This window comes from Pseudomonas sp. BE134, assembly GCF_031456105.1.
Lineage (GTDB): Bacteria > Pseudomonadota > Gammaproteobacteria > Pseudomonadales > Pseudomonadaceae > Aquipseudomonas.
In genome coordinates, this window is the sequence record NZ_JAVDUA010000007.1 from 1 (window position 1) to 113184 (window position 113184).

General features: G+C 59.0%; 105 protein-coding genes, 2 tRNA genes, 3 pseudogenes and 1 riboswitch (1 of these 111 only partly in view). Of the genes and pseudogenes, 50 read left to right on the plus strand and 60 right to left on the minus strand.

Annotated elements, in window-relative coordinates:
* Nucleotides 1-58: 58 nt before the first annotated feature.
* Together J2Y56_RS07710 and rapA are read right to left on the minus strand one after the other, a co-directional pair.
* Nucleotides 59-490 (minus strand): lipid II-degrading bacteriocin, encoded by a 432-nt coding sequence (locus J2Y56_RS07710; protein ID WP_310349579.1) that lies wholly within the window; start codon nt 488-490, stop codon nt 59-61.
* A 350-nt stretch (nt 491-840) separates the two neighbouring features.
* Nucleotides 841-3687, minus strand: a complete 2847-nt coding sequence (gene rapA / locus J2Y56_RS07715; RefSeq protein ID WP_310349581.1) for an RNA polymerase-associated protein RapA — start codon at nt 3685-3687, stop codon at nt 841-843.
* 216 nt (nt 3688-3903) lie between these two features.
* Here rapA and J2Y56_RS07720 point away from each other — a divergent pair, with 216 nt between their 5' ends.
* The 3 genes from J2Y56_RS07720 (at nt 3904) to ccoM (ending at nt 4737) form a co-directional block, all read left to right on the plus strand.
* Nucleotides 3904-4245 (plus strand): aspartate-semialdehyde dehydrogenase, encoded by a 342-nt coding sequence (locus J2Y56_RS07720; protein WP_310349583.1) that lies wholly within the window; start codon nt 3904-3906, stop codon nt 4243-4245.
* A gap of 72 nt (nt 4246-4317) precedes the next feature.
* Complete coding sequence (locus tag J2Y56_RS07725) at nt 4318-4479, plus strand: hypothetical protein (protein WP_007935839.1); 162 nt, start codon at nt 4318-4320, stop codon at nt 4477-4479.
* 144 nt (nt 4480-4623) lie between these two features.
* Nucleotides 4624-4737 carry a cytochrome c oxidase subunit CcoM gene (gene ccoM / locus J2Y56_RS07730; RefSeq protein WP_007947278.1) on the plus strand — a complete coding sequence of 38 codons (114 nt, stop codon included), beginning with the start codon at nt 4624-4626 and terminating at the stop codon, nt 4735-4737.
* A gap of 181 nt (nt 4738-4918) precedes the next feature.
* Here the strand turns inward: ccoM and J2Y56_RS07735 are convergent, their stop codons facing one another.
* Nucleotides 4919-6394, minus strand: a complete 1476-nt coding sequence (locus J2Y56_RS07735; protein WP_033049464.1) for an inorganic phosphate transporter — start codon at nt 6392-6394, stop codon at nt 4919-4921.
* Between the two features lie 377 nt (nt 6395-6771).
* Entirely contained in the window at nt 6772-6972 is a 201-nt protein-coding gene (locus tag J2Y56_RS07740) for a hypothetical protein (protein ID WP_007935837.1), read from the minus strand.
* A 682-nt stretch (nt 6973-7654) separates the two neighbouring features.
* Here J2Y56_RS07740 and pcaR point away from each other — a divergent pair.
* The 11 genes from pcaR (at nt 7655) to pcaC (ending at nt 18571) form a co-directional block, all read left to right on the plus strand.
* Nucleotides 7655-8497 carry a pca regulon transcriptional regulator PcaR gene (pcaR, locus tag J2Y56_RS07745; protein ID WP_007947281.1) on the plus strand — a complete coding sequence of 281 codons (843 nt, stop codon included), beginning with the start codon at nt 7655-7657 and terminating at the stop codon, nt 8495-8497.
* A gap of 153 nt (nt 8498-8650) precedes the next feature.
* The gene (locus J2Y56_RS07750) at nt 8651-9997 is read left to right on the plus strand and encodes an MFS transporter (RefSeq protein ID WP_007947282.1); all 1347 of its coding nucleotides are present in this window, start codon (nt 8651-8653) and stop codon (nt 9995-9997) included.
* 295 nt (nt 9998-10292) lie between these two features.
* Complete coding sequence (locus tag J2Y56_RS07755; protein WP_007947285.1) at nt 10293-11150, plus strand: CoA transferase subunit A; 858 nt, start codon at nt 10293-10295, stop codon at nt 11148-11150.
* A complete protein-coding gene (locus J2Y56_RS07760) occupies nt 11150-11929 on the plus strand; it encodes a CoA-transferase subunit beta (RefSeq protein ID WP_150782188.1) in 780 nt (259 codons plus the stop codon). The genes J2Y56_RS07755 and J2Y56_RS07760 overlap by 1 nt, the downstream gene beginning before the upstream one ends.
* Complete coding sequence (pcaF, locus tag J2Y56_RS07765) at nt 11926-13131, plus strand: 3-oxoadipyl-CoA thiolase (protein ID WP_310349751.1); 1206 nt, start codon at nt 11926-11928, stop codon at nt 13129-13131. The genes J2Y56_RS07760 and pcaF overlap by 4 nt, the downstream gene beginning before the upstream one ends.
* 37 nt (nt 13132-13168) lie before the next feature.
* On the plus strand, nt 13169-13873 hold the full coding sequence (gene pcaH / locus J2Y56_RS07770) for a protocatechuate 3,4-dioxygenase subunit beta (protein WP_007947288.1): 705 nt from the start codon (nt 13169-13171) through the stop codon (nt 13871-13873).
* Between the two features lies 1 nt (nt 13874).
* The gene (gene pcaG / locus J2Y56_RS07775; protein ID WP_310337683.1) at nt 13875-14441 is read left to right on the plus strand and encodes a protocatechuate 3,4-dioxygenase subunit alpha; all 567 of its coding nucleotides are present in this window, start codon (nt 13875-13877) and stop codon (nt 14439-14441) included.
* A 208-nt stretch (nt 14442-14649) separates the two neighbouring features.
* Nucleotides 14650-15954 (plus strand): MFS family transporter, encoded by a 1305-nt coding sequence (locus J2Y56_RS07780; protein ID WP_007947291.1) that lies wholly within the window; start codon nt 14650-14652, stop codon nt 15952-15954.
* 46 nt (nt 15955-16000) lie between these two features.
* Nucleotides 16001-17365 carry a 3-carboxy-cis,cis-muconate cycloisomerase gene (locus J2Y56_RS07785; protein WP_007947292.1) on the plus strand — a complete coding sequence of 455 codons (1365 nt, stop codon included), beginning with the start codon at nt 16001-16003 and terminating at the stop codon, nt 17363-17365.
* 11 nt (nt 17366-17376) lie between these two features.
* Complete coding sequence (gene pcaD, locus J2Y56_RS07790) at nt 17377-18168, plus strand: 3-oxoadipate enol-lactonase (protein ID WP_310349588.1); 792 nt, start codon at nt 17377-17379, stop codon at nt 18166-18168.
* 10 nt (nt 18169-18178) lie between these two features.
* Complete coding sequence (gene pcaC / locus J2Y56_RS07795; RefSeq protein WP_007947294.1) at nt 18179-18571, plus strand: 4-carboxymuconolactone decarboxylase; 393 nt, start codon at nt 18179-18181, stop codon at nt 18569-18571.
* A gap of 127 nt (nt 18572-18698) precedes the next feature.
* Here pcaC and J2Y56_RS07800 read toward each other — a convergent pair whose 3' ends face one another.
* The 8 genes from J2Y56_RS07800 to J2Y56_RS07835 all read right to left on the minus strand — a co-directional run bounded on the left by J2Y56_RS07800 (nt 18699) and on the right by J2Y56_RS07835 (nt 29811).
* Complete coding sequence (locus J2Y56_RS07800) at nt 18699-19520, minus strand: methyltransferase domain-containing protein (protein ID WP_310349590.1); 822 nt, start codon at nt 19518-19520, stop codon at nt 18699-18701.
* 37 nt (nt 19521-19557) lie between these two features.
* Nucleotides 19558-20319, minus strand: coding sequence for a DUF3050 domain-containing protein (locus J2Y56_RS07805; protein WP_310349593.1), 762 nt, complete (start codon nt 20317-20319; stop codon nt 19558-19560).
* 232 nt (nt 20320-20551) lie between these two features.
* A complete protein-coding gene (locus J2Y56_RS07810) occupies nt 20552-20926 on the minus strand; it encodes a DUF1641 domain-containing protein (RefSeq protein ID WP_310349594.1) in 375 nt (124 codons plus the stop codon).
* Between the two features lie 23 nt (nt 20927-20949).
* Entirely contained in the window at nt 20950-22140 is a 1191-nt protein-coding gene (locus J2Y56_RS07815) for an FAD/NAD(P)-binding oxidoreductase (protein ID WP_310337689.1), read from the minus strand.
* 190 nt (nt 22141-22330) lie between these two features.
* On the minus strand, nt 22331-23593 hold the full coding sequence (locus tag J2Y56_RS07820) for an OprD family porin (RefSeq protein WP_310349597.1): 1263 nt from the start codon (nt 23591-23593) through the stop codon (nt 22331-22333).
* A 435-nt stretch (nt 23594-24028) separates the two neighbouring features.
* Complete coding sequence (gene emhC / locus J2Y56_RS07825; protein ID WP_007947629.1) at nt 24029-25489, minus strand: efflux RND transporter outer membrane subunit EmhC; 1461 nt, start codon at nt 25487-25489, stop codon at nt 24029-24031.
* Nucleotides 25486-28650: an efflux RND transporter permease subunit EmhB gene (gene emhB / locus J2Y56_RS07830; RefSeq protein WP_310349599.1), complete on the minus strand. Its 3165-nt coding sequence runs from the start codon at nt 28648-28650 to the stop codon at nt 25486-25488. The genes emhC and emhB overlap by 4 nt, the downstream gene beginning before the upstream one ends.
* 3 nt (nt 28651-28653) lie before the next feature.
* Nucleotides 28654-29811, minus strand: coding sequence for an efflux RND transporter periplasmic adaptor subunit (locus J2Y56_RS07835; RefSeq protein WP_007947627.1), 1158 nt, complete (start codon nt 29809-29811; stop codon nt 28654-28656).
* 265 nt (nt 29812-30076) lie between these two features.
* On the opposite strand from J2Y56_RS07835, the gene emhR reads away from it, so the two are divergent.
* Nucleotides 30077-30709, plus strand: a complete 633-nt coding sequence (gene emhR, locus J2Y56_RS07840) for an efflux system transcriptional repressor EmhR (protein WP_007947625.1) — start codon at nt 30077-30079, stop codon at nt 30707-30709.
* A gap of 224 nt (nt 30710-30933) precedes the next feature.
* On the opposite strand, the gene J2Y56_RS07845 is transcribed toward emhR, so the two are convergent.
* Genes J2Y56_RS07845 through J2Y56_RS07855 form a run of 3 tightly spaced genes read right to left on the minus strand, consistent with a single transcriptional unit; the run spans nt 30934 to nt 33516 of the window.
* Complete coding sequence (locus J2Y56_RS07845) at nt 30934-31983, minus strand: alkene reductase (RefSeq protein WP_310349601.1); 1050 nt, start codon at nt 31981-31983, stop codon at nt 30934-30936.
* A gap of 28 nt (nt 31984-32011) precedes the next feature.
* Nucleotides 32012-33178, minus strand: coding sequence for an MFS transporter (locus J2Y56_RS07850; RefSeq protein WP_007947623.1), 1167 nt, complete (start codon nt 33176-33178; stop codon nt 32012-32014).
* Nucleotides 33179-33213: 35 nt separating this feature from the next.
* Nucleotides 33214-33516 carry a helix-turn-helix transcriptional regulator gene (locus tag J2Y56_RS07855; RefSeq protein ID WP_007947622.1) on the minus strand — a complete coding sequence of 101 codons (303 nt, stop codon included), beginning with the start codon at nt 33514-33516 and terminating at the stop codon, nt 33214-33216.
* A gap of 170 nt (nt 33517-33686) precedes the next feature.
* On the opposite strand from J2Y56_RS07855, the gene J2Y56_RS07860 reads away from it, so the two are divergent.
* Nucleotides 33687-34265 carry an ACP phosphodiesterase gene (locus J2Y56_RS07860; RefSeq protein WP_007947621.1) on the plus strand — a complete coding sequence of 193 codons (579 nt, stop codon included), beginning with the start codon at nt 33687-33689 and terminating at the stop codon, nt 34263-34265.
* 105 nt (nt 34266-34370) lie between these two features.
* Nucleotides 34371-34715 carry a YegP family protein gene (locus J2Y56_RS07865; RefSeq protein ID WP_007947620.1) on the plus strand — a complete coding sequence of 115 codons (345 nt, stop codon included), beginning with the start codon at nt 34371-34373 and terminating at the stop codon, nt 34713-34715.
* Between the two features lie 112 nt (nt 34716-34827).
* On the opposite strand, the gene J2Y56_RS07870 is transcribed toward J2Y56_RS07865, so the two are convergent.
* The 3 genes from J2Y56_RS07870 to J2Y56_RS07880 all read right to left on the minus strand — a co-directional run bounded on the left by J2Y56_RS07870 (nt 34828) and on the right by J2Y56_RS07880 (nt 38338).
* A complete protein-coding gene (locus J2Y56_RS07870) occupies nt 34828-35847 on the minus strand; it encodes a DUF4917 family protein (protein ID WP_150782169.1) in 1020 nt (339 codons plus the stop codon).
* A gap of 68 nt (nt 35848-35915) precedes the next feature.
* Nucleotides 35916-37085: a multidrug effflux MFS transporter gene (locus tag J2Y56_RS07875; protein WP_310349603.1), complete on the minus strand. Its 1170-nt coding sequence runs from the start codon at nt 37083-37085 to the stop codon at nt 35916-35918.
* Nucleotides 37086-37102: 17 nt separating this feature from the next.
* On the minus strand, nt 37103-38338 hold the full coding sequence (locus J2Y56_RS07880; protein WP_310349604.1) for an aminotransferase class I/II-fold pyridoxal phosphate-dependent enzyme: 1236 nt from the start codon (nt 38336-38338) through the stop codon (nt 37103-37105).
* A gap of 473 nt (nt 38339-38811) precedes the next feature.
* Between J2Y56_RS07880 and J2Y56_RS07885 the strand changes: the two genes are divergently transcribed.
* The 4 genes from J2Y56_RS07885 (at nt 38812) to J2Y56_RS07900 (ending at nt 41672) form a co-directional block, all read left to right on the plus strand.
* Nucleotides 38812-39450, plus strand: a complete 639-nt coding sequence (locus J2Y56_RS07885; RefSeq protein ID WP_150782166.1) for a LysE family translocator — start codon at nt 38812-38814, stop codon at nt 39448-39450.
* Between the two features lie 17 nt (nt 39451-39467).
* Nucleotides 39468-40817 carry a diguanylate cyclase domain-containing protein gene (locus J2Y56_RS07890; RefSeq protein ID WP_310349607.1) on the plus strand — a complete coding sequence of 450 codons (1350 nt, stop codon included), beginning with the start codon at nt 39468-39470 and terminating at the stop codon, nt 40815-40817.
* Between the two features lie 116 nt (nt 40818-40933).
* Nucleotides 40934-41092: a KGG domain-containing protein gene (locus J2Y56_RS07895; RefSeq protein ID WP_007947610.1), complete on the plus strand. Its 159-nt coding sequence runs from the start codon at nt 40934-40936 to the stop codon at nt 41090-41092.
* 76 nt (nt 41093-41168) lie between these two features.
* A complete protein-coding gene (locus tag J2Y56_RS07900) occupies nt 41169-41672 on the plus strand; it encodes a DUF4142 domain-containing protein (protein ID WP_007947608.1) in 504 nt (167 codons plus the stop codon).
* 52 nt (nt 41673-41724) lie between these two features.
* Here the strand turns inward: J2Y56_RS07900 and J2Y56_RS07905 are convergent, their stop codons facing one another.
* The 3 genes from J2Y56_RS07905 to J2Y56_RS07915 form a co-directional block, all read right to left on the minus strand.
* Nucleotides 41725-42135 carry a low affinity iron permease family protein gene (locus J2Y56_RS07905; protein WP_007947607.1) on the minus strand — a complete coding sequence of 137 codons (411 nt, stop codon included), beginning with the start codon at nt 42133-42135 and terminating at the stop codon, nt 41725-41727.
* 237 nt (nt 42136-42372) lie between these two features.
* Nucleotides 42373-42903: an AidA/PixA family protein gene (locus J2Y56_RS07910; protein ID WP_310349752.1), complete on the minus strand. Its 531-nt coding sequence runs from the start codon at nt 42901-42903 to the stop codon at nt 42373-42375.
* Between the two features lie 124 nt (nt 42904-43027).
* Entirely contained in the window at nt 43028-43531 is a 504-nt protein-coding gene (locus J2Y56_RS07915; RefSeq protein WP_007947605.1) for an inclusion body family protein, read from the minus strand.
* Between the two features lie 349 nt (nt 43532-43880).
* Here J2Y56_RS07915 and tam point away from each other — a divergent pair, with 349 nt between their 5' ends.
* On the plus strand, nt 43881-44651 hold the full coding sequence (gene tam / locus J2Y56_RS07920; RefSeq protein ID WP_310334049.1) for a trans-aconitate 2-methyltransferase: 771 nt from the start codon (nt 43881-43883) through the stop codon (nt 44649-44651).
* Between the two features lie 57 nt (nt 44652-44708).
* Here the strand turns inward: tam and J2Y56_RS07925 are convergent, their stop codons facing one another.
* From J2Y56_RS07925 to J2Y56_RS08000, 16 genes and pseudogenes are all read right to left on the minus strand, one after another.
* Nucleotides 44709-44978: a short-chain dehydrogenase gene (locus J2Y56_RS07925; RefSeq protein WP_223511298.1), complete on the minus strand. Its 270-nt coding sequence runs from the start codon at nt 44976-44978 to the stop codon at nt 44709-44711.
* Nucleotides 44979-45562: 584 nt separating this feature from the next.
* Nucleotides 45563-45799 (minus strand): annotated as a pseudogene (locus tag J2Y56_RS07930) (type II toxin-antitoxin system HigA family antitoxin); the annotation flags it as partial.
* Nucleotides 45799-45873 (minus strand): annotated as a pseudogene (locus J2Y56_RS07935) (type II toxin-antitoxin system HigB family toxin); the annotation flags it as partial. The pseudogenes J2Y56_RS07930 and J2Y56_RS07935, both read right to left, overlap by 1 nt.
* Before the next feature lie 50 nt (nt 45874-45923).
* Nucleotides 45924-46331, minus strand: coding sequence for a type II toxin-antitoxin system HicB family antitoxin (locus tag J2Y56_RS07940; RefSeq protein ID WP_007947601.1), 408 nt, complete (start codon nt 46329-46331; stop codon nt 45924-45926).
* A gap of 37 nt (nt 46332-46368) precedes the next feature.
* Nucleotides 46369-46548 carry a type II toxin-antitoxin system HicA family toxin gene (locus tag J2Y56_RS07945; protein WP_077184214.1) on the minus strand — a complete coding sequence of 60 codons (180 nt, stop codon included), beginning with the start codon at nt 46546-46548 and terminating at the stop codon, nt 46369-46371.
* A 305-nt stretch (nt 46549-46853) separates the two neighbouring features.
* Nucleotides 46854-46927 (minus strand) — tRNA-Gly (locus J2Y56_RS07950).
* Between the two features lie 179 nt (nt 46928-47106).
* Nucleotides 47107-47991 (minus strand): alpha/beta fold hydrolase, encoded by an 885-nt coding sequence (locus J2Y56_RS07955; protein ID WP_150782159.1) that lies wholly within the window; start codon nt 47989-47991, stop codon nt 47107-47109.
* Nucleotides 47992-48301: 310 nt separating this feature from the next.
* Complete coding sequence (locus J2Y56_RS07960) at nt 48302-48994, minus strand: pseudouridine synthase (RefSeq protein WP_007944170.1); 693 nt, start codon at nt 48992-48994, stop codon at nt 48302-48304.
* Nucleotides 48995-49051: 57 nt separating this feature from the next.
* Nucleotides 49052-49246: a cysteine-rich CWC family protein gene (locus tag J2Y56_RS07965; protein ID WP_150782157.1), complete on the minus strand. Its 195-nt coding sequence runs from the start codon at nt 49244-49246 to the stop codon at nt 49052-49054.
* Nucleotides 49247-49433: 187 nt separating this feature from the next.
* Entirely contained in the window at nt 49434-51212 is a 1779-nt protein-coding gene (gene atzF / locus J2Y56_RS07970) for an allophanate hydrolase (protein ID WP_310349613.1), read from the minus strand.
* A 25-nt stretch (nt 51213-51237) separates the two neighbouring features.
* Nucleotides 51238-54888, minus strand: a complete 3651-nt coding sequence (gene uca, locus J2Y56_RS07975; protein WP_310349615.1) for an urea carboxylase — start codon at nt 54886-54888, stop codon at nt 51238-51240.
* A 307-nt stretch (nt 54889-55195) separates the two neighbouring features.
* A complete protein-coding gene (locus J2Y56_RS07980; RefSeq protein ID WP_310349616.1) occupies nt 55196-55837 on the minus strand; it encodes an urea amidolyase associated protein UAAP2 in 642 nt (213 codons plus the stop codon).
* An 11-nt stretch (nt 55838-55848) separates the two neighbouring features.
* The gene (locus tag J2Y56_RS07985; RefSeq protein WP_310334043.1) at nt 55849-56574 is read right to left on the minus strand and encodes an urea amidolyase associated protein UAAP1; all 726 of its coding nucleotides are present in this window, start codon (nt 56572-56574) and stop codon (nt 55849-55851) included.
* Between the two features lie 12 nt (nt 56575-56586).
* Complete coding sequence (locus tag J2Y56_RS07990) at nt 56587-57375, minus strand: ABC transporter ATP-binding protein (RefSeq protein ID WP_310349619.1); 789 nt, start codon at nt 57373-57375, stop codon at nt 56587-56589.
* Nucleotides 57372-58187 carry an ABC transporter permease gene (locus J2Y56_RS07995; RefSeq protein WP_310349622.1) on the minus strand — a complete coding sequence of 272 codons (816 nt, stop codon included), beginning with the start codon at nt 58185-58187 and terminating at the stop codon, nt 57372-57374. The genes J2Y56_RS07990 and J2Y56_RS07995 overlap by 4 nt, the downstream gene beginning before the upstream one ends.
* 16 nt (nt 58188-58203) lie before the next feature.
* Nucleotides 58204-59271 (minus strand): putative urea ABC transporter substrate-binding protein, encoded by a 1068-nt coding sequence (locus tag J2Y56_RS08000; protein ID WP_310334040.1) that lies wholly within the window; start codon nt 59269-59271, stop codon nt 58204-58206.
* Nucleotides 59272-59333: 62 nt separating this feature from the next.
* Nucleotides 59334-59434: riboswitch (guanidine-I (ykkC/yxkD leader) on the minus strand.
* Nucleotides 59435-59825: 391 nt separating this feature from the next.
* Here J2Y56_RS08000 and J2Y56_RS08005 point away from each other — a divergent pair.
* Nucleotides 59826-60293 carry a hypothetical protein gene (locus J2Y56_RS08005; RefSeq protein WP_310349625.1) on the plus strand — a complete coding sequence of 156 codons (468 nt, stop codon included), beginning with the start codon at nt 59826-59828 and terminating at the stop codon, nt 60291-60293.
* A gap of 55 nt (nt 60294-60348) precedes the next feature.
* Here the strand turns inward: J2Y56_RS08005 and J2Y56_RS08010 are convergent, their stop codons facing one another.
* Nucleotides 60349-61461: an enoyl-CoA hydratase/isomerase family protein gene (locus J2Y56_RS08010; RefSeq protein WP_310349627.1), complete on the minus strand. Its 1113-nt coding sequence runs from the start codon at nt 61459-61461 to the stop codon at nt 60349-60351.
* Nucleotides 61462-61593: 132 nt separating this feature from the next.
* Here J2Y56_RS08010 and ung point away from each other — a divergent pair, with 132 nt between their 5' ends.
* Nucleotides 61594-62289, plus strand: a complete 696-nt coding sequence (ung, locus tag J2Y56_RS08015; protein WP_007944091.1) for a uracil-DNA glycosylase — start codon at nt 61594-61596, stop codon at nt 62287-62289.
* 110 nt (nt 62290-62399) lie between these two features.
* On the opposite strand, the gene J2Y56_RS08020 is transcribed toward ung, so the two are convergent.
* Genes J2Y56_RS08020 through J2Y56_RS08035 form a run of 4 tightly spaced genes read right to left on the minus strand, consistent with a single transcriptional unit; the run spans nt 62400 to nt 66444 of the window.
* Nucleotides 62400-63440, minus strand: coding sequence for an AbrB family transcriptional regulator (locus J2Y56_RS08020; protein WP_310349630.1), 1041 nt, complete (start codon nt 63438-63440; stop codon nt 62400-62402).
* Nucleotides 63433-64947, minus strand: coding sequence for a tripartite tricarboxylate transporter permease (locus J2Y56_RS08025; RefSeq protein ID WP_007944089.1), 1515 nt, complete (start codon nt 64945-64947; stop codon nt 63433-63435). The genes J2Y56_RS08020 and J2Y56_RS08025 overlap by 8 nt, the downstream gene beginning before the upstream one ends.
* A 1-nt stretch (nt 64948) precedes the next feature.
* Complete coding sequence (locus J2Y56_RS08030) at nt 64949-65407, minus strand: tripartite tricarboxylate transporter TctB family protein (protein ID WP_310349633.1); 459 nt, start codon at nt 65405-65407, stop codon at nt 64949-64951.
* 59 nt (nt 65408-65466) lie between these two features.
* The gene (locus J2Y56_RS08035; protein ID WP_310349636.1) at nt 65467-66444 is read right to left on the minus strand and encodes a tripartite tricarboxylate transporter substrate binding protein; all 978 of its coding nucleotides are present in this window, start codon (nt 66442-66444) and stop codon (nt 65467-65469) included.
* Between the two features lie 392 nt (nt 66445-66836).
* Here J2Y56_RS08035 and J2Y56_RS08040 point away from each other — a divergent pair, with 392 nt between their 5' ends.
* Nucleotides 66837-67508, plus strand: coding sequence for a response regulator (locus J2Y56_RS08040; RefSeq protein ID WP_310349640.1), 672 nt, complete (start codon nt 66837-66839; stop codon nt 67506-67508).
* Nucleotides 67501-68886 (plus strand): sensor histidine kinase, encoded by a 1386-nt coding sequence (locus tag J2Y56_RS08045; protein ID WP_007944084.1) that lies wholly within the window; start codon nt 67501-67503, stop codon nt 68884-68886. Before J2Y56_RS08040 ends, J2Y56_RS08045 begins: the two co-directional genes overlap by 8 nt.
* Nucleotides 68887-69012: 126 nt before the next feature.
* Here the strand turns inward: J2Y56_RS08045 and J2Y56_RS08050 are convergent, their stop codons facing one another.
* The gene (locus tag J2Y56_RS08050; protein ID WP_007944083.1) at nt 69013-69834 is read right to left on the minus strand and encodes an HDOD domain-containing protein; all 822 of its coding nucleotides are present in this window, start codon (nt 69832-69834) and stop codon (nt 69013-69015) included.
* Between the two features lie 35 nt (nt 69835-69869).
* Nucleotides 69870-70811: a folate-binding protein YgfZ gene (locus J2Y56_RS08055; protein WP_310349643.1), complete on the minus strand. Its 942-nt coding sequence runs from the start codon at nt 70809-70811 to the stop codon at nt 69870-69872.
* Nucleotides 70812-70960: 149 nt separating this feature from the next.
* On the opposite strand from J2Y56_RS08055, the gene J2Y56_RS08060 reads away from it, so the two are divergent.
* Both J2Y56_RS08060 and J2Y56_RS08065 read left to right on the plus strand, forming a co-directional pair.
* The gene (locus tag J2Y56_RS08060) at nt 70961-71215 is read left to right on the plus strand and encodes a succinate dehydrogenase assembly factor 2 (protein ID WP_007944081.1); all 255 of its coding nucleotides are present in this window, start codon (nt 70961-70963) and stop codon (nt 71213-71215) included.
* Complete coding sequence (locus J2Y56_RS08065) at nt 71199-71651, plus strand: protein YgfX (RefSeq protein ID WP_310334025.1); 453 nt, start codon at nt 71199-71201, stop codon at nt 71649-71651. Before J2Y56_RS08060 ends, J2Y56_RS08065 begins: the two co-directional genes overlap by 17 nt.
* On the opposite strand, the gene nadB is transcribed toward J2Y56_RS08065, so the two are convergent.
* Nucleotides 71620-73236: an L-aspartate oxidase gene (gene nadB, locus J2Y56_RS08070; protein WP_310349646.1), complete on the minus strand. Its 1617-nt coding sequence runs from the start codon at nt 73234-73236 to the stop codon at nt 71620-71622. The genes J2Y56_RS08065 and nadB overlap by 32 nt on opposite strands.
* A 555-nt stretch (nt 73237-73791) precedes the next feature.
* On the opposite strand from nadB, the gene rpoE reads away from it, so the two are divergent.
* The 4 genes from rpoE (at nt 73792) to J2Y56_RS08090 (ending at nt 77560) form a co-directional block, all read left to right on the plus strand.
* Nucleotides 73792-74373 carry an RNA polymerase sigma factor RpoE gene (gene rpoE / locus J2Y56_RS08075; RefSeq protein ID WP_007944079.1) on the plus strand — a complete coding sequence of 194 codons (582 nt, stop codon included), beginning with the start codon at nt 73792-73794 and terminating at the stop codon, nt 74371-74373.
* Between the two features lie 30 nt (nt 74374-74403).
* Complete coding sequence (locus J2Y56_RS08080; protein WP_007944078.1) at nt 74404-74991, plus strand: sigma-E factor negative regulatory protein; 588 nt, start codon at nt 74404-74406, stop codon at nt 74989-74991.
* Between the two features lie 8 nt (nt 74992-74999).
* Nucleotides 75000-75956 carry a MucB/RseB C-terminal domain-containing protein gene (locus tag J2Y56_RS08085; RefSeq protein WP_007944077.1) on the plus strand — a complete coding sequence of 319 codons (957 nt, stop codon included), beginning with the start codon at nt 75000-75002 and terminating at the stop codon, nt 75954-75956.
* 176 nt (nt 75957-76132) lie between these two features.
* Nucleotides 76133-77560, plus strand: coding sequence for a DegQ family serine endoprotease (locus J2Y56_RS08090; protein WP_310334024.1), 1428 nt, complete (start codon nt 76133-76135; stop codon nt 77558-77560).
* A gap of 73 nt (nt 77561-77633) precedes the next feature.
* Here the strand turns inward: J2Y56_RS08090 and J2Y56_RS08095 are convergent, their stop codons facing one another.
* A complete protein-coding gene (locus J2Y56_RS08095; protein ID WP_310349650.1) occupies nt 77634-79067 on the minus strand; it encodes a M48 family metalloprotease in 1434 nt (477 codons plus the stop codon).
* 97 nt (nt 79068-79164) lie between these two features.
* On the opposite strand from J2Y56_RS08095, the gene J2Y56_RS08100 reads away from it, so the two are divergent.
* Together J2Y56_RS08100 and J2Y56_RS08105 are read left to right on the plus strand one after the other, a co-directional pair.
* The gene (locus tag J2Y56_RS08100) at nt 79165-79404 is read left to right on the plus strand and encodes a sulfurtransferase TusA family protein (protein WP_007944074.1); all 240 of its coding nucleotides are present in this window, start codon (nt 79165-79167) and stop codon (nt 79402-79404) included.
* Nucleotides 79405-79435: 31 nt separating this feature from the next.
* Nucleotides 79436-80506 carry an AI-2E family transporter gene (locus J2Y56_RS08105; protein ID WP_007944073.1) on the plus strand — a complete coding sequence of 357 codons (1071 nt, stop codon included), beginning with the start codon at nt 79436-79438 and terminating at the stop codon, nt 80504-80506.
* 137 nt (nt 80507-80643) lie between these two features.
* Here the strand turns inward: J2Y56_RS08105 and J2Y56_RS08110 are convergent, their stop codons facing one another.
* Nucleotides 80644-81117 carry a peroxiredoxin gene (locus J2Y56_RS08110; protein ID WP_310334021.1) on the minus strand — a complete coding sequence of 158 codons (474 nt, stop codon included), beginning with the start codon at nt 81115-81117 and terminating at the stop codon, nt 80644-80646.
* 13 nt (nt 81118-81130) lie between these two features.
* Nucleotides 81131-81691 carry a glycine cleavage system protein R gene (locus J2Y56_RS08115; protein ID WP_007944071.1) on the minus strand — a complete coding sequence of 187 codons (561 nt, stop codon included), beginning with the start codon at nt 81689-81691 and terminating at the stop codon, nt 81131-81133.
* A 327-nt stretch (nt 81692-82018) separates the two neighbouring features.
* On the opposite strand from J2Y56_RS08115, the gene dapA reads away from it, so the two are divergent.
* The 5 genes from dapA to J2Y56_RS08140 all read left to right on the plus strand — a co-directional run bounded on the left by dapA (nt 82019) and on the right by J2Y56_RS08140 (nt 85708).
* The gene (gene dapA / locus J2Y56_RS08120; protein WP_007944070.1) at nt 82019-82897 is read left to right on the plus strand and encodes a 4-hydroxy-tetrahydrodipicolinate synthase; all 879 of its coding nucleotides are present in this window, start codon (nt 82019-82021) and stop codon (nt 82895-82897) included.
* A 17-nt stretch (nt 82898-82914) separates the two neighbouring features.
* Nucleotides 82915-84030, plus strand: a complete 1116-nt coding sequence (gene bamC, locus J2Y56_RS08125; protein WP_310334018.1) for an outer membrane protein assembly factor BamC — start codon at nt 82915-82917, stop codon at nt 84028-84030.
* Between the two features lie 4 nt (nt 84031-84034).
* On the plus strand, nt 84035-84793 hold the full coding sequence (locus J2Y56_RS08130) for an MBL fold metallo-hydrolase (protein WP_310349656.1): 759 nt from the start codon (nt 84035-84037) through the stop codon (nt 84791-84793).
* Nucleotides 84794-84821: 28 nt separating this feature from the next.
* The gene (purC, locus tag J2Y56_RS08135) at nt 84822-85535 is read left to right on the plus strand and encodes a phosphoribosylaminoimidazolesuccinocarboxamide synthase (RefSeq protein WP_007944067.1); all 714 of its coding nucleotides are present in this window, start codon (nt 84822-84824) and stop codon (nt 85533-85535) included.
* Nucleotides 85536-85618: 83 nt separating this feature from the next.
* A tRNA-Ser gene (locus J2Y56_RS08140) sits at nt 85619-85708 on the plus strand.
* A 72-nt stretch (nt 85709-85780) separates the two neighbouring features.
* Here the strand turns inward: J2Y56_RS08140 and J2Y56_RS08145 are convergent.
* The 12 genes and pseudogenes from J2Y56_RS08145 to J2Y56_RS08200 all read right to left on the minus strand — a co-directional run.
* Nucleotides 85781-87187 carry a lipid II flippase MurJ gene (locus tag J2Y56_RS08145; RefSeq protein WP_310349660.1) on the minus strand — a complete coding sequence of 469 codons (1407 nt, stop codon included), beginning with the start codon at nt 87185-87187 and terminating at the stop codon, nt 85781-85783.
* Nucleotides 87188-88009, minus strand: coding sequence for an acyltransferase (locus tag J2Y56_RS08150; RefSeq protein ID WP_310349663.1), 822 nt, complete (start codon nt 88007-88009; stop codon nt 87188-87190).
* Nucleotides 88006-89400, minus strand: a complete 1395-nt coding sequence (locus J2Y56_RS08155) for an O-antigen ligase family protein (protein ID WP_310349666.1) — start codon at nt 89398-89400, stop codon at nt 88006-88008. Before J2Y56_RS08155 ends, J2Y56_RS08150 begins: the two co-directional genes overlap by 4 nt.
* Entirely contained in the window at nt 89400-90503 is a 1104-nt protein-coding gene (locus tag J2Y56_RS08160; protein WP_310349668.1) for a glycosyltransferase family 1 protein, read from the minus strand. The genes J2Y56_RS08155 and J2Y56_RS08160 overlap by 1 nt, the downstream gene beginning before the upstream one ends.
* Nucleotides 90494-91708, minus strand: a complete 1215-nt coding sequence (locus tag J2Y56_RS08165; RefSeq protein ID WP_310349669.1) for a glycosyltransferase family 4 protein — start codon at nt 91706-91708, stop codon at nt 90494-90496. The genes J2Y56_RS08160 and J2Y56_RS08165 overlap by 10 nt, the downstream gene beginning before the upstream one ends.
* A gap of 24 nt (nt 91709-91732) precedes the next feature.
* On the minus strand, nt 91733-93085 hold the full coding sequence (locus J2Y56_RS08170) for a hypothetical protein (protein ID WP_007944056.1): 1353 nt from the start codon (nt 93083-93085) through the stop codon (nt 91733-91735).
* On the minus strand, nt 93082-94263 hold the full coding sequence (locus tag J2Y56_RS08175; protein WP_007944055.1) for a glycosyltransferase: 1182 nt from the start codon (nt 94261-94263) through the stop codon (nt 93082-93084). The genes J2Y56_RS08170 and J2Y56_RS08175 overlap by 4 nt, the downstream gene beginning before the upstream one ends.
* Nucleotides 94263-96242, minus strand: coding sequence for an exopolysaccharide transport family protein (locus J2Y56_RS08180; RefSeq protein ID WP_310349672.1), 1980 nt, complete (start codon nt 96240-96242; stop codon nt 94263-94265). Before J2Y56_RS08180 ends, J2Y56_RS08175 begins: the two co-directional genes overlap by 1 nt.
* Before the next feature lie 61 nt (nt 96243-96303).
* Nucleotides 96304-97119, minus strand: a complete 816-nt coding sequence (locus tag J2Y56_RS08185) for a polysaccharide biosynthesis/export family protein (RefSeq protein WP_150780930.1) — start codon at nt 97117-97119, stop codon at nt 96304-96306.
* Nucleotides 97120-97126: 7 nt separating this feature from the next.
* Nucleotides 97127-98041 (minus strand): glycosyltransferase, encoded by a 915-nt coding sequence (locus tag J2Y56_RS08190; protein ID WP_310349677.1) that lies wholly within the window; start codon nt 98039-98041, stop codon nt 97127-97129.
* Nucleotides 98038-99498 (minus strand): mannose-1-phosphate guanylyltransferase/mannose-6-phosphate isomerase, encoded by a 1461-nt coding sequence (locus J2Y56_RS08195; protein ID WP_310349754.1) that lies wholly within the window; start codon nt 99496-99498, stop codon nt 98038-98040. Before J2Y56_RS08195 ends, J2Y56_RS08190 begins: the two co-directional genes overlap by 4 nt.
* A 68-nt stretch (nt 99499-99566) precedes the next feature.
* Nucleotides 99567-99760 (minus strand): annotated as a pseudogene (locus J2Y56_RS08200) (sugar transferase); the annotation flags it as partial.
* Between the two features lie 1253 nt (nt 99761-101013).
* Between J2Y56_RS08200 and J2Y56_RS08205 the strand changes: the two are divergent.
* The 11 genes from J2Y56_RS08205 to J2Y56_RS08255 form a co-directional block, all read left to right on the plus strand.
* Entirely contained in the window at nt 101014-101316 is a 303-nt protein-coding gene (locus tag J2Y56_RS08205; RefSeq protein ID WP_033048933.1) for a hypothetical protein, read from the plus strand.
* Nucleotides 101317-101452: 136 nt separating this feature from the next.
* Complete coding sequence (locus tag J2Y56_RS08210) at nt 101453-101785, plus strand: hypothetical protein (protein ID WP_007944047.1); 333 nt, start codon at nt 101453-101455, stop codon at nt 101783-101785.
* A 145-nt stretch (nt 101786-101930) separates the two neighbouring features.
* Nucleotides 101931-102578: a TetR family transcriptional regulator C-terminal domain-containing protein gene (locus tag J2Y56_RS08215; protein ID WP_007944046.1), complete on the plus strand. Its 648-nt coding sequence runs from the start codon at nt 101931-101933 to the stop codon at nt 102576-102578.
* Nucleotides 102579-102670: 92 nt separating this feature from the next.
* Complete coding sequence (locus J2Y56_RS08220) at nt 102671-103387, plus strand: response regulator (RefSeq protein ID WP_007944045.1); 717 nt, start codon at nt 102671-102673, stop codon at nt 103385-103387.
* A gap of 5 nt (nt 103388-103392) precedes the next feature.
* Nucleotides 103393-104166 carry an ABC transporter substrate-binding protein gene (locus tag J2Y56_RS08225; protein ID WP_007944044.1) on the plus strand — a complete coding sequence of 258 codons (774 nt, stop codon included), beginning with the start codon at nt 103393-103395 and terminating at the stop codon, nt 104164-104166.
* Nucleotides 104163-106424 (plus strand): ATP-binding protein, encoded by a 2262-nt coding sequence (locus tag J2Y56_RS08230; RefSeq protein ID WP_310349681.1) that lies wholly within the window; start codon nt 104163-104165, stop codon nt 106422-106424. Before J2Y56_RS08225 ends, J2Y56_RS08230 begins: the two co-directional genes overlap by 4 nt.
* Before the next feature lie 193 nt (nt 106425-106617).
* Nucleotides 106618-108030: an amino acid permease gene (locus tag J2Y56_RS08235; protein WP_310349682.1), complete on the plus strand. Its 1413-nt coding sequence runs from the start codon at nt 106618-106620 to the stop codon at nt 108028-108030.
* A 323-nt stretch (nt 108031-108353) separates the two neighbouring features.
* Nucleotides 108354-109145 carry an enoyl-CoA hydratase-related protein gene (locus J2Y56_RS08240; protein WP_310333998.1) on the plus strand — a complete coding sequence of 264 codons (792 nt, stop codon included), beginning with the start codon at nt 108354-108356 and terminating at the stop codon, nt 109143-109145.
* 41 nt (nt 109146-109186) lie between these two features.
* Nucleotides 109187-110347 (plus strand): acyl-CoA dehydrogenase family protein, encoded by a 1161-nt coding sequence (locus J2Y56_RS08245; protein ID WP_150780921.1) that lies wholly within the window; start codon nt 109187-109189, stop codon nt 110345-110347.
* Between the two features lie 18 nt (nt 110348-110365).
* Nucleotides 110366-112465: an acetate--CoA ligase family protein gene (locus tag J2Y56_RS08250; protein ID WP_007944038.1), complete on the plus strand. Its 2100-nt coding sequence runs from the start codon at nt 110366-110368 to the stop codon at nt 112463-112465.
* A gap of 10 nt (nt 112466-112475) precedes the next feature.
* Nucleotides 112476-113184: the beginning of a 5-guanidino-2-oxopentanoate decarboxylase gene (locus J2Y56_RS08255; protein ID WP_310349684.1), read on the plus strand. It continues 899 nt past the right edge of the window; 709 of the gene's 1608 nt are visible here — the first part of the coding sequence; its start codon is at nt 112476-112478; the stop codon falls past the right edge of the window.

Here is a 113184-nt window from a genome sequence, read left to right on the forward strand (position 1 = left end):
GGACGCATCATGGTGATGGGCTCCTGATGGAAATCGGGAGCACAGCATCAGCCGTCTATTATCCGCTTGGAATGTGGAGTTCATGGAGCGGATACAATACAGTTAATAGCCCTCCAGACAATCCTTTGGACTCCGGAACAGATCCTGCTTTGAAGTTTTTAGTTGCGTAATGTAGTGCTTGTGCGGGCGATATGTTCGGATTCAAGCAGATATAGTTATCGGCAAATGGAATGGTTTGCATGTCCCGCATTATGGATTGAACTATGCTGGTAGCAATTCCGTTTTTAATATATGGCTTTTGTTCGTCAGTGATCTTTATGATCATTTCGCGCCACATGCCTTGGCTGTAGTAAGCGTTGCGTTCCTGTTGTTGCGCGGTGAAAACCAGTGCAGGGTTTGGCGATGGCCAACTGACTCCTCGTGTTGATGAGGAATATCCTGGTGCAAAAGCTGTAATGTCGAGGGGAGGGAGAGTTAATCCATTACTCATTGTAAAATCCTAAAATATTTTGTGGTTGTCAGTAGCGGATGCTACGTGTATCGCTGTGCTTGGTGCGGTGGTCTGTATTTTTATACTAGAGTGTTAATAGTCGGAATGGGTCTGAGAGTTGAGTAGGAAAGTTCGTTTTGAGCGCGGGGAGGGGCGACGTTAAATGTGTTTATTTGCTGTTCTATGGCTTTAACGAATTCTCCTATTCGGTTGTCAGAAATGTCCTGCGCAATTATTAGAAAGCTCCGCTTGGAAGTTTGAAATCTTGAACTGACAGAACCAAAAATTCGTCCAATAAAAAAGCCCGCATCGCTGCGGGCCTTTTTTATTGACGCAGTAGATGCGGAAGATTAACCCGCCACCAACACCCGAATCGCTTCCAGTCGCAGCGCAGCCTTTTCAAGCATGGCCAAGCCTTGCTCGCGTTGTTTGCGCAGGGCAACCAGTTCGCTGTCGCGCACGGTCGGGTTGACGGCTTGCAACGCTGTCAGGCGAGCCAGTTCTTCGTCGGTGTCAGCTGCCAGACGACGCTGCGCTTCGGCAACACGCTCGGCATGACGCGGGAAGATCTTGTCTTCGCCGGCGTTGATCCGTGGCGTCAACTGATCACGCTGAGCCTGGATGAACTTGTTGGCGCTGGCACGCGGTACGCTTTCCAGCTGATCGTTCAAGGTCTCGAACGACACGCGGGCCGAGAGGTCGTTGCCGTTGGTGTCGAGCAGGCAGCGCAGGGCAGCCGGTGGCAGGTAACGGCCCAGTTGCAGCGAGCGCGGTGCAACCACCTCGCTGACGTAGAGCAGTTCCAGCAATACGGTGCCAGGTTTGAGCGCCTTGTTTTTGATCAGCGCCACGGCGGTGTTGCCCATCGAGCCGGACAGGACCAGGTCCATGCCGCCCTGAACCATTGGGTGCTCCCAGGTGATGAACTGCATGTCTTCACGAGACAGCGCCTGGTTGCGGTCGTAAGTGATTGTCACGCCTTCGTCGTCGCCCAGCGGGAAGCTGGCGTCGAGCATTTTTTCGCTCGGTTTGAGGATCAGCGCATTTTCCGAATGGTCTTCGCTGTCGATGCCGAACGCGTCGAACAGGGTTTCCATGTAGATCGGCAGGGTGAACTGATCGTCTTGCTCAAGAATGTCTTCAACCAGTGCGTCGCCTTCACCGGCACCGCCGGAATTGAGCTCCAGCAAGCGGTCACGGCCGGTGTGCAAGTCGGCTTCCAGACGCTCACGCTCGGTGCGGGCTTCGTCGATCAGCGCTTGCCACTCGCCGTCGTCAGCCTCTTCCAGCAGCGGCAGCAGGCGCGGGCCGAACTGATGCTGCAAGGCGTTGCCGGTCGGGCAGGTGTTGAGGAACGCGTTCAGCGCTTCGTGATACCACTGGAACAGGCGCTCTTGCGGGCTGGTTTCCAGATAAGGCACGTGCAGTTCGATGGTGTGCTTCTGGCCGATCCGGTCCAGACGACCGATACGCTGCTCCAGCAGATCCGGGTGCGCAGGCAGATCGAACAATACCAAGTGGTGCGAGAACTGGAAGTTGCGACCCTCACTGCCGATTTCCGAGCAGATCAGCACTTGTGCACCGAATTCTTCATCGGCGAAATAAGCGGCGGCGCGGTCACGTTCGAGGATGTTCATGCCTTCGTGGAACACCGTGGCCGGAATCCCGGAACGTACGCGCAGGGCGTCTTCCAGGTCCATGGCAGTTTCGGCGTGCGCGCAGATCACCAACACCTTGGTGCGCTTGAGCATCTTCAGGGTATCGATCAGCCACTCGACGCGCGGGTCAAACTTCCACCAGCGCTCTTCTTCGTTGGCGTCCGGCTGGGCCTGGAAGCTGACTTCCGGGTACAACTCGGCGTGATCGCCCAGTGGCAGTTCGAGGTATTGGTCAGGGCACGGCAGCGGGTACGGGTGCAGTTTGCGCTCCGGGAAACCCTGCACGGCGGCGCGAGTGTTACGGAACAGCACGCGGCCGGTGCCGTGGCGATCCAGCAGTTCGCGCACGAGGCGGGCGCTGGCTTCGGTGTCGCCATCGTTCACGGCGGCCAGCAGCGCTTCGCCTTCGTTGCCGAGGAAACCGTGAATGGTCTTGTGTGCTTCAGGCGACAGGCGCCCCTTGTCCAGCAACTCCTGAACGGCTTCGGCCACCGGGCGATAGTTTTCGCTCTCGGCGCGGAAGGCGGCCAAGTCATGGAAACGGTTCGGGTCGAGCAGGCGCAGACGGGCGAAGTGGCTGTCCTGACCCAGTTGTTCCGGGGTCGCGGTCAGCAACAGCACGCCGGGGATGGTCTCAGCGAGCTGCTCGACCAGGGTGTATTCCGGGCTGGCGTTGTCTTCATGCCACACCAGGTGGTGAGCTTCGTCGACGACCATCAAGTCCCAGCCGGCGGCAAACAGCGCATCCTGAGCCTTTTCGTCTTCCACCAGCCACTCAAGTGCGACCAGCGCGAGCTGCGTGTCTTCGAACGGGTTGGTGGCATCGCTTTCGATAAAGCGTTCTTCGTCGAACAGCGCGACTTGCAGGTTGAAGCGGCGGCGCATCTCGACCAGCCACTGGTGCTGCAGGTTCTCGGGAACCAGAATCAGCACGCGGTTGGCGCGGCCCGAGAGCAGTTGGCGATGGATCACCAGACCGGCTTCGATGGTTTTACCCAGGCCTACTTCGTCCGCCAGCAGAACACGCGGCGCAATGCGGTCGGCGACTTCACGGGCGATGTGCAATTGGTGCGCGATCGGTTGCGCACGTACGCCACCCAGGCCCCAAAGCGCGGACTGCAATTGGCGGCTGGTGTGTTCCAGGGTGTTGTAACGCAGGGAGAACCAGGCCAGCGGGTCGATCTGCCCGGCGAACAAACGGTCACTGGCCAGACGGAACTGAATGAAGTTCGACAGCTGGGTTTCCGGCAGGGTCACCCCTTCGTTCTGCGCGTTGAGGCCGTGGTAAACCAGCAGGCCATCGACGTCGTCGACTTCCTGAACCGTCAGTTTCCAGCCTTCAAAGTGAGTGATCGAGTCACCGGGCGAAAACCGCACGCGGGTGAGGGGCGCATTCCTTAGCGCGTACTGGCGAGTTTCGCCAGTGGCCGGATAGAGCACGGTCAACAAGCGGCCGTCCTGTGCCAGAACGGTGCCTAAACCCAGCTCGGCTTCGCTGTCACTGATCCAGCGTTGCCCCGGTTGATACTGCTGCGCCATGCTGCCTGACTCCCACCTTGAAAAAGCGGGCTATCTTAACGGAATGAGACCTCGAGGGCCAAAGGACTCTCATAAAAACTCGCAGTCTTACGTTAGCCCAACGAAACCCTGCCCGCAGGCCAGGCCACCCATTCGTGCCAAACAGGTCACAGTTTGCGACCGATGGCTCAAGTCGCCATCCTCGCAGCCGACAGCCTGCTGACAGGAGACTGAATTATGCTGCCACCGATGCTCCCCTTGAGTGCCGTACCGATCACCTCACAGCAGGACCCGATTCGCCCGCGCCCGGAGATTGCGCCGGTGGCGCCGGTGCAGGAAAGCTCCAGCGAAAGCACGATCGACCTGCAGCAGCGTGATCCTGAGGAAGCGGCTTTTCAGTTGCGCGAGGAACAGCGTCGCAAGCAGGAGCGAGAGCGTCGCCGTCGCGAGGCCGATGAAGACCCGGAGGCACACCTGGCGATTCCCGGTGACGAACTGAATGCCGACAACACGGTGCCGGTGGCGCCGTTGATGGAGGATGAGCCGCGGCAGGGCCTGTGGGTCGATATTCAGATTTGAGGTTGCGGCTGGTCAGCGCGGTCGTCAGACCGCATTATTGCAATAACCCTGTCAAACGATGCACAGAGCACCATGAGCCAAGACGATAAGCTGATAGATCTCAATTCGGAACGCGCCAAGCGGGTTCACGACCTCAATGAAAAACGTCTGAACGAAGTTCGTCAGGCGTTCGAGCAGGCGATGCCATTGGGTAAAGCCAAGAAGAAGCCGAAGAACAAGCCGAAAAAGCGTTGAAGTACCCTGCATCTTTTGATGCAGGTCAGTTATTTCCCCTCGTTTACGTCCGGTCTCGGGCGACATTGATCCAGGTCAATTTTCTTCTGCGACTGTTTGGTTAACTTAGCCCTATCGCAACAGAACAAGTCCTGGAGGCCAGTCATGTTTTTCGACAACGTGGTGTTCGCCGGAGTGCTGACTGTCAGCCTCATGGTTTTGTTTTTCGCAGGATTAGGCGTTTTTATCTGGAAAGATTCGCACAAGCGCAAATCGTAGTTCTTTCCGGATGTAATGAGCACGCAAGGCATTTTGGGCAACTTATGGTTGCCCTTTTTTTGTGCCTGCGATTTCGATCTGGCAATACAAAACCCTGTGGGAGCTTTGGTGTCTGGAAGTTTGTAAGCACAAAAAAGGCGCGAACCTCTCGGATCGCGCCTTTTTATTTAGCAGCGAGATATCAGCTACCCAATGCCTTTGATGCCAGCCAGAACAGGCCGGCCGACAGGGCCACCGTCGCAGGCAGGGTCAGGACCCAAGCCAGCAGGATGGTTTTCACCGTGCCGCCTTGCAGACCGCTTTTGTTCGCGACCATGGTGCCGGCCACGCCCGAAGACAGCACATGAGTGGTGGACACCGGCAGGCTAAAGATGTTGGCCAGGCCGATCATGCACGCGGTGGTAATCTGCGCCGACATGCCTTGGGCGTAAGTCATGCCTTGCTTGCCGATCTTCTCGCCGATGGTCAGTACCACGCGTTTCCAGCCGACCATGGTGCCCAGGCCCAGCGCCAGTGCCACCGCCAGAATCACCCAGAACGGAGCGTATTCGGTGGTGGTGGTCAGGTCTTTGCGCAGTTTGTCCAGGTCAGCCTTTTCACGGGCATTGAGGGTAGGCAACTTGGCGACTTTCTTTGCCGTGTCATCCAGGCAGAGCAGATAACGACGCACTTCGATGCGGCTTTCCGACGACAACGAGTGATAGTCCGATACACCTTTAAGGGTGCCAAGCAGGGCGGTGATGGTCGGTTCGGTCTGTTGCGGGTTGCAACGGAATTTCTCCGGCAGATCGCCTTCTATGCTTTTGCCCAGCGCCAGGTATTCACCCAGGGTGTCGGCGTTGCGCTTGTAGAACTGGCTCAAGTGCAGGGTCGCATCACGAGTCCGTTCGATCTGGTAAGTCGTGCTGCCCAGGTCGAGTACGAACTGCGCCGGCACGATACCGATCAGCACCAGCATGATCAGGCCGATACCTTTCTGGCCATCGTTGGAACCGTGCACGAAGCTAACGGCCATGGCCGAGATCACCAGGACCAGACGGTTCCAGAACGGTGGGTGCTTCTTGTCATCGAGCTTGCGGCGCTGGTCCGGTGTCTTGTGCATCTTGGACAGTGGGCGCCACCATTTAAGGCCGATCAACACCAGTGCCGCGACAGCGAAGCCGGCCATTGGCGAGAACACCAGGGAGGCGCCGATATCGATCGCCTTCTGCCAGTTCACGCCATCGGCCAACGGAATGCCGTTGATCAACGCGTTGGCCAGGCCAACACCGAGGATCGAACCGATCAGGGTATGGGAGCTGGACGCCGGGATACCGAAGTACCAGGTGCCCAGGTTCCAGGTGATGGCAGCAGCAAGCAGCGAGAACACCATGGCCAGTCCGTGACCGGTGTTCACATTGATCAGCAGTTCTACCGGCAGCAGGTGGACGATGGCGTACGCCACGCCTACACCGCCCAGCAGCACGCCGAGGAAGTTGAACACACCGGAAAAGAACACCGCCAGATGAGGCGGCATGGCTTTGGTGTAGATAACAGTAGCCACCGCGTTTGCGGTGTCATGAAAGCCGTTGATGAACTCGAAGGCGAGGACAAAGGCCAGGGCGAGCAAGAGGCTCACAAGCACCCAAGCATCAAGTCCGCTGAATAAATCGATCATGAAGGTTTTCTGACCCGGTCGTAAGGGGGCGCGATTATGCCAGAAAAGACCGCTAATCAATGCACTTGCTGCTCATCGGTTACATTCTTCAACGAATTAGTTTGTGGCATCAGCCTATCTCCCAGCGTTTTGCCGGGTTTTGCAAGTCTTTGAAATTATGGGGGAATGCCGCAGCCACAAGGGTTTCTCTCGTGAAGTCGAGAGGTTTAAACGCCCGTGGGAAATTTCTGAGAGGAGGGTCAGAAACAAGCCATTTACCTCATCCGATGGGTGAGGTGGCCGCTGCCCGCTTGTAGCGGGCGCGAAAGGCTTCATCGATGCAGCCCGCTTTTAACGGGAGCAGACGCAGACCTCTGAAAGGAGTTGTGCCGAGTCGGTCAAGGCTCTTCGGCTTTGAGTTCCTTTTCCATCTTCTGCAATTCCTGAGTGAACGCCTGATCCTGAACGGTGGCGCGTTTACGCCAGGGTTTGCGTTCCGGCTCGGGCTGAGCGGCGTAGGTGGTGACTTCCCCGCCGTAAACTTCCTTGTAACGTTGTTCCTGGCGCTCAAGTTCCGCGCGCAGTTCGTCTTTCGTCACAGTGCTACCTGTATGAGTTGAGATTAATTCTGGTGAAACGCGCTGCATTGAATCTATTGACCACACTCGCGGAAAGGACAATGCCAAAAGCATCGTTTTACGGCATGCGAACAATACTTCCATGTTGCAGGCGGCCACGGCACCAGAGAAAAACAGCTGACGTAGCATCAGTTACCTGTTTCAGCGCGGGCGTTGGCGGAGCATATGAATGAGCGCCAAGCGCTTGCTGTGGGCAGCAACGGTAGAATACCGGGCCGTCCGGTGGCGCAACCGGTACATAAAAACCGGGTTGCCACTGAGGTGTATTATAGCGGTCGATTCGAAGAACACTATCATTTGAGAGTTAAAAGTTGTTCTTCGTGTGTGATGGTTTTGTTACTCGCAACTTTCAACGTTAATAAGGGGGTGGCGATGATGTCACTTTGCAGTGATGTCTTTCTGGCGCCATGAAGTCGATAAGTTAGGCCGAAGACATGACTTTTCAAGTCCGTGATCGAACACGGTTAAAAGCGTTTAGTGTTCGGTGCGAAAACCAGCGGCGAGCAGCTTGGGCGGTGAGGGGTACGGGTTGCGATTATCGCCCTGTGGTTCGATAATCGCCCGATCTCGGCAGTCCCTGTCTTGTGTGCTGAAGCGGGGGCCGCGTGTAATAACCGCTGATCCGCCTCGGAAAGGACCTGTCATGAACGATCAAATGCGCAACTCTTTCACTTCAGTCGCGCCGCCGATTGTCGCCTCACCCGCCAAGCGAATTCAGGCCCTGACCGGCGACCCCGATTTCATGACCTCCCTGGCTCGCGGCCTGGCGGTAGTGCAAGCGTTTCAAGAGCGCAAGCGGCATCTGACCATTGCCCAGATCAGTCATCGTACGGAAATTCCCCGTGCAGCGGTGCGACGTTGCCTGCATACCTTGATCAAACTCGGCTACGCCACCACCGACGGTCGTACCTATTCGCTGCTGCCCAAAGTGTTGACCCTGGGCCATGCCTACGTGTCGTCGACACCTCTGGCGGTGTCGGCCCAGCCGTATCTGGACCGCATGAGTGAGCAACTTCATGAGGCGTGCAACATGGCCACGCTGGAAGGTGACGACATTTTATACATCGCGCGTTCGGCAACGACCCAGCGGCTGATTTCGGTCGACCTTTCAGTGGGCGGCCGTTTGCCCGCCTATTGCACTTCAATGGGTCGGATACTACTCGCCGCGCTGGATGACACCTCGCTGCGTGAATACCTCGATCATGCAGAGCTGCAAGCCAAGACCAGCCGCACCCTGCACACGCCCGAGGCGTTGCTCGAATGCCTGCAAGAAGTGCGGCAACAAGGCTGGTGCATCGTTGATCAGGAACTGGAACAGGGTCTGCGTTCGATTGCCGTGCCGGTGTACGACGCTTCTGGCCAGGTGGTGGCCGCCTTGAACGTCAGCACCCACGCCGGCCGTGTCAGTCGCAATGAGCTGGAGCAGCGATTCCTGCCGGGACTGCTCAGCGCCAGCCGCGACCTCAGCGCGCAGCTCTTCGCCTAAGGCGCCGTTCCAGGTTCTCCGCCTAAGATGTTCGATAAACGCACAGACTCGCGTTTATCGAATTGACGGTCTTTCCCCCGGATCATTACTGTCGCGGCAGTGCCGGCCCTGGCTGGCACTTGTCCGATAGTGTTTTTGTGTGGAATAAAAATAATGAACCAGCCCCAGTCTTCTGTAGGTAACTGCCTCGACGTGCAGTCCTTCATCAATGCTCAGCCCATTTCGCGCTATCAGTGGCGAGTGGTGATCCTGTGTTTCCTGATTGTCTTCCTTGATGGCCTCGATACGGCGGCCATGGGCTTTATTGCGCCTGCGTTGTCGCAGGATTGGGGCATCGACCGCGCCAGTCTCGGCCCGGTCATGAGTGCTGCGTTGATCGGCATGGTCTTCGGTGCGCTGGGTTCCGGCCCATTGGCGGACCGTTTCGGGCGAAAAGTCGTGCTGGTCGGCGCGGTGTTGGTGTTTGGCGCCTTCAGTCTGGCATCGGCCTACAGCACCAATGTCGATCAATTGCTGGTACTGCGTTTTCTCACCGGTCTGGGTCTAGGCGCGGGTATGCCGAACGCCACGACTTTGCTGTCGGAATACACCCCGGAACGCAAAAAGTCCCTGCTGGTGACCAGCATGTTCTGCGGCTTCAACCTCGGGATGGCCGGCGGCGGGTTTATCTCGGCCAAGCTGATCCCAGCGTTCGGCTGGCACAGCCTGTTGCTGATCGGCGGGATCCTGCCGCTGATCCTCACCGTGGTTCTGCTGTTTTGGCTGCCGGAATCGGCGCGCTATCTGGTCGTCCGTAACCGGGGCACCGACAAAGTGCGCAAGACGCTGGCCCCCATCGACCCGAGCGTTGTCGCGCAGGCTTCGAGCTTCAGCGTGCCAGAACAGAAAACCGTGAAAGCTCGCAACGTGCTCGCAGTGATCTTCTCGGGCACTTACAGCACCGGCACATTATTGCTGTGGCTGACCTACTTCATGGGGCTGGTGATTGTGTACCTGCTAACCAGTTGGCTGCCGACGTTGATGCGTGACAGCGGCGCGAGCATGGAGCAGGCCGCATTCATTGGCGCACTGTTCCAGTTTGGCGGTGTGCTGAGTGCGGTGGGCGTAGGTTGGGCGATGGACCGGTTCAATCCGCACAAGGTCATCGGCATTTTCTACCTGCTGGCCGGGGTGTTTGCCTACGCGGTAGGGCAGAGCCTGGGCAACATCACGCTATTGGCGACGTTGGTGCTGGTGGCAGGCATGTGCGTCAACGGGGCGCAATCGGCGATGCCATCGCTGGCGGCGCGGTTTTACCCGACGCAAGGGCGGGCGACCGGTGTGTCGTGGATGCTCGGGATTGGCCGTTTCGGCGCGATTCTCGGTGCGTGGATGGGCGCGACATTGCTGGGGCTGGGCTGGAATTTCGAGCAGGTGCTGACGGCGCTGGTGATTCCGGCGGCGCTGGCGACCACGGCGGTGGTGATCAAGGGCATGGTCAGTCATGCGGATGCGACTTGAGTACAGGCTTGTGATTCTTCGGTGATCTTTTTTGATCGTTCCCACGCTTCGCGTGGGAATGCCTCAATGGACGCTCTGCGTCCTCTTTGGGACGCGGAGCGTCCCTGTCTGCATTCCCACGCAGAGCGTGGGAACGATCATCGATAGGCAGACAACAATATGTTCGATAAACGAACACATAGTCGATTATCGGATTGTTTGGTGTTTTTCAGAGGCTTAATCTTTAGGCACTCCGGCGCGCGCATCGCGCCTTTTTCTTCCACTGTCGGTTCATAACAAAACGGGAGCCTGCCCCATGGCTGAAATCCTTTCGCTGCACGACGCGGTGAAGCAATTCGTAAACGACGGCGATACCGTCGCACTCGAAGGCTTTACCCATCTGATTCCTACGGCGGCGGGTCATGAAATCATTCGTCAGGGCAAGAAAGACCTGACGCTGGTACGCATGACCCCGGACCTGATCTACGACCAGTTGATCGGCGCCGGTTGTGCTCGCAAGTTGATTTTCTCCTGGGGCGGCAACCCGGGTGTCGGTTCGCTGCACCGTCTGCGTGACGCCGTCGAAAAGCAGTGGCCGCACGCACTGGAGATCGAGGAACACAGCCACGCCGACCTGGCCAATGCCTACGTCGCTGGCGCTTCCGGCCTGCCATTCGCAGTGCTGCGGGCCTACGCCGGTTCCGACCTGCCGAAGGTCAACCCGCTGATCAAAACCGTCACCTGCCCGTTTACCGGTGAAGTGTTGGCCGCCGTGCCTTCGGTGCGACCGGACATCACCGTGATTCACGCACAGAAAGCCGACCGCAAAGGCAACGTGCTGCTCTGGGGCATTCTCGGCGTACAAAAAGAAGCGGCACTGGCCGCCAAGCGCTGCATCGTTACCGTCGAGGAAATCGTCGACGACCTCAATGCCCCGATGAACTCCTGTGTTCTGCCGACCTGGGCGTTGAGCGCGGTCTGCCACGTCCCTGGCGGTGCGCATCCGTCCTACGCTCACGGTTACAACGAGCGTGATAACCGTTTCTACCAAGCCTGGGACCCGATTGCCCGCGACCGTGAAACCTTCACCGCGTGGATCAACGAATACATCCACGGCTGCGCTGACTTCAGCGAGTTCCAGGCCAAGCTGGCCGCTGCTTCGGAGGCCAAGTAATGACTTACACCACCAATGAAATGATGACCGTTGCCGCCGCTCGCCGTTTGAAGAACGGTTCTGTGTGCTTCGTCGGCATCGGCTTGCCATCGAAAGCGGCCAACCTGGCGCGTCTTACTTCCTCGCCGGATGTAGTCCTGATCTACGAATCGGGTCCGATTGGCGCCAAGCCAAGCGTACTGCCGCTGTCGATCGGTGACGGTGAGCTGGCGGAAACCGCTGACACCGTAGTCCCGACGGGTGAGATTTTTCGCTATTGGTTGCAGGGTGGGCGCATTGACGTCGGTTTCCTCGGTGCTGCGCAAGTCGACCGTTTCGGCAACATCAACACCACCGTGGTCGGCGATTACCATGCGCCGAAGGTTCGTCTGCCGGGCGCCGGTGGCGCACCGGAGATTGCCGGTTCGGCCAAAAGTGTCCTGATTATCCTCAAGCAGTCGGCGCGCTCGTTTGTCGATAAACTCGACTTTATTACCTCGGTTGGCCATGGCGAAGGCGGTGATTCGCGCAAGCGTCTCGGTCTGCCGGGTGCCGGTCCGGTAGGCATCATTACCGACCTGTGCATCATGGAGCCGGAAGCCGGCACCCATGAGTTTGTGGTCACCGCACTGCACCCGGGCGTGACCCGCGAGCAAGTGGTCGCCGCCACCGGTTGGGCGGTTCGCTTCGCTGACACCGTTGAAAACACGGCCGAGCCGACTGAAGTCGAACTCACTGCTTTAAGGGATCTTGAAGCCCGCACCGCTGCCGCCCACGGCCAAGCACCCGGAGAAGCCTGATGCGTGACGTTTATATCTGCGACGCCATTCGCACGCCTATCGGCCGTTTCGGCGGCGGTCTGTCCGCGGTTCGCGCTGACGATCTGGCCGCCGTGCCGCTCAAGGCACTGATGGCGCGCAATCCGTCGGTGGACTGGAATGCGGTAGACGAGGTGTTCTTCGGCTGCGCCAACCAGGCTGGCGAAGACAACCGTAACGTCGCACGCATGGCGCTGCTGCTGGCCGGACTGCCGGAAACCATTCCGGGCGTCACGCTCAATCGCCTCTGCGCCTCGGGCATGGATGCTATCGGCACCGCGTTCCGCGCCATCACCAGCGGCGAAATGGAGCTGACGATTGCCGGTGGTGTCGAGTCGATGTCCCGCGCCCCGTTCGTGATGGGCAAAGCCGACGCAGCGTTCTCGCGCAACATGAAGCTGGAAGACACCACGATCGGCTGGCGCTTCATCAACCCGTTGATGAAAGCGCAATATGGCGTGGATGCCATGCCGCAGACCGCCGACAACGTGGCTGACGATTACGAAGTGTCCCGTGAAGACCAGGATGCTTTCGCTTTGCGTAGCCAGCAGCGCACAGCTGCCGCGCAAGCTGCAGGATATTTCGCTGAAGAAATCGTAGAAGTGCGGATTGCCCACAAGAAGGGTGAAACGGTGGTCACGCAGGACGAACATCCGCGCGCCGACACCACCCTGGAAATGTTGGCCAAACTCAAGCCGGTCAACGGCCCCGACAAAACCGTCACCGCCGGCAACGCTTCAGGCGTGAACGATGGTGCGGCGGCATTGATTCTGGCGTCCGCCGAGGCGGTGAAGAAACACGGACTGACCGCACGCGCTAAAGTGCTGGGTATGGCGAGCGCCGGCGTTGCGCCTCGGGTGATGGGCATTGGCCCGGTCCCGGCGGTGCGCAAACTGACCGAGCGTCTTGGATTGGCGGTCAGCGATTTCGATGTGATCGAACTCAACGAAGCCTTCGCCAGCCAAGGCCTGGCGGTGTTGCGTGAACTGGGGCTGGCGGACGACGCGGCTCAGGTCAACCCGAACGGCGGCGCCATTGCCTTGGGTCATCCGCTGGGCATGAGCGGTGCGCGTCTGGTGCTGACCGCATTGCATCAGCTGGAAAAGACCGGCGGCAAGAAAGGTCTGGCGACCATGTGCGTCGGCGTAGGCCAGGGTCTGGCGCTGGCGATCGAACGCGTCTGACACGTCGCGTCGACAAATAAGAACAGAGGAAAGCGAAATGACTGACAAGCCTGGTTACCGCCGCCCGCAGGCGGGCACTCAGCCCGATTACCTGCACCCGACATATCAATCCACCAACCTGCGCTCACCGTCCAAGCCGTTGGTGTTTTTGCCACACTCGCTGTCGGAAATCACCGGGCCGACCATTGGCGCTGATCGCGTCAATGAGAAGGACAACGACCTGACCGCTCAACACGAAGGTGAACCACAGGGCGAGCGCATCATCATTCACGGCCGCGTGCTGGATGAAAACGGTTTGCCGGTACCGGGAATTCTGGTGGAAATCTGGCAGGCCAACGCCGCCGGTCGCTACAACCACGCCCGTGACCTGCACGACGCGCCGCTGGACCCGAACTTCACCGGCACCGGACGCACCGTGACCGACGCCGATGGCTGGTATCAGTTCCAGACCATCAAGCCAGGCGCCTACCCGTGGGGCAACCACCACAACGCGTGGCGCCCGGCGCACATCCATTTCTCACTGTTCGGGCCGAGCATTCTGACGCGCCTGGTCACGCAGATGTATTTCCCGGGCGACCCGCTGCTGGCGTACGACCCGATCTACAACTGCGTGCCGGACACCAGTGCCAAAGAGCGTTTGATCGCGACGTTTGATCTGGAAAAAACCATCCCTTCCTATGCCCTCGGTTATCGCTGGGACATCGTCTTGCGCGGCCGCGACGCCACGCCGATGGAGAAATAAGATGACGCTGAACGCGACCACGTCCCATACCGTCGGGCCGTATTACCACATCGGCCTGACCTGGCTGAACCGCGAAGACCTGACCGTTGCACAAACCCTCGGCGAGCGCGTGGCGATCACCGGGCAAGTTGTCGATGGCAACGGCGATGTCGTCAATGACGCGATGCTGGAAGTCTGGCAGGCCAACGCCGCCGGCAAGTACGACCATCCAGAAGATGATCAGGACAAACCACTGGACCCGAACTTCGAAGGCTTTGGCCGGGTGCCGGTGGATGCCGAAGGGCGCTTTCGGTTCACTACCATCAAGCCGGGCACGGTTGAAGGCCTGAAAGGCTCGACCCAGGCGCCGCACCTGGTGGTGCTGGTGTTTGCTCGCGGGCTGGTCAAGCACTTGCTGACGCGGATTTACTTCGATGGCGAACCGGCCAACGTGGCGGATCCGCTACTGGAATGTGTTCCGGCCGAGCGCCGCAGCACGTTGCTGGCGAAGCAGGATGCGTTGGGTGTCTATCAGTGGAATGTGATTTTGCAGGGCACTGATGCCGAGACGGTGTTCTTCGATTATTGAGAACACCGGAAATCCCTGTAGGAGTGAGCCTGCTCGCGATTGCGGAGTGTCATTCAGCATTGATGGCACTGATACACCGCAATCGCGAGCAGGCTCGCCCCCACAGGGGGGATCTCCAACAGGGAGATCTGTGTTGCTGATGTATTTGCGGAACGGGATTGTTGCGAAGTGTGTCTAGACTCTCAACGTCCCCATTGAGTGAAAAACAATGACTACGCCCACAGCTATTGAAGCTCATTACACCGGTGAAGAACGCAGCAAGCGGATCTTCGCCATTGTCGGCGCTTCGTCCGGCAACCTCGTCGAATGGTTCGACTTCTACGTTTACGCCTTTTGCGCGATCTATTTTGCGCCAGCCTTTTTCCCGTCCGACAACCCAACCGTGCAGCTGGTCAACACCGCTGGCGTATTCGCCGCCGGGTTCCTGATGCGTCCCATCGGCGGCTGGATTTTCGGGCGGCTGGCGGACAAGCACGGGCGCAAGAATTCGATGCTCATCTCGATTCTGATGATGTGCTTCGGTTCGTTGCTCATCGCTTGCCTGCCGACCTACAAGGACATCGGCGTCTGGGCCCCGATCCTGTTGCTGTTCGCACGTTTGATTCAAGGTTTGTCGGTGGGCGGGGAGTACGGCACCACCGCCACCTACATGAGTGAAGTCGCGCTCAAAGGCCAGCGCGGCTTCTTCGCCTCGTTCCAATACGTGACGCTGATTGGAGGGCAGTTGCTGGCGGTGTCGCTGGTGGTGGTCCTGCAACAGTTCCTCACTGAAGATGAGTTGCGCGCCTACGGCTGGCGGATTCCGTTTGTAGTCGGTGCGCTGGCTGCGTTGGTTTCGCTGTACCTGCGTCGTTCACTGAAAGAAACCAGCAGCAAGGAAATGCGCGAAAACAAGGACGCCGGCAGCATCAGTGCGCTGTTCCGCGACCATAAAGCCGCATTCATTACCGTGCTCGGTTATACCGCCGGTGGCTCGCTGATTTTCTACACCTTCACCACGTACATGCAGAAGTACCTGGTGAACACCGCCGGCATGCAAGCCAAGACCGCCAGCTACATCATGACCGGCGCGCTGTTCCTTTATATGTGCATGCAACCGTTCTTCGGCATGCTCGCGGACAAGATTGGCCGACGTAACTCGATGCTCTGGTTCGGCGCCCTCGGGACGTTGTGCACCGTGCCGATTCTGTTGAGCCTCAAAAGTGTCAGCAGTCCGTTCCTGGCCTTTGTGCTGATTACCGTGGCACTGGCAATCGTGAGCTTTTACACCTCGATCAGTGGCCTGGTAAAAGCCGAGATGTTCCCGCCGGAGGTGCGTGCCCTGGGTGTCGGCCTGGCCTACGCGGTGGCGAATGCGATCTTCGGCGGTTCGGCGGAATACGTTGCCCTGAGCCTGAAAGCCGTGGGCATGGAAAACTCCTTCTACTGGTACGTTACGGTAATGATGGCGGTGGCGTTCCTGTTCAGTTTGCGTCTGCCGAAACAGGCGAAGTATTTGCACCACGACCTTTGATCTTTACGCGCGGGCCTGACGGGCTCGCGCCTCCAGGGACTGTTTTATGAACGAGCGACCGGGCAATCAATTGTTCGATGCCTATTTCACTGCACGCGATATGCGTGAAGTGTTCTGTGATCAAGGCCGCGTTCAGGCCATGCTCGATTTCGAAGCCGCACTGGCCCGGGCCGAGGCGCGTGTCGGGCTGATTCCGCAAACGGCTGTCGCCCCCATTGAAGCCGCGTGTCAGGCCGGGCATTACGATTTCGCCGCCCTCGGCGAGGCCATTGCCACGGCAGGCAATTCCGCCATCCCATTGGTCAAGGCGTTGGGCAAGCAGATCGCAGCCAGTGATGCCGAAGCCGAGCGCTACGTGCATTTGGGTGCGACCAGCCAGGACGTGATGGACACCGGTCTGGTGTTGCAATTGCGTGAGGCGCTGGCGCTGATCGAAAGTGATCTGGCGCAACTGGGCGACACCCTCGCGACTCAAGCCGGACGTCATGTCGCCACCCCCTTGGCTGGCCGCACGTGGTTGCAGCATGCAACACCGGTCACCCTCGGCATGAAAATCGCCGGTTGGCTGGGTGCGGTCACTCGCAGCCGTCAACGTTTGCAAGAGCTCAAGCCACGTCTGTTGGTGCTGCAATTCGGCGGCGCCTCCGGAACCCTGGCCGCACTGGGCGAACAGGCGATGCCGATTGCTGAAGCCCTGGCCGAAGAACTGCAACTGACCTTGCCGGAGCAGCCTTGGCACACCCAGCGTGATCGTCTGGTGGAGTTTGGTTCGGTGCTGGGATTGATTGCCGGCAGCCTGGGCAAACTCGGCCGCGACATCAGCCTGTTGATGCAAACCGAGGCGGGCGAAGTCTTCGAACCATCGGCGCCCGGCAAGGGCGGTTCCTCGACCATGCCGCACAAGCGCAACCCGGTGGGCGCAGCGGTGCTGATCGGTGCGGCGACTCGCGTTCCCGGTTTGCTCTCGACCCTCTTCAGCGCCATGCCGCAAGAACACGAACGCAGCCTCGGTCTGTGGCATGCGGAGTGGGAAACCTTGCCAGAGATTTGCTGCCTGGTGTCCGGCGGCCTCAAGCAAGCGTTGCTGGTGGCGCAGGGGATGGAAGTGGACGCGAATCGCATGGCGCGCAACCTCGATTTGACCCAAGGCCTGGTGCTGGCCGAAGCGGTGAGCATCGTCCTCGCCCAACGGGTCGGCCGCGACACCGCGCATCATCTGTTGGAACTCTGCTGCAAGCGTGCGGTGGCTGAACAGCGTCATCTGCGCGCCGTCCTCGGTGACGAACCGCAAGTGACCGCCGAGCTTTCTGATGCTGAACTTGATCGTCTGCTGGACCCCGCCCATTACCTCGGCCAGGCCCATACCTGGGTCGAGCGGGCGGTGGCTGAACATTCTGCGTTGACTGCCTGAAGGAGATTGCTGTGGCTTTTGTACAACTCGCCGAGGGCGAACTGCACTACCAACTTGATGGGCCTGAGGATGCACCGGTATTGGTGCTGTCCAACTCGCTGGGCACCGACCTGCACATGTGGGACGCGCAAATTGCGGCGTTCACCGAGCATTTGCGCGTGTTGCGTTTCGACACCCGTGGCCACGGCCAATCGCTGGTGACACCTGGCCCGTACAGCATTGAACAACTGGGCCGCGACGTGTTGGCGCTGCTGGATGCGTTGCACATTGAACGCGCGCATTTCTGTGGGTTGTCGATGGGCGGATTGATCGGCCAATGGCTGGGGATCAATGCCGGTGATCGATTGAACAAACTGGTGGTGTGCAACACCGCCGCGAAAATCGGCGACCCGTCGATCTGGAACCCGCGCATTGAAACTGTATTGCGCGACGGTCCGGCCGCGATGGTCGCGCTGCGCGATGCCTCGATTGCACGCTGGTTTACCCCGGACTTTGCCGAAGCCAACCCAGCTGCCGCGAAGCGAATCACCGACATGCTGGCCGCCACTTCGCCTCAAGGCTACGCGGCCAATTGCGCGGCGGTGCGTGATGCCGACTTCCGTGAGCAGTTGTCTTCGATCAAGGCGCCGCTGCTGGTCATTGCTGGTACCGAAGACGCGGTCACGCCGCCATCCGGCGGACACTTCATTCAAGAACATGTGCAGGGCGCCGAATACGCAGAGTTCTATGCTGCGCATTTGTCCAACGTCCAGGCCGACGCTGCGTTCAGCGAGCGAGTGTTGGCGTTTTTGAACGCTCATTAAGGGGATTGTTGTGGACGAGAAACAACGTTACGACGAAGGCATGAAAGTCCGTCGCGCAGTGCTCGGCGACGCTCACGTCGACCGCAGCCTGACGACCCTGACCGAGTTCAACTCGGAATTTCAGGAGATGATCACCCGCCACGCCTGGGGCGACATCTGGACCCGCCCGGGCCTGCCGCGCCACACCCGCAGCCTGATCACCATTTCCATGCTGATCGGCATGAACCGCGAGGGCGAACTCAAACTGCACCTGCGCGCCGCCGCCAACAATGGCGTGACCCGTGGCGAGATCAAGGAAGTGATCATGCAGAGCGCGATCTACTGCGGCATCCCGGCGGCGAATGCGACGTTCCACTTGGCGGAGTCGGTTTGGGATGAGTTGGGGGTTGAGTCGCGGGAGTAACATTCGGTTTTTTTGTTGCCTGTACTGACGCCATCGCGGGCAAGCCACGCTCCCACAGGGGAATGCGTTTCAATTGTGGGAGCGGCGGTGCGACGATTCGACTTGCCCGCGATTCCGATGTCATGGCTTACACAGTGGCCACAATGAAAACCCGCTTGAACGGAAACAACGTATGCCCATCCCCCTCCTGCGGGTAATGCGCATGCACCCGCCTCATGAAGTGATAGATGAACCGCGCCTGTTCGTCATCCTTCAATCCCTGCATTACCTCTCGTAACGCCGACACCTTGACCCAGTCATAAATCGGCGACTTGCCGTCGACGACCTGTAGCTGCTCGGTTTCCCAGATATCCAGCGTTGCACAGCGCGGCGCCAGCAGACGGTAGTAGTCCTCAAGCGACAACAATGGCCGCCGCGCCATGCTTTCACGTAGCTGCGGGGTGCCCAGCGGTTGCCCGTCGTGGCCACCACTGTCGAGGGTGTCGAGCATTAGCCGATACCACATCGCATCGCGCCAATCGGGCATGTGCGCCGCCAGACAACCACCCGGGTTCAAATGCTTGAGCAATCGAGGCAACAGCTGTGGATGATCGTCGATGAAATGCAGCACGGCAGCGGCAAACAGCAAGTCAGCGGGCTGTTCGGGTTGCCAGTTTTGCAGGTCGCACTGTTTCCATCGGGCCCTGATCGGCAGACTTCTGGACTCTTGAAGCATTTGCTCCGAACTGTCGATGCCCATCAAGTTCGCTCGGGGCCAGCGCTTGGCGAGAGCCTGCGTCGCAATGCCTGTGCCGCAACCCAGATCGTAGATGTGTTTGGGATTTTTGATGTCGACACGATCAAGCAGTTCATTCACCGGTCGTTGTCGAAGTCGGGAGAATTGCTGGTAGGCCTTGCCGTCCCAGTCGGTAGTGCTTACTGAAACCTTAAGCTCTCGTTGTGTGGGCATCAGGTGGTCCTCTCTATCCTTGAGTGGCAGTGAATGACTAGGCATATGCATCCGATTTTTTTATTTCTCGATAGATACCGTTCCATAACTTGATTCGGTGTTCGATCGCGTCAATGGCCGCTTGCAGTGCTTTTTCCCGCACCTGCGGCGTGATGATTAAACGAGACAGTATTTTTTGTGCGCCAGGGCCATGGTCGCCGCTGTCTACTTCGATGTGTCGATTAAGGTAATAAGTCAACTTCGGCGCTTGATGAGCCGTTAGCCCCCAGCGCTCCATTAGAGTTTGGAACATTTGGGGGATTGGGTCTTCACGGCCAAAAAGAAAGCTGCTGGCCACTTCGGCAGTTGAGCTGTTGCGCGCTGTCTTAATCGTATGTTTGACAAATGTCTTTACGTACGCCGGAGCGCGGGATTGGTCCAGTGACTTTCCGAGAGAGTAAGAGTAGGCAAATTGACGGATAAAGGTGTCGATTTTTTCAGTGGGTGCACTGACTTCAGTCATGGCATCGAGGTACAGTCGGAAATGACTGACCGGGTGGCCATCATGGCCAATATCCGATTCTTCACCGGTTATGATTTCATTGATGAGGCGAGCGCTGTCTTCATTCAGCACCGGCATCCAAGGCAGCTCTACACAGGTAAAGTCACGCTGCAGGCGTTTGGCCAGGCTCATGAAGTCCCATACTGCAAAGACATGGTGACTCATGAATATTCTGACGTGTTCGACCGAACGAATAGCGCCATAAATCGGGTGTTGAGCCAATCGATCCTGATACGGCCTGAGCTCTTGTTCAAACATGGGTTGCGTCCTTTCGAAGAGGTTTAAACGCGCTGTCCAGCACGGCGTTAAATGGCGATACGCGGTTGATGCAGGTCTGTAAAAAGTCGGTCGTGGTTGACGTCGGTAGATATCTTTCCTCAAGGAACTTTAGAAGTTTGGTAGGGGGGGGTCTACTGTTAGAACTAACAGGTTTTAGGTTTTTTTAATAATAGAGTGGTATCCAATTAGTTCTAACTTAGTCTGCCGGCGGTTACAGTTGTCTTCCGATGACGCTCAGCGTTTTCAAGACAATAGCCACGCCTTTGCGTGTGTCCGGGTCGTTCAGCAATTTGATCAAGGCATAGGCTCCCGGTGGTGCCGGGGCGGCGGCGACCTCGGCTTTGGCCAGACGCACGGCATTGCCTATCATCCAGGTGGACGCCGTAGCGTTTTCGAACAGCTGCGCCAGTTTTTCCACCATCGCAGGGTCCAGCAGGTCAATCATGTCCGAGACCAGCGACAAGGCATCGACAATGTTGTCCAGCCGCCCACCGTCAATCAGCGGCTGAAGTTTTGCCATCAGGGCATTCCACCCCGGCGTACTGCTAGCACTGGCCCCCAGCGTTTCATCCGTCAGTTTATTCACTGTTCACTCCTCCCTGTGCAGGGTCAAAGTATTCCACGGGCAACCGCCCAATACAGGCCACGATTGAAGCCGTTCCTGAGCAAACCGCCGAGTTTGGTCGGCGGTGTCGGCAGCACGTCATGGGCGTAGTCGTACACCAGCGGCATACCGGCATTGAGGCCCATCTGCGCCACGGCCTGAACCCGTCCGTCATACACACTGTTGGGCGCGCCATGGCGAATCTCGGAGGCAATGTTATTGGCGATCACGGGTGCCTGGTTATGGCAGGCGCCCCCGGCCTTGCTCACCGGCAGGTCGACGGTGTCGCCAATCACATAGACGTTTTCCAGGCCATAGACCCGTAACGTTTCGTGGTTGGTCGGCAACCAGCCTTCATCGTTCGGCGCTTGCGAGACGCCGCACTCGCGCACGGCCTCCACGGCGCAAATCGGCGGCGTTGCCATCAGGATGTCGAACGGTTGCGCATCGCCTTCTGTCGAGTAGGCGATATTCTGATCCGGATCGACCCGGTCGAGGGTGAAACCGCGTTGGAAGTGAATATTCTTCTGTTCGAAAATGCCGGGCAATATTTCACCGGTAGGCCGTTGTAGAAACAGGCAGTTGCGCAGCAGCTGTGCGGTGGTCGGGTAGGTGTAGATGATTTCCACATGGTCGCGCACACCCCGACGCCGCAGGAAATCGTCGAGCATCAGCGTTGTTTCAACCGGGGCGATGCCGCATTGATGCGGCACGTTGGGAGTTTGCGGAAAGGACACCGTGATGAAAATCCGACCCTTCTTGATCGTGCTCAGGCGTTCAGCCAATTGTCGGGCGGGTTGATATTGGTAGAAGTGGTCGCCGGCTTCTTTCAAGCCTTCGATACGCTCCGGTGCGGGCACGCAACCAGTGGCAATGACCAGAAAGTCATAGTCATAACGCTTGCCGCAGCGGGTTATCAGACATTGGCCGGGAAAATCGAAGCGAGTGACTTCTTCGACGCGAAAGCTGATTTCCGGGCGCAACAAAGAACGTTCCGGGCGCTTGAGTTCTTCTTCAAAGAACAGGTTGAACGCGACATACATGAACGCAGGTTTGTAGAAGTGATCGGGGGAATTGGACAGTAGTGCAATCGAGACTTCGCCGCGCAGGATTTCTGGATACAACTTGCTGACCAGTTGATTGGCCAGCATGGTTCCACCTACACCGCCACCGACGATAACTATTCGCTTGCTCATACCTGACCTCCTTGGTCATGGCAGCTTCACGTACAGCATCCGGAGATAACGGAAGAAAAAGGGGCTCCTACATCAGGCTGGAGAATTTAAACGCACAGCCTGACTGTATCTGCGGTTGTACATACCGCCAGTACGAAGTGACCAGCGGTTAGCGCCGGCACTCCCTGAGCGTGAGTGCCGGCGCCGAGGTTTATAACAAACTGATCGGATAGTTGATGATCACCCGGTTTTCGTCGAACTCGTTGTTACTGTAGTCGCGGCGCATGGTCGAGTTGCGCCATTTGACGTTGAGGCTTTTCAACGGCCCGCTTTGTACGGTGTAGCCCAGTTCCGACTCGCGACCCCATTCCTTGCCGTCGGTGATGGTGCCGGTGTGGATGTTGTCACCGCTGATGTAGCGGTTCATCAGCGTCAGACCGGGAACGCCGAGGGCGACGAAGTTGTAGTCGTGGCGCACCTGCCAGGATTTTTCCTGGGCGTTGTCGTAGCTGGAGTTATAGCTGTCGTTGGCCAGGGTGCCGCCACTGGTGCCGTTGACGCGCATCCAGAGATCGTCACCGGTGAGTTTTTGCAGGCCGACGTAGAAGGCGTGGCCACCGTGCTTGGCCGAGAGCATGGCGAACCCGGTTTTGTTGTCGAGGTCGCCGGCCAGGGCGCTGCCGTTTTCTTTGCCGATGAAATAGCCCAGGTTGGCGCCGAGGACCCAGTCGCCAATCGGCTGGCTGTGGTTGAGGTTGTAATACTGTTGCTGGTAGAGGTCGCTGAGCTCTGCGTACCAGGCACCGACCTGGGTGCGTTTGTCGTTGAACGTGTATTCGCCGCCGCCGAAGTTGAAACGGTCCGACGTGAAGGCCGCGGATTTGCCGTTCATGAACATGTCATCCATGCTCGCATCGTTGCGCGGACTGTTCTGGCGGAACTGGCCGCCGTAGATCGTCAGGCCGCTGATCTCGGTAGACGTCAGCTGGCCACCCTGGAAGGTTTGTGGCAGCGAGCGGCCATCGTCTGAACGCAGGATCGGCAGTACCGGCATCCATTCGCCGACCTTCACTTCGGTTTTGCTCACTTTCATCTTGCCGGCCACCGCCAGACGACCAAAGTCATCGACCGGGCTGCCGTCGCTGCCAACTGGCAGCAGCTGGGTGCCGCGCGTGCCTTTACCGCCATCGAGTTTGATCGACAACAGGCCCAGCGCATCGACGCCAAAACCGACCGGGCCCTGGGTGAACCCGGACTTGGCATCGAGAATAAAACTCTGCGTCCATTCCTCGGCCTTGCTTTGCGCATTGGTCGGGTTGGTGAAGTTGCGGTTGATGTAGAAGTTGCGCAGGTTGAGCGTGGCCTTGGCGCCGTCGACAAAACCTGATTCCTCGGCTTGGGCGGGCAGGGCGGCAGAGGCCACAGCGATGGCAATCAGGGCGGGGAAGAAATACTGCGCGGTGGAAGGCGTCATGGGCTCGGGTCTCTCTAATTGTTGGGGATGAAGCAGGGCGATGCCGCAACGTCGGGTTGCAGTCAAAAGAACGGATTGGTTAAACGCAGCGCAATCAACCGGACAGGACAGGGCGCGGGGGCATAGGGTGAACCTGATGTTGTTGGTCTTGTGCGACGAATGGTGGGGGGAATGTACTAGATAGTTCAATCAGCGAAAGCGGGATCTGGGCGATTATCGAACATAAGATTGATCTAGTCTTTGTGGTTTACTAATCGGCCTCTTCGCGGGCAAGCCCGCTCCCACATTTTGATATTCTTTAGTCATAAATAGTGTTGCCTGAGGATCCCCTGTGGGAGCGGGCTTGCCCGCGAAGAGGCCAGCGATCACACCACACCTTTTCCCGCAACCAACAAAAAGCCCACCAAAAGGTGGGCTTCTTGTTTTAAAGCACTATCAGAACAACTTCATCTTCGGCGCTTCTTCTTTCAGCGGTTCGACCTTGGCGGTCTGCTGATTCCAGCCGCCACCCAAGGCCTTGTACAGGTTGACCGCGCTGACCAGTTGCGCAAGACGGTCGGTGATCAGTACTTGTTGGGCGTTGAACAGCTGACGCTGGGCATCGAGGAAGGTCAGGTTGCTGTCGACACCGATAAGGTAACGACGCTGGGCCAGACGGTAGTAGTCCTGGTTGGCGGTGACGAAGTCACGCTGAGCCTTCAACTGATCGGTGTAAGTCTGGCGAGCGGCCAGGCCGTCGGCGACTTCCTGGAAGGCCGTTTGAATGGACTTCTCGTAGTTCGCCACGCCGATGTCTTTCTGGATTTTCGAATAATCCAGGCTGGCGCGCAGGCTGCCGGCGTTGAAGATCGGCAAGTTGATCTGCGGCTGGAACAACCAGGTGCCCGAACCGCCCTTGAACAGACCGGACAAGTCCGGGCTCAGGGTGCCGGCGTTGGCCGTCAGGCTGATGCTCGGAAAGAACGCCGCCCGTGCCGCGCCGATGTTGGCGTTGGCGGCCTTGAGGTTGTATTCGGCCTGAAGAATGTCCGGACGACGCTGCAGCAAGTCCGATGGCAGGCCGGCTGGTACGTCGCTGAGCAAATCGTCAGACAGCGGCTTGGCGGCTTGCAGGTTGGCCGGGATGCCGGTGCCGAGCAGCAGCACCAGGCTGTTTTCATCCTGAGCGACCTGACGGGTGTACTTCGCCAATTGCGCCCGGGCGTTTTCCACCGAGGTGCGCGACTGGGCGAGGTCCAGCGCCGACGCCACACCGACCTCGGCACTGCGCGCGGTGAGCTTGTAGCTTTCCTCGAACGCACCGAGGGTGTCCTGGGTGACTTTCAGCAGTTCCTTGTCGGCTTGCCAGGTCAGGTAGGCGTTGGCCACGTTGGCCACCAGGCTGATCTGCGTGCTGCGTCGACCTTCTTCCGTGGCGAAGTATTTTTGCAGCGCTTCTTCGCTGAGGCTGCGAACCCGACCAAACAGGTCGAGTTCATAGGCACTGATGCCGACCGTGGCCGAGTAGGAACTGACGATACCCGACTCGCCGGTCTGCGAAGAGTTTTGCGGAACGCGCTGGCGGTTGCCGCTGCCATTGGCCGATATGGCCGGGAACAGATCGGCACGCTGGATGCGGTATTGAGCTGCAAAGGCATCGATGTTCAGCGCGGCGACACGCAAGTCACGGTTGTTTTCCAGCGCGACCTGAATCAGCTGTTGCAGTGCCGGGTCATGGAAAAACTGCTTCCAGCCTTGCTCCGCCGCAGCCTGGCTCGGTGCCTGGGCCGGCGAGTACGCCGGGCCCTGCGGGTATTGGCCGGCCACCGGTGCCTCAGGCTGCTGATAGTCGGGTATCAGCGAGCAACCACCAAGCACAAACGCGGCGACGGCTAGGGAAAGTAGCGACTTGCTCATTGGCCAGCCTCTTTAGGAGTTTCAGTGGCGTCATCCGGGTCGGCAATTTTGCGCTGACCGATGGACGACACAGTGACGAAGAACAGTGGGACCCAGAAGATCGCCAGAACGGTGGCGGTGATCATACCGCCAATCACTCCGGTGCCGATGGCATGCTGGCTACCCGAACCTGCACCGGTGGAAATGGCCAGTGGCACCACACCCAGGACGAACGCGAGCGAGGTCATGATGATCGGTCGCAAACGCATCCGGCTGGCTTCAATCGCTGCATCGCGCAGGCTGCGCCCTTGCTCATGCAGTTCCTTTGCAAATTCGACAATCAGAATGGCGTTTTTCGCCGCGAGGCCGATGGTCGTCAACAGGCCCACCTGGAAATACACGTCATTGGACAGCCCGCGCAGGCTGGTCGCCATCAGTGCACCGATGATCCCCAAAGGCACCACCAGCATCACCGCAATCGGGATCGACCAACTTTCATACAGTGCCGCCAGACACAGGAACACCATCAGCAGCGACAATGCGTACAGCGCTGGCGCTTGCGAACCGGACAACCGTTCCTCGTATGACAGGCCGGTCCAGGAAATACCCACACCCGCCGGCAGTTTCGCGGCAAGGGCTTCGACTTCGGCCATGGCTTCACCGGTGGAATAACCCGGCGCCGGGGAGCCGAGGATTTCCATCGCTTCGACGCCGTTGTAACGGGCCAGCTTCGGCGATCCGTAAATCCATTCACCCTTGGCAAACGCCGTGAACGGAACCATGGTGCCGGCGCTGTTGCGCACATACCATTTCTTCAAGTCTTCAGGGCTCATGCGCGAGCCAGGCTGGCCTTGTACGTAAACCTTCTTCACTCGACCACGGTCGATGAAGTCGTTGACGTAGCTACTGCCCAGCGCGATCGACAGGGTGTTGTTGATGTCGGCGATGGTAATGCCCAGGGCACTGGCCTTCTCGTCATCGATTTCCAGTTGGTATTGCGGTTCGTCGTTCAGGCCGTTCGGACGGACCTGAGACAGAATCTTGCTTTGCGCGGCCATGCCGAGGAACTGGTTGCGTGCTTGCATCAGTTTTTCGTGACCGATACCGGCACGGTCCTGAAGGAACACGTCGAAACCGGTGGCGTTACCCAGTTCCAGTACCGCCGGAGGCGCGAAGGCAAATACCATGGCATCACGGAAGGTGAAGAAGTGCTGCTGGGCACGGGCCGCCACTTTGAACACGTTGTTGTCGGCGTTACGTTCGTCCCATGGTCGAAGCATGATGAACGCCATACCCGAGCTCTGGCCACGACCGGCGAAGTTGAAACCGGTCACGGTAAACACCGAGTTCACCGCATCGCCTTCACCGCCATCCTTGCTCGGACGCAACAGGAATTCACGCATCTCGTCCACGACCACTTGGGTGCGCTGGGAGGTTGAGCCGGCCGGCGTCTGCACCTGGGCGAACAGTACGCCCTGGTCTTCTTCCGGCAGGAACGCCGTCGGGATACGGGTGAACAGCCAGATCATGCCGACAATGATGAGGAGGTAGGCCAACAGGTACGGTGCCTTGCGCGCGAGCATGCTGCCCACGCCGCGCTCGTAGCTTCTGACGCCCCGGTCGAAGTTGCGGTTGAACCAGCCAAAGAAGCCGCGCTTGGGTACGCCGTGCTCACCCTTGGGAATGGGCTTGAGCATGGTGGCGCAGAGCGCCGGGGTGAAGATCAGCGCAACCAGAACCGACAAGGCCATGGCCGAGACGATGGTGATCGAGAACTGCTTGTAGATCACGCCGGTGGAGCCACTGAAGAACGCCATTGGCAGCAGAACCGCCGACAGCACCAGGGCGATACCCACCAATGCACCCTGGATCTGGCCCATGGATTTCTTGGTGGCTTCCTTGGGCGAGAGGCCTTCTTCGCTCATCACCCGTTCGACGTTTTCCACCACAACGATGGCGTCGTCCACCAGCAAGCCGATGGCCAGGACCATACCGAACATGGTCAGGGTGTTGATACTGAAACCGGCCGCGGCGAGGATGCCGAACGTACCCAGCAATACCACCGGCACGGTCATCGTGGTGATGATGGTGGCGCGGAAGTTTTGCAGGAACAGGAACATCACCAGGAACACCAGTGCGACCGCTTCGACCAGGGTGTGAACCACGCCTTTGATCGACTCGGTCACCACGGGGGTGGTGTCATACGGGAACACCACTTCCATCCCTTCCGGGAAGAAAGGCTTGAGGCTGTCGATGGTCTTGCGCAGGGCTGTGGCGGTATCCAGAGCGTTGGCGCCAGTGGCCAGTTTCACCGCCAGACCGGAAGCCGGGGCGCCGTTGAACTGGGCGTTGATGCTGTAGTTTTCACCACCCAGACCGACGTCAGCGACATCTTTCAAGCGAACCTGCGAGCCATCCTTGTTGACCTTGAGCAGGATCTTGTCGAACTGCTCGGCAGTCTGCAGGCGGGTCTTGCCGATGATCGTGGCGTTCAGTTGTGTGTCGGGCAGGGCAGGCAAGCCGCCAAGCTGGCCGGACGACACCTGGACGTTCTGTGCGGCGATGGCGGTTTTGACATCGATCGGGGTCAGGTTGTAGTTGTTCAACTTGGCCGGGTCGAGCCAGATACGCATGGCGTACTGGGAGCCGAACACCTGGAAGTCACCGACACCGGCGGTCCGCGAGATCGGGTCCTGCATGTTCGATACGATGTAGTTGGACAGGTCGTCCTTGGTCATGCTGCCGTCACGCGAGACCACGCCGATCACCAACAGGAAGTTCTTCACTGCCTTGGTGACGCGGATACCTTGCTGCTGCACTTCTTGCGGCAGCAACGGGGTGGCCAGGTTCAGTTTGTTCTGGACCTGAACCTGCGCGGTATCGGAGTTGGTGCCTTGCTCGAAGGTCGCGGTGATGGTCATGGTGCCGTCGGAGTTACTTTCCGAGGACACATAACGCAAGTGGTCGATACCGTTGAGCTGCTGCTCGATCACCTGCACCACGGTGTCTTGTACCGTTTGTGCCGAAGCACCCGGGTAGGCCACGGAGATGGCGATTGCCGGAGGCGCAATGCTCGGGTATTGGTTGATCGGCAGCTTGAGGATCGATAGTGCCCCGACCAGCATGATCACCAGGGCTATTACCCAGGCGAAAATCGGACGGTCGATAAAAAATTTCGACATGGGTTATTCCCCTTTGCCGCTGGAAGCTTTGTCAGCTGCCTGTGCGGGGGCCGGGTTCTTTGCGCCAACGTTAGTCGCTTCAGTGGCTTTGACTTCGATACCAGGCTTGACGAATTGCAGCCCTTCGGTGATCAGGCGATCGCCTGCCTTCAGGCCGTCCTCGATCAACCATTGGCTACCGACGGTGCGGTTGGCCTTGAGATGGCGCAGTTCGACCTTGTTGTCAGGACCGACGACCAGTGCAGTCGGCGTGCCTTTAAGGTCGCGGGTCACGCCTTGTTGCGGCGCCAGAATCGCTGCCGAGTTCACACCGGCCTGCAATTGAGCGTGAACGAACATGCCCGGCAGAAGGGTGTGTTCAGGGTTCGGGAACACGGCACGCAGGGTGACGGAACCGGTGGTCTGGTCAACCGAGATCTCGGAGAACTCAAGCTTGCCGTCCAGCTTGTACTGGCTGCCGTCTTCGAGGGTCAGCTTGACCGCCGCCGAGTTGTCGCCGGCCTTTTGCAGACGACCGCTTTCCAGTTCGCGGCGCAGTTGCAGCAACTCCACAGAGGATTGGGTCACGTCGACATAGATCGGGTCGATTTGCTGGATCACCGCCATCGGATCAACCTGGCCGCTGGTCACCAGCGCGCCTTCTGTCACGTTGGAGCGACCGATACGACCGGTCAGCGGTGCGTAAACCTTGGTGTAGCGCACGTTGATCTGAGCCGTTTGCAGCGCGGCTTCCGATTGCATCCGGTTGGCTACGGCCGTGTCGTATTCCTGACGGCTTACCGCTTGTTCGGCGACCAGTTGTTTGTAGCGGTCGGAGATCGACTTGGTCTGTTGCAGGTTGGCTTCTGCACTTTTCAACGTGGCGTCATAAACCGACGAATCAATCTGATACAGCTGCTGGCCAATTTTGACGTCGCCGCCTTCCTTGAACATGCGCTTGAGAATGATGCCGTTCACTTGGGGGCGAACTTCGGCGATGCGGTAGGCGCTGGTACGGCCCGGCAGGTCGGATGTCAGGGTGAAGGCTTGGGTTTTCAGAGTGACAACGCCGACCTGAGGAGGCGGTGCGGCTGGTGCGGCTTCTTCCTTTTTGCATCCGCTGAGCAGCGATGCCAAGGCGACGGCAGTGACCAGAGCGGTAACAGCTGACTTGAATTGCATGAAAATCCTCGGGTCCGGCGCGCATCATGCGCACGAGAAAGGTGGAAGGTTAAAAATGGGGTGCTGAGTGGATAAGTAGCTTGCTAAGGAATATACTTACGTTCATGGTTGTTTGTAAACACCTCGGCTGCGTATCCACTTCTCTACAAAAGCCGTTCAAAGGTTTGAATTGCAAGACGGGGACGGCACCCAAGAGCGCTCGCTCCATTTTTATTCAGCTGATGTTCAGACATCGCTGAGGCATCCTGATTGAGGTTTTACTGCCATGGTCCGTCGTACCAAAGAGGAAGCTCAAGAAACCCGCAGCCAGATACTCGAAGCGGCAGAAAAAGCCTTTTATGAAAGGGGCGTGGCGCGTACGACTTTGGCGGACATCGCTACGTTGGCCGGTGTGACTCGCGGTGCTATCTATTGGCATTTCAGCAACAAGGCCGATTTGGTGCAGGCCATGCTGGATACCTTGCATGAGCCACTGGATGAAATGGCCAGGGCCAGTGAAAGCGAGGATGAACTCGATCCGCTCGGTTGCATGCGCAAACTGCTGATTCATTTGTTTCATCAAGTTGCGCTGGATCCAAAGACCCGACGTATCAATGAGATTTTGTTTCATAAGTGCGAATTCACCGATGAAATGTGCGACCTGCGTCAGCAGCGCCGAACGGTCAGCCTGGATTGCAATGTTCGAATTGCCCTGGCCTTGAGTAATGCCGTGAATCGGGGGCAAATGCCCAAAGACCTCGACACGGCACGCGCTGCCATCAGCCTGCATGCCTATATCGACGGCATCCTGTACCAGTGGCTGCTGGCGCCCGACAGCTTTCAATTGCACGCCGACGCCGAGCGTTGGGTGGAGACGGGGCTGGACATGCTGCGCTTGAGCCCAAGCCTGCGCAAATGAAAAAAAAGCGAAATTGGCTTCACGTGTGGTAACTGTCAAAGCGGACGCCGGATTCCATGGGCTGCTTTTATATACGCACACTCGCCAGGATGACAGGTAGCGAGCTACGTAATTTGTACGAAATTTGTGTCGTGGGTGTGAATGAGTGTGAGCTCACCATCTGAAAACGGAAAAAGCCCCGGCTCTGAGGAGTCGGGGCTTTTTTGCATTTCAGTATTTGACGCTTACATCACCGGGTAGTCGATGTAACCCACCGGGCCTTTGCCGTAGAACAGTTCTGGACGCGCGTCGTTCAACGGCGCGTCGGCCTTCAAACGTGCAGGCAGGTCCGGGTTGGCAATGAACGGCACGCCGAAGGCCACTGCATCGGCCTTGCCGCTGGCCAGCCAGGCGTTGGCGCTGTCCTTGGTGAAGCGTTCGTTGGCGATGTACGGGCCACCGAAGGCTTCTTTTAATTGCGGGCCAAGGCTGTCGCCGGCTTCTTTTTCGCGCGAGCAGATGAACGCGATGCCACGTTTGCCCAATTCGCGAGCAACGTAGGTGAAGGTTTCGGCGAGGTTGTCGTCGCCCATGTCATGAGAGTCAGCGCGCGGTGCCAGGTGCACACCGACGCGACCGGCGCCCCAGACTTCGATGGCCGCGTCGGTCACTTCCAGCAGCAGGCGCGCACGGTTTTCCAGGGAACCGCCGTATTGGTCGGTGCGCTGGTTGGTGCTGCTTTGCAGGAACTGGTCGAGCAGGTATCCGTTGGCACCATGGATTTCCACACCGTCAAAACCTGCGGCTTTGGCGTTCTCGGCGCCTGTGCGGTAAGCGTCGACGATGTCGGCGATTTCAGCGGTTTCCAGGGCACGCGGGGTTGGGTAATCCGCCAATGGGCGAACCAGGCTGACGTGGCCTTTTGGCTGGATGGCGCTCGGTGCGACCGGCGCTTCGCCGTTCAGGTATGAGGTGTGAGAAACCCGGCCGACGTGCCACAGTTGCAGGAAGATCTTGCCGCCCGCGCCGTGGATGGCTTTGGTCACGTTAGCCCAGCCGCGTACCTGGTCGTTGGACCAGATGCCCGGGGTGTCCGGGTAGCCGACGCCCATCGGCGTGACCGACGTGGCTTCGCTGAGGATCAGGCCAGCGGAAGCGCGCTGGACGTAGTACTCGGCCATCAGCGCGTTCGGCACGCGACCTTCGTCGGCGCGGCAGCGGGTCAGCGGCGCCATGATGATGCGGTTGGCCAACTCGATGTCGCCCAGTTTGATCGGATCGAAAATAGTCGTCATGAATGCACCCTCGTGAGGTCTAGGTGGTTTAGTGAGTCGCTGGAGCCAGTTCGGGATTGCCGCTCTGGCGGAAAGTAATCAGGGTCACCAGCAGGGCGAGCACCGCCAGTGCGGCGGCCGCGAGGGGCACGCTGGTCAGGCCGTAGCCGTGGGCGATGACGCTGCCGCCGACCCAGGCACCGAGTGCGTTGCCGATGTTGAAAGCGCCGATGTTCAGGGTCGACACCAGGTTCGGGGCCGCTTTGCCGAAGGTCACTACGTTCACTTGCAGGGCTGGGACGGCGGCAAAACACGCGGTCGCCCAGAGGAACAGGGTGATTTCGGTCGGGATCAGCGCGACGCTGGTCCATGTCAGTACGGTGGACACCACCGCCATGCTGATGAACACGCCGATCAGTGTCGCGGCCATGCCTTTGTCTGCCAGTTTGCCGCCGATGATATTGCCGACGGTCAGGCCCAGGCCGATGAGCATCAATGTCCAGGTCACGCCGCGCGGCGAGACTCCGGTGACTTCGCCGAGCAGCGGCGCGACGTAGGTGAACAGGGTGAAGACCGAGGCGGCGAACAGCGCAGTCATGCTCAGGGACAACCAGATCCCGGCGCCCTTGAGCGCTGCCAGTTCGGCGCGCATGTCGAGTTTTTCTTCATCGCGCTTGGCCGGCAGGAAGCGGATCAGGCCGATCAAGGCAATCACACCGATCACGGTCACGGCCCAGAAGGTCGAACGCCAGCCGGCTTGCTGACCGAGCGCGGTGCCCAAGGGAACGCCGAGCACGTTGGCCAGGGTCAGGCCGGTGAACATCAAGGCCACGGCCGAAGCGCGTTTGTTGGCCGGCACCAGACCTGCCGCCACCACCGAACCGATACCGAAGAAGGCACCGTGGCAGAGAGCCGTGACGACCCGCGCAAACATCAACACGTTGTAGTCACTGGCCAGGGCGCAGAGCAGGTTGCCGATGATGAAAATACCCATCAACGCAACCAGTGCCGCCTTGCGCGGCAGCCGGGCGGTGGCCAGTGCCATGAATGGCGCCCCGATGGCCACGCCCAGGGCGTAACCGGTCACCAGCCAGCCAGCGCCGGGGATCGACACACCGAGGTCCGCCGCCACATCGGGCAGCAGGCCCATGATGACGAACTCGGTGGTGCCGATGGCGAAGGCACTCAAGGCCAGAATGAGGAGCGAGAGGGGCATTGTTTGATTCCTTGTCGGCTGACTGACGTTAAGGGTCAGAGCTCTTTACTGAAGGTCTTGAGGAATTCCTGGATGGTTTCCTCATTACGTTTGAAAAAATGCCACTGGCCGACTTTGCGGCTGCTGATCAGGCCGGCGCGTTGCAGGGTCGCCAGGTGCGCGGACACCGTGGACTGCGACAAGCCGCAACGTTGATCGATCTGTCCGGCGCAAACGCCGTGCTCGTTGCTGTGGGACTGGTCAGGGAATTCGACGTCCGGGTTTTTGAGCCAGTGCAGGATTTCTCGCCGTACCGGGTGTGCCAGGGCTTTTATTATTTCGTCGAAGTCGAGGTTCATGGCTGGGAGCTCGTGATGAGTAAAACGCTATATCGCGATGAGGCGAACTTTAAATCGGTATTTCGCGATATACCAATATAATTTTGCTCTGATGAGCGTATAAATCGGTATATCGGGTTATAACGATACGTGGGTGTATGGAAACAAAGGTGCAGTGCTAAGCTGCGCGGATGAACTATCTCGCACATCTTCACCTCGGTGGCCCGCGTCCCGGTCAATTGCTCGGCAGTCTGTATGGCGATTTCGTCAAAGGACGGCTGCAAGGGCAATACGATCCGGAAATTGAGGCGGCCATCCAGCTGCACCGCAGCATCGACGTGTTTACCGACCGCCACCCGTTGGTGGACGTTTCGTTGTCACGGTTTTCCAGCACTCGCCGGCGATACGCCGGGATCGTGCTCGACGTGTTTTTCGACCACTGCCTGGCACGGAACTGGACGCTATACGCCGACCGGCCACTGGAACTGTTCACCTCTGATGTGTACCGGGTACTGACGGCCGAACCGCAATTGCCCGAGCGCCTGGCGAAGATCGCGCCGCACATGGTGGCGAATGACTGGTTGGGTTCTTATCGGGAGTTCGAGGTGCTGGAGCAGGTACTGCGGGGGATTTCACGGCGATTGACCCGGCCTGAGGAACTGGCGGGGGCGATGCAGGAATTGCGGGTGTTGTATGAACCGTTAAGCGAGGATTTTCGGTTGTTCTATCCACAGCTTCAGGTATTCGCCCAAAACTACCCAGCACCCTAACTCCTGCGGGAGCGGCCCCGCGATGAGGTAGGTACAGGCGACAGATGTCCCGGGCTGGTCTTTACTCTGAAGCGCGAAACATCTTAATTGCCAAGGAGAAAGAGCATGTCTGGATGGTACGAGTTGAGCAAAACCAGCAGCGGCCAGTTTCGGTTTGTATTAAAAGCGGCCAATGCCGAAACCATTCTGGCCAGCGAGCATTACACCACCCGCAGCGCAGCCGACAACGGCATTGCCTCGGTGCAAAAAAACAGCCCGCTGGATGAACGCTACGAAAAAAAGACCACCAAGGATGGCCATCCTTACTTCAACCTCAAGGCCGCCAACCACGAAATCATCGGCAGCAGTGAAGCCTATTCCTCCGAGGCCGCACGGGAAAAAGGCATCGCCAGTGTGAAGGCCAACGGGCCGACCACCGTGATCAAGGACAAGACCTTGCCGGTGCTCTGAACTACACCACCGCTCCCACTTTCGACTGCATTTGTACTGGAGGAACGCGATTAAAGGTGGGAGCGAGCCGGCTCCGGGCGGCGATCCGACGATGGCGTCAGCCGCGTCGCCACTAAACCTCGACTGGAACCGTCAGCTTCGGACTCCCCAACGCATGCGTCTTCGAATCAAAAAACCGCAGCTCTGATCCCGTCCCCTCGAACACCTTCGCGTAATGCCGCTTCTGATGCTGGATAAACGCTTTGCTGCGCGGGTAAATCGAGATTGCCACCACCGTCGGTTTTGCCTGGCGCAGTGCATGAACGATATGGCTGTCTTGCTCACCTAACGCATGACCAAAGACGCACAACCCGTCGCCATGCCCCAACAACTGGTCATAACAAAACGACAGATAATCCGAGCTGCGAATGGTCTTGAGCTTGTCCTGCGCCGGCCCTTCGTTCACAAACAGCGGCACGTCATCCAGCGTCTTGATCGTATTGTTGATCGCGAAACTGCCGAGCAACGTGCCCTCGGTCGACATCAGTTTGCGCGCTGTGCCGTCCTGATTGCGCACCAGATGCAATCCACCGTGCAGGTACAACAAACGGGTTTTATCGGTCGTCGTGGTGCTCAGGTCAAAACCCGGCTCGGTGCCCTGGAACAGGTCGGTGATCGCGTCTGGTTGATGCTGGATCGACCAGTAATTGAGCAAGTCATAGTTTGTGGTAAATACCGTCTGATAGGAGCCCAGTTCCCGGCTGATGGTCGCCAGGGTTGAAGGCACCACCAGCCGCCACGGAATATGCACGGCATGCACGGTGTTGATCAGCGCTTCCTTGACTGCGTAATAGCGATTGCGCGGTGCGGCGGAGCTGACCGCCAGCGCCTTGTTGACCCGGCTGGTGGTTTTCAGCGCGCTCAGTACTTGCTCGAAACTGCGTGTCTGCATCGCCTCGAACACGCTCAGCTCGGATTGGCTCAGGGGTTTCTCTTCGACGGTGCGCGCATTCTCGAACAGCGAGTCGTAACCAAAATCGTCCCACACGGCGCGGCTGGCGCCGTTGCCCACCAGCAAACCGCTGAACGAGGCGGTGGCGCGCAAGGCGTTCCAGTCTTCAAGTTGGGCATCAACATCCTGGAAATCGGTCATTGCGGTGGTCGTCTCGAAGCAAGGGGCTAATGGGCGGCGACTTTATCACGGTCGGGCAACGAGTCAGATCAACATGTGTTTTGGCGCCCCGGCGCGAGCATCACGCAGAGCATCGCGCCCACCGCCAGCAACGTGCACAGCAGCGAGAGTGGCCACGCCTGCTGACTGGCAATCAGGCTGGCGATACCGCCAATGACCGCAGCCATCAGTTGATGAATAAAGCCGCTCAGGGCCATCGCATAAGCACCACCGACCGGTGAACCGTCGTTAGCCAGCGACAAGCTGGTCGGGTAGGTCAGCGATTGCCCGAACACCGCCACGCAATAGGGCAACCAGAACAGCAGCGCAAGGCTGGTGCCGGCAATATTGCCCAACAACATCACCGCGCTGCCCGCCAGCACCAGCCCGACGCCGGCCGCCATCAATCGGCGCTGACCGGTGCGCAGTACCAAGCCATTGACCGCCAACGCTCCCAGAAAATACGCCGCGCTGATCGGCCAGCCCAGCAGTCCGTATTCCACCGCCGACCAATTGAACGGACCTTGCAGAATCAGCGGCGCGGCGGTGTTGAAGGCGACGATCACCCCATAACCGAGGCCGCCGGTGAGGGCCGGTAGCAGGAAGGCACGATCGCGCAGAATGCGCCCGTAACTTGGCCACGCAGACGACTGCACGTTGTCCTCGGCCAGCACAGCAAACGGGACCCGCGCCACAACCGTCGCCATCAACAGGCTCGCGCCCCCCAGCAGATAGAAGATCGCTGGCCAGCCCAGCGCTACCTGAATAACCGACCCCAGGTACTGGCCGATTCCCAGCGCCACCACGAATGAAATCGAAATCCACGACAACGCCTTCGCCAGCAGATCGCCGCGAAAGCTATCGCGGATCAGCACCCGGGCCATCACCGAAATTCCGCTGGCACCGATGCCTTGAATCAGTCGAATCATCAGGAACGATTCAAGTGTCTGGCTCAGCGGCAGTACGAGGTTGCCCAGCCCATAAATGCCCAACGCCGCGAGCAATACCGGTTTGCGACCGATGCGCTGACCGAGGCTGCCCCAGAACAACATCGGCATCGCCATGCCGATCAAGTACACTGCCAGCCCCCAGGACACCTGCGAGGCCTCGGCGGACAGGTACCGAGCCATCTCCGGTAGCGCCGGCAGGTAAATGCTCATGCCCAATTGAGCGAGAAAAACCGTGCTGCAAGTGACAAGGAGGGTGCTGCGGCTCTTCATGACATCTTCCCTGGTGTTCAATCGCCGGCGACTTCGGCAGGCGTGCATAAAAGCTCGGTGACGAGCTCACAAAAGTGGCGGATCAGCATCGGTTCCATGTCGGCCCGCAAGGTGATTCTCACAGCCGCCTTGCCTTGGGCAACTACCGGAAAAAACACCGCCGAGGTGAAGAAACCGAGGTTGGCCAATTCGATGGCGATGCGGTTGGCCCGTGCCGCTTCACCGCAGTGGATCAAGCGAATCGCCATGTTGCTGCCGTGCTGTGCGGTTCGGATCAGGCTGTCAAAGAGCCGGATATTAACCTGAAGTTTTTCCTGTAACGCGGCAAATGCCGGCGTTTGATGCAACTGGATGGAGGCTCTGCCCGCACCGATGGCCGCGCTGTTCAGGCTTTGTGACCAGTTGCTGGGACCGCCGTAGCGTTGAACCAGCTTTTTCTGCCGTTCATTGCCCTGCATCACCAGCCCGCCGCTGGCGCCAAATGACTTGGCCAGTGAGGCAACGACCAGGCCGTCATCTTCCAGGGCCTGAAACCTGGGGCGCACCAGGCCGGCACCGAATGTGCCGACGGTGGACAGCGCGTGGGAGTCGTCGAGATAGAGAAACAACCCATAACGGTCCTTCAGGTACAAAAGGCTGTCCATGTCGGCGACCCCGCCCATGCTGTACGCATCGTCGGCAACATACGCGACCCTGGTGTTTTGCTGGCATTGCGTTTCCAGAAAGTCCATGTCGTTGTGCGGACTGGTCACGACTCTGGTTTCATCAGCGCAGGCGGCTTTCAGGTGATTCATCGAGTAGTGCGCCAACCGGTCAAACACCATCACCGGCGGCCGGTTTTCGGTGAACACGCCGCTGGCCAGCAGCGGCAGGATGCCGGCACTTGCCGCGCTGCACGACAAGGTGCTCAGGCAGGTGGCACCGAACAACGCTGACAGCTCGGATTCGTACTGTTCGAGGATCGCCAGTTTGCAGCGGTTTTTTGAGTTGGCCACGCGCAGGGTGCCGGTTTCCCACAAGGTGGTCATGGCGCCGTCGAGCAGGTCGGTATGGTGATCCAGGCCCAGATAAGATGTGGTGCAGAAGTGATGAAAGGCGCGTCCGTGCTGGTCAACCATGCGGTTGCTGCTTCTGATGTCGACATTCAGTCCCGCGACCTTGCCGGCTTCTGCGACTTCCCAGTCGTGATCGGCCAGCGAGATCAGTTTTCGATAGTTGGTGAAGGTATTTGCCGCGTGCGTGGTCTGGTCCATTTGAAGTGTCTGTCCTTGAGTGGTGAAGCCATCCGTGTGTGTTGCCAGACTTTACAGAGTGCGACGTTGACGCTGAATCGGCCGTTTCCGCTTCGGTCGAGTGTTACAAGATTTTTATGTGTAGGACGATGGCTGTGTGGGTGTGAGGCAAAACCCGGTTGTCCTGCCCATTCAGCCGCACAGAAGTCAGCGAGCCCTCCATGCTGCAAAAAGCCAGAGCCGCCGTCTCGACCTGCTCACCCTCCAGTTGTTCGTCGCCGTCCACGAAGAGGGCACGCTGACCGTATTTCATACCTGTAAACGATGTCTCCGGTTTAGAACGTAAAGGATGTCTCCGGTTTATACCGTGGGGATCAGGCGTTGAACGGGTTGAATGGGCGGATTGGCGAGGGAATAGCGCGCGGTTGATGATTGGGGCGTGCGCGCTGGGATAGACTGGTGTCCATTCGCTCATTGGTTCATCTGGACTTCCCATGACCCCATCGCTGCTAATGGCTGTTCTCGCCTCGGGTTTCATCTATGGCATCACGCCGGGGCCGGGTGTGTTGGCGGTGTTCGGCATTGGCGCGGCGCGTGGTCGACGGGCTGGAGCGGGGTTCTTGTGTGGGCACCTGCTCGGGGATGTGGTCTGGTGCAGCACCGCGTTGATCGCGATTGTCGGCGCGCGGGAAATCGGCAGCACGGCGTTCGATGTCTTGGGTGTGCTCAGTGGCCTCTATTTGTTCTGGCTCGGTTTGCGCGCTGTACGGGCGAAACGCAGCAGTGCCGAGGCGCCTCAAGGGCCGGCTCGCCAGCCGTTCTGGCACGGCATATTGTTCGGTCTGACCAATCCCAAGGCGTACCCGGTGGCGGTGGCGACGTTTACGGCGCTGTTGTCCAGCCGTGCGGAGCTGCTGCACTGGTCGATGTTGCCGTGGTTGATTGTCCTGAGTTTCGTCGGTGGTTTGATCGCTTACGCTATCCTCATCGGTATAGTTGGTGCACGGCAGGTTCGGACCTTGTATCAGCGTCATGAACTGGCGATCACCCGGTTGTGCGGGGTCATGTTTATCGGTTTTGCCATTAATGCCCTGGCGCACGCGTTGCCCGGGCTGGTCACGAACAAGGCTTGAATCCAGAGCAGGGCTCCATGGCAAACAGTAACTCCGCACCGCTGGCAAGCTACCTCGATCTGTTGCTCGACGCCGTTTGTGCGGTCGACAAGCAAGGTCGCTTCGCATTTGTCAGTGCGGCTTTCGAGCGCATTTTCGGTTACACCCCCGACGAGATGATCGGCCAGTCGATGATCGATCTGGTGCATCCTGCCGATCGCCAGCGCACGCTCGATGCCGCGCGGGAAATCATGGGCGGCGAGCCCAAACTCAACTTTGAAAACCGTTACCTGCGCAAGGACGGCCAAGTGGTGCATATCCTCTGGTCGGCGCGCTGGTCGGAAGTCGATCAATTACGTATCGCGGTGGCCCGGGACATCACCGAACGCAAGCAGGCCGAGTCCCGGCAAGCCGCGTTGTATGCGATCTCTGAGGCAGCTCACGCAGCAGAAGACTTGCTGACGCTGTTCAAACGCATTCACCTGATCATTGGTGAATGGCTGCCCGCGCTGAATTTCTCTGTGGCGCTGTATGACGAACACTACGGGCAATTGAATTTCCCTTATCACGTCGACGACGATGAACTGCAACCCGAGCAGCCTGGCATTATGACCGAACGCCTGTGTGCGGAAGTGATACGCAGCGGTCAGCCGATTTTACTGTCCCCGGAGCAGGACAATTCGTACGCGGGCTTCGAGATGTCGATCGAAGACCCGAATTCGCCCTGCTGGCTGGTTGTGCCACTGAACTCGAAAAACGGCACCATCGGCGCGCTCATCGTCAAAAGCGTACCGGGGGGCGAGCGCTACACCGAGCAGGACAAGGAACTGTTGCAATACGTCTGCGCGCAGGTCGCGACCGCCATCGAGCGCAAGCAATTGCATGCCCGGCTGCAGCAAATGGCGCAGTACGATCAGCTGACTCAACTGCCCAATCGCGGGCTGCTGCGTGATCGTCTCAAGGCTTCATTGGCGCAGGCTCGCGCAGAGGGCGGGCGCATGGCGTTGCTGTACGTCGACCTTGATCGCTTCAAGGACGTCAACGACACCCACGGCCATACGGTGGGCGACATGCTCTTGCAAGCGGTGGCCAATCGGCTCAAGGGTTGCGTACGCGAAACCGACACCGTGGCACGCATCGGCGGCGACGAGTTTGTGGTGTTGTTGCACAGCATCCACGCTTCGGAAGACGCCGACAGGGTGTCGGAAAAAATCCTTCAGGTCCTGGCGCAGCCGCTGCGTCTGGACGGGCATAACCTGAACATCCAGATCAGCATAGGCGTCGCTCATTTCCCCGAGCACGGCACCGAAGAACAGCAGCTGCTCAGGCATGCCGACGAGGCCATGTACACCGCCAAACGCCAGCATCATCTGCGCCTCGAAGTCTGAAGCGGTGCCGCCGTTCGTCGCGGCTTTTTCAGCTTTTCTAAACCTTTTTAGGCTCCTCGATTCTGATTTTATGCGGGCTGTTGCTCGCCTGGGTCCTAACCAAGAGGTAGAGAATCATGCCTAATTCAAGAAACTCGAACTCGGGAAACTTCGCCAACGATCGAACGAAGGCGTCTGAAGCCGGTCGTAAAGGTGGGAAAACTACCACCACGACTGTAGATAAAGACTCTTCGAAACCCGAAATGGGCCGCAAAGGTGGTCAGAAATCCAAGTAGTGATTGAACGTGGTTTTTGATTGAGAGGCGGGGGCGCAAGCTCCCGCTTGAATTTTTTTACAAGGAGGGCGCGACCATGAACAGGATGGCCACCCGAATACGTCATGCAGGTTTTGTCACGTTACTGAGCCTGTGTGCCAGCAGCGCTTTTGCCCAGTCCCCCGCAGAATTCATCGACGATGCGTCGGCCCAAGGCATGGCCGACATTGAAGCGAGTCGACTGGCGCACCAGAAAACCGAATCCAAAGAGGTCAAGGACTACACGATCGTTGTCATCAACGACCGCACCACTGCGAACCAGCATCTGGCGAAAATCGCCAAACAACTGGATTTGCCAGTGGCCCCGCGCGAAGAAGTGGTCGACAAGGCCAAAGCGTTGATGCCGCAAGTGTTGGACGGTGCAACCTTTGATCAGGCCTACGCCGCCAGTCAGGTGAAAACCACCCAGGCAGCCATCGAACAACTTCAGCAAGAAGCGCAGACCACCGACGTGCCGGAAATCAAAGCCTTCGCTGAAGAGACCCTGCCCAAACTGCAAAATCATCTGCAAATGGCCAGGGCGTTGCAGGCCGGTCGCTAGTGGCATTTACTACAAACGGCGCGTGACTTACATCACGCGCCGTTTTTTTGGCTCAGCACTCATTCAAATTTTGTTTGTGTCGGCTCGACGACGCCAGCCCCGCCAGGTCATGTACCTCGTTTTCACCCATGGCGCGATAGTATTTGCGCAGCGCCTCCAATTGCTTGAGGTCCAGTATCTCCAGCCCCAGCATCGCGTTCTTTGCCTCCTTGTTCACCCGCAGCAACTCGTCGATTTTCAAATGCAGAATGTCGGTATCGCGGTTCTGCGTGTTCTGGATCAGGAACACCATCAGAAAGGTGATGATCGTGGTGGACGTGTTTATGACCAATTGCCAGGTGTCGTTGAAACCGAAAATCGGCCCGCTCAAGCCCCACAGGGCAATCAGAAGTAGCGCCGCCATAAACGTCTTGGGACTGCCGGCCCACAGGGCGAGTTTCTGCGAGATTTTTGCGAATTTCATTGCCGTGTTCCTTATAGGGATGCGCCTGAATTTCAGACAGCGACGGCCTGTTGAAAATTCTACTGACATTTCCGGATTCGCTTGCGACTCGAGTTTTGTAGCAGCTGGCGAAGCCTGCGTCCGGCTGCGTAGCAGTCGTGAAATCATGCGGCTCGGTGTTTCAGTGAGACCGATAGCTTAGGGTTTACGACTGCTGCGCAGCCGGACGCAGGCTTCGCCAGCTGCTACAAATTGCGTCTAGTCAATTAGCTTCACTTCAAGGGTCCAACTGAAGTAACCCAACGCCTCGCAGCTTTTGTTGATCAGCATGAAATTCAGCTCGCACGCCGCTACCCCGGAGGACAGTCGCTTGCATTCCCAATAATGATCGGCAATCACATGGTTACCCGGCTCGGTTGGATTTGCAGGGTCTGGCGCAGCTATCGTCAGGTTGCCATGGACCACCAACTTGGGCGCTGACAGTACGCCGGCATCGCCCACGGACATCTCGTAAAACACCACACTGTGTTCTGCGAGCAAACTGACGGTTCTTCCACGGATATGGAACGTTGTCCCGTTATCCTCGCTCAACGTCATATTGCTGTCATTATTGGCATTTTTTTGGCCGCTGATGGCAAAGATAAAGCCATCCTCGATCACCGTCGGAAGTTGCGGTTTGAGGCTGGGTTGCGGATAGCGCGAAAGCAATGATTCGGCATCGACGATCAGCAATACATTGCTCGTGGTCGCGACGCTGGATGAAGGGGATTTGATCGGTTTGGAAGTCATCATGGATTCCTTTCATGATGTTGGCACATGACGGCAGCCGCTTCTGTTCATGCAAGACATCCCGTTCCTGTCGAGGCGGCAACGCATTCGGCAAGCCCCTTGTTGCCAAGGGGCCAGACGCTCGTCAGTTTCTGATGGTGATGAACGGGTCCCACGAACAGCAGCCGACGATCTTGCACTCGCGGTCCACGATCAGGAAGTGGAAGTGGTAGGTCACACTGCCGCACGAAAGAGTCTCCGAAGACCAGTAATGGTTATCGACTTTTTGACAGCTCGGCACCGAAGGATTGCTGGGGTTGGGGACGGCAACGCAAGCTGTTGCCTTGCGCGGTGTGGGGGTGGAGATCAACTCGTTGCCGACATTGCCAGTGAACTTGTAGAAAATAACGGCGGTTTCAAAACTAAGTGACAGGCTGGTTTCCCGCCAGCGAATCAAATCGCCCACTTGAGCTTTCAAGTTCAATTCGCCACCGGCCTGGCCACTGACCACGTTGTTCTGGTTGGTGACCATATACATGTAATTGACGTCGATCATTGTCGGCGCAGCGGGGTTTTTGCTGATATTGGGGTACTTTTTCAGAATGGTTTCGGTGTCGATTGAAACCAGTACATCCGTAACTCGTGACATAGTGAATCTCCTTTTTCATAGTGAACGCCTGGCATCTTTCCAGGCACAACAACGATTGCTTGCCTTGCGGTCGTTGCGCAAACACTACGGACGGAATCCACCTATCACAAAGATGAGCTGGCCTTGCTCCTTGCATGCATACAGCAGGTTCGGGTTCCTTCCGACGGGCCGCGATTGGACTATAGATGCGAAATCTTGACTGTCAAAACTGCTTTGTGGCTGGATCGACGAGCGGTCGACGTTTTGTGTTCTTCAATGGTCGGGATAGAGCCGCGCACGCTGGTGGAGGTATCGTATCGAACCGGTTGTCTGCCTCTGGCCCACAACAACGCACCGACAGGAGAACGCAATGAGTTGGTCCGCCAAACAATACGTCGCTTTTGAAGATGAACGCACCCGTCCGGCGCGGGATCTGCTCGCCGCCATCCCGCCCGTGGACGCGCATTCGGCCATCGACATCGGTTGTGGCCCCGGTAACTCGACCGAGTTACTGGTCGAGCGCTTCACCAGCGCTACGGTACGTGGCGTCGACAGTTCGACCGACATGATCGAGGCCGCTCGCAAGCGCTTGCCAACCGTGCAGTTCGACACCGTTGATATCGGCACCTGGAACGACAGCGGCCCATTCGACGTGATATTCGCCAACGCAGTGTTGCAGTGGTTGCCCGATCACGCGACGTTACTGCCTTCACTGGCCGGCAGACTGACCAAGGGTGGAAGCCTGGCCATTCAAATGCCCGACAACCTCAACGAACCGTCCCACCGCCTGATGCGAGAAGTGGCCGCCGAGGGGCCGTGGGCCAGCAAACTGGCGGACGCCGCCGGGCAACGCACAGAGATGGCGAGAGTCAGCGATTACTACTCGATGCTGCGACCTCACTGTGCGCGAGTAGATGTATGGCGCACCACTTACCATCACCCGTTGGCGGGCGGTGCATCGGGCGTGGTCGAGTGGTTCAAGGGCAGCGGATTGCGGCCGTTTCTTGCACCGCTGGATGAGATGGAAAAGACGCAATACCTCAAGCAGTACCAAGCTGCGATTGAGCAGGCTTATCCGGCGTTGAGTGATGGTTCGGTGCTGTTACCGTTTCCGCGGTTGTTTATTGTCGCGACTCGGTAAGGCGCAATGGTCGGCCATGAAATGCAAAGGGCGCCCCGAAAGGCGCCCGCTATCACGTCAGGATGGTTCCGCATCCATGCGTCGAGCGATGACATCCAGCACATCGCAACCGTCGCGCAAGGGCACGCAGCAGAGCAATGCGAAGTCGCTGAGGATGACCGAGTCAGTCGTGATGTCACCTCGCATTGCGAGGTTTTCGAGGATCTGCGTCACGGCCCGAATTCTGTAACTGGCGGTGCTGAGCAGGGAGTGCAGCGGTTGGGTGGTGTTGACGAACAGGGAAGGGAGATCGTCGGCGTTGCTGGTTAAAGCCATATATTCTTTCATGCGTGAGTACCGTTAGTAGGTGGAAGACCTACCACTCAATCGTCGCCAAACAATAGGGTGGTAGCTGTACGCAGGTTGGCGAACCGGACAACGGTAAAACCGGCAGACCCGAAGGTCTCCCACGCACAGCCACCAAAAAAAGCGCAGCAAAGTGCAGTCAGAAAATGCTCCGGAAAAACTCGGAGGTTTCTGAATCGTTGTCATCGAGTCGCCAAACCCGATACGCCATTTGGGCGCGGATCGGACTATAGGCCTCGTGACAAAGACACAGCAATGCGCAAGTGTACGGACAATTCCCAGTGTCGTGTAGGACGTTGCCTTTTCGAAAGTTGGTCACTTTTGTGCCACCAGTGAATGGGTGATCGGCACCTGATTAGGCAGGCGTTGATTGGCAATTCACAAATCCCACCCACAAAAAAACGGTCGCCAAGTACGAATGCCGATTTTTTAAGGTGCAAAACCTGTGGGAGCGAGCCTGCTCGCGATGGCGGATTGTCAGGCAACGCAAGTGTTGGCTGTGCCAACGTCATCGCGAGCAGGCTCGCTCCCACAAGGATTGCGGTAACTGATTGGCATTAGTCACTGATGAAAGGTTCCAGATCGCGAGGGGTCAGGCCTTGCTGATCCATGCGGAATTTGATGGCCTCAATCGGATCGGAGGGCGGCATTGGGTAATGCTCGTCTTCGTATTTCTCGATGAGCAGCGCCAGAATTTCCAGCTCATCGCCTTCAGGTGAACCAATGTCTGCCCCCCACAGTTGCTCCACTCGAGCAAATGCAGCGGCCAAGTCTTCCTGGCTGCGAATGGGTTTAATGTTCATTACACGGTCTCCGCGTTGATCTGATCACATTGGGCGTGGGTGCCAACGAATCTAATGAAGCCGAGCTGTCGTTGACAAAAAACCGGCCACTCGGGCCGGTTGATAGATCACTGAAATAAGGTCATCAGCTTTGCTGCAATACCTTAAGTGCTGCCGAGGCAAGAAAACCTGAACGGCTTTTCTCTTCGGGATGATGCAGTACGTACTCATCGATGCGGTTGAGCAGGTAGCCGGGCAGTGTGATATTGAGTTTCTGGGCTTTGCCCAGATACTTGGTTACATCAATATCCACCAGAGCCCAGGTGCAGCCTGCGTACTGCGGATTGGCCGCATGAAGAGTGACTTTGTTCGCGGGCGGAATCGGCGAACCGTCTTCGGCCAGAATTTCGAAATGGCCCTCAATGGCTTCGCGAGCCATCGCCATCGCATCGTCCAAATCTTCACCGGCAGAGAAGCAGCCAGGAATATCCGGTACATCCACGCCCCAAGCGTGGTCGTTATCGCCTATTGAAATCGCAATCGGATAAAGCATGTTCATTGTCCTCCTGGGACGCCGCGCGTGGAGATCGTCAGAGCAGCGCCTGTTGCAAAATACTGATCGCCGTTTTTTTGAGCAGATCCTTTTTCGGATGAGGAACTGTCACCAGCCCTGGTTTGGTCGGATGCTTGAAGTGATGATGACTCCCCCTGATTCGAACCAGGTACCAGCCATCCGCAACGAGTTGGCTTATCAAAAATCGACTATTCACATCACCTCCCTGTGGTGTGCTTAGGTGGTTACTATACCTACTGAATTTTTACGATCAACACTATAACCACTGAGCCTTCTCTGGCGGCGCTGATCAGGTGCGAAGAAATCAGTCTAGGAGGGCGGGAAGAGAGGGGTTGTTGATAACCTCAAATGAGGCGTTTTCTGTATTGCAGGGTTTTGCATCCCTACCGAAACGCCACGTTGTTCAATTTTCAGGCATAAAAAAACCGGCCACTCAGGACCGGTTTTTTTTATCTGTATGTCCCCCGTCAAAACCATCTCAACGTGAGACCAAAATTCGATTGGAGCGGGTGAAGGGAATCGAACCCTCGTTATCAGCTTGGGAAGCTGGAGTAATGCCATTATACGACACCCGCTCAGAGCGGCTGACTTTGTACCAGATGTGCGCGCGGAAATGAAGTTTTTCTTTGCACGAGACGACTTTAGCGCAGGTGAAACAGGCCAAGACCGCGAGGCGGTCTTTCGCGGGCAAGCCACGCGCCTACAGGAATGCATTCAACACTGTAGGACGGGGCTTGCTCGCGAGGACGCTGTTTCAGATTGCCAGTGCATGGTGATCCTTGACGTAGTGGTAACGCGTTCGGCTCTCATGCTGTGATGGTGTCAGGAACCCCAGCAGTGCATTGCGGCTGTCTCGGCAGGCGGCTTTGTGTTCCATGTCGAGAAAGTGGCCGGTGGCTTCCAGTGTCGTGAAGGTGGCGTTCTGAACGTGGTTGGCGAACAATCGCGCGCCATCGGCGGCGGTGTATTCGTCCCATTCGCCATTCATGAACAGCACCGGTACGTTGATTTTCTCCGAGGCTTTGAGGAAGCACTGGCGATCACTGTGCAGCAGGTCGCTGATGTGGAAGTGCATCTGCCCGTATTCATGATCGGCCAGGCTGCTGACGTGCCGGTAGTTGAAGCGCTTGAACAGGGTCGGCAAGTGTTTGCCGATGGTGCTGTTCACCAGGTTGCCGACCCGGTCGCCATCCCGGCTGCCGAGGTAATCGACGCCGCGCTCGAGGTAATCGAGCATGTGTGCGTTGATCTCCGGGGAGAACGAACTGATCACGGCTTTTTCGATCCGTCGTGGCTGATGGGCGAGGGCGACCAGGGTCGCGGCGCCGCCCCAGGAAAACGACAGCACGTGTTCGGCGCCGAAGTGGTCGATCAGCTCCAGGAGGATCTGCCCTTCGACTTCCTTGGTCAGCAATTTCTCATGCAGGTTGTGGGCTTTGGACCTGCCCGCGTAGGGCTGGTCGTAGCAGACCACGTTGAACTGCGGATGGAGGTTTTTCACGGTTTGTGCAAACGACGCAGTCGTGGCCATCGAGCCGTTGACCAAGATAATGGTCTTCTCTGCGGCGTCTGCGCGATAGAACTCCGTGTAGACCCGATACTGACCCTGTATATCCAGCACAGCGATTTCTGGCCTCATGTCATATGACTCCTGGCAAGCGGGTATGCGCGCAACTGAGATTGCACGAGCTTTGTGACAGGTAGGCATACGCCTGAAATTTTGGAGCCCATGTCGATCCGGTAGCAGGTCGACGGGTATTATTATTGGCGGGCAGTCTGTCGGTTTGAAGCGGAACCTGAGGGTTCTCTAACCGGCAAAAAGTTTCTTAGAGGTATGTGGTGACTCATCAGTCACATTTCGGCTGACGACCTGATTCAAGCAGGGTAGACGCCTTCGTGCAAGACCCATTGGTAAATTGTTCGACAACTTCTGCTGAGCGGTCGCCTGCTTAGATCAAATGAATCTCTTCGGTGCGCAATGCACGGTACTCGCCCGGTTTTAGCGCGTTATCGAGCACCAGCGGGCCCATGCGCTCGCGGTGCAGGCGCAGGACCTTGTTGTCGAAGTGGCCAAACATGCGCTTGACCTGGTGATACCTGCCTTCGACGATGCTCAGACGCGCCGACTTCGGCCCCAGCAGCACGAGCTCGGCGGGCTGAGTGGTGAGGTCTTCGAAAGCGAAATACAGTCCTTCGGTGAATTTCAGCGCGTACTCCGGCCCGATGTCTTGTTCGGTCTCGACGTAGTAGACCTTGGGCAGTTTGGTTTGCGGTTGGGTCAGGCGTCGCGACCAGCTGCCGTCGTTGGTGATCAGCATCAGTCCGGTCGTGTTGAAGTCGAGGCGACCGGCGATGTGCAACTCGTCCTTGTCCGGCTCATGGATCAGGTCGAGAACCGTCGGGTGCTCCGGGTCGCGGGTGGCGCTGACGCAGCCGGGTGGCTTGTGCAGCATGAAGTAGCGTGCGGGCTTGCCGACTTGCAGGACCTCGTCGTTGACTTCGACGCGGCTGAACTCGAGCACTTCGGCGTGCGGGTCGCTGACGATTTTTCCGTCGATCCGCACGCGCTTTTCGACCAGCAACAGGCGTACCTGCTTACGGTTGAAGCGCGGCAGGTTGCTGAGGAAACGGTCAACGCGCATGGCAAGGGATCGGAGGGAAAAGGGCCGCGTATCTTACGTGATCGGCCGGGCGCGTGCTTACAGCTGCGCTTCGACCTGCGCACAGCGTGGGCACAGGCAGGATTTGTCACGCAGTTCGGGCGGCAGCGCTGCGATCACGGCCGGGTCGATGCTGACGCTGTAGCACCAGCAGGCGCGATCAGCGGTTTGCGGGACGGCCAGGGTGCAGTCATTGGACGCGCCGCAGGCTGGGCAGAGTTCAGGCCGGTTCATAAAAGGTTACTCATGATGCGAGTGAGACGATGCCAAGCATTCTAATGGGACTGTCGGGAAATAACTGCTGCAATTGCGCTGAACCTTGTGGGAGCGAGCCTGCTCGCGATGGCGGAGTATCAGTCGACATCATAGGTGAATGTGCTGACGCCATCGCGAGCAGGCTCACTCCCACAGGGGGTGGTGTTCAGGCCAGGGATTGCAGGTATGCACGCCATCCACCGAGATGGCTGATATCCACAGCCCCCTCCAACCCATACGCCTCGCAGATGAACCCGCTCTCCCAGCGTCCATCCGCCAGTTGCACCTTGCCCAACCCGAGAGGCGCCGGAATTCCGGTCAGGAACGAGCCCAATTCACTGCTCGGCACTTCCCAAACTTCCACCGCAATCGCCACACCGCCATCCTTGACCCGAACCATCCCCGGACGAAACGGTGGGCCACCGGCCAAGGCGTACAGTTGATAGTCCGGCGAACTGAATGTCGACTCGACCAACTGAGCCCCACGCCGCTTCAATTGCCAGTTCAGCGCCAATCCATCCAGATGCGCGCCACACACCACCAACCGTGCCCGATCGTTGCGCGCATCTGCCGTTGGTGCCGGTGTAGTCAAACCTTGCTGGCGCTGGAAAGCATCCGCCACGCTCAACAAATACTGATCGGTAAACGCCCGGCCAAACAGCGTCACGCCCCATGGCAGACCATTGCCCATGAAAGCGCTGGGCACGGCGACGGCGGCGTAATCGAGCAGGTTCATGAAGTTGGTGTAGTAACCCAGTTCCGAATTGCGCAGCACCGGTTCGGCGTCCAGCTGCGCCAATGTCACCGGGCGGCCGATGGTCGGCGTGACCACGTAATCGAGCCCTTCCAGCGCCTTGTCGCACAGCGCCTTCAGGGCTTGCAGGCGGTACTGGGCGCGGAAGGTTTGCACGCCAGTCACCGCCGGCGCTTTGGCCAGCACCGCTTGAATCACCGGCAGCACCGCTTCAGGTTTTTGCTCCATCAATTCCCCGGCCACGCTATAGCGCTCGGCCACCCAAGGCCCTTCGTAGAGCAAACGGGCCGCTTCGAGAAACGGCGACATGTCCAGTTCGACGGCTTCACCGCCCAACGCCTTGAGCTGGTCGATGGCATCCCCGAACAGTAGCGGGCCTTCGGGGCAACCGAAGAACTCCAGGTCCTGCGCGCGCGGCACGCCGAAGCGCAAAGGGCGCGGCGTGCCGAATGCCGAGCCGTCGTTCCACTGCGGGTTGCTGCGGCTGTATTCGTCGCGCGGGTCGAGGTGTGCAGTGAGCGCCAGCAATTGGCTGGCCTCGCGAGCCGTCGCCGTGAAGGTCGTCACACAATCGAGCGTGCGACAGGCCGGCACCACACCCGCTGTGGAGATCAAACCTTTGGTGGCTTTGAGTCCCACCAGATTGTTCAAACCTGCGGGCACACGCCCCGATCCTGCCGTGTCCGTGCCCAGCGAAAAACTCGCCACACCCAATGCGACCGCCAGCGAAGATCCGGCGCTGGAACCGCCCGACGGATACTCCGGCAACACGCTGTTCGGGCACGCGCCATACGGCGAGCGGCTGCCGTTGAGGCCGGTGGCGAATTGATCGAGGTTGGTCTTGCCCAACGGAATCGCCCCCAGCGCCAGCAATTGCTCGACGATAGTCGCCGAACGCTCTGGCACATAGGCAAAGTCCGGGCACGCCGCTGTGGTCGGTATGCCCGCCAGGTCGATGTTGTCCTTGATCGCAAACGGCACGCCGTACAGCGGCAGGCTGTCGATGTCGCGGTCGTCGAGGGCGGCGAGGTACGGTTCCAGTTCTTCGGCACTGAGCAAGTGGATGAACAGGTGATAGTCCGGGTTCAGCGCGGCGGCTTTGTCGCGCAGGCTCGACAGCAGTTTTCGAGGTGTGATGCTGCCGTCGCGGTAAGCGCTGCGCAGGGCGTCGAGTTGCAGATTGAGGGTCATGGGGTTAATCCTTTTCGAAATGGGTTCAGTCGACTTCCAGCACCACAACGCGTTGTCCGGCGCGCACCGCCGAACCCGGTTGCACACGAATCTCGCGCACCACGCCGGCCACGGGTGCCAGCAGCGGAATTTCCATCTTCATCGACTCCAGAATCACCAGCACATCACCGGTGGCCACGCGGCTGCCGGTTTTCACCTGGACCTGCCAGAGGTTGCCGGCGATGTGGCTGTCGACGCTCATTTCACCACTGGCCAGCGCTGCATCTTCGGTCGCTTGCGGGGCCGGTTCTTCACTGTCGAAATGCGCCTGGCCGCTGGCGATCCAGCGCTCGCGCTCGGCGTTGAACGCGCCTTGTTGCTGATCGCGAAACGCGGCGATGGCCTTGGCTTCTTGCGCCAGGAACGTCTGGTAATCCGCGAGGTTCAACTGGCTGTGTTCAATGTTCAGCTCGAAACGCCCGAGCGGAAAGTCCTTGCGGATGCGCAGCAGTTCATCGGCGCTCACCGGGTAGAAGCGGATCTGGTCGAAGAAGCGCAGCAGCCACGGTTTGCCATCGAACGCGGCAACTTCGCGGTAGCGGTTCCACATCTGCAAGGTGCGCCCGACAAACTGATAACCGCCGGGACCTTCCATGCCGTACACGCACATGTAGGCGCCACCGATGCCCACCGAGTTTTCGGCGGTCCAGGTACGAGCCGGGTTGTACTTGGTGGTCACCAGGCGATGACGCGGGTCGAGCGGGGTGGCGACCGGTGCCCCGAGGTAAACGTCGCCCAGGCCCATGACCAGGTAACTGGCGTCGAACACCGTGCGCTGCACTTCGTCGAGGTTGGGCAGGTCGTTGATGCGGCGGATGAACTCCAGATTGCTGGGGCACCACGGTGCATCCTTGCGCACGGTGGTCATGTATTTTTCGATGGCGAGCTGGCAGGCCGGGTCATCCCAGGACAGCGGCAAATGCACGATGCGCGAGGGCACTTGCAGGTCTTTGGCAGCGCACACCGCGTCCCATTCACCGGCGATGATGCCGAGCAGGTCGGCCAGCGGCAGTTGCTCGGGTTGGTAGTGCACTTGCAGCGAGCGGATGCCGGGGGTGAGGTCGATCACGCCGTGCAAGTGTTTGCTTTCCAGCGCTTGCATGAGGGCGTGGGCGCGGAAGCGCAGGACCAGGTCGAGTTCCGGCGCGCCGATTTCCAGCAGCAGATGTGTATCACCGGACAGCCTCGCGACCAGCCGCGTATCCCCCTGACCCAAATCCAATACAACAGGCGACACAACCCCCTGTAGGAGCGGGCTTGCCCGCGATGAAGTTGATGCGGTGTCTGGTCGGTCCCCATCGCTGCGATGCGGCGACCCGACAAGCCAGCTCCCACAGGGGGTGTTCCATTTCAAGGCGAGGGTGCGGGCGGTCTGGATATCGACGGGGATGAACTGCACTTTGTCCCCAGCCTTGAGTTGTCCCAGCTGCCAAAGGTCCGCTTCAATCACCGTCACCGGGCACACAAACCCGCCCAGACTCGGGCCGTCCGGGCCAAGGATCACCGGCATGTCCCCGGTAAAATCCACTGCACCAATGGCGTACGGATTGTCATGAATGTTCGACGGATGCAGTCCCGCTTCACCGCCGTCGGCACGCACCCATTCCGGTTTCGGCCCGATCAGTCGCACGCCGGTTCGACTGGAGTTGAAATGCACTTCCCATTGGGTCGCGAAGAACGTGCCGATGTAGTTTTCGGTGAAGTATTCCGGTGCGCCATGGGGGCCGTAAATCACGCGGATTTGCCGCACAGCAGGCAACTCGGTGACTTGGACTTCAGTCAGTTCGGCACCGACGCTGCGGTCGATCAAAGCAGGAACATGCAACACATCACCCGCGCGCAGGGCACGACCGCCATGCCCGCCAAACTGACCGAGGGTGAAGGTGCTTTTGCTTCCCAGATAATCCGGAACCTGCAAACCACCGCGCACGCACAGATAGCTGCGCGCGCCTGCACCGGCAATCGTCCCAAGGCTCAACGTGGCTCCCGCCGGCACCAACAGCGCCGTGTTCATCGCGACGCTTTCACCGTTCAGCGTCAGTGGAATTGCCGCGCCGGTGACCGCCACTACCGCATCACAATTGAAGCGCAGCAATGGCCCGCTCATGGTGATTTCCAGCGCGGCGGCACCTTCTTCGTTGCCGAGCAAAAGATTGCCCAGACGCAACGCGCGACTGTCCATCGGCCCCGACGGCGGCACGCCTACGGCCCAATAACCGAGACGCCCCGGATAGTCCTGAACGCTGGTCTGCGTCCCGGCGCCGAGCACTTCGAAAGTGTTGGCCTGATAGACCAGACCTTCAAGGCAACGGGTCCACGGCTGGCCGCTGGCGAATGGCGCATCGAGCAGAATTTGCCGCAAGTAATCGCGGTTGGTTTCCACGCCATAGAGCTGACTGTCGGCCAATGCCTGATGCAGATCGGCGCGTGCTTCTTCACGGGTCGGTGCCCAACTGATGACCTTGGCGATCATCGGGTCGAAGTACGGCGGGATCTCGCAACCGGCCTCGACCCAGGTGTCGATGCGCAGTTGGATGCCGTTGGCGGCAGGGAAATTTACGGCGGTGAGCAAGCCAGGGCTTGGCTGGAAATCGCGCCCCGGATCTTCGGCATACAGGCGTGCCTGAATCGCGTGCCCTTCGGCTTTCAACCCCTGGCTCAACTCACGCAGTGGCGGCAAGTCACCGGCCGCCAGTTCCACCATCCAGCGCACCAGATCGAGGTCCCACACTTGTTCGGTAACGCCGTGTTCCACCTGCAAGCGGGTGTTCACTTCAAGGAAGTAGAAGCGTTGATCTTCACTGTCGAAGACAAATTCCACGGTGCCGGCACTGCGGTAATTCACCGCTTTGGCCAGTTTGATCGCCGCCGCACACAGCGCTTCAGCCATGCCGTCGGGCAGATTCGGTGCCGGGGTTTCTTCGAGGACTTTCTGGTTGCGCCGTTGTACCGAGCAGTCGCGCACGCCGAGGGCAATCACCTCGCCGCGACCATCGCCGAACACCTGAACTTCCAGGTGCCGCGCGCGCTGGATGTACTTCTCGATGAACACGCCCGCATCGCTGAAGTTGTTCTGGCCGAGGCGTTTGACTGCTTCAAAGGACTCACTCAACTCCGCTGCGCTGCGGCATACGCGCATACCGATGCCGCCACCACCTGCGGTGCTTTTGAGCATCACCGGGTAGCCGACCTGTTCGCCGGCGATCAGGGCGGCGTCGAGGCTGTCGAGCAGCTCGGTGCCTTCGAGCATCGGTACGCCGTGTTGCTTGGCCAAGGCGCGGGCGGTGTGTTTCAGGCCAAATACGCGCAGCTGCTCGGGGGTCGGGCCGATGAAAGCAATGTTGGCGGCTTCGCAGGCTTCGGCGAATGCGGCGTTTTCCGAGAGGAAACCGTAGCCGGGATGAATCGCTGTGGCGCCAGTGGCTTTGGCGATGGCGAGGATCTTGTCGACCGCCAGATAGGTGCCGGCGGCTGCGCCTTCACCGAGGCTGTGGGCTTCATCGGCTTGCAGGATGTGCAGGCTGGCGGCATCGGCTTCGGAGTACACGGCGACGCCTTTGACCTGCAAGTCGCGCAGGGCGCGCAGGATGCGGCAGGCAATGGCGCCACGGTTGGCAATCAGGACTTTTTCGAACATGGCATAACCCCCGGAGGCGATAGCGCATCAGCCTCGACTTGGGATGCGGGCCGTCCCGCAGTTTTTCGAGATGCACCCGGGTCGTCCCGGGTGAAAAAAACACTTCACTTCAAAACACCACCGTCCCCTTGTGGGAGCGAGCCTGCTCGCGAAAGCGGTGTGTCAGGCGACATCAATGGTGAATGTGCTGACGCCTTCGCGAGCAGGCTCGCTCCCACAGGGAATTGGGGGTGGTTTTACTTTTTCAGGCACTGCCCGGAGCGGGCCTGACACAGGGCGAACAACCATTTACGCAACCGCGCGATTTTCAGTTCCATACCAATAACTCCGCCGGTGTCGGGTTGTAGGCGTTACAAGGGTTGTTCAATTGCGGGCAATTGGAGATCAGCACAATCACGTCCATCTCGGCCCGCAGGTCGACGTATTTGCCCTGTGCCGAAATGCCGTCTTCAAAGGTCAGCCCGCCGTCCGCCGTGACCGGCACGTTCATGAAGAAGTTGATGTTCGGCCCGATATCGCCTTTGCCCAGTCGCCCGTCGTGAACGCAGGCACGCAAGTAGTTGTCGCGGCAGCTGTGCATGTAGCGTTTTTCCAGGGCGTAGCGCACGGTGTTGCTCTCTTGCGCGCAGGCGCCGCCGAGGGTGTCGTGGCGCCCGCAAGTGTCGGCGACGATGGTCAGCATCGGTTTGCCGAGGTTGGAATACAGCACGCTGCCGGTGCTCAGGTAGACGCTGTTTTGCCGGCGCAAGGTGCGCTGCACGTCGTAGCGTTCCTTTGGATTGGCGACACTGTAGAAAAGGGTGTCGACGGCTTGATTGCCTTCCAGGTCGAGAATACGCAAGGTCTGACCGGCCTTGACCTCCATCAGCCAGGGTTCGCCGGCGGGGATGGTGGCGCGGTAGATCGCGGTGTCCGGCTGTTGATGAGCGGTGGCGATAGCGAGTGACATGGCAGCGATCCTCAGGCGAACAGACGGTCGGTGTTGATGAAGCCGCGCTCGTTTTCCGGGCGCGAAGTGCGGCAGTGTTCGGCGACGCTGGCGTCGGCGTTCATCCAGCTGAGCTTCAGAGGCTTGGGTGCGTATTCGGGCGATGGGTCCATCGGGTGTTGAAGCGCTGTGAGCACCACCAGCGTGTCCATCGGCGCGTACAACTCGATGTAATCGGCAGCCCTGGAATTGCCTTCGACGAAGTGGAAGCGTCCTGCTTCATCGACGTCCACCCGGCTGAACAGGTTGAGGGTCATCAGCAAGTCCGACAGGCCCAACCCCCACTTGCCCAGTTCCACCAACAGGTTGTCGGTACCGTTGCGGAAGAAGCCGTTGCGCAGTTCCTGATAGCGCCCCGCGCCGTATTTTTCCGCGACCTCTTCAGCACACAAAACACCGCCGAGGCTGTCGCTCCAGCCGCAGGTGTCGGCAGTGATCGCAGCCAGTACGCGACCCATGTCCGAGTACAGGCAATGGCCGCTGGTGAGTTTGGCGGTGTGTTGGCATTTAAGGCTGTCAGGCAGGTTCAGGCGTTCGGTTTTTTCATTGGCGTTGAGCAACGTCAGGCTGACGTTGGCACCGCCGCGCAGGTCGGTCAGGCGCAGCAATTGGCCGCGTTTCAACACGAACGAACGATGGCCGCCACCGGGTAGCAATTCTTCGGCGAAGGGCGTGAATAGCTGGGTCGAATCAGTCATTTCCATATTCCTCTAAGCGATACGAAGCGTGCCTGCCAGTGGCACCGGCAGGGCGTCGACGGCGGCACGGGTGGTGCGGCGGTCGCTGTTCAAAGGGATGTCGTAGGTGATGCGTGCGCCATAGGCGCCGGGGGCGTGCGGGTCGACGCGGACCTTGTCGAACACCAGCAGGCGCGTGCCGAGGCTGAAACCTTCGGACAGGTCGTGGGTGACCATGAATACCGTCAGTTGCGTCTCGCGCCACAGCTCCAGCAGCAAGGCGTGCATGTCTTTGCGGATACCCGGATCGAGCGCGCCGAATGGTTCGTCGAGCAGCAACACCCGGGGTTTCATGATCAGTGCCTGAGCGATGGCCAGCCGTTGCTGCATGCCGCCGGAAAGTTGCGCCGGGTACTTGTCCAGCGAGTGGCCCAGGCCAACTTTGTGCAGCAACACCGAGGCCTGTTCCCGCGCATCACGCTTGGCGCTGCCGAACAGACGTCCGAGCAGTGGCGAGCGCGGCAGTTCGAGACCGAGGGCGACGTTGTCCAGCACCGTTAAATGCGGGAACACCGAGTAGCGCTGAAACACCACGCCACGGCTGGAATCCGGTTCGCTGGCCAGCGCCTGGCCATCGAGCAGAATCTCGCCGCGACTGGCGCGTTCCTGACCGAGCAACAAGCGCAGGAAGGTTGACTTTCCGCAGCCTGAGGCGCCGACGAGGGTGCAGAACTCACCCTCGTTGATGTTGAGGTTCAGCCCTTCGAGCACCACCTGATCGCCATATTGCTGCCACACGTTCTTTACGTTGATGAAGCTCATGCGCGTGCTCCTTCATACCAAGGGAAAGCACGTTGGGTCAGGCGCTTGAGGCCCCAGTCCATCAGCCAGGCGAGGAGGGTGATCCACACCACGTACGGCAGGATCACGTCCATCGCCAGGTAACGGCGCACCAGGAAGATCCGGTAGCCGAGGCCGTCGGTCGAGGCGATGGCTTCAGCGGCGATCAGGAACAACCACGCCGAACCGAGCATCAGCCGCAGCGAAATCAGCAAACGCGGCAGCAGTTGCGGCAGTACCACGCGCAGCATCAGGGTCCAGGTCGAGGCGCCTAGGGTCTGGGCCTTGATCAACAACTCGACCGGAATTTCCCGGGCGCGTTGTTCCAGATCACGGGCCAGGGCGGGGGTGATGCCGATCACGATCAGCATCACTTTCGACAATTCCCCCAGGCCGAACACGATGAACAGAATCGGCAGGATTGCCAGCGGCGGCACCATCGACAACACCGTCAGCAGCGGGGAAAGCGGCGCACCAAACAGCGGCAGGGTACCCGCCGCCATGCCCAGGCACAGCCCGGCCAGTGCGCTGATACTGAGGCCGATGGCCAGACGGCGCAGGCTCGACGCACTGTCCTGCCAGAGCAGGTATTCACCGGTGCGGGTGTCGGCCACGAACGCCAGGCGTTTCACCGCGTCGGTCATCTGCACGGCGCTCGGCAGCAGCTTGTCGTTGGGGTTGTCCGCCAGTCGCTCGGCCGAGCCCATGAAGTAGGCGAACAGCACCAGGGCGAACGGCAGGATCACCAACAACAGGCGACTGGGGCGATCCGGGTGGCGATTGATCAGGCGCATGGCCGGCTCCTCCTGGTTACAGCTTGGCGTCGGCAGCCATCTGCACGAAGGTCGGGTCGAAGCGCAGCTTGAGGTTGGACGTGTCGCCGCTGGTCACGCCATTGGCGAACGCCATGCCGACGGCACTGGTGTCTTTGGCGCCTTCACCGAGCAAGCCGTGCTGGAACGAAAACTCGGCCACTTTGCGCATGGTCGCCGGCAGTTGCTTGCTGGTGGCGAAGTCCAGCGCCTCTTTGGGCGTGGCGAACAATTTGGTGGTGTCGAGTTGTGCCTGGAAGCCCGCCAAGTCAGTGCCCGAGGCCTTGGCCATATGTTCGAGCGCGGCTTTGCTGGCGGCGTTTTTGGCGTTCATCAAGTCGACCACTTCGAACCAGGCACCGGTCAGCGCTTTACCCAGGGCCGGGTTGTCTTTGAGGGTGGCGCTGTTGACCACCATCATGTCCATGATTTCGCCGGGGATCTGGCTGGAGTTGAAGACTTCGGTGACGGCGGGCTTGGCTTTGATGTCCGAGAGCATCGGGTTCCAGGTGGTGACCGCGTTGACCTGTTCGGTGTTGAAGGCGGCCGAGATGTCGGCGTCGGAGGTGTTGACCACTTTCAGGTCTTTTTCGCTGAGGTCGACCGAGTCCAGCGCACGGGCCAGCAGGTAATGGGAAACCGACAGCTCCACCAGGTTGACGTCCATGCCTTTGAGGTCGGTGACTTTCTTGCCATCGCCCTTGAGGACGATGCCGTCGTTACCGTTGGAGAAGTCGCTGACGATCAGTGCCGTGCTGTCAACGCCGCCAGCCGCCGGAATGGTCAACGCGTCCATGTTGGTCATGGTGCAACCGTCGAACTGGCCAGCGGTGTATTGATTGATCGATTCGACGTAGTCATTGAGTTGCACCACATCAATCTTGATGCCGTACTTCTTCGCCCATTTGTCGACGATGCCTTGGCTACCGGCATATTCCCAAGGCATCCAGCCGGCATAGATGGTCCAGCAGACACTGAAGTGATCTTTCTGGGCAGCCTGGGTCGAGAAGCTTACGAAGGCTGCGAATGCAGCGGCGAGCAGGGTGGGTAGACGTAGCTGGGACATGGGTGGTTCTCCAGTTGATCAGGGGCGGGCAGGAGTCAACGCGGCACCGCGAACGGTGGCTTGTCTCCCGGGCTTTTGTCCCGCCGTGTAACCTCAACTGGAGGTCGCCAACTCTCGGACCAGCCACTCGCACAAGCGAGCCGGAACCCTAGTCAGCCATTGCAAATTGTGGTGCCGCGAACCTGTAATGAACTCCTGCACGCTTTTACTAAAGCGAGAGACGTGCCAAGTCGGCTTGAGGGCTCTAGCGTGGGGGATGACGCGATAACCGCGTAGAGAGGGGGAGAACGGTTGCCTTGTGATGGTGCGCGGCTGCACCGCAATGGGACGGTTTGGCCGCTGATCCGGTGTGTTTGCCGCGTAGCATGCGATGCTATCGCACTACTGATTCAGCGAGTGAAGATGAAAAACCTTTCATCGGGCAGATATTTCAACGTGTTTCAGGGGCGCACCAGATTTCGAAATCGATGTCTGATCTTTCGACAGTCACCGAATAATTGACTGTCGCTCGCCAGCGTCGCTGGTGTAGCTCACTCGCGGTCCAGGAGGCCGCCATGCTCTGTCGAAAACAGCTCTGCCAAATTCTTCTGATTGCTCTATCGGGATTGTCTCTTGGTGCGTGCGTGCCCTATTCCGATGGAGGAACCGGCTACTACCGTTCCGAGGTTTATACCTCGCCAGCGCCAACCTATTACGCCGGTGGCGGATCCTACTATTCAGGTGGCGGGGGTTATTACTCGCCGCCGCCCCGGTATTACTCTCCGCCAGCGCGGTATTACCAGCCAACACCGCGCTATTACTATCAGCCAAGGGTCTATCAACCGGCACCGCGTTATTACCCGTCGCGGGGCGATTATCGGGGTCTTCAGAATCATGGGTGGGACGGTCATAATCGAAGTGGCTGGAACAATGACGCCCGGGGTGGTGGACGCAATTACAAACACAGCGGGCGCGGCAACTACAACAGTCAGGGCAACCAAAACGGTCAAGGCAATTACAGCAGCCGAGGCGGCCACCGTTAATTTGGGGCAAGCGCAATACCTGTGGGAGCGAGCAGGCTCGCTCCCACATTTTCGTTCAGTAATCCGATAAATCCGCCAATGGATGCCGACCTTCCCAGGCCTTCTGGAAGTGCGCATCCACCACCGCATCGGGCACGTTGTTGATATCCGGCCAGTGCCAATGCGGTATCTGGTCTTTGTCGATCAACCGCGCCCGCACACCCTCGCTGAATTCCGGATGCCGGCAGCAGTTGAGGCTCAGTGTGTATTCCATCTGAAAAACCTGAGCCAGTGACAAATGCCGGGCCCGGGCGATTTGCTCCCAGACCAGATGCGCGGTCAGCGGCGAGCCTTCACTCATGGTTTTTGCGGCACGGCTGAGTAGCATGTCGGTGCTATCGCGTTGCAGGCTGATGGCCTTCCAGGCGCAACTCACATCACTGACATCCAGCAGTTCATCGATTTGCTGGCGTCGTGGCAGCCACTGGGCTTCGGGCATTTGCGCGACCGCCTCCTGCTGCAAGGCCTTGAGCAAACTGTTGAGCTGCATCGGCGTTTGTTCCTGCCAGTTCAATTGCAGCAACCCTTCGATCAGCTCCTCCTGTTGTTCGTCGAGCAGGAAGCGGTCGGCCAGGTCCAGGTCGATTGCGTCGCGCCCGTTCATATGGGCACCGGTCAGGCCCAAAAATAGTCCGAGTTTTCCGGGCAGTCGCGATAGAAACCAACTGGCGCCAACGTCCGGGTACAGGCCAATGCTGATCTCCGGCATCGCCAGCCGAGTGCTCGGCGTGACAATCCGGATACTCGCGCCTTGCAACAACCCCATCCCGCCGCCGAGCACATAACCATGACCCCAGCAGATCAACGGTTTCGGGTAGGTGTGCAGTTTGAAGTCCAGGCGATATTCCGCCGCAAAGAAGTGCGCGGCCAAGGGCGGCACCTCTCCAGGATGAGCGCGACAGGCTTCCACCAGGCTGCGCACTTCACCGCCGGCACAAAACGCCTTGGCACCGTTGCCGCGCAGTAGCACGCAGACTATTTGCGGGTCCTTGGCCCAGGCGTCCATTTGATCGCGCAGGGCGTTGATCATTGGCAGGGACAGGGCGTTAAGGGATTTTTCGGCATCGAGGCTGGCGATGCCGATGCGAGCGCCGTCGGTGCCGGTGAGTTCTTCGAAGTGCAGATTCATCGTGACCTCGATCGGGAATTTGAGCGTTCAGTATGATCGCTGTACAGGAAAGTGCCGGATGTGCGACAGATCAATTGACAAGCGTGATGGGCTTTCCTAGGGTTCGCCCCATTGTTTTTGCCGGATGTAACCATGACTGCTGACGACCGTATCAAACTCGAACCGAGCTGGAAGGAGGCACTGCGTGCCGAATTCGACCAGCCTTACATGGCAGAGTTGCGTGAATTCCTGCAAGAGGAGCGTGCGGCAGGCAAAGAGATCTATCCACCGGGCCCGATGATTTTCAATGCACTCAACTCCACGCCGCTGGACAAGGTCAAGGTCGTCATCCTCGGTCAGGATCCCTACCACGGCCCGGGCCAGGCCCATGGTTTGTGCTTCTCGGTGCAACCGGGTGTGCCGGCGCCGCCGTCGCTGGTGAACATCTATAAAGAGTTGAAACGCGACCTGAACATCGATATTCCCAACCATGGCTATTTGCAGAGCTGGGCCGACCAGGGTGTGCTGATGCTCAACACCACCATGACGGTCGAGCGCGCCAACGCCAATGCGCACAAGGATAAGGGCTGGCAGTTTTTCACGGACCGGATCATCGAGGTCGTCAGCCAGCAGCAGCCGCATCTGGTGTTTATGCTGTGGGGCGCGCATGCCCAGAGCAAACAGAAACTGATCGACGCGACCAAGCATCTGGTGCTGACGTCAGTGCATCCGTCGCCGTTGTCCGCGTATCGCGGTTTTCTGGGATGCGGGCACTTCAGCCGGACCAACAAGTTTCTTGAACAGAACGGCGAGACGCCGATTGAGTGGCGATTGCCGCCGATCGCGTAATGATCGTTCCCACGCTCTGCGTGGGAATGCAGCCCGGGACGCTCCGCGTCCCAAAGCGGACGCGGAGCGTCCATTGAGGCATTCCCACGCGGAGCGTGGGAACGATCAGTTCAGGAAGACTCCGGCACCCGGTTCCAATACTTGAACAACGGCTCCGCCAGAAACAGCACAAACAGCAACCGCATCACCTGCATCGCCGTCACCAGCGGCACCGATAGTTGCAGCATCTGCGCCGTCAGGCTCATCTCCGCAATCCCGCCGGGCATCATGCCCAGGGTCAGTGAGCGCAGATCCAGATGCGTCAGCGCACTCAACCCCAATGCCGCCAGCGTGGCGATCAACATGGTCAACACCGTACCGATCAAGGTCCGGCCCATGAACGAAGGCGCACGCCGGAAAAACTGGCGGTTGAAGTGACAACCCAGGCCGCTGCCGATCAACCATTGGCCGATCTGGCTACCGCCATTGGGCAAACCGATGTGCAAGTCCCAACCGATGCTCACCGCCGCACTCACCAGCAATGGTCCAAACAGCCACGGATTCGGTTGATGCAGACGTTCCCAGAGCCACGCCGCCAAGCCGCCTGCCGGGAATAACAGGGCCAGCCAACGCCAATCGACGGTTGTGGCATGCAAAACCGGTGCGCCGTCACCCAGCAAATACTTGAAGGCTGCCGGTACGCACAACACCACCACCAACACCCGCAGACTTTGCCCCGCCGCCACACGACTGAGCACCGCACCGTTGCGAGCACCGAGGTTGACCATCTCCCCGGAGCCACCGGGCATGCTGGAAAAAAATGCAGTGGCGCGATCCTCGCCAGTACGCCGCATCAACCAGACCCCTACCACCGCCGACAGGCTGGTGACCAACGCACCGAAGAAAATCAGGCCGAAATGCCCCAGCACCTGCTCCATCACCACCGGGGTGAAGTGCAGGCCGATGCCGATACCCACAATCCACTGGCCGCACTTGCGACCGCCAGGGATTTCCGCCAATTGCCAAGGGGTCAGGCAGCGCACGAGGATGATCGCCAGCAACGACCCGACCATCCACGGCAGTGGCCAGCCGACCAGGCTGGCGAGGTAGCCGCCCAGCGCGCCGAGCAGCGGCGTACCCCACCAGGCTTTGAACGGTATTCGATCAGACATCGGCAACAACGCGCCGGGCGACCGAACGTTTGCGCCAGATCCGCAGGATCGGCACCAGTAGCATCACCCCGATCAGCCCCCAGACTCCGAGGGTGATCCCGCTCGACCAGAGAATGTCCAGCGAACCGTTGGAGATCGACAGTGCGCGACGCAGGTTTTGTTCCATCAAGCCTCCAAGGATGAAGCCCAGCAACACGGGCGATAACGGGAAGTCCAGCTTGCGCAAAATGTAGCCGAAGATACCGATACCGATCATCAGGAACAGGTCGAAGGTGGTGGCGTGCACCGCGAACACACCAATTGCGGTAATGATCGCGATCATCGGCACCAAGGCCCAGTTCGGCACGGCGAGGATGCGGGTGAAGATGCGGATCATCGGGATGTTGAGGATCACGAGCATGATGTTGGCAATGAACAACGATGCGATCAGGCCCCAGACGATGTCCGGCTGCTGTTGAAACAGCAGTGGGCCAGGCGTGATGTTGTACAGCGACAGCGCGCCGATCATCACCGCCGTGGTACCCGAACCTGGAACCCCGAGGGTGAGCATTGGTACCAATGCGCCGCAGGCTTCGGCGCCGATCGCGGTTTCCGGGGCGGCGAGGCCACGTTTGTCGCCCTGGCCGAATTTGCCGCTCGGGCCGGCGATGCGTTTCTCGGTCATGTAGGCCACGGCGCTGGCCAGCGTCGCACCGGCACCGGGCAGAACGCCCATGATGAAACCGAGCACACCGCAGCGCATGTTCACCCAGAACACCGAAGCAGCTTCCTTGAAGTTGAACATCATGCGGCCGGTCGCTTTGAATGCTTCCTGACCCCGGTGGGTTTTTTCCAGCAGCAAGAGGATTTCACTGATGGAAAACAGGCCCAGCACCAACACCACAAACTGAATCCCGTCGGTGAGGTGAATGTTGTCCCCGGTGAAACGGTACACGCCACTGTTGGCGTCGATGCCGACGGTGGAGAGGAACAGCCCGATCAACGCGGCGATAAAGGTCTTCAACGGTCGATCACCGGCCATGCCGCCGAGACAGACAATCGCAAAGACCATCAGCACAAAATATTCCGCCGGACCGAAGGCAATCGCCCACTTCGCCAGGATCGGCGCGAAGATCACCATCCCGCAGGTCGCGATGAACGCGCCGATGAATGAACTCCAGGCCGATAACGACAACGCCACGCCGGCCAAGCCCTGACGGGCCATTGGGTAACCGTCGAGGGTGGTCATCACCGTGGAGGCTTCGCCGGGGATGTTCAACAAAATCGAGCTGATGCGACCGCCGTATTCGCAACCCAAGTAAACCGCCGCCAGCAAAATCAGCGCCGACTCCGGTGGCAGGCCGAGGGCGAAGGCAATCGGGATCAGCAACGCCACGCCGTTGATCGGCCCCAGTCCCGGCAGCAGACCGACGACGGTGCCGATCAGCGTACCGCACAGCGCAGTGACCAGGTTGTAAGGGGTGAGGGCGACGCCGAAGCCGTGACTCAAATAACCAAGCGTATCCATATCAGTTCTCCAGAACGTCAAGCAGGCCCAGAGGCAGTGGCACGTCCATGACTTTGTCGAACAGCAGGTAAAGTCCGACACTCATCAGGCTGATGATCACCACGCTCGGTAACCAGCGTCCGCCGTACAGGCGCGCCATCGGAATGCCGATCAGCACGCTGCTGAGGATGAAGCCCAGCGGTTCGAACATGCCGGCGAAGATCAGCAGCAACACCACGCACAAGCCAATCTTGGTCAGGGTTTCGCGATCCATCGGCGGATCTTCATCGGTGTGTTTGATCGGCGAAGGGCGATACACCATGTACACCAGCCCCAGGCCCATCAGGCCCAGCATCAACAGGGGGAAAGCCCGTGGCCCGATCGGCTCGTAGGAAAAAGGTGCCTGGTAAGGCCAGGCCATCAGCACCAGGCTGAGACAGGCCAGCAACAGCACCGAAGCAAAAATGCGTTGTAAGAGCATGGGGAAACTCCTGTGCCACGGCCTCGAAGAACGAGGCCGCAGCCGCTAGACAGAGACGATCACTGGATCAGGCCGAACTCTTTGGCCAGCACTTTGTAGTCCGCTACCTGCTTCTTCACGTAGGTGTCCAGCTCCGGGCCGGTCAGGGCGAACGGGAACAGCTCACGTTGGTCGCGCAGCTTGGCGAAGTCTTCCGACGCCAGCAGTTTGTCGAAGGCGTCTTTCCACCAGGCGTAGTCTTCGTCGCTGACCTTTGGCCCGAGGTAGAAGCCGCGAACCACCGGCCAGACAATGTCGTAGCCTTGCTCTTTGGCGGTCGGGATGTCTTTCATTTCCGGCTCGTCCAGACGCTTCTCGGAGAACACCGCCAGCAAGCGCATGTCGCCGCTCTGGATGTGCGGCATGGAGTCGGAGATGTCGGTGCTGCCGACCTGAATGTGGCCACCGAGCAGGGCGGTGGCGATTTCACCGCCGCCTTCGAGGGCGACGTAACGCAGGTCGCGCGGGTTGATCCCGGCTGCGTTGGCAATCAGTGCGGTTTGCATCCAGTCCTGGCTGCCGACGGTGCCGCCGGAACCGATCACCACTTTGCTCGGGTCTTCTTTCAGTGCCTTGACCAGATCGTCGAGGGTCTTGTAAGGCGAATCGCTTTTCACCGCGATGGCGCCATAGCTGGTGCCGACAGCGGCCAGCCAGCGCACGTTGTTTTCATCGAACCGTCCGAACTTGCCTTGGGCCAGGTTCAGCAACGAACCGCTGGACCAGGCCACCAGCGTACCGGCGTCGGCGGGGCGCTGAGCGACCACCGCGTTGTACGCCACCGCGCCGACACCGCCGGGCATGTAGGTCACGCGCATCGGTTTGGTCAGCAGCTTTTCGTTGACCAGCGCGCTCTGCGCCAGTTTGCAGGTGAGGTCGAAACCACCGCCCGGGGAGGCCGGGGCGATGCATTCCGGACGTTTGGGCTCGGCCATCAATTGGCCGGCGAACAGCATGCAGCTGGCGGCGAGGGCGAAACGGCGCAGGGATCGATTCATTATTGTCTCCAGGGGAGTTTTTGTTTTTGGGGATGTGTCAGGTGCGGCGGTTTCGCATCGTGCAGCCGTCAACGGCGCTGGCAAGCGTAAGCGATGGGGTTCTGAAGGAAGGGTGGGGCGGGTAAGCCTGAAGCTGTGTGGACAGCATGGTGCAGTACCTCATTTATTGTTCTTATTGACGAAAACGCGTCATGGCGTTTTTCGGGAGCTACATTTCTAAGCACTATTGGAAGGTCGGCATTCGAAACCTCCGTGGGCCGACTCTAACGGGCCAACCTTTCACTAACCTTTCAGCAGGCATTCACGGTTTACAGGCTTCACAGCAGCGGATGCGGCTGTAAACTTCGCGCCAAAGAATGGCGTCGACCATCCCCTGAATGAGGTAAAGATCCATGCGTGTTCTGCTCGTCGAAGACCACTTGCAGCTGGCCGAAAGTGTCGCCCAGGCGCTCAAGAGCACCGGTCTGACGGTGGACGTGCTGCACGATGGCGTGGCCGCAGACCTGGCGTTGAGCAGCGAGGAATACGCCATGGCCATTCTCGATGTCGGCTTGCCGCGCATGGACGGGTTTGAAGTGCTCGCGCGTTTGCGCTCCCGGGGGAAAAACCTGCCGGTGCTGATGTTGACCGCTCGCAGCGACGTCAAGGATCGAGTCCATGGCCTGAACCTTGGCGCTGACGATTACCTCGCCAAACCTTTTGAGCTGACCGAACTTGAAGCACGGGTCAAAGCCTTGTTGCGCCGCAGTGTGCTGGGCGGCGAGCGTCAGCAGCGTTGCGGCGTGCTGGCCTATGACCTGGACACCCGGCGCTTCACCCTCGGCGAAGAATTGCTCACCCTGACCTCGCGCGAACAGGCGGTTCTTGAGGCATTGATCGCCCGGCCCGGGCGAGTGATGAGCAAAGAACAACTGGCCTCCCAAGTGTTCGGTCTGGACGAAGAAGCCAGCCCGGACGCGATCGAAATCTACGTGCACCGCTTGCGCAAAAAGCTCGACGGCCAGTCGGTCGCGATCGTGACCTTCCGCGGTCTTGGCTACTTGCTGGAAAGTCGCGATGCATAAGCCCAGCAGCCTGCGCTGGCGGTTGCTGTGGAACCTCGCGCTGTTGCTGGTGGTGTTAATGCTGGCCAGCGGGTTGAGCGCGTACTGGAATGGTCGCGAAGCGGCCGACACCGCCTATGACCGTACCTTGCTGGCGTCGGCGCGAACCATCGCGGCGGGTGTCTCCCAGCGCGACGGCACGCTCAGCGCCGACGTGCCTTACGTGGCGCTGGATACGTTTGCCTACGACAGTGCGGGTCGGATTTTTTACCTGGTCAATGACATCCACCAGAATCTGATTTCCGGTTACGAAAATCTCCCCGCGCCACCGCCAGGAACGCCGCGCACCGATGACTACCCGGCGCTGGCACGGTTTTACAACGCCACCTATCGCGGGCAGAACGTGCGGGTGGTCAGCCTGCTCAAGCCGGTCAGCGAGCCGAACATGAATGGCATGGCGGAAATTCGTGTCGCGGAAACCGATGAGGCGCGAGTCAGCATGGCGCGCAGCCTGGCGGCGGACACCTTGTTGCGCCTGGGAATGCTGGCGATTGGCGCGCTGCTGCTGGTGTGGTTTGCGGTGAGTGCGGCGCTGCGACCGCTGGAACGCTTGCGCACGGCGGTGGAAGAGCGCCAGTCGGATGATCTGCGGCCGTTGCCGTTGGTGGAAGTGCAACACGAGTTGTGGCCGTTGGTACGGGCGCTCAATCACTTTACCGAGCGGCTGCGCGAGCAGTTCGAGCGTCAGGCTCAATTCATCGCCGATGCCGCCCATGAATTGCGTACGCCGTTGGCGGCGCTCAAGGCGCGGCTTGAGCTTGGCCTGCGGGCAAGTGAGCCCGAAACCTGGCGCAGTACCCTGGAAACCGCTGCCCAGGGCACGGATAGATTGACGCATCTGGCCAATCAATTGCTGTCTTTGGCACGTGTCGAAAACGGTGCCCGGGCCATTGCCGAGGGCGGTGCGCAGTTGCTGGACTTGAGTCAGTTGGCGCGGGAATTGGGCATGGCCATGGCGCCGCTGGCTCACGCACGCGGCGTAGCCCTGGCACTGGAAGCGGACGAGCCGGTGTGGCTGCGCGGTGAACCGACACTGTTGAACGAACTGCTGAGTAATCTGGTGGATAACGCACTGGCTCATACGCCGTCGGGAGGCAATGTGATTCTGCGGGTTACGGCACCAGCGGTCCTGGAAGTTGAGGATGATGGGCCGGGGATTCCGGTTGATGAGCGGGACAAGGTTTTCGAGCGCTTTTACCGGCGTAACCAGCAGGTGGCCGGGTCGGGGCTGGGCCTGGCGATTGTCGGCGAGATCTGCCGCGCGCATCTGGCGCAGATCAGCCTGCACGATGGGGAGACGGCGGGGTTGAAGGTTCGGGTGAGTTTTATTGCCGGGTAGTTTTTGTGTTGTTTGGACTGGCCCCATCGCGAGCAGGCTCGCTCCCACATTTAACCGAGTTCCTCTTGGAGAAATGCGGTCGAATGTGGGAGCGGGCTTGCTCGCGAAGGGGGCGCTGCGCTCTGGCTAGTAAAACATCGACCGCGATTCTTCCAGGTCCCGGCACATCGTCTCGTTCTGCGGATCGATCCCCAGCTTCTTGAACGCCGGCACGTTGAACACATCAATTCGAGCCAGCGGATGGTCGCTGTCCTTATGGCAATACAGACTGGCCACTTGCACCAGATCGACATAATCAACCTGGTCAGACTGACGATTGAAGTCCAGGTACTGGCCTGGCACCTTCACGAGTTTATCGGGGAACTCCCAAACCCTGAGCAGTTTGTCGCCGATCAACGGATGAATGCGGTCGATCACATGGTTGAGGCTGACCGGGTCAGAAAGCAACTGATAGTGATCTTCGGCGTAGGTCAGAATTGGCAACACGCCGATCTGATGCACCAGACCACCGAGGGCTGCCTGGTCGGCTTTGAGTTGTGTGTAATGGCGGCACAAGGCATAGCTGATCCCGGCGATCTCCAGGCTTTTGCGCCAGACATCGTGCATCTTCTGCTGCACCACCTCGGAGCGGGCGTGGAAAATCTGTTCCATCACCAGGCCGATCGCCAGATTGCTGCTGTAGTTGACGCCCAACCGTGTGATCGCCGTGTGCAGGTCGTTCACTTCTTGAGTCGCGCGCAGCAGCGGGCTATTGACCACTTTGATCAGGCGCGCCGATAACGCCGTATCGCGGCCGATGACCTTGCTCAGGGTGCTGACGCTGATTTCCGGGTCTTCAGCGGCCTTGCGAATCTGCATGGCCACTTCCGGTAATGTTGGCAGAACCAGGTCATCGTTATCGATGGCCTCAACCAAATCCTGTTGGACCTTTTCCGCCAGATCGCTCATTTAGATTCTCTAGGGTGTTGCAACAAATGCTGCTGTTAACACTGGATCTCGCGATCGCGGTCCAGTGAGTAAGGCAGATCGAGCAATTTCAGGGCAGGTCCTTCCAGGGTGCCGAGATGAATGTCACCACCCTCAGCGGCTTCGGCTTGCAACACGGCCAGGAGTTCAACGTGTTGCTCCGCGTTGGCCGCCAGGACCACTTCGCCGATGGAACTGCCATGGGACGGGGAAAGCAGTGGCGTGCCGGGAGCGGGCAGTGCGCTGGCGTCCAGGGTCAGACGATACAAGCGGCGCTTGAGTTTGCCCAGATACTGCATGCGCGCGACGATTTCCTGGCCGGTGTAGCAACCTTTCTTGAAACTCACACCACCGACGGCTTGCAGATTGAGCATCTGTGGGATGAACAGTTCGCGTGTCTCTGGCATGACCTGACCGATCCCTGCGCGGATCTGGCCCAGTAACCATTGGTTCAGAGGGCCTTCGGCCAACAAAGCGGAAAGTTTGCCCTTGATGGCGTCGGCCTGATCAGCGGCGACCCACAGTTCAGCACGATCCGGCGAGACGCGAATAGCGATCACACCGTCATGACGCACGACACTGTCGGTGTCTGTCGGCAACTCAAGACCGAGGCTGCTCAGCGCGGCGTCGCCATGATCGAGGCCAAAGCGAACCCAGGCGGCGCTTTCGTCAGTCAGTTTCGATTTGGAGAACACGGCGTACTTTTTCAGATCGGCCAACTGTGGTTCCAGCAGTTCGGTGGCCATCGCCATCAGAACGCCATCGCCTTCCAGCAAAATGCGGAAACTGGACTGCATCCGGCCTTTTTGCGTGCAGCGGGCGCCAAGGCTGGCCTGGGTATCGCTCAGGTAATTGAGGTTGCAGGTCAGTTGGCCTTGCAGGAATTTGCCGGCATCCGCGCCGCGGACCGCGAGAACGCCTTCGTGAGACAGGGTGCAGAAAAAAGCAGAATCGGCCATGGGTCTTCGCAGGGTAAAAAGTCTGGAGGACATCATAAGGGGGCGACCATGAAATGGGTAGTTTACAAAAGGTCGGTAGTGCCCGACCAAAGCCGACTGTTAGATGCTGCCGGGGGCTGTATACTTGCCGCCTATTTGAGGAGCGCTCCATGGTCGAAGATGTTGAACTGAATCGCCTCTACTGGCACAGCCGTCGCGGCATGCTTGAGCTGGACGTCTTGCTGGTGCCGTTTGTGAAAGAGGTCTACCCGCACCTCAATGATGTCGACCGCGATTGCTACCGCAAGCTGCTTGAGTGCGAAGATCAGGACATGTTCGGCTGGTTCATGGAGCGCGCCGAATCCGAAGATCCGGAGCTTCAGCGCATGGTTCGCATGATCCTGGATCGTGTCCAGCCCAAGTAATACGTTCGAATGCCGCTGGCATGCCTCACGGCAATTGCTGGCGGCGTATCTTCTGGCCCAGCTGTTCGCGCTGGGTTCGTTGTTTCTTCTGTCTATACCGGTCTGGGCCAGTCTGCTCGGCGCTTTGTGCTGTCTGGCGCATGGCGTTTGGGCATTGCCGCGTCAGATTTTACTGACACACCCGCAGGCTTTTCGCGGCCTGCGACGTGACGCCGATGGTTGGCAGTTATGGAGTCAGGCGCGGGGATGGCAGGCGGTGCAGCTGCGACCGGACAGTCTCGCACTGCCATTGATCGTGGTGCTAAGGTTTCGTCTTCGGGGCGAACGACAGGTCAGATCGATCTGTGTAACCCGCGATTCGCAGGCGGCGGATGTGCACCGACGCCTGCGGGTTCGACTTGCGTTCAGCCGGCGTAGGTGGGCGGCACCAGAATAGTGTCCAGGGCAACCGGGAGCATATTGGGGTAGTCGAGGGTGTAATGCAGACCCCGGCTTTCTTTACGCTCCATGGCTGACTGGATCATCAGTTCGGCTACCTGTGCCAGGTTGCGCAACTCGATCAAATCGCGGCTGACTTTATAGTTGCTGTAGAACTCATCAATTTCGTCCAGTAACAGTCGCACGCGGTGCTGGGCCCGCTGCAAGCGTTTGTTGGTTCGCACGATACCGACGTAGTCCCACATGAATCGCCGCAGTTCGTCCCAGTTGTGCGCAATGATCACGTCTTCATCGGAATCGGTGACCTGGCTAGCATCCCAAATCGGCAGGGCGTCTGGAATCGACACGTGCGGCAATTGTTGAAGAATGTCCGCCGCCGCCGAACGAGCGTAAACGAAACACTCCAGCAGCGAGTTGCTGGCCATGCGGTTGGCGCCGTGCAGGCCGGTGAAACTGGTTTCGCCAATGGCATACAGCCCCGGGACGTCGGTGCGGCCGTGCTGATCGACCATCACGCCGCCGCAGGTGTAGTGCGCCGCCGGAACCACCGGGATCGGTTGCTTGGTGATGTCGATGGAAAATTCGAGGCAGCGTTCGTACACCGTTGGAAAGTGCGTCTTGATGAACGCTTCGGATTTGTGGCTGATGTCCAGATAGACGCAGTCGATACCCAGGCGCTTCATCTCATGGTCGATGGCCCGGGCAACGATGTCCCGTGGTGCCAGTTCTGCACGCTGGTCGAAGCGCGGCATGAAACGTTCACCGTTAGGCAGCTTCAAGTGCGCACCTTCGCCGCGCAGGGCTTCGGTGACCAGGAAACTTTTTGCCTGCGGGTGGTATAGGCAAGTGGGGTGGAACTGGTTGAACTCCAGGTTTGCCACCCGGCAGCCAGAACGCCAAGCCATGGCGATGCCATCACCGCAGGCGCCGTCGGGGTTGCTGGTATAGAGATAGACTTTGGCCGCGCCACCGGAGGCGAGGATGACAAAGCGAGCGCCGTAGGTGTCGACCTCACCGGTTTCGCGATTTAGAACATAGGCGCCAAGGCAGCGGTCGCCTTCCAGTCCCAGGCGTTTTTCCGTGATCAGGTCAATCGCGACGCGCTGTTCCAGCAATTCGATGTTAGGCCTTTGTTTGGCCTGGGCCAGCAATGTTCTGAATATCGCGGCGCCCGTGGCATCGGCGGCATGAATGATGCGCCGATGGCTGTGGCCGCCTTCGCGGGTCAGGTGAAACTCGAACCCGCCGTCTTCGGTGCCCGATTGTTCATCGCGGGTAAACGGCACGCCTTGGTCGATCAGCCACTGGATCGCCTCTTTGCTGTGTTCGACGGTAAAACGAACAGCGTCTTCATGACACAGGCCGCCGCCAGCATTGAGGGTGTCATCGACGTGAGACTCAATGGTGTCAGCATCATCCAGAACGGCAGCGACGCCGCCTTGGGCCCAGAATGTCGAGCCGTTGGCGAGGTCGCCTTTGCTCAGTACCGCAATGCGCAAATGATCGGGCAAGGTCAGCGCAAGACTCAAACCGGCAGCACCGCTGCCAATCACCAGAACATCATGTTGAAACTGTTGGCTCATTTCAGGATTCCGCTCAAAGCGACCCGGGTCGGGGTTGGCGCATGACTGCTGGAACGGCGAGTCAAGTCTGCCACACAGCCCACTAGTATATAGAGGGGGCGCGCGGCACAATACCCGAGCGCATATGGCATTGTGAAACTACTGTGACGGTAAGTACCCGACGCTTCGTCGGATGGTTTTTGGGTCGTAACCACGATAAGACGACTGTATCGCCGATTTAACAGTATTTTTCTATTCGCGGTTGCACAATCTCGGTGCCGTCCATTTATAAATATGGAACTTTTGCCAAAGGCCCAAGATCAATAGACGGTTGCCAGATTCAAGGGACAGTGTCGGCTTCAGGGCAGGATCTGTGGTTTGATCCTTGCTGGCGAATCCGATGACAAGATTATTCGCGCAGCCGGGTAACCCGCGCTGCGCTTTTCGTGCGTGCCAAATCAGAGCCCGCAGGAAACTTGCTTGGAGGGGAGAACTTTTGCGAAAAGCCCGAGTCTATGTTTGCAAGTCTGGTCGTTCAGTTATGCAAGCCTCCTCCGAGCTTATCGAGGAGTGTTCATGCTAACCCAGGAAGAGGATCAGCAGCTGGTCGAGCGCGTTCAGCGTGGCGACAAGCGAGCTTTCGATCTGCTAGTGCTGAAATACCAGCACAAAATTCTCGGGTTGATCGTGCGTTTTGTGCACGACACCCATGAAGCCCAGGATGTGGCGCAGGAAGCCTTTATCAAGGCCTACCGGGCCCTAGGAAATTTTCGCGGAGACAGCGCGTTTTATACGTGGCTTTACCGCATCGCCATCAACACGGCGAAAAACTATCTGGTTTCACGCGGCCGTCGGCCGCCGGATAGCGATGTCAGTTCCGAGGATGCAGAGTTCTACGATGGCGATCATGGCCTCAAGGATCTCGAGTCGCCAGAACGTGCGTTGCTGCGGGATGAGATCGAAGGCACCGTCCATCGAACCATTCAGCAACTGCCAGAAGATTTGCGTACGGCTTTAACTTTACGTGAATTCGATGGTCTGAGTTACGAGGACATTGCAGCCGTCATGCAGTGTCCGGTGGGTACCGTGCGCTCCCGGATTTTCCGCGCTCGGGAAGCCATCGATAAAGCCCTGCAGCCGTTGTTGCAGGAAAACTGAGACAGCGGCGATAGCCAAGAGAGGAACGCCATGAGTCGTGAAGCCCTGCAGGAATCGCTGTCCGCAGTGATGGATAACGAAGCGGACGAACTGGAATTGCGTCGGGTATTAAACGCCCTTGACGATGTTGAAACCCGTGAGACCTGGGCTCGTTATCAAATCGCTCGGGCAGTCATGCACAAAGACTTGCTGCTTCCACGCCTGGATATCGCTGCGGCAGTGTCTGCTGCGTTGGCCGACGAAGCCGTACCGGCAAAAGCCTCCCGTGGTCCATGGCGCAGCCTGGGTCGTCTGGCAGTTGCCGCTTCGGTCACTCTTGCTGTACTGGCTGGCGTTCGTTTGTACAACCAGGACGAGATCGCTGGTGTCGAACTGGCTCAGCAATCCAGTCAACCGGGTCTGGCCGTTCCGCAAGTTAAAGGCCCCGCTGTATTAGCAGGCTACAATGAGAGTTCGGATGCCACTGGCCCTATGGCCAACGGTGTATTGCAAGGTCAGCCGGGCTGGCATGATCAGCGTTTGCCAGGCTACTTGCGCCAACATGCTCAACAAGCTGCATTAAAAGGCACTGAAAGTGCGCTGCCTTATGCTCGTGCAGCAAGCCTGGAAAACCGTTAAGGAGGATCATGCGCTCCATACCTCTATTCTCGCTTCTGCTCGCAGGCTGGTTTGTTGTTCCAGCCCACGCAGATGAAGCCCAGGACTGGTTGGCCCGTATGGGGCAGGCCGAGCAACAGCAAAGCTTTCGCGGTACTTTCGTCTACGAGCGTAACGGTAGTTTTTCTACCCATAACATCTGGCATCGCGTCCAGGATGGCAAAGTCCGAGAGCGTTTACTCCAGCTCGATGGCTCGGCGCAGGAAGTCGTGCGCATTGATGGGCATACTCAATGCGTCAGCGGCACTCTGATAGCAGGACTGGGGGATTCACCCAACTCTGCTGCTCGTGCACTGGATCCACAAAAGTTAAAGAATTGGTACGACATTGCCGTCATCGGCAAGTCGCGGGTGGCTGGGCGTGCGGCAGTGATTGTTTCGCTGATGCCACGTGATCAGCACCGATACGGATTTGAGCTTCATCTGGATAAAGAGACCGGCCTGCCTCTCAAGTCATTGCTGCTCAATGACAAAGGGCAATTGCTGGAGCGATTCCAGTTTACGCAACTGGACACCGCCAAGGTGCCCTCCGACAGCGACTTGCAGGCAGGCGACGATTGCAAGGTTGTCACCCTCGACAGTGACAAGGCGTCCGCCGTTAAAACGGCCCAAGTCTGGCATTCGGATTGGTTACCACCCGGTTTCGAGTTGACCAGCAGCAGTGCTCGAAAGGACCCGCAGACCAAAACCCAGGTCAACAGTTTGATGTATGACGATGGTCTGGCGCGTTTCTCGGTATTCCTTGAGCCATTGAATGGCGCAACCGTGACGGACACTCGCACTCAGTTGGGCCCCACTGCCGCAGTATCCCGGCGACTGACCACACCTCAAGGCGAAATGATGGTGACTGTGGTGGGTGAGATCCCGATAGGCACTGCTGAACGGATTGCGTTATCGATGCGCACTGATGCGACTGCAACCAAGTAGTGAAGTGGCGAAATGTTTGGTGAGCATTTCAATTTGCAAATAATCCTGAATTTTTCTATAGGTTAGAGTTTCTCGGCTCTGGCCTTTTGTTGTTTCCGGAACAAAAATACCGGCGTATTGTTCCCGGTGTCCCTTGCTCCATATCGCTTAACCATGCTCGTCGTAACGGGAGCCGTATGTCGATTCCACGCTTAAAGTCTTACCTCGCCATTTTTTCCACCGTGCTGGTCCTCGGCCAGGCGGTAACTGCTCAAGCAGTCGAATTGCCTGATTTCACCCAGATCGTCGAGCAAGCCTCGCCTGCCGTGGTGAACATCAGTACCACACAGAAACTGCCTGATCGCAAAGTCTCCGGGCAAATGCCGGATCTTGAAGGCTTGCCGCCAGCGCTGCGCGAGTTCTTTGAAAGGGGTATGCCTCAACAGCCGCGTTCGCCTCGAGGTGATCGCCAGCGAGAAGCTCAGTCTCTGGGCTCGGGTTTCATCATCTCGCCTGATGGTTATATCCTGACCAACAACCATGTGATTGCCGACGCCGACGAAATCCTCGTGCGTCTCGCTGATCGCAGTGAACTGAAAGCCAAACTGGTCGGCACCGATCCACGCTCCGACGTGGCGTTGCTGAAGATCGAAGGCAAGGACCTGCCGGTTCTCAAACTCGGTAAATCCCAGGACCTGAAAGCCGGTCAGTGGGTTGTCGCCATCGGTTCGCCGTTTGGTTTCGACCATACCGTGACACAAGGCATTATCAGTGCCATCGGGCGCAGTCTGCCGAACGAAAACTATGTGCCGTTCATCCAGACCGACGTGCCGATCAACCCGGGTAACTCTGGCGGTCCGCTGTTCAACCTGAATGGCGAGGTGGTCGGAATCAACTCGCAAATCTATACCCGCTCCGGGGGCTTCATGGGTGTGTCGTTCGCGATCCCTATCGATGTCGCCATGGATGTTTCCAATCAACTCAAAGATGGCGGCAAAGTCAGCCGTGGCTGGTTGGGAGTGGTGATTCAGGAAGTGAACAAGGACCTGGCTGAGTCCTTTGGTCTTGAGAAGCCGGCCGGTGCACTGGTGGCCCAGATCCAGGACGACGGTCCGGCTGCCAAGGGTGGCTTGCAAGTCGGCGATGTTATTCTGAGCATGAACGATCAGCCAATTATCATGTCGGCGGATTTGCCACACCTGGTGGGCGCTCTGAAAGCGGGCTCCAAGGCCAATCTTGAAGTGATTCGCGAAGGCAAGCGCAAGAACGTCGAGCTAACGGTTGGCGCGATTCCAGACGAAGACAAAGATATGGTTGCGATGCCTAAATCGGGCGTTGAAATCAGCAGTAATCGTTTGGGCGTTTCCGTTACCGAACTGACCGATGAGCAGAAGAAAACCTACGACCTCAAAGGTGGTGTGGTGATCAAGGAAGTTCAGGAGGGCCCTGCCTCCCTGATCGGTTTGCAGCCTGGTGACATCATCACTCATCTGAACAATCAGGCCATCGGCTCCAGCAAGGAGTTCACCGACATTGCCAAGGCGCTGCCGAAGAACCGTTCGGTTTCGATGCGGGTTCTGCGCCAGGGTCGTGCCAGCTTCATCACCTTCAAACTGGCTGATTAAGCCGGTTGTTGGCTGAATAAAAAAACCGCCTCGAAAGAGGCGGTTTTTTTTACTCGCATTTTACCGCTGAAAGTCAGCCCATCATGTCCCTGATCATGCGCTCCTGTTCCATCAGATCACGTTGACGCGCATCGATGCGCGACGATAGTGGGAAGTTGGTGCCGGCCTTGCGCTTGGCGAAATCCAGTTGCTGAATGGCTTGGCGATAGTCGCCGACCAACGCAAAGTACTCTGCCCGAGCCTGATGCAGGCCGATGATGTTGCCCGACAGGCCGCGAGTTTCGGCTACCTGATACCACACGTCCGGATCGTCAGGACGCGTCTTGAGCAAACCTTCCAGTGCCTTCTCAGCATCGGCAGTGCGGTCCTGTTTCAGCAGCAAATCGATTCGTATCTGATTGAGCGGGTAGTTACCAGGGTACTGAGCGAGCATCCGGTCGACGCGAGATTGAGCATCCGGCAGGCGACTGTTGGTCATGTCCAGATCGATCTGCGCCAGGTTATAGATGATCTCGTTCGGCGATTTTTCCAGCAGCAGTTTTAGGTTCTCCCGAGCCTCGTTCAACCGGCCGCCCTTGATTTGGGCAATTGCCAAACCATAGCGTGCAACATCATTTTTCGGGTTTTCATCAAGCATGGCACGGAAGCGCTTGGCGCCCAAGCCGGGGGTTTCTTCATAGTACAACTGGACTCGGGCACGAATCAGCTGATACCGCATGGTGTCTTCGATGCCACCCTGTGGGGCCTGTTCCGCGCGGTTGCGGGTGTCGGCGATTCGAGACTCGGTGACCGGGTGAGTCATCAGAAATTCCGGCGGCTTGGCGTCGAAACGGTACTGGCGCGCCAAACGTTCAAACATGGATGGCATCGAGCGCGGGTCGTAACCGGCTTTTTCCATATTGAGAATGCCGATGCGGTCGGCTTCCTGTTCGTTCTGGCGCGAGAACCGCCGTTGCTCCTGGATCGCCGCCGCTTGACTACCTGCAATGGCCGCCATCCCGGCATTGCCACCTCCGGCTGCCGCAATCACGATCCCGGCCAGCAAGGCGGCCATCATCGGCACTTGCATGCGCTGCTGGGCTTCAATGCCACGGGCAAAGTGACGTTGCGACAAGTGAGCCAACTCGTGAGCCATAACCGACGCGTACTCGCCCTCGGTCTGCGCATTGAGGAACAAACCGCCGTTGACCCCGACAATCCCGCCCGGCGCCGCAAAGGCGTTGAGTTGCGGGCTATTGATCAGGATGAATTCCAGCCGCCGGTCATTCACCTGGCTGGTTTCAAGCAATCGGTAAACGCTGGATTCGACGTAATTCTTGAGCTGTGGATCGTTGAGCTGCGAGACCTGGCTGCGCAATAGCGCCAGCCAGGCACGGCCCAGCTGGTATTCCTGTTGCGGCGAGACGATGGCAGAACTGGCGTCGCCAAGTGACGGCAGGTCGTCGGCGAAGCCCGGTGAGGCAAGCAGGCAAGCGAGCGTCAGCAGGGTAGGGCGCAAAAAAGTCATGCACAAAGCCTTAGTCGACAAAGTCCTTACTGTAGCCGGACACTGGGCTTGCGACCAGATATTCTAAGCCTCTCAACGACGTGCCAGGAGTGAAGTAATGACCGACGCTGTAGCCCATGATGCCGAACTGGACGCCAGCGGCCTGAATTGTCCGTTGCCGTTGCTCAAGGCCAAGCTGGAACTCAATCGCCTGGCCAGTGGCGCGGTGCTCAAGGTGATCGCCACGGATGCCGGTTCTCAGCGCGACTTCCGCACCTTTGCCCGATTGTCCGGTCATACGCTGCTTCGTGAAGAAGATGAGGCGGGTGTTTACCGCTACTGGTTAAAAAAAGCCTGAAACCTGCTGCGTTCGTTCCTAAGGAATATTGATGTTCAAAGTGTTACGCGACTGGGTTCAGCGCTACTTTTCCGACGAAGAAGCCGTAGTGCTGGCGGTGCTGCTGTTTCTGGCATTCACCGCCGTGCTCACCTTGGGGGGCATGCTCGCGCCGGTACTGGCCGGGATGGTGCTGGCGTATCTCATGCAAGGCCTGGTGACCACCCTCGAGCGCTTGCGCATGCCCGGCGGTGTGGCGGTGGGACTGGTCTTCGCGCTGTTCATGGGGGCGCTGCTGGTCTTTTTGATTGTCTTGGTGCCATTGCTCTGGCATCAATTGCTTACTCTGTTCAACGAACTACCCGGCATGCTCGCAAAATGGCAGTCGTTGTTATTGCTGTTGCCCGAGCGCTACCCGCACATGGTGTCCGATGAACAAGTTTTGCAGTTCATCGAAGTGGCGCGCGGCGAGATCGGCAAGTTCGGCCAATGGGCGCTGACGTTTTCACTGTCGAGTCTGCCGCTGCTGGTGAACATCATGATCTACCTTGTTCTGGTGCCGATTCTGGTGTTCTTCTTTCTGAAAGATCGGGAAATGATCGGCCAGTGGGTACGCGGGTATCTGCCCCGTGAGCGGGCGCTGATCACTCGCGTCGCTCACGAAATGAACCGGCAGATCGCCAACTATATTCGCGGCAAGGTCATCGAGATTTTCATCTGTGGTGGTGTGACCTACATCGGCTTCGTTGTTCTCGGGCTCAACTACGCGGCGTTGTTGGCTTTGCTGGTGGGCGTGTCGGTGGTGGTGCCTTACGTCGGCACTGTGGTGGTGACCGTGCCGGTCATGCTGATTGCGCTGTTCCAGTGGGGCTGGAGCGATCAGTTCATCTATTTGATGGCGGTCTACGGGATTATTCAGGTGCTGGACGGCAACGTGCTGGTGCCGTTGCTGTTTTCGGAGGCGGTCAACCTGCACCCGGTAGCGATCATTTGCGCGGTGCTGTTGTTTGGCGGGTTGTGGGGATTTTGGGGGGTGTTCTTTGCGATTCCGCTGGCGACGCTGTTCAAAGCCGTGCTGGATGCGTGGCCGCGCAAGGAGCCGGAGGTCGCGCCGCTGCTTTAAGCATCATTCTGGAAAATGAGGTGAGGCAAAGGGCCTCTTCGCGAGCAGGCTCGCTCCCACAGGTGATTTGTGGTGAACACAAAACCAAGGTGGGACCGAGCCTGCTCGGGAAGGCGTCTGAACAGGCACCCAATCAATCAGGTTTTGTCGAGGGCCTGAGCAGCCGCCAATACCGCATCCACATGCCCCGGCACCTTCACGCCACGCCATTCCTGACGCAGGACACCGTCCTTGTCGATCAGGAATGTGCTGCGATCAACGCCCATGTATTCCTTGCCATACAGTTTCTTCAGCTTGATCACATCAAACAACAGGCACAGTGCTTCTTCCTTGTCGCTGATCAGCTCGAAGGTGAACGCCTGCTTGGCCTTGAAGTTCTCATGGGACTTGAGGCTGTCGCGCGAAACGCCAAACACTTCGGTGTTCGCTGCTTTAAAAGCCTCAAGTTGATCGCGAAAGCCCTGACCTTCGGTCGTGCAGCCTGGCGTGCTGTCCTTCGGGTAGAAGTAAATCACTACCTGCTTGCCTTTAAGGCCCGCGAGGCTGATGGTCTGTCCATTGGTGGCGGGTGCTTCGAAGTCGGCGACCGGTTGGTCGATGGCAACGGCCATGAAAGCTTCCTTCTTACATTGGGTTTTGTGGGCGCCACGGTTCAATCAGGGCATCCAGATTCAGCGCATCTGCGAAATCCAGGAACTGATCGCGCAGCCAGCTGATTTGCACGCCGGCCGGCAACGTCACGGTAAACGTGGCGTTGAGCATGGTGCCGCCGGTTTGCGGTGCCTGATACGTGTCGCAGGTCAGGTTTTCCAGCTCGACGTTGTGGTCCATGAAGAACTGACACAGCTCGTTGATGATGTCCGAGCGATAGGCCGAGCTGACATAAGCCACATAAGGCAGCGCCTGAGGACGATTCTCCAGCGCCGCGCTACGCACCACATTGACGGTGAACGCATGCTTTTTGGAGAGGCTCGACAGGCTGCCTTCCAGGCGCGCCAGGGCGTCCCAGCTGCCGGAAATCTCGAGGATCAACGCACTGCACTCGCCATGACGGGTCAGGCGGGAAGTGACCACGGCGCAGCGGTTTTCATGGCTGGCGCGGCACAGGACGTTAGTCAGCTCCATGGGGTTGGCGCCGAGGGCACTGATGACAAGGAATTGTTCGCGAACTGTGGGGGTGGACATGCAGCATTCCTAAAGCGATGAGCGGTCGATACGTCTAAGGGCTTTTTTCCGGGAACGAGCCTGCGGATGCGAATTCAGAAAACCCGGGCCACAAGGTTGCAACATGCTCCAGTGAGGCAGGAGCGAGGGGTGGCAACGCTGGATCGGGGCTTGTGATGCCGTAAATGGAGGCTGGAAACTGGCGTACGAGCTTAACAGTACCGATCAAAGTCTGAAGGGTAGCGAAAAGCAGCGCCAAGGGGAATGGCGGCAGCGCAGTACTTCGCTTGTACAAGCATCTTGGCGCCAGTACCATTACGGCTCTCTTTTTCCGGCAGGAGCGGTTGCATGATTGCGGGCAGTATGGTGGCACTGGTCACACCCATGGATGCACAAGGTCGTCTTGACTGGGACAGCCTGAGCAAACTGGTGGACTTTCACCTGCAAAACGGCACCCACGCCATCGTGGCGGTCGGCACTACAGGTGAATCGGCCACCCTCGACGTGAACGAGCACATCGAAGTGATTCGTTACGTGGTCAAGCAGGTTGCAGGGCGCATTCCGGTGATCGCCGGGACTGGCGCGAACTCGACACGCGAAGCCATCGAGCTGACCACCAATGCGAAGATCGCCGGTGCCGACGCTTGCCTGCTGGTGACTCCGTATTACAACAAGCCGACCCAGGAAGGCCTGTACCAGCACTTCAAGGCCATCGCAGAAGCTGTCGATATCCCGCAAATTCTCTACAACGTGCCCGGCCGTACAGCGTGCGACATGCTGACCGAAACCGTGATCCGCCTGTCGACCGTGAAAAATATCATTGGCATCAAGGAAGCCACCGGCGACCTGAGCCGTGCTAAAGCCATCATTGATGGCGTGAGCGAAGATTTCGTGGTGCTATCCGGTGACGACGCCACCGCAGTCGAGCTGATGCTGCTTGGCGGTAAAGGCAACATATCGGTCACCGCCAACGTCGCGCCGCGCGACATGAGCGACCTGTGCAACGCGGCCCTGAAAGGCGACGCCGTGACCGCCCGCGCGATCCACGAAAAGCTGATGCCGCTCAATAAAACCCTGTTTATCGAATCCAACCCTATTCCCGTGAAATGGGCACTGCATGAAATGGGCTTGATGCCGGACGGTATTCGTCTGCCGCTCACCTGGCTCAGTGCGGCCTGTCACGAACCGCTGCGACAGGCCATGCGCCAGTCCGGCGTCCTGGTTTAATTGAGGAAGTACAACGCATGAAGCGAATGGCCGGACTTTCCGCACTTGCCTTGATTATCTCCAGCACGAGTGGCTGTGGATGGGTCTGGGGCCCGGAAGGTTATTTCCGTGACCGTGGTAGCGATTACCTGGAAGCGCAACAAACTGCACCGATGCAATTGCCACCGAATATCACAGACGCCAAACGTCTGGATCCGCTGCTGCCGATCCCGCGTAACGTGGCTGATGACACCGCCAAGGGCGAATACATCGTTCCTCGTCCGCAGCCGCTGGCGGCATCGGCCGATGCCAGCCCTTACTCCCTGCAGAAAGTCGGCGATACGCGCTCGATCCTGGCGCAGAACCCACCGGCCGAAATCTGGCCAGTGGCTGTGCAGTTCTTCCTGGACAACGGTTTCCGCCTGGATGAACAGCGCCCGCAAACCGGCGAATTCACCACCACCTGGCAGCATTCCGACGAACTGTCCGCCGCAATGGCCAAGCGTATGAGCGCCGCCGGTGTCAGCACCGACAGCCAAACCCGCGTTCGGGTACGTATCGAGCCGGGCGTACAGCGCAACACCAGTGAAATCTATGTGGTCAGCGCCGAGCGTCCTGCCGGCAGCACTGCGGATGTGGAGTTCACCAATCGTTCGCTCAACACCGGCCTGGATGCGGCACTGACCAACGACCTGCTCGCGAGCATGAGCCGCATTTCGGAGAAGGGCGGTTCAGTCTCCATGCTGGCTTCGCGTGATGTTGATACACCGGGTCGTGTCAGCCTGAGCGAAGATGGTAGCGGCAACCCGATTCTGATCGTCGGCAACGACCTGGATCGTGCCTGGTCGAGCGTCGGTCGTGCGCTGGAACAGGGCGAATGGCGTGTTGAAGACATCAACCGCAGCCTGGGCCTGTACTACATCAATTTGTCTGAAAAAGCCGAGAGTAAAGACGACAAACCTGGTTTCTTCAGCAGCCTGTTCGGTACCGCTCCGAGCAAGGAAGAAGTGGAAGCCCGCGCCGAGCGTTATCAGGTCCGCCTGAGCAAGGTCGGCGAAAACATTCAGGTCACCGTCGAGAAAAACATCAACACCGTGGCGCCGGCAGACGTGGCGCGCAAAGTGTTGAGCGAGATTCAGGACAACCTGGGCTGATCACATGCGTTTTGCCGTTCTCGGCAGCGGTAGCCAAGGGAACGGCACGCTGATAGCCAGCGATGACACGTATGTGTTGGTGGATTGTGGTTTCTCCCTGCGAGAAACCGAAAAACGCTTGCTGCGCCTGGGTGTAAACCCGGCGCAGTTGAGCGCGATACTCGTGACCCACGAACATGCCGACCACGTGCATGGCGTGGGTTTGCTGTCTCGGCGCTACAATCTGCCTGTCTACCTCAGTCGCGGGACCCTGCGCGGGATGCGCAAACCGATTGAACCGGCTGGCCTTCTGGCCGACGGCGAGCAACTGCAGATCGGCGCTCTGAGCATCGGCGTCATTGCCGTGGCTCACGATGCACAGGAGCCGACGCAATACGTCTTCAGCGACGGTGAGCGGCGCTTCGGCCTGTTGACCGACCTGGGCTCGTATTGCAACAAGGTGCTGGACGGCTATCGGGACCTCGATGCGTTGATGATCGAGTCCAACCATTGCCGTGACATGCTGGCTCGCGGTCACTACCCCTACTTTCTGAAGCAGCGGGTGGGCGGTGAACTGGGGCATTTGAACAACCACCAGGCGGCATTCCTGGTGTCCGAGTTGGGCTGGCAAGGCCTGCAACACCTGGTCCTGGCCCATCTGAGCAGCAAGAACAACCTGCCGCAGCTGGCCCGGCAATGTTTTGTCGACACCCTCGGGTGCGACCCGGACTGGCTGCAACTGGCCGATCAAGATTCAGGGCTCGACTGGCGATACATCGCCTAGCCCACCTACTTAGCAAGCGGAGCCCATCATGGAAAAACGTGAAGAACTCTACCGCGGCAAAGCCAAATCGGTTTACAAGACCGACGACGCTAACCGCTTGATCCTGCTGTTTCGCAACGATACGTCGGCGTTCGACGGCAAGCGCATCGAGCAGCTCGACCGCAAAGGCATGGTGAACAACAAGTTCAACGCCTTCATCATGCAGAAACTCGAAGCCGCCGGCGTGCCGACCCAATTCGACAAACTGCTGGGCGACAACGAATGCCTGGTGAAAAAACTCGACATGATCCCGGTCGAGTGCGTTGTGCGTAACTACGCCGCCGGTAGCCTGGTCAAGCGCCTGGGCGTCGAAGAAGGCATGAAGCTCAACCCTTACACCTTCGAACTGTTCCTGAAGGACGACGCCAAGGGCGATCCGTTCATCAACGAATCCCACGTCGTGGCCTTCGGTTGGGGCACCGCCGAGCAGCTGGTTCGCATGAAAGAACTGTCGCTCAAGGTCAACGAAGTCCTGAGCAAACTGTTCGACGACGCCGGCCTGCTGCTGGTCGACTTCAAACTCGAATTCGGTGTATTCCACGACGGCTCCATCGTCCTGGGCGACGAATTCAGCCCGGACGGCTGCCGCCTGTGGGACAAGGCCACCGGCAAAAAAATGGACAAGGACCGCTTCCGTCAGGGCCTCGGTGACGTCATCGAAGCCTACGAAGAAGTCGCCAATCGTCTGGGCGTACCGCTTTAATCGACGCAAGCATCTGATAGCACGGAAAAATTTCGCACAGGGGGTTCGCTTCCGGCGAAAGTGTTGTTATGATGCGCGCCGTTGGAGAGATGCCAGAGTGGCCGAATGGGACGGATTCGAAATCCGTTGTACCTTCACCGGTACCTAGGGTTCGAATCCCTATCTCTCCGCCATTACATAGAAAAAGCCCCGTAACTGAAAAGTTACGGGGCTTTTTTGTTTCTGGAGTCCCTATTTGGGCAATTTCAGCCTTTCCACGGTTTGAGCCAAATCCCCAAAGCGCAGAGCAATAACAACCCGGCGACGGTGCTGAGCCCAAGCTGCAACCACGTATTAAGCAGCGGATGTAAAAACACCGCCGCCAGGCCCAGCAAGACCACGCTCAGGCCCCAGCGAATCGGCCAGCCGAGAAGTGCGAGCAGTTGTTGGCGTTGCATCAGCAACAGATTCGTCAGGATTACACCTCCCAACGCCGCCAGTGGGATGGCCTTCAGGCCGAACAGCAACGGTAAACTGGCCAGCAGGATCGCGTTGAGCAGGCTGCCGAGCAGCTCGCAGTGCAACGGCATACGGGTGTCGCCAGCGGCGTAGGCGTAGCGCGCGAGCATGGCATTCCAGGCGCCAAATACCAGCGGCGCGGCAAACCATCCCAGTAACGCCGGTAGCGGACCCTCAATGCTCTGGGCTGGCAGCAGCAGTTGAATCAGCGCCGGGCTGGCTCCGACCAATCCCAGAGCAGCGGGTAGACTCAGCAACGTCGCCGCGTCCAAACCTCGACGCAGCAACACAAGGCGCTGTTCGCCCTGTTTGCCGCTCATCAAGCCCAACAACACTTGGTTCAGGCTCATCAGGGCAATCAGCGGCAGGTTGATCAACTTGCGCGCCAGGTTGACCCAGGTCACCACACCTTCCCCCAGGTAGCTGGCGACCAGACGTTCCAGCAAGGCCAGACCTTGACTCGCCACGTTGCTGAGCAGAAGCGGACCAATGCGCCCGAGTAATTCGCGTCCGACGTGCGCTTCGCCGCGCAGGTGCCACGGGCGCCATCCGGATTGCCAGATCGGCGGCAGCAGGGGCACGCACATCAGCAGGCTACCGGCAAAGAGCGCCATCGACAGTTCGGCGCTGAGACTGGCAGAGCCTCGCCAAAACAAATAAATCACAGGTGGCAGGTTGAACAGCAATGAGCCCAACCCCGGCAGGACAAAACGTTGCCGGGCTTGCAGCGGAATGCTGAACAACGCATGCAGCAGCAGCCCCGGCACGCAGGCAGCCAACCAACGCAAATTGGCAGCCGCTTCAGCCTGGGCATCACTGTCCAGCCCCGGGCCGATCAGCCGGACCCAAAGGGGGGCACCCAGCGCGAGCAGCGCATAGAGTCCAAGCCCGACACCCAGCAGGCGCGGAGTGAGACTGGCCAGCCAGCTGCGCTGGGATGTCTCATTACGTTGTTGGTAGAGGGGCAGGGCCGCAGCAGCCAACAGGCCGGCCGCCAGGGTCATGCGTAAGGCTTCCGGAATAAATACCGCCACCAGAAACGCGTCACTGCGATTGCCCGCACCCCAGGCGGCGACCAGCAGCCATTCGCGGGCAAAGCCGGCTACCAGCCCCGCGAGGGTTGCCAGGGTAAGCCACAGGGTGCTGCCAAACATTTAATGAAACAGGGTGAACAGGCCTTTGCCACCCACCTTGTAATTCAAGTTTTGGGGACGTTCACCCATGGGTTTGGCTCCGCTGCCGCCAACGATTTTGTAAGGGGCAATGTTCTTCGCCACCAAGGTATTGGCGGTGACCACTGCGCCGCGTCCGATGTGGGTGCTGTGAGCGATCAGCGCCCGCGTGGCGATCCAGGCATAGTCATCGATGTAGATCGGACCGGACACGGACCAGAACTCTGGCGCAGTCAGGTCATGGCTGCCGGCGATAATCAGCACATGGGAGGCAATCGCGACATGGTCGCCGATGATCAAGCCGGCACGGGCATCGACCTGGCAATGCCAGGCAATCACGCTGTCCACGCCCATCACCAGGTTTTCGACACCCAACACTTCGGTGTTGCGCCAGATGCTCGACCCCTTGCCGATTTTCGCCCCGCCCAGACGCAACCAGGCCAAGCGCACGTGATGACTGGGGATCTTGTTGATCAGAATGTTGTAGGCGTGCTCCCAGGCCCGCAAACAGCGATCCTTGAGGGTGATCCAGTTTTTGCCGTAACGCGGCACCAGCGTGCCCGGAATGTCCTGGCTCAAGCGTTGGTACAGGCGCCGTACCAGAGGATCTTCAATGCTCGCTTCGATGTTCACCGAACAGATGCTGTAGCGCGCCTGCTCGCCATCGCCCTCGACGAAAAACACATCGCGGGTCATGCCCGAGGCAAAGGCCGCGTTCAGGTCTTCGTGGCTGGCGCCCAGTTCGACGGCCAGTGATGGCAAGCGGTCGGGGAGGTCAGTAGAGTGAAAAATGCGATGTCTCATACTGGGCTTTCCTTGGGCGTAAAGGGAAGAATGATCGAGGGACGCAGGCGGACCTGTTGCAAGCTCAGGCCCATCAACAGCCAGAACAGACCGATCAGGACGAAGGTAAAACTGAAGTAATGGTCGAACAGTCCCGTCAGCAGCGCGGCCAGCAAGCCGGCGATACAGCCCAGCCACAGGGCGTTTTCGCGGGTAACCTGGCGAACGTCGGTCACCGGTCGGACTTCACGCCACCAGAGCACGGTAACGGTGACAAATAGCAGCATGCCGGGGATGCCGATCTTGTAGATGAAGTTCAGCCACAGGTTGGAAATGCCCGGCAGACCGCTGCCCGGGATGGGCGGGTCGAGCTTGAAGCCAATGCCCAGGGGAAAGCGGGCCATCGCGTCGGGGAATTTCGAGTATTCGTCGAAACGTATCTCGGTACTGGCATTGGACGCCGAGAAAATCGTCATCAAGCGTTCCTGCAGCGGGGGGTAGAACATCACCAACGCCACCGCGAACGCTGCGCCGATGCCGATGATTCGGCCGCTGTAGGGCACGCGCTTGTAGGTCAGCCAGAGCAGCACCAGCGCCAGCGCGAGAATCGCCCCGCGAGAAATACTCAACAGCAATCCCGCGCAACCGAGTATCGCCACTGCCAGGCCCAATGCACGGCGAAAACCTGATTGCGTCCAGCCATACAACAGCGCCATGGGAATGAACAACACCAGCACGCCGCCGGTGAGGTTGGGGTGGACCCAGGGCGAGGCCATGCGCTGGTAGTTGGCAGAAAAGATGTCTTGCACCGCCTCCGGGTGCGCATATTTGAGGTCGGTAAGAATCGGGATCATCGACATTGCGTTACGGGTCTTGATGAACATGAAGACCGATAGCAGCAGCATCGCCAAATTGCCCAGCAGCAAAGCAATCACTAGCTTGTCGCGATCGGCATCGCTGCGCAGCAGCAAGGGCACCATGAACAGCAGGGACAGGTTCATCAGCCAGCGCACCCAGTTCACCGGGCCATTGCCGTCGGCGTGGATGATGATCATCCCCGCGATGAAGGGAATGATGCTGAATAGCATCAACCAGGCCATGGCCCGTTCGGTCGGACGCCACAGCAGCAGGTTGCGGGTCTGGCCGATGAACGACTGCCAGAAGACCCCGAGCCAGGTCAGCCCCAGCACCGCTTCACTGACCGTGGTGCGAATACCCAACTCCAGGGTGGTGTAAGGAATGCTGGTGGCCAACACCGCAAAGATCAGTAAACCCCATAGGGGTTTGCGCACCAGCGTGAGCGTCACCGCGAGGCCGATCACCACGAAGATCACTTTCATGGGCGGCAGCGCCCAAAGCAGTACACCAAAGACCAGGCCCAGTAGCAGCCCGATGATTTTTCCTGGCGGCATCAGTGGTACAACGCTGCGAGTAAGGTATCCAGGCGCTGACGATAGGCCGGCTCGGCGAATTGCCGGGCCCAGTCGCGTAGTGTTTGAGGATCGGTGGTGGATTCGTCCTGTGCCTGATCAATCAATGCGGCCCTTAGCTGATCGCAATCCCCTGGGTTGAACCGCCGCGCTGAGGGCGGTGCCACTTCTTCCAGTGCCGAACCTCTGGCTACCGCCACGGGAGTACCGGCGCTCAGGGCCTCGATCACTGGCAAGCCGAAGCCTTCGGCGTAAGAGGGTTGCCAGAGGCAATCGGCGTTGAGGTAGAGCGCGTGCAGTTGGGCATCACTCACACCGTTGACCCAATGCAGCCCCGGCAGTTCGTTCAGGGCTGGCGGCAGGTCACTGGCGTGACCGACCAGCACTAACTCCGGCACCTGTGGATTCTCCAGGCGACAGGCGTGCCAGTTTTCGACGAAAAATGCCATGTTCTTGCGCGGTTCACGGGTCCCGACCGCCAGCCAGTAGCGCTCAGGCAATCCGCTCGGCAATTGACCTGGAGCGTCCTGGTATTCGGGAACCAGATTGTTCAGTACCCGAAATTTCGGTTTGGCCCAAGGAAACAACCTGGCGGCTTCGTTGCATGAAAAGCGTGACGGGCACCAGACTTCGTCGGCGATCCAGATCGACCAGGCAATCGAGGCTGAATCGATCAGCCGATAAGCCAGGGCCTTGAGCCGCGAGCGGTGGAAGTTGCGCTGAGTCAGCTGGAACAGGTCATGCAGAACCAGCACATAACGTGTACCGGCCGGTTTTTGGCCAATCGGCAAGCCCATATTGGCGGTGGCGATATACAGGTCGATCGTGTGTTGGCGGATGGCTGCCGGCAGAAAACTGCGTTCGAATCGCAGTCGTACCTGCGGACGCTGCAAGCCCTCCATCGGGCTCTGCCAGTCAGGGCAGGCCGCCGTCAGACGTTGCGGGTGGTCCAGCGGAGCCTCGCTGAACAGCACCAATTGCGTGTCGTCACGCGCACAAAGCGCTTGTTCGAGGGCTTTGACTTGCCGTGCAATGCCCGAAGAGGGAGCCACCGTGGCGGCGCGATAATCCAAGGCTACACGCATGCTCGTTTCTCCTCTGTCGATGGCAATTTCCGGTAGATCTGTTCCAGTTCGTCGCCGGCCACCGACCAGTCATGATGAGTGCGCGCATAACGACGCGCCGCGTCGGACAGACGTGCGGCGAGAAGCGGTTCACCGAGCAGTCGGACCACCGCGTCGGCCAGGGCCTGAGCGTTTTCACCGAACAGATAGTGTTCGTCGGGATTGATCGCTAACCCGGATGCACCTTGTCCGGTGCTGACCAATGGCAAGCCGGCGGCCATCGCCTCAAGCACTTTGAGCTTGGACCCGCCACCGTGGCGCAGCGCCGCGATGAACAGCGCGCATTGCTCTTGCAATGCAGGCAGGTCCGGAGCGAAGCCGATCCATTCAATGCGGGCGTCGGGCCAGCGTTCGGACCAGGTGTCCGGTAACGCGTACCCGACCACCGCCAGACGTGCCTCAGGACAGGCTTTCCAGATGAGAGGAAATATCTCGTCGAGCATCCATTGGACGGCGTCCAGGTTGGGGGCGTATTCGTAGTTGCCAACGAACAAGATGCGCTGGCTGTTCGGGGCGGCGACTACGTTTGCATAGCTGCGACTGTCGACGCCGTTGACCACGACTTCAACCGGTGTCGAGGTCAGCTCGCGCATGGCGTGCGCGTCGGTTTCGGTCACGGCCACTACCTGTCGGGCGGTATTGAAGGCTTTGCGTTCCCACTGTCGGCAGCGCCATTGATCGAAATGCACGAACGGCGAGGCCCAGCGCGGGAAGCGGTCGTAAGTGGCGCCACCCAGGCTGGACTCGAGGTTGTGCTCGGTGAGGACGAAATCCCGTGACGCGTGCATCAGCGGTTTAAGGTACGGCTGCAAGCTGTAACTGTGCTCGATCTGTATCACATCCCAGGATTCTCGCAACAGTTCACCGAAGCATTGGCGCAAGGGGCGCGACAACCCATTGACAGTGGTCAACAGTGGCCAGGGCGCCAGCAACCCGGCGAACAAGGTCATCGGGTGCTTGAGCGGGCGTCGTGGAATCACGATCATCCGTTCCACCAAAGGTTCGAGTGCCGCACAGACAGCGGCGTCGGCTTCGGTCTTCGATTGCACCAGCAAGGTAATCTGGTGACCCCGTTCGCTCAAGGTGCGCAATAAGTGATATTGCCGGGTCTTTCCGCCGCTGGTCAGAGGCCAGGGCAGGTAGGGCACAATCCAGAGGATCTTCAATTATGGCGCTCCAGTCAGGGTTATTTACCACACCAGAATCTGCAGGGTCGGTTTCACCTGGGGGTGAATGCCGTCCGCTGTGTTGAGAGTGTCCCGGGTCCCGTTCAGTGGGTCGTAAAGCTCAGCCTGTTGAATCTGGGGCAGCTTTACGGTGCCCGCTTTGGCACTCCAGAACATCAACAGACGCTTCCCGTCCTCCCGCGCCCAGGCCACGCTGTAAAGTGCATCGGGTGCACCCTCCAGGTGCGGGGTCTGGCCCGGTTTGAGGCTTGGTCCAGTAATCTCCAAGAAGCGTGCCAATGCCCGGTACACCGGTTTTGGTTCGCCATCGAGGTCGAGCAGACCGTAATGCTGATCACGGGGCGAAGCTCGATCATCGAGGTCGGAAAGCGCGAAGAGAAAGATTCGCTGATAGTCCTGGGTACTCATCAGTGCGAGGCGACGCAGGGTGTAGTCCGCTTGACCGTCGACACCGATCAGCGCCTGCATCTCCTTGGGCCCGGCATAACTCGACCAGCCCCACTCGGTAGCCCAGACGTTCTTCAGCCCGGCGTTGTGCAGCATGTCATTGAGTTGCTTGCCGCGTAGCAGCACTTCGTTCTTGCCCGGCTCGTCGGTTTCCGGCGTTTCTGAATAGGGGTGATAGGCCGCCACCATACCGAGGCTTTGCACGCCCAATTTGCCAAGCGCTTCGAACATCAATGTGTCGCCACGGGGTGGCATCTGGCTGTAGTAGGCCATGCCACCCATCACTTGGGTCTTGCCGGGGGCGGCTTTGTCCAGCGCCTGATGGGTTGCAAGCAGCAATTGACCGTAGCCGGTGGCTTCGACCTGCGGGCGCCAGTTGTTCGGCAGGTTCTGCTCGTTCCAGACCTGCCAGGCATCAATGTTCGGGTAGCGTTGGGCTAGCATGGCCATGCGCTGGGCATAGACCTGCGGGTCCTTTGGCGGGTACTGATCCTGAAACGGTGCCCCGACGGGAGCCGTGGTAATGAAGGGCGCCGAGCCGACCATATAGAACACTGACTTGAGCTTCGACGCCGTGAGCGTTTTATCCAGCTCGTCCAGGGTGTTCAGTTGATAGTCGTTTTCGCGGGGCTCCAGGCGGTCCCAATGCAGATCCACGCGCACCCATTCCAGGCCGAGTTTCTGGTAGGCGCTGATCTGCTTTTTGTACTGCGATGGGGTAAACCATAAAAAGTGTGCATTCACGCCCAAGTAGTCTTTCCACACCAGCGTATGCGTGGGCGCGAGGTTGATCGGTGCGGCGTCGGCCGGCTCGCGGAGCATCAGCGTGCTGCCGATGGCCAGCGCGGCAACGACGGGTAGCGCGCGCAGCAGTCGGCGAGGGCGGGAGGAGGAGCTGCGAATATTCATCGTGATCGCTCCTCGCACGCAGACTTGAACAGATCGCCAAACCGCTGCGCAGTGGCCGACCACTCACGTTGTAGCCCTGTTTCGCGGGCCTGCATCGCCCACTGTCGCGCCAGTTCGGGTTCGAGCACCAAGCGTGTCAGGCAGTTGCTCAGCGAAGCGACATCGCCTTGCTGGTAGGTGACACCGTTGCCGCCAGCGACTTCTTCGGCGAAGGCTCGGGCGTTGGAGGTAATGACGCCGCGACCGCAGGCATTCGCCCAGGACAGCGCGCCGCTGGTGCCGCGCATCTGTCCCAGCCAACCGAGTTTTTTCGATTCGCGGTAGGGCAACACCATTACATGATGGGCCTGGATAGTGCTGGCAATGTCACTGGAGGGCAGGTCCAGTTGCCAGTCAACAGCATCGTCAAGTTGCAAGTCGCGAATCCGTTGCCGCAAGCCGTCCAGGTAATTGCCCGCGGGGTCGAAGGTCATCTCCGGCGCGGTGCCACCGGCCAGTGTCAGCCGCACGTGGCCTCGGCGTTGCGGGTGGGCTGCGAGTGTTTGGGCGAACGCCTCGATCAGGTCTTCGATACCTTTGCCCCGGTAGATGAAACCGAAATACAACAGACGCAGCGGTTCCAGCGCTGGCAGCTCGATAGGGACAATCGGCAGGTTGCCATGGGCGATCACCGCAGATTGCTCCGCCCGCAGTCCCATGCGTTGGCGCAGACGGTCCCCACCCAAGCGAGTGAGGGTGACGAGCCGGCTCATGCTTTTGGCCAGGCGCCGTTCTTCATGCAGGGTCAGCGGGTCGGCGAGCAATGAGGCGGCCTGCGGCATTGGATGAGGCAGCCGTTCGAGCAGGGTCAACGGCCAGAATAGTCGGGCACGCCGCCAGATCAGCCGCTCAGGATCATGCACAGTGGCCGTCAGGGGGATTTGCGGCTGCTCCCGGCGCAGGTAATCCAGAGCCTGAAACTCACCGAAGCGACCACCGCCGAGTTCGGCGTGCACCAGGTCTACGTCGCGCCAGTCGACCGCCTTCAGGCGTGACAGTTGCTGCGTCAAGTCGTAACAGCCTGCCAGCGGAGTCAGCACCTCGATGCCCAGACGGCGCAGTGCGTTGCTGAAATGCGCGGCATAGTCGGCAATGCCGGTTTGCTCCGGCGGCAGTGGGGCCAGCAGCACGATACGCATCAGTTTGCTCCGCGCCAGTGGTTGAGACGCAGGAGCACTGTGGCTGGCACTTCAAAGCGGCGGCGATTGAGGATCACCCCATCGACTTTGCCAAACGCGGTAGTGAGCAATGACAGGGCATTTTGGATCATCGGCACGGTGCTGGTGCGTGCCTCGATCACCAGCGCAATCAGGTCGGCGCGGCGCAGGAGCAGGAATGCGTCCCGGTTTGACGACAGTGACGAAGCATCAAGCAGCAGTACTTCGCCGGGGAGGGCTGGGCCGGCTCCGTTGACCTTGACTCGATGGCCGCGTTCTTCCAGCAGAAGGCGCAATTGCCAGATGATGAAACTCACCCCTTCACCGTCGCGCGCCGAGGTCAGGCCCAGCGTCAGGCCTTCACGCTCGATGCGATCCATGGGCAACAGGCCGTAGAGTCGATAGATACTCGCCGTCATGGCGGCCGGCGTTGCATCGTTGCTGTCGGGCACGCTGCTCCACAGCGGGATCTGGAAAAGCTCCAGCAGGCGTGCACCGTCGTGGATGCGCTGGTCCAGCAAGTAGCAGACATAAATTGTCAGCAGGCCCACCGCCAGGCCGGCGGGAATCGCAAACAACAGGATCAGCAAGCTCTTGGGGAATACCCGCGCCGGGTTAAACGTGGCGTGTTCGATCAGTGCAATGTTGCTGATCTGGCTGGTGTCCAGTTCGTGGTCGATACGCGCTTGTTCAAGGTTATCCGAATAAAGGGCGTAGCTTTTTTCTGCGGTACGCAGTTGTTGGGTGAGGCGGTTGAGCTCAGGCTCATCGGTCATGACACGACCGCGTTCGGTGCGCAGGGTTTCGAGGGTTTTGTCGTAATCGGCGATTTGCCCGATCAGTTTTTGTTGCTGCAGTTGGGCGTCGATCACCTGTTGCTTGACGTTGGTCACCAGGCCGTTGGGCGCGAGGTTTCTGGATCGCTCCAGACGGGTTTCTTCCTGAGCACTCAAGTCTCGCAGGTCGACGATGTTCTGATCTATTTGTTTGACCGCCGGAGCATTCGGCAAGTAGGTGCGCAGCAGGCGGGCACGCTCCACTTGCAGGGTATTGAGTTGGCGCTTGAGGTCGAGCTGGGTCGGGTTGAGACTGGTCTCGCGGGTGGTCACGACTTCTGCAGGCTGGTCCTTGAGTTGCAGGCGGGCGTTGATGAGGAAGCTGCTGATACCGGACAACTGATTCTGTGCGTTGACCCGTGCATCCGTGAGACGGTCGATCTGGCTGGTGAGGTTTTTCAGGCGTGCGTCGACGCTGATCGAATCGATCTGTTTCAGACGCCCCTGCAGCTGTTGCTTGAGACTCTGAATCTGCCCGGCAACCTTGTTGCCTTCCGTTTCATAAAAGGCATAGAGGCTTTTACGGCCCAGCACCCGAGCGCGCTCTTCAAGGTAGGCGTCGACCCAGATCTCCACCACTTTTTGTGCGATCAGCGGATCATCCCAAGTGAAGCTGACTTCGATCACCGAGGAGCCCGCTTCGTGGCTGGCGGAGAAGTTCTTTTCCAGTCGGGTGGCCAAACGGTCGAGAGGACTTTGCTCCTCCGACAGACCGACAATCTGCAGCAGGCTGCGCACGCTTTCGATGACGGCGCCGGTGCCTTTTTTGGCATAGAACTTCAGCTTTGCCCAGAAACCCTCTTCGGGGGTGGAGGTCATTTGCAGGTAACGCTCAGCGACGATGTGCACGACGGGCCGGCCGGTGAGCATCTTCTCTTCGTCGACGATGGGGTCGTGCTGAGTGCTTGGCGCGACCAGGGTCTGGCGGTTGCCGGCCTCAATCGGCACGGTGGTGCTCTCACGCCCTGGCTTGACCAGCAAGCGCGCATCGGACTCGAAGCGGGCCGGCAGCAGGAACGCGCCCAGCACGGCAACCACAATGGTAGTAAGGACCGCCAGCTTGAACTCGCGGCGAAAAATGAAAAACAGCCTTAACAGGTCGCGTAGCGAGCGTATTTCAATCACAGGATCACTCCGTTTAGGGTGCGGTGAAAACGTACTGGCCGGGAATATGAACGAGTGATACTTAGCCGCCGCCTGGGTTACTAGAGACTTGGTTTGTGTCTTGTACCTTTACGTCCTGCTGATTGAGGTCGTAATTGAAACCGACACCAATCCCCTTGTTGACCGGAAACAGCTTGGTGAAGTACATGTCCACCGCTTCAACCGTGCTGCCGATCTTCGACTGGGGCACGTAGATCATGTCGCCGCGTTGCAAGGTCACCATCGGATGGTTGGGGTCGCTGAGCATGCTGCTCAGGTCGACGAAGTACATGGTGTACTTGCCGTTGGCACCGGTTCTGAGCAAGGCAATATTGGAGCTGTCGGCCGACGGCAGCACGCCACCGGAGCTGAGAAGCGCCTGTTCGACGGACACGGTGCCGGCCAGGTTGAAAAACGACGGGTTGGCCACGGCGCCACCAATGAACACCCGATTGCTCGGGGCAATGGCGATGTTTACCGTCACCGCAGGTTCGCGGAAGACGTTTTTGTAGCGATCGGTGATGTCCTTGCCGAGGTCTTCGGGGGTGCGCTGCGATGCCTTGATCCGGCCGATGTTGGGCATCGAAATAAACCCGTCGGGGCGCACCACGAACATCGTCATTTCATCGGCACTGGCCGCTTCCTGCGCATCGCGCACGATGCGAAGGGAGTCGCCAGTCTGGATCAGCACCTGTGCCGGAGGCAGGTCGGCCAGGGTAAACGCCATCTGATGGCGAGCCTTGAGCGTATCGCTGTCGGGAAGCGCGACATGCGCAGGCGTCGTGCAGCCACCAAGCCAGACTGAGGCGCTCAGGAGGCTCAATAGATAAAGCCGGGAACGTCGGTTAGTAGTCGTCATTGACAGCTCACACCCAGTAGTTGGAAAACATGCCCAGACGCCGCTTGAGGGGCGTCGGCAGATGCTGTTCGTAATGACCAAGGCGATAACCCAGCAGTTTCAGCGTGCTGCGCAGCAGTACTTCCGGTACCCGGTGCAACGCGCCGGCTTCACGCAGGGCCTGTATTTCGGCCAGTACATAACGCTTGCCTTCGCCACCGGCAGCACCGAAGGCATCCCTGATCCAGCGTTCACGGCCGTAGAACACGCCGATATCGAAATAGCGGCGAAACTCTTGCAGCAGGCTGTAGTTGTGCGAGTGTTGGACGCAGGCACTGGCGGCGTAGCGCACCTGATAGCCATTAAGGATCATGCGCGCAGCGACATGGGCGTCTTCGCTGCCGATCACATCCATCGGGAAACCGCCGACGGCTTCCAGGGCGCTGCGGCGATAGATCGAAAATGAATCCGAACTGAAACACGTCTTGATCCCCAGTTCAGGTGCATCGGCCAGGCTTTTACTACGGCTCTGGCGGGTGTAATTGAACTGCCGTGATTGAGCCTCAAGCACGCCGGCGCCGGGGTGGGGCAACTGACGGCCGTAGGCGACCCCGTTTCGCGGGTCTTGATGCAACTCTTCGTACAGATTGGCAAAGGTTTGCGGCGTCGCGGGAATGGCATCCTGGGTCATCAGAATCATTGCATCGGCGTTGACCTGCTGGCTGGCCCAACGACGTGTTCCACCATGGTTAAAGTCCTTGGCGGCAATCACGTGTACCTGAGCGCCGAACGCCTGAAAACGGCTGACGGTGGCATCCGTAGAGCTGCTGTCGACGACCAGCATCGTGTCCGGTTGCAGGGTCTGGGCTTTCAGCGCCGGCAACAACCGATCAAGGTGCTCCACGGCATTGCGGGTCGGAATGATCAGCGCGAGTCGGGTCAAGGGATCACCTGCGCAGGGGCGCGCCCATAGATGTCATCGAAACGTACGATATCGTCCTCGCCCAGGTACTCGCCGCTTTGTACCTCGATCATCACCAGATCAATGATTCCAGGGTTGCTCAGGCGATGGCGATGTCCCGCCGGGATATACGTGGACTCGTTGCTGTTGAGCAGGACCTCTCGATCGCCATTGGTGATCATTGCTGTGCCGCTGACGACAATCCAGTGCTCGCTGCGGTGGTGGTGCATTTGCAGGGACAGCGACTCTTTGGGCTTGACCAGGATGCGCTTGATTTTGTAGCGCGCGCTTTCCTCAAGTACGGTGTACATCCCCCACGGCCGGGTCACCGTGCGATGCAGGCTGAACGCACTGTGGTTCTGGCGTTTGAGCTCCTGCACGATGAAGCGCACGTCTTGGGTGCGAGATGCATCCGCCACCAGGATTGCATCGGGGGTGTCGACGATAATCAGGTTTTTGATGCCCACTGCACCGAGCACGCGCTTGGGCGAGTCAATGTAGCAGTTGTGAACGTCATGCAGGACTGCCTCGCCATTGACCTGATTGCCGGATTCGTCATTCGGGGTAAGTTGGCGCAATGCGTCCCAGGAGCCGATGTCGCTCCAGCCGATATCACACGGCACCACTGCCACCCGTTCGGATCGCTCCATCAGCGCGACATCGATCGAGATATCCGGGGCGAGGGCGAAGTTGTCCGCCGCGAGTTCGCGTTGTCGGCAACTCTTGTTATCCAGCGTCGAGCCGTTTTCCAGGCTGGCCTTGGCGGCTGCCAGGACCTCGGGTGCATGCAAGGCCAGTTCCTGAAGCAGCGTATCGACGCGGAAGCAGAACATGCCGGCGTTCCACAAGTGCCTGCCGCCATCGACATAGTCTTGAGCGGTGTCCAAGTCGGGCTTTTCGACGAAGCGTGCAACGCGAAATCCCTGCCTCAGCGCCTGGCCCTGCTCAATATAGCCAAAACCGGTTTCGGCCTTGTCCGGCTGGATACCGAAGGTGACGAGAAAACCTTGCTCGGCCAGCACCCGAGCACTCTCTACCGCTGCAGCAAAAGCTTCTTCGTCAAGAATCAAGTGGTCTGCCGGCATTACCAATAACTGGGAGGTCTCACCCAAGTGCTCTTGAACATGCAATGCGGCAACGGCGATGGCAGCGGCGGTGTTGCGACCGAAGGGTTCAAGCAGCAGGTCGAGGCTCAGCCGCGCGGTATTGACGCTGCGGTAATCGTCCAGCGTACGGAACAGCAACTCACGGTTGGTCACCGTCAGGATACTGGTCACTGCGGGCAAGCGACTGGCCCGGCCAAAGGTCTTTTGCAGCAGGCTTTGGCCGTCGCGCATGCGCATGAAGGGCTTGGGCATGTTCTGCCGTGAAACGGGCCAAAGACGCGAGCCTGAGCCACCAGAGATGATGCATGGGATCAATCCACCGAGTTCGCTCATCATTAAACTTCCTTCGTCGAAAGAATGGTCGGAACTGTTATGAAAACGATGTACAAATCCAGCCAGATCGTTGTCTGGCGCTCGGCATTGAGGGCGGTCTGGTCGATATACTTCGATCGAACTTGAACACGCGGAACAGCCGACCGTTGTAGCCGTAGCGCTTTTGCCGAAATAGCGCCGGGCCTTTGGAGTCAAATCTGACTGCCAGTGAGGTGATCAGCAGAATGGGGGACAGCAGGACAATGCCCAGGCTCGCGAGGACGGCGATCAGTGCAGGCGCGTTCTTGCCTCGAGCAATGAAGCACCCCGTGACCCCTGTCTGTGCCAAAAACTTGCTATCGATCGATTTCTCAAGCATGGAAGCCTTCGCTGCCGGATAACCGGCCGGATCGTAGATCAAAAGTTAAGTGGCACGTTTCACATGTAAACGTCGCCCGCCGTCCGTCACGATAATTTGGCCACGCAAAGATGGCTTTATGATGTTGTTGGCAGGGTAGAAAAGGTCATCAGATGGGCGTCAATAAAATCTTGATGTTTTTTTGACGTTTGTTTCGTGGGCGCTTCGTACATGGCGCCTTGGGAGTATGGGAAAGCGTTCTTGCGATTGCAGCTATAGGTCCTGTGATTGTCGTGCGAACCGAAACGGCCGAGTTAGACTCTTTGCCTGCTGCAAGACTGGACTTTGTAATGACCGCAGTCTCGAGAGCCACGATAGCATCGCTTTTGGATTATGGTCAAAAGCAGTGCCATCGCAGGCTTTTTTTTACCATAACTCATAATTTTTGTTTGCACCTCAACAATTTTTCCACAGTGAGCGTCTCAAGTAAAAAATAGCCACAATGGAGTCCTCACGGGGTGCCGGAGCCGGTCAGTGTCTCGAAGCAGAAAGCAGAACTCTGTTATTGCTGGTTTTTTATTTTAATTCAATGGTTTAGTGTTTGGTGAAGGTTTAGAGGGGGGGGATAGAAGCCAGGCGTTATTTCCGTTGTTAAGGCCAAGTGTGCGCATAGGCATGTTTCACAGTTTTAACACCGTTTCAGTCGAACTGTTGAGTTAGACGCTTTCCGGCAATAGGGGTGTAACAAAATCGGACAAGTTTCACCAATATCGGGTGGCGTTTGTGGGTAGTTCTGCGCCACGCGTGAGGAGACGCGCGACTGATTGACCATTGTAAAAATAATGCCTGGAACAGCCTTGAAATGCTGCTGGCTGTAAACTACACCTCGATAGGGTGCCTGAAGCAGCTGGTCTTCCAAAAAAATCAGCCGGGCCACCCACTACGCAGATGAGATGTAGGCCGAAACGGCTCCAGTTTGGTGAGCCTGGATGGTGGTACGATGCAATAAAATGTTAATCGCGGGTCAACCCATCGCGATACTTTTCCGTGCTTCAGCGGCTCGCTCACGATGATGCCTCTAATTACATTCGAAGATACGACAGAACGCTTTAAAAGCTCCAAAGTTATTCATGTGATTGATTGCGAGTCGATTGATCGGGTTTTGAAGAAAGAGCGCTGTGCCCGACGAAAAACTTGGATCTTGTTTCTTGCGGTGCCAGGCACTGCGTAGGCGCCTGGATATCCTCGGTTATTGTTTTTTCTGTAAAAACAAAGAGGTGGTCAATGTGATTTCCACTGAAGAGTTGCAAAAACTAAAGGCGCAAGTTCAGCGTGATCAGCTGTTTGCACTCAAACAGTCTGCCGGCGAAGTCATGAAGCGGGCACGAGTTGCAATAGGTCGGGAGTTAAGTATGCACGCGGTATTACTGCGTAGCATAAGTGATGATTCTGGAAACGTTTGCTTCGAACAGGCCAATTGAAAACGCGTTCATTCGGTCGGTGTCGCTGCCTCTGAGAAAAAAACGAAGGCATCCTCCCGGATTCAAAGAAACAAGGTGTATCCACGTCATTGGCTATCATGCAATACACAGCGAATGATCAGATGACGGAGGATGCATGAACAGATGGCAACAGATTTGGTTGTCTGTGAAGCTTATTGCAGCCGTGGCGGCTTGTGTGACCGTTGCTGTTCAGGCCTTCCTCTACATGATGGACAGCTCTGACGCAGAGCGAATACACCCGTTGAGTATTCTGGTTGTCGGGCTGATCTTCGGCTTCATCACCTTTGGACTCCTCTATTTGCTTGAAAGGGGGGTACGGAGGTTAATCGCCCCGTTTGTCACTGCGAGTCCTGAGTCTCAAGCGGGGCATCAGAACGATGCGCGGCTGGCAGCGGAGCAGCCCCTCATCTTGCCTGCAGAAGATTCTCCTCAGGAGAAACAGGTGTGAGAGTGTGGCTTGCCCGTGATGGCGGCAACTCGGTTCCTGAGGCATGCATCTGACTGGAGACTTGCCACACTCTTGCTGTACAGTCGTTCAGCGCGCGGATTGTCCAGCCGCGTCCCTAATGATTGATCCACGGAGAGTGTCGCGCATGAGTCAGGAAGCCCGTTTTTCCCGCATGGAGCCGGAGTTACGCAAGGCCAATCTGATCGAGGCAACGCTGGTGTGCCTCAAGCGCCACGGTTTCCAGGGCGCCTCGATTCGCAAGATTTCTGCCGAGGCCGGCGTTTCGGTCGGGCTGATCAGTCATCACTATTCCGGTAAGGATGAGCTGGTGGCGGAGGCCTATCGAGCCATTACCGGCCGGGTCATGAGCTTGCTGCGCGACGCCATGGAACACGCGGCACCCAACGCCCGCGAGCGCTTGTCGGCATTCTTTCGGGGTTCGTTTTCCGCCGAATTGCTCGATCCGCAATTGATCGATGCCTGGCTGGCGTTCTGGGGGGCGGTGCGCACGGCGGAGTCGATCAACCTCGCGCACGAACACTCCTATGGCGAGTACCGCGGCATCTTGCGCAAGGTGCTGACTGAACTTGCGCAGGAAGAAAACTGGGAACGTTTCGACGCCGATCTGGCCGCCATCAGCCTCAGCGCCTTGCTCGACGGTTTGTGGCTGGAGTCGGGTCTCAACCCTGGCACTTTCACCCCGGAGCAGGGCATCCAGATTTGTGAAGCCTGGGTCGACGGTTTGCAGGCGGGCGGCCGCCAACGGTTTTGCGTCCTGACGACGGGTTGTTGATCGGTCGTTCAGCTGTCGATACTCTCTGGCGCCAAAGTAACAAAACACTCTAATAAGAAATACGCCTTCGGGCACACGCGGGACACCATGCGATGACTCCTCGGGTATTGATCGTCGATGACGATCCGCTGATTCGCGAATTGCTGCACGCCTACCTGTCCCAGGACGGTTATGAAGTGCATTGCGCCGCCACGGCGGAGCTGGCCGAAACTTTCCTGGCGAGCCAGACGGTCGATCTGGTGATGCTCGATATCCGATTGCCGGGCAAGGACGGCCTGACCCTGACCCGGGAGCTGCGGGTGCGTTCGGAAGTCGGGATCATTCTGATCACCGGGCGCAATGACGAAATCGACCGCATCGTCGGCCTTGAATGCGGCGCCGATGACTATGTGATCAAACCGCTCAACCCGCGCGAGCTGGTGTCCCGGGCGAAAAACCTGATACGCCGGGTTCGTCACGCGCAGGCTCCGCAACCGACGCCGGCCATCGCCAAGGCGGTCAAACAATTCGCCACCTGGGCGCTCGATACGGACCGCCGACGGCTGATCGACCAGACCGGCGGCGAAACCCTGCTGACCCACGGCGAATACCAGTTACTCAGTGTGTTTTTGCGCAACAGCGGTCACACCTTGAGCCGCGATCAACTGATGGACCAGATCCGCAATCGCGAATGGGTGCCCAACGACCGCTCCATCGACGTGCTGGTCGGGCGCTTGCGCCGCAAGTTGCACGACGACCCGGCCGAGCCGCAATTGATCATTACCATTCACGGTGCCGGTTACCTGTTTACCGCCAGCGTGGCGGCCTGAGCCCCATGTTGCGGGTGCTTGGCCTGCTGTGGGCGCTGGCCGCGAACAGCGCGATGGCGGCGCAAACCGTTCGTTACTGCGACTACCCGGTGTACCCGCCAATCTCCTGGAGCGACGGCAATCACGTGCGCGGCCTGGCCCCGAGTGTGGTGAAAAACCTCTTTGGGCAATTGGGCTACGAGGTTGAAGTGGTCGTGCTGGGCAACTGGAAACGCTGCCTGCTCGACGCTGCCGAAGGCCGGGTCGATGTGGTGTTGGCCTATAGCACCGCGCAACGTGAGCAGAGCATGGTGTTTTCAACAGTGCCGGTGTTGCGTGAGGAAGTCGCATTGTTCATCAATCGTCAGCACCCGGTGAAATTCGAGCGGCTGGAGGACCTGGCCAATTACCGTGGCGGGTTGTTGTTCGGTGAAAGTTACGGCGTGGATTTTGACCGATTGGTTGCCCAACACCAGAACATCGAATGGGTCTCGGACAGTCGCCAGAACTTCGGCAAACTGATGCGCGGGCGCATCGATTTCATCACTTCGGAACGGCGTACCGGACAGCTATACGTCGAAAACCTGTCGGGCGCGCAACACATCATCGCGTTGCCCAAGGCCTTGAGCGTGGACTACTTGCGGGTGGCCGTATCGCGCAAGTCGCCGCTGGCCAAGCGCATGCCGGAGATTGATGCGCAACTCAAACGCATGGTCGATAGCGGGGAGGTCGAGCGTTTGCTGAATGAAAGCGAAGTCACCTACCGCGACATGATCAACCTGCCGGCGAACGCCAAATGATTCGCGCCCGGCCCGGTGGACTGTTGCGGCGTCTGCTGCTGTTCATTCTGTTGTTCAGCCTGTGTTTCACCGTGCTGGCGAGTAGCGTGCAGCTGTACTTCGAATACCGCCGCGAAATGCGCGACATCGACTCGCGCATGGAGCTGATTCGCGCCGGTTACCTGGCCAGTCTGGAGCGCAGCCTCTGGGACTTGAACCAGGAACAATTGAATGTGCAGCTGCGTGGTCTGGTGGACTTTTCCGATGTGGCGCGGGTGCACCTGATCAGCCCTGATTTCGATCTGCTGCAAGGCAATCCCGAACCGGTCGGGCCATTGCGCATCGAGCGTTTTGAACTGGATTATCAACCGCCGACCGGGCCTTTGCGGCACTTGGGCCAGTTAGAAGTCAGCACCGATCTGGGCGCGGTGCATCAGCGCCTGTATGCCACCGGGTTGACCAGTCTGCTGTGGATGAGCGTCTTTCTGTGCGGTCTGGCGGTGGCGTTGTCGGGTTTGTTCTACCGTTTGGTTACCCGCCATCTGCAAGTGATGGCCGAGTTTGCCCGGCGCATCGCCGCCGGTGACTGGCACGAGCCTTTGCACCTGGACAAGCGCCGCCACGATCACCAAGACGAAATCGACACCGTGGCCCATGCGCTGGACGATATGCGTCGGGCGATTCTCAGTGACATTGAGCGCCGCGAAACCGATCGGCTGGCCCTGCAAGACAAGCGCGATGAACTGCTCCGGCTGGTCGAACGACGCACCGCCAGCCTGATGCGCGCCAAGGACGAGGCCGAGGCTGCCAACCTCGCCAAGTCACGTTTTCTGGCGACCATGAGCCACGAGTTGCGTACCCCGCTCAACGGTATTCTCGGCATGGCTGAGTTGCTGCGCGGAGCACGTCTGGATGAGCTCGACGGCAAGCGTCTGGATGCGTTGTACAAGGCGGGCGAAGGGCTGCTCTCGATTCTCAACGAGGTGCTGTATTTCGCCCGATTGGAGGAGGGCGTCAGCCATCCGGAACCGGTCGATTTTTCGATCAGGCACCTGCTCGATGAGGTGCTGACCCTGCTGGAACCGCGGGCGCTCAGTAACGATACGACGCTGCACTGCCGAATCGATCCGATGGTCGACGAGCAACACCACGGCGCCGAGCAATTCTTGCGTCAGGTTCTGAGCAACTTGCTGGCCAACGCGATCAAGTTCACCGAAGGCGGCAAGGTTGAGGTCGAGGTGACGCTGCTGGCTCCAGTCCCGGAACACACCAGGCAACGATTGCGCGTGAGCGTGACGGACAACGGTATCGGCATTGCCCCGGCCATGCAGGGCAAGATTTTCGAGCGCTTTACCCAGGCCAGTGAAGAGGTGGCGCAGCGCTTTGGCGGGACCGGGCTCGGGCTGGCGATCAGCAAACATCTGGTCGAGCAATTGGGCGGGCGGATGGGTGTGGAAAGTGAAGTCGGGCACGGCAGTTGTTTCTGGTTCGAACTGACGTTGCAGGCGTCTACCGGTATCACCGCCGAGGTGCTGAGCAGCGAGTCCGTGCAGGCGTTGAAGGTGCTGGTGGTCGAGGATGTGGCGCTGAATCGGGAAGTGGTCAGCGGCTTGTTGCAGCGCGACGGGCATCAGGTCTGGCTCGCCGAAGAAGGCGAGCAGGCGCTGGTGCAATGTGCCGGGCAGACCTTTGATTTGATCCTGCTCGATGTGCACCTGCCGGGCATCAGTGGCGTCGAGTTGTGCAAACTGATCCGCAATAACCCAGGCCCGAACCGCAACACCCGGATCTTCGCCCTGACCGCCAGCGTGCAGCCGGCCTTGATGCGTCGTTATCTGGAGGCCGGGATGGACGGCATTCTCGCCAAGCCTTTGAAGCTCGAAAACCTGCGACAAGCGTTGGCCGGGCAAGTGCCGGTATCTGCGCCGCAGCCTGTTGACGAGGCGATGGACTGGCCGCTGCTGGACACCCATCGCAGCCTGCTGGGTGAACAGAAGCTTCAGGGCTTGTTGGTGGTGTTGCGCGACTCGATCAGTCAGCATCGCGACGCACTCACCGAAGCCATCGAGGCCGATGACTGCACTGAAGTCGCCCACCTGGCGCATCGGCTGGCCGGCAGCAGCGACTCATTGGGCTTTCGCGCGTTGGCCAATGTGCTGCGGGCCTTGGAAGAGGCTGCGATGGCCAGTGATGAGCAGGCGTTGCGGACCTTGGCACCGCAGGTTCATGCGCAACTGCTGCATTCGCAACAGACGCTGACCGAGTTGCTGCACCGCTGACGTACAAGTTTGTTACGACTTTTTACAACTTCGATCTTTACGGTCATCGGGACCTTACAGGGTCTTCCAATAATCGAGGCAACCGCCACCGTGCGGTCTTCGAAGCTTATTGGAGATAATAATAATGAACTGCCGTAAAGCTGATCTTTCCCCGCGCCATGCCGCGCACCTTGCTGATTATTGAGGTGTGGACATGAGCCAATCTACCGAAACCAAAGGCATCCAACTCACTCGAGCCCTGAAAAGCCGGCACATTTTCATGTTGTCCCTGGGCGGCGTGATCGGCACGGGGCTGTTCATGGGCTCTGGCGTGACCATCAATCAGGGCGGGCCGGTGGGCGCGATTCTGGCGTACCTGGTCGCCGGTTTTCTGATGTACCTGGTGATGGTGTGCCTGGGTGAACTGTCCGTGCAAATGCCGGTGTCCGGCTCGTTCCAGACCCACGCGACCAAATTCATCGGACCGGCCACCGGCTTCATGATCGGCTGGGTGTACTGGATGAGTTGGGCGACCACCGTGGGCCTGGAGTTCACGGCGGCGGGCATGTTGATGACGCGCTGGTTCCCGGCGGTGCCGATCTGGTATTGGTCGGCGCTGTTCGTGGTGGTGCTGTTCGGCCTGAATGCATTGGCGACTCGCGCCTTCGGTGAAGCGGAATACTGGTTCTCCGGGATCAAGGTCGCGGCGATTCTTGGCTTCATCGTGGTCGGCGTGCTGGTGATCTTCGGCGCCATCCCGCTGACTAGCGGTGCACCGGCACCGATGATGAGCAACCTGATCGGCGACTCGCTATTCCCCAACGGCCTGTCGGCGGTGTTCGCGGTGATGATGACCGTGGTCTACGCCTTCCAGGGCTGCGAGATCATGGGCGTGGCCGCCGGCGAAACCGATCAGCCGGAAAAAAGCATCCCGCGCGCGGTACGCAATGTGGTGTTTCGCGTGTTGATTTTCTATGTGCTGGCGATTGTGGTGTTGTCGGCAATCGTGCCGTGGCAGCAAGCGGGGTTGATGGAAAGTCCGTTCGTGCAAGTCTTCGATATGGTCGGCATTCCCTATGCCGCTGACTTGATGAACTTCGTGATCCTCACGGCGATTTTGTCGGTGGGCAACTCTGGCCTTTACGCCTCGACGCGCATTCTGTGGGCGATGTCGAAAACCGGCATGGCGCCGAAAAGCCTGTCTACCTTGAGCAAGCGCGGCGTGCCGCTGCGGGCACTGAGCATCACCTTGTGCTTTGCGCTGGTGTCACTGATGACCAGTTTTGTCGCGGCGGACACGCTGTTCATGGTGCTGATGGCGGTGAGCGGTATGTCGGGCACTGTGACCTGGATTGTCATCGCGCTGGCGCAGTACAAATTCCGCAGGGCCTACTTGCGCGATGGCGGAAAACTCAGCGACCTGAAATACCGCGCGCCGTGGTTCCCGCTGCTGCCGCTGACGTGCATTGCGTTGTGCTGCTCGCTGTTTGTGTTTCTGGCGCTGGATGAAACACAACGGCCTTCGTTGTACTGGGGTTTTGGGTTTATCGCGCTGTGCTATGGCGCGTACTTCCTGATTCATCGCAAGCGCGAAGCGGTGCTGGCGCCAAGCCTGCCGACCGTTTAAATCCTTTTGATCGTTCCCACGCTCTGCGTGGGAATACCTCGAGGGACGCTCCGCGTCCAGTGACGCGGAGCGTCACGGGCTGCATGCCCACGCAGAGCGTGGGAACGATCATCAGGTGCGTTGTGGTCAGTTGTTCAAAGTTGTAACAGACCTGCTGCGCCGAAAGCCAAACCAAGAAAATAAACCAATTAAAACAATAACTTGTAAGGATTATTGGGCTGTTACTGCCAATTCCATCACCAATTGCCGCCTTGCTGAACACTCGTTTAGTATGACCTCAAGTCGCATCACCTCAGACCAATCAAAATAATTCGAGGATTCGCATGACTACTCAATCTTCTCTGCTCAGTCAGGTCGAAGCCGGCGTTGCCAGGATCACCCTCAATCGCACCGCCCAGCGCAATGCGCTGGACATTCCGACCCTGAAAAACCTCCACGCCTTGCTGGACAATTTCAACGCCGACCCCGCCGTTCGAGTCGTTGTGCTGACCGGCAGCGGCCGCAGCTTCTGCGCCGGTGCCGACCTTGCAGAATGGGCCGAAGCCGAAGCCCGCGGGGCTCTCGAAACCTACGGCTGGACTGAAACCGCTCACGCCCTGATGTGCCGTTTGTACAGCCTGGACAAACCCACCATCGCCGCCATCAACGGTACCGCCGTCGGCGCCGGGATGGACCTGACGCTGTGCTGCGACCTGCGTATCGCCGGGCAATCGGCGCGCTTCAAGGCCGGTTACACCAGCATGGCCTACTCGCCGGACGCCGGTGCCAGTTGGCATCTGCCACGGCTGATCGGCACCGAGCAAGCCAAGCGCCTGCTGTTCCTCGACGAATTGTGGGGCGCCGATCGTGCCTTGGCCGCCGGCCTGGTCGGCGAAGTCTGCGCCGATGAGCAACTGCTCGACGTCACCGCTGAATTGGCCACCCGTCTGGCTAACGGTCCGACTTTCGCGTTTACCCAGACCAAAAAACTCATGCGCGAAGGCGCCCAGCGCAGCCTGCCGGAGCAACTGCAAGCCGAACTGGCCGCCGGTCTGTTGTGCGGTCGCAGCGAAGACGGCAACGAAGCCCTGCGCGCCTCCATCGAAAAACGCCCGGCCAGTTTTATCGGTCGATAAGCCCCGACACCACATTCAGCACACGAACAACAGGTAGCCCCATGAATTTCCAACTGACCCAAGAACAAGAAATGTTGGTGGACGCGGTACGCAGTTTTGTCGCCAAGGAACTGCTGCCCCATGAGGAAGCGGTCGACCGTGCCGACGAAGTCTCCCCGGAGCTGGCGGCGCAGATTCGCGGCAAGGCCATCGCCGCCGGGTTCTATGCCTTCAACATGCCGGAAGAAGTCGGCGGCGGCGGTCTCGACTACCTGTCCCAGGCGCTGATCGAGCGTGAGCTGTCGAAGGTCTCATGGGCGCTGCATGTGTTCGTCGCACGGCCGTCGAAAATCCTCATGGCCTGCACCGGTGATCAGATCAATGACTACCTGTTGCCGTGCATTCAGGGCGAGAAAATCGACTGCTTCGCGCTGACCGAGCCGGGTGCCGGGTCCGACGCCAACGCGATCAAGACCCGCGCCGTACGTGAGGGTGATAACTTCATTCTGAATGGCAGCAAACACTTCATCAGCCACGCCGGCCACGCCGATTTCGCCATCGTTTTCGCGGTCACCGATACCTACGAACACAACGGCCGCAAGCGCAACGCCGTGACCTCGTTCCTGGTCGACCGCAACACACCGGGCATGACTATCCGCCGTGGTCCCAAGTGCGTAAGCAATCGCGGTTATCACACCTACGAAATGTTCTTCGACGATTGCCGCGTGCCGGCCTCCAAAGTGCTGGGTGAAGTCGGCAAAGGCTGGGACGTGGCCAATGCCTGGCTCACCGCCGGGCGCGTCATGGTCGCCGCCAACTGCGTCGGTCAGGCGCAACGTGCGCTGGATGTGTCGCTGCAATGGGCGGCGGATCGCAAGCAGTTCGGCCAGCCGATCGGCACCTATCAAGGCATCTCGTTCAAGCTCGCCGACATGGTCACGCAGATCCGCGCCGCTGAACTGCTGACCCTGCACACCGCCTGGAAAATGGATCAGGGCACCATGACCGATGGCGAGGCCGGCATGGCCAAACTGTTCGCCAGTGAAGTGCTCGGCAAAGTGGCCGATGAGGCGGTACAGATTTTCGGTGGCATGGGCCTGATGGATGAATGCCCGGTGGAGCGCATCTGGCGTAACGCGCGGATCGAACGTGTCTGGGAAGGCACCTCGGAGATCCAGCGTCACATCATTTCCCGCGAATTGCTGCGGCCGTTGTTGCGCTGATTGGCCCGGAGAATTTCTATGTCGCAGACGATTCGTGACAACCTCAAACGCCTGCTCGCGCCGCGCCATCTGGCGTTTGTCGGAGGCCGCAGCATGGCTCGCGCCCTCAAGCGCTGCGCCGAAGGTGGTTACCTGGGCGAGATGTGGCTGGTCAACCCGCAGCACGACACGCTTGAAGGTGTGCCGTGTGTGCGCAGCATCGCCGAGCTACCGTGCGGCCCGGACGCAGTGTTCATCGCGACCAACCGCGAGCTGACCCTGACCTGCGTCGCCGAGCTCGCGGCCAAGGGCGCCGGTGGGGCGATTTGCTACGCCTCCGGGTTTGCTGAAATCGGCGCCGAAGGCCAGGCCTTGCAGCAACAGTTACTCAATGCGGCCGGCAGCATGGCCTTGCTCGGCCCCAACTGCTACGGCTTGCTCGACTACCTGCACAGCTCCGCGCTGTGGCCGGTCGCCCACGGCGGCAAACCGGTGGAGAAGGGCGTTGCCGTGCTGACCCAGAGCGGTAACTTCGCCTACAACCTGTCGATGAGCGACCGCTCGCTGCCGGTGGCCTACATGGCATCGGTGGGCAATCAAGCGCAACTGGGCATCGCCGAATTGATGGACGTATTGCTCGATGAACCGCGCGTCACCGCTATCGGCTTGCACCTCGAAGGCCTGAAAAATGTGCCGGGTTTCGCCCGCGCCGCGCACAAGGCGCTGGAGAAGGGCATCCCGATCATCGCCCTGAAAACCGGCGTGTCGCAGATCGGTGCCGAACTGGCGCTCAGTCACACCAGTTCGCTGTCCGGCTCCGATGCGCTCTACGACAGCCTGTTTGCACGCCTCGGCGTGATCCGCGTCAGTGGCCCGGTGAGTTTTGTCGAAACCCTGAAAGCGGCAGCGTGCGGCCAGTTGCCGACGGGCAACAGCCTGATCGCGCTGGCCTGTTCCGGTGGTGACGCCGGGTTGATAGCCGACTACGCCGAACGCAATGACTTGAGCCTGCCCAAGCTCGATGAAGACCAAGTCGAAGAACTGGCGCAGGTGCTGCCCACCTACGCCAACCTGGTCAATCCACTGGATTTCACCACGGCGATCTGGGGCGACGGCGAAGCCTTGAACCGCATGCTCGACAGCGCCCTGCGCACGGAAGCCGACGCCGCGATGCTGGTGCTCGACTACCCGTCGGAATCCACCGGCGAACGCAAGGAATGCGACCTGCTGCTGGAACTGTTTTGCGCCGCGCTGGTGCGTCACGGCAAGACTGGTTTCGTCACCTCGGCGTTTCCGGAACTACTGCCAGCCCATGCTCGTGAACGTCTGCATGCGCAAGGCGTGGCGGCATTGCAAGGCGTGGAAGATGGCTTGGCGGCGTGGGGCCGCATTGCCGGTTATCAGCGCAATCGTCAGGCGCTGCTGGCGCTGGGTGAATCGGCGCTGGTGCCGCTGTGTCCGCAAGCGCTGGACGGTGAGGGTCACTTGCTCAACGAGTGGGATTCCAAAACTGCATTGAGTGCCTTCGGACTGCCGACGCCCAACGGCGTTTTGAGTACGCCGGACAAAGCACTGAGTGACGCCAATACTTTGGGTTATCCACTGGTGCTCAAAGCGGTCGACGCGCAACTGCCGCACAAAACCGAAGCCGGTGCCGTGGCGCTGAATCTCAAGGACGCCACCGCCCTGAGCGCAGCTTTGGAAAAAATGCGCGCAAGTATTGCCGACTACGCGCCGCAGGTGCCGTTTGATCAAGTCCTGTTGGAGCCCATGGCTAAACCACCGCTGGCGGAACTGATCGTCGGCATCAAGCGCGAAAATGACTTCGGCCTGGCCCTGGTCATCGGTGCTGGCGGAATTCTGGTGGAGTTGCTCAAGGACAGTCGCAGCCTGCTGCTGCCAACCACCGATGGCGCCATTCGCAAGGCCTTGTTGAGCCTGCGCAGTGCCGCGCTGCTGCAAGGGTTTCGCGGGCGCGAAGCGGCGGACCTGGATTCGCTGGTCGCGGCGATCCGCGCAGTGGCCGATTACGCCTGCGAAAACGCCGGGCAGTTGCTGGAACTCGATGTGAACCCATTGTTGGTCGGTGCCGCCGGCACGACTGCGGTCGATGCGTTGATTCGCCTCGGCCACGAATGAGGAATTGAATATGCAAACCACAACATTGACCGGCGGCCAGGCCCTGGTGCGTCTGCTGGCCAACTACGGCGTCGACACCGTGTTCGGGATTCCCGGCGTGCACACGCTGGAGTTGTATCGCGGCCTGCCCGGCAGCGGCATTCGCCACGTGCTGACCCGTCACGAGCAAGGCGCCAGTTTCATGGCCGATGGCTATGCGCGGGTCAGTGGTAAACCGGGCGTGTGCTTCATCATCACCGGCCCCGGCGTGACCAATGCCGCGACCGGTATCGGCCAGGCCTATGCCGATTCGATTCCGATGCTGGTGATTTCCAGCGTCAACCACACCGCCAGCCTTGGCAAGGGCTGGGGTTGCCTGCACGAAACCCAGGACCAACGCGCGATCACCGCACCGATCACGGCCTTCTCGGCGGTCGCATTAAGTGCCGAAGACCTCCCGGAATTGATCGCCCGAGCCTACGCGGTGTTCGACAGCGAGCGCCCGCGGCCGGTGCACATCTCGGTGCCGCTGGACGTATTGTCCGCAAAAATCACCCGTGACTGGAGCAACGACGTGGTACGTCGTCCCGGTCGCGGTGCCGCGTCGACCACGGCGCTGGAGGAGGCCGTGGCCAAACTGCAAAACGCCCAGCGGCCGATGATCATTGCCGGTGGTGGTGCGTTGAATGCGCAGCAAGCACTGCAAGACATCAGCACCCGACTTGCCGCGCCGCTGTTCA

What these genes read in the sequence shown, in the direction of transcription:
- J2Y56_RS07710 (WP_310349579.1), bottom strand. Translation starts at nt 490, where the DNA reads ATGAGTAATGGATTAACTCTCCCTCCCCTCGACATTACAGCTTTTGCA.
- rapA (WP_310349581.1), bottom strand. Translation starts at nt 3,687, where the DNA reads ATGGCGCAGCAGTATCAACCGGGGCAACGCTGGATCAGTGACAGCGAA.
- J2Y56_RS07720 (WP_310349583.1), top strand. Translation starts at nt 3,904, where the DNA reads ATGCTGCCACCGATGCTCCCCTTGAGTGCCGTACCGATCACCTCACAG.
- J2Y56_RS07725 (WP_007935839.1), top strand. Translation starts at nt 4,318, where the DNA reads ATGAGCCAAGACGATAAGCTGATAGATCTCAATTCGGAACGCGCCAAG.
- ccoM (WP_007947278.1), top strand. Translation starts at nt 4,624, where the DNA reads ATGTTTTTCGACAACGTGGTGTTCGCCGGAGTGCTGACTGTCAGCCTC.
- J2Y56_RS07735 (WP_033049464.1), bottom strand. Translation starts at nt 6,394, where the DNA reads ATGATCGATTTATTCAGCGGACTTGATGCTTGGGTGCTTGTGAGCCTC.
- pcaR (WP_007947281.1), top strand. Translation starts at nt 7,655, where the DNA reads ATGAACGATCAAATGCGCAACTCTTTCACTTCAGTCGCGCCGCCGATT.
- J2Y56_RS07750 (WP_007947282.1), top strand. Translation starts at nt 8,651, where the DNA reads ATGAACCAGCCCCAGTCTTCTGTAGGTAACTGCCTCGACGTGCAGTCC.
- J2Y56_RS07755 (WP_007947285.1), top strand. Translation starts at nt 10,293, where the DNA reads ATGGCTGAAATCCTTTCGCTGCACGACGCGGTGAAGCAATTCGTAAAC.
- J2Y56_RS07760 (WP_150782188.1), top strand. Translation starts at nt 11,150, where the DNA reads ATGACTTACACCACCAATGAAATGATGACCGTTGCCGCCGCTCGCCGT.
- pcaH (WP_007947288.1), top strand. Translation starts at nt 13,169, where the DNA reads ATGACTGACAAGCCTGGTTACCGCCGCCCGCAGGCGGGCACTCAGCCC.
- pcaG (WP_310337683.1), top strand. Translation starts at nt 13,875, where the DNA reads ATGACGCTGAACGCGACCACGTCCCATACCGTCGGGCCGTATTACCAC.
- J2Y56_RS07780 (WP_007947291.1), top strand. Translation starts at nt 14,650, where the DNA reads ATGACTACGCCCACAGCTATTGAAGCTCATTACACCGGTGAAGAACGC.
- J2Y56_RS07785 (WP_007947292.1), top strand. Translation starts at nt 16,001, where the DNA reads ATGAACGAGCGACCGGGCAATCAATTGTTCGATGCCTATTTCACTGCA.
- J2Y56_RS07800 (WP_310349590.1), bottom strand. Translation starts at nt 19,520, where the DNA reads ATGCCCACACAACGAGAGCTTAAGGTTTCAGTAAGCACTACCGACTGG.
- J2Y56_RS07805 (WP_310349593.1), bottom strand. Translation starts at nt 20,319, where the DNA reads ATGTTTGAACAAGAGCTCAGGCCGTATCAGGATCGATTGGCTCAACAC.
- J2Y56_RS07815 (WP_310337689.1), bottom strand. Translation starts at nt 22,140, where the DNA reads ATGAGCAAGCGAATAGTTATCGTCGGTGGCGGTGTAGGTGGAACCATG.
- J2Y56_RS07820 (WP_310349597.1), bottom strand. Translation starts at nt 23,593, where the DNA reads ATGACGCCTTCCACCGCGCAGTATTTCTTCCCCGCCCTGATTGCCATC.
- emhC (WP_007947629.1), bottom strand. Translation starts at nt 25,489, where the DNA reads ATGAGCAAGTCGCTACTTTCCCTAGCCGTCGCCGCGTTTGTGCTTGGT.
- emhB (WP_310349599.1), bottom strand. Translation starts at nt 28,650, where the DNA reads ATGTCGAAATTTTTTATCGACCGTCCGATTTTCGCCTGGGTAATAGCC.
- J2Y56_RS07835 (WP_007947627.1), bottom strand. Translation starts at nt 29,811, where the DNA reads ATGCAATTCAAGTCAGCTGTTACCGCTCTGGTCACTGCCGTCGCCTTG.
- emhR (WP_007947625.1), top strand. Translation starts at nt 30,077, where the DNA reads ATGGTCCGTCGTACCAAAGAGGAAGCTCAAGAAACCCGCAGCCAGATA.
- J2Y56_RS07845 (WP_310349601.1), bottom strand. Translation starts at nt 31,983, where the DNA reads ATGACGACTATTTTCGATCCGATCAAACTGGGCGACATCGAGTTGGCC.
- J2Y56_RS07850 (WP_007947623.1), bottom strand. Translation starts at nt 33,178, where the DNA reads ATGCCCCTCTCGCTCCTCATTCTGGCCTTGAGTGCCTTCGCCATCGGC.
- J2Y56_RS07855 (WP_007947622.1), bottom strand. Translation starts at nt 33,516, where the DNA reads ATGAACCTCGACTTCGACGAAATAATAAAAGCCCTGGCACACCCGGTA.
- J2Y56_RS07860 (WP_007947621.1), top strand. Translation starts at nt 33,687, where the DNA reads ATGAACTATCTCGCACATCTTCACCTCGGTGGCCCGCGTCCCGGTCAA.
- J2Y56_RS07865 (WP_007947620.1), top strand. Translation starts at nt 34,371, where the DNA reads ATGTCTGGATGGTACGAGTTGAGCAAAACCAGCAGCGGCCAGTTTCGG.
- J2Y56_RS07870 (WP_150782169.1), bottom strand. Translation starts at nt 35,847, where the DNA reads ATGACCGATTTCCAGGATGTTGATGCCCAACTTGAAGACTGGAACGCC.
- J2Y56_RS07875 (WP_310349603.1), bottom strand. Translation starts at nt 37,085, where the DNA reads ATGAAGAGCCGCAGCACCCTCCTTGTCACTTGCAGCACGGTTTTTCTC.
- J2Y56_RS07880 (WP_310349604.1), bottom strand. Translation starts at nt 38,338, where the DNA reads ATGGACCAGACCACGCACGCGGCAAATACCTTCACCAACTATCGAAAA.
- J2Y56_RS07885 (WP_150782166.1), top strand. Translation starts at nt 38,812, where the DNA reads ATGACCCCATCGCTGCTAATGGCTGTTCTCGCCTCGGGTTTCATCTAT.
- J2Y56_RS07890 (WP_310349607.1), top strand. Translation starts at nt 39,468, where the DNA reads ATGGCAAACAGTAACTCCGCACCGCTGGCAAGCTACCTCGATCTGTTG.
- J2Y56_RS07895 (WP_007947610.1), top strand. Translation starts at nt 40,934, where the DNA reads ATGCCTAATTCAAGAAACTCGAACTCGGGAAACTTCGCCAACGATCGA.
- J2Y56_RS07900 (WP_007947608.1), top strand. Translation starts at nt 41,169, where the DNA reads ATGAACAGGATGGCCACCCGAATACGTCATGCAGGTTTTGTCACGTTA.
- J2Y56_RS07905 (WP_007947607.1), bottom strand. Translation starts at nt 42,135, where the DNA reads ATGAAATTCGCAAAAATCTCGCAGAAACTCGCCCTGTGGGCCGGCAGT.
- J2Y56_RS07910 (WP_310349752.1), bottom strand. Translation starts at nt 42,903, where the DNA reads ATGACTTCCAAACCGATCAAATCCCCTTCATCCAGCGTCGCGACCACG.
- J2Y56_RS07915 (WP_007947605.1), bottom strand. Translation starts at nt 43,531, where the DNA reads ATGTCACGAGTTACGGATGTACTGGTTTCAATCGACACCGAAACCATT.
- tam (WP_310334049.1), top strand. Translation starts at nt 43,881, where the DNA reads ATGAGTTGGTCCGCCAAACAATACGTCGCTTTTGAAGATGAACGCACC.
- J2Y56_RS07925 (WP_223511298.1), bottom strand. Translation starts at nt 44,978, where the DNA reads ATGAAAGAATATATGGCTTTAACCAGCAACGCCGACGATCTCCCTTCC.
- J2Y56_RS07940 (WP_007947601.1), bottom strand. Translation starts at nt 46,331, where the DNA reads ATGCTTTATCCGATTGCGATTTCAATAGGCGATAACGACCACGCTTGG.
- J2Y56_RS07955 (WP_150782159.1), bottom strand. Translation starts at nt 47,991, where the DNA reads ATGAGGCCAGAAATCGCTGTGCTGGATATACAGGGTCAGTATCGGGTC.
- J2Y56_RS07960 (WP_007944170.1), bottom strand. Translation starts at nt 48,994, where the DNA reads ATGCGCGTTGACCGTTTCCTCAGCAACCTGCCGCGCTTCAACCGTAAG.
- J2Y56_RS07965 (WP_150782157.1), bottom strand. Translation starts at nt 49,246, where the DNA reads ATGAACCGGCCTGAACTCTGCCCAGCCTGCGGCGCGTCCAATGACTGC.
- atzF (WP_310349613.1), bottom strand. Translation starts at nt 51,212, where the DNA reads ATGACCCTCAATCTGCAACTCGACGCCCTGCGCAGCGCTTACCGCGAC.
- uca (WP_310349615.1), bottom strand. Translation starts at nt 54,888, where the DNA reads ATGTTCGAAAAAGTCCTGATTGCCAACCGTGGCGCCATTGCCTGCCGC.
- J2Y56_RS07980 (WP_310349616.1), bottom strand. Translation starts at nt 55,837, where the DNA reads ATGTCACTCGCTATCGCCACCGCTCATCAACAGCCGGACACCGCGATC.
- J2Y56_RS07985 (WP_310334043.1), bottom strand. Translation starts at nt 56,574, where the DNA reads ATGACTGATTCGACCCAGCTATTCACGCCCTTCGCCGAAGAATTGCTA.
- J2Y56_RS07990 (WP_310349619.1), bottom strand. Translation starts at nt 57,375, where the DNA reads ATGAGCTTCATCAACGTAAAGAACGTGTGGCAGCAATATGGCGATCAG.
- J2Y56_RS07995 (WP_310349622.1), bottom strand. Translation starts at nt 58,187, where the DNA reads ATGCGCCTGATCAATCGCCACCCGGATCGCCCCAGTCGCCTGTTGTTG.
- J2Y56_RS08000 (WP_310334040.1), bottom strand. Translation starts at nt 59,271, where the DNA reads ATGTCCCAGCTACGTCTACCCACCCTGCTCGCCGCTGCATTCGCAGCC.
- J2Y56_RS08005 (WP_310349625.1), top strand. Translation starts at nt 59,826, where the DNA reads ATGCTCTGTCGAAAACAGCTCTGCCAAATTCTTCTGATTGCTCTATCG.
- J2Y56_RS08010 (WP_310349627.1), bottom strand. Translation starts at nt 61,461, where the DNA reads ATGAATCTGCACTTCGAAGAACTCACCGGCACCGACGGCGCTCGCATC.
- ung (WP_007944091.1), top strand. Translation starts at nt 61,594, where the DNA reads ATGACTGCTGACGACCGTATCAAACTCGAACCGAGCTGGAAGGAGGCA.
- J2Y56_RS08020 (WP_310349630.1), bottom strand. Translation starts at nt 63,440, where the DNA reads ATGTCTGATCGAATACCGTTCAAAGCCTGGTGGGGTACGCCGCTGCTC.
- J2Y56_RS08025 (WP_007944089.1), bottom strand. Translation starts at nt 64,947, where the DNA reads ATGGATACGCTTGGTTATTTGAGTCACGGCTTCGGCGTCGCCCTCACC.
- J2Y56_RS08030 (WP_310349633.1), bottom strand. Translation starts at nt 65,407, where the DNA reads ATGCTCTTACAACGCATTTTTGCTTCGGTGCTGTTGCTGGCCTGTCTC.
- J2Y56_RS08035 (WP_310349636.1), bottom strand. Translation starts at nt 66,444, where the DNA reads ATGAATCGATCCCTGCGCCGTTTCGCCCTCGCCGCCAGCTGCATGCTG.
- J2Y56_RS08040 (WP_310349640.1), top strand. Translation starts at nt 66,837, where the DNA reads ATGCGTGTTCTGCTCGTCGAAGACCACTTGCAGCTGGCCGAAAGTGTC.
- J2Y56_RS08045 (WP_007944084.1), top strand. Translation starts at nt 67,501, where the DNA reads ATGCATAAGCCCAGCAGCCTGCGCTGGCGGTTGCTGTGGAACCTCGCG.
- J2Y56_RS08050 (WP_007944083.1), bottom strand. Translation starts at nt 69,834, where the DNA reads ATGAGCGATCTGGCGGAAAAGGTCCAACAGGATTTGGTTGAGGCCATC.
- J2Y56_RS08055 (WP_310349643.1), bottom strand. Translation starts at nt 70,811, where the DNA reads ATGGCCGATTCTGCTTTTTTCTGCACCCTGTCTCACGAAGGCGTTCTC.
- J2Y56_RS08060 (WP_007944081.1), top strand. Translation starts at nt 70,961, where the DNA reads ATGGTCGAAGATGTTGAACTGAATCGCCTCTACTGGCACAGCCGTCGC.
- nadB (WP_310349646.1), bottom strand. Translation starts at nt 73,236, where the DNA reads ATGAGCCAACAGTTTCAACATGATGTTCTGGTGATTGGCAGCGGTGCT.
- rpoE (WP_007944079.1), top strand. Translation starts at nt 73,792, where the DNA reads ATGCTAACCCAGGAAGAGGATCAGCAGCTGGTCGAGCGCGTTCAGCGT.
- J2Y56_RS08080 (WP_007944078.1), top strand. Translation starts at nt 74,404, where the DNA reads ATGAGTCGTGAAGCCCTGCAGGAATCGCTGTCCGCAGTGATGGATAAC.
- J2Y56_RS08085 (WP_007944077.1), top strand. Translation starts at nt 75,000, where the DNA reads ATGCGCTCCATACCTCTATTCTCGCTTCTGCTCGCAGGCTGGTTTGTT.
- J2Y56_RS08090 (WP_310334024.1), top strand. Translation starts at nt 76,133, where the DNA reads ATGTCGATTCCACGCTTAAAGTCTTACCTCGCCATTTTTTCCACCGTG.
- J2Y56_RS08095 (WP_310349650.1), bottom strand. Translation starts at nt 79,067, where the DNA reads ATGACTTTTTTGCGCCCTACCCTGCTGACGCTCGCTTGCCTGCTTGCC.
- J2Y56_RS08100 (WP_007944074.1), top strand. Translation starts at nt 79,165, where the DNA reads ATGACCGACGCTGTAGCCCATGATGCCGAACTGGACGCCAGCGGCCTG.
- J2Y56_RS08105 (WP_007944073.1), top strand. Translation starts at nt 79,436, where the DNA reads ATGTTCAAAGTGTTACGCGACTGGGTTCAGCGCTACTTTTCCGACGAA.
- J2Y56_RS08110 (WP_310334021.1), bottom strand. Translation starts at nt 81,117, where the DNA reads ATGGCCGTTGCCATCGACCAACCGGTCGCCGACTTCGAAGCACCCGCC.
- J2Y56_RS08115 (WP_007944071.1), bottom strand. Translation starts at nt 81,691, where the DNA reads ATGTCCACCCCCACAGTTCGCGAACAATTCCTTGTCATCAGTGCCCTC.
- dapA (WP_007944070.1), top strand. Translation starts at nt 82,019, where the DNA reads ATGATTGCGGGCAGTATGGTGGCACTGGTCACACCCATGGATGCACAA.
- bamC (WP_310334018.1), top strand. Translation starts at nt 82,915, where the DNA reads ATGAAGCGAATGGCCGGACTTTCCGCACTTGCCTTGATTATCTCCAGC.
- J2Y56_RS08130 (WP_310349656.1), top strand. Translation starts at nt 84,035, where the DNA reads ATGCGTTTTGCCGTTCTCGGCAGCGGTAGCCAAGGGAACGGCACGCTG.
- purC (WP_007944067.1), top strand. Translation starts at nt 84,822, where the DNA reads ATGGAAAAACGTGAAGAACTCTACCGCGGCAAAGCCAAATCGGTTTAC.
- J2Y56_RS08145 (WP_310349660.1), bottom strand. Translation starts at nt 87,187, where the DNA reads ATGTTTGGCAGCACCCTGTGGCTTACCCTGGCAACCCTCGCGGGGCTG.
- J2Y56_RS08150 (WP_310349663.1), bottom strand. Translation starts at nt 88,009, where the DNA reads ATGAGACATCGCATTTTTCACTCTACTGACCTCCCCGACCGCTTGCCA.
- J2Y56_RS08155 (WP_310349666.1), bottom strand. Translation starts at nt 89,400, where the DNA reads ATGCCGCCAGGAAAAATCATCGGGCTGCTACTGGGCCTGGTCTTTGGT.
- J2Y56_RS08160 (WP_310349668.1), bottom strand. Translation starts at nt 90,503, where the DNA reads ATGCGTGTAGCCTTGGATTATCGCGCCGCCACGGTGGCTCCCTCTTCG.
- J2Y56_RS08170 (WP_007944056.1), bottom strand. Translation starts at nt 93,085, where the DNA reads ATGAATATTCGCAGCTCCTCCTCCCGCCCTCGCCGACTGCTGCGCGCG.
- J2Y56_RS08175 (WP_007944055.1), bottom strand. Translation starts at nt 94,263, where the DNA reads ATGCGTATCGTGCTGCTGGCCCCACTGCCGCCGGAGCAAACCGGCATT.
- J2Y56_RS08185 (WP_150780930.1), bottom strand. Translation starts at nt 97,119, where the DNA reads ATGACGACTACTAACCGACGTTCCCGGCTTTATCTATTGAGCCTCCTG.
- J2Y56_RS08195 (WP_310349754.1), bottom strand. Translation starts at nt 99,498, where the DNA reads ATGAGCGAACTCGGTGGATTGATCCCATGCATCATCTCTGGTGGCTCA.
- J2Y56_RS08210 (WP_007944047.1), top strand. Translation starts at nt 101,453, where the DNA reads ATGAACAGATGGCAACAGATTTGGTTGTCTGTGAAGCTTATTGCAGCC.
- J2Y56_RS08215 (WP_007944046.1), top strand. Translation starts at nt 101,931, where the DNA reads ATGAGTCAGGAAGCCCGTTTTTCCCGCATGGAGCCGGAGTTACGCAAG.
- J2Y56_RS08220 (WP_007944045.1), top strand. Translation starts at nt 102,671, where the DNA reads ATGACTCCTCGGGTATTGATCGTCGATGACGATCCGCTGATTCGCGAA.
- J2Y56_RS08225 (WP_007944044.1), top strand. Translation starts at nt 103,393, where the DNA reads ATGTTGCGGGTGCTTGGCCTGCTGTGGGCGCTGGCCGCGAACAGCGCG.
- J2Y56_RS08230 (WP_310349681.1), top strand. Translation starts at nt 104,163, where the DNA reads ATGATTCGCGCCCGGCCCGGTGGACTGTTGCGGCGTCTGCTGCTGTTC.
- J2Y56_RS08235 (WP_310349682.1), top strand. Translation starts at nt 106,618, where the DNA reads ATGAGCCAATCTACCGAAACCAAAGGCATCCAACTCACTCGAGCCCTG.
- J2Y56_RS08240 (WP_310333998.1), top strand. Translation starts at nt 108,354, where the DNA reads ATGACTACTCAATCTTCTCTGCTCAGTCAGGTCGAAGCCGGCGTTGCC.
- J2Y56_RS08245 (WP_150780921.1), top strand. Translation starts at nt 109,187, where the DNA reads ATGAATTTCCAACTGACCCAAGAACAAGAAATGTTGGTGGACGCGGTA.
- J2Y56_RS08250 (WP_007944038.1), top strand. Translation starts at nt 110,366, where the DNA reads ATGTCGCAGACGATTCGTGACAACCTCAAACGCCTGCTCGCGCCGCGC.